Source organism: Streptomyces sp. WMMC940, from assembly GCF_027460265.1.
Lineage (GTDB): Bacteria > Actinomycetota > Actinomycetes > Streptomycetales > Streptomycetaceae > Streptomyces.
On sequence record NZ_JAPZBC010000001.1, the window covers coordinates 3,185,001 to 3,300,343 of the forward strand.

Annotated in this window: 89 protein-coding genes and 3 pseudogenes (2 of these 92 cut by a window edge); 40 read left to right on the top strand and 52 right to left on the bottom strand. The window is 72.7% G+C overall.

Going from position 1 to position 115,343, the window contains the following annotated elements:
- Nucleotides 1-537: the 3' portion of a tryptophan--tRNA ligase gene (gene trpS, locus O7595_RS14005; protein WP_269729021.1), read on the top strand. 462 nt of this gene lie to the left of the window's left edge; 537 of the gene's 999 nt are visible here — the last part of the coding sequence; its start codon lies off the left edge, out of view; it ends in the stop codon at nt 535-537.
- On the opposite strand, the gene O7595_RS14010 is transcribed toward trpS, so the two are convergent.
- The gene (locus O7595_RS14010) at nt 504-1,505 is read right to left on the bottom strand and encodes a GlxA family transcriptional regulator (protein ID WP_269729022.1); all 1,002 of its coding nucleotides are present in this window, start codon (nt 1,503-1,505) and stop codon (nt 504-506) included. The genes trpS and O7595_RS14010 overlap by 34 nt on opposite strands.
- 75 nt (nt 1,506-1,580) lie before the next feature.
- Between O7595_RS14010 and O7595_RS14015 the strand changes: the two genes are divergently transcribed.
- A complete protein-coding gene (locus O7595_RS14015; protein ID WP_269729023.1) occupies nt 1,581-2,168 on the top strand; it encodes a cysteine hydrolase family protein in 588 nt (195 codons plus the stop codon).
- Nucleotides 2,169-2,342: 174 nt separating this feature from the next.
- Here the strand turns inward: O7595_RS14015 and proC are convergent, their stop codons facing one another.
- The 6 genes from proC to O7595_RS14045 form a co-directional block, all read right to left on the bottom strand.
- On the bottom strand, nt 2,343-3,152 hold the full coding sequence (proC, locus tag O7595_RS14020) for a pyrroline-5-carboxylate reductase (RefSeq protein WP_269729024.1): 810 nt from the start codon (nt 3,150-3,152) through the stop codon (nt 2,343-2,345).
- Nucleotides 3,153-3,288: 136 nt separating this feature from the next.
- Nucleotides 3,289-4,086 carry an ABC transporter permease gene (locus tag O7595_RS14025; RefSeq protein WP_269729025.1) on the bottom strand — a complete coding sequence of 266 codons (798 nt, stop codon included), beginning with the start codon at nt 4,084-4,086 and terminating at the stop codon, nt 3,289-3,291.
- Nucleotides 4,083-4,865, bottom strand: coding sequence for an ABC transporter ATP-binding protein (locus O7595_RS14030; RefSeq protein ID WP_443071616.1), 783 nt, complete (start codon nt 4,863-4,865; stop codon nt 4,083-4,085). The genes O7595_RS14025 and O7595_RS14030 overlap by 4 nt, the downstream gene beginning before the upstream one ends.
- A gap of 52 nt (nt 4,866-4,917) precedes the next feature.
- Complete coding sequence (locus O7595_RS14035; protein WP_269729026.1) at nt 4,918-6,021, bottom strand: NAD(P)/FAD-dependent oxidoreductase; 1,104 nt, start codon at nt 6,019-6,021, stop codon at nt 4,918-4,920.
- A gap of 534 nt (nt 6,022-6,555) precedes the next feature.
- Nucleotides 6,556-7,122 carry a hypothetical protein gene (locus O7595_RS14040; RefSeq protein WP_443071617.1) on the bottom strand — a complete coding sequence of 189 codons (567 nt, stop codon included), beginning with the start codon at nt 7,120-7,122 and terminating at the stop codon, nt 6,556-6,558.
- A gap of 172 nt (nt 7,123-7,294) precedes the next feature.
- Nucleotides 7,295-7,609: an SH3 domain-containing protein gene (locus tag O7595_RS14045; RefSeq protein WP_269729027.1), complete on the bottom strand. Its 315-nt coding sequence runs from the start codon at nt 7,607-7,609 to the stop codon at nt 7,295-7,297.
- Between the two features lie 125 nt (nt 7,610-7,734).
- On the opposite strand from O7595_RS14045, the gene O7595_RS14050 reads away from it, so the two are divergent.
- Nucleotides 7,735-9,891, top strand: coding sequence for a protein kinase domain-containing protein (locus O7595_RS14050; protein WP_269729028.1), 2,157 nt, complete (start codon nt 7,735-7,737; stop codon nt 9,889-9,891).
- A gap of 65 nt (nt 9,892-9,956) precedes the next feature.
- On the opposite strand, the gene ilvD is transcribed toward O7595_RS14050, so the two are convergent.
- From ilvD to O7595_RS14070, 4 genes are all read right to left on the bottom strand, one after another.
- Nucleotides 9,957-11,807, bottom strand: a complete 1,851-nt coding sequence (gene ilvD / locus O7595_RS14055; protein ID WP_269729029.1) for a dihydroxy-acid dehydratase — start codon at nt 11,805-11,807, stop codon at nt 9,957-9,959.
- A 351-nt stretch (nt 11,808-12,158) separates the two neighbouring features.
- The gene (locus tag O7595_RS14060) at nt 12,159-12,770 is read right to left on the bottom strand and encodes a TetR/AcrR family transcriptional regulator (protein WP_269729030.1); all 612 of its coding nucleotides are present in this window, start codon (nt 12,768-12,770) and stop codon (nt 12,159-12,161) included.
- Nucleotides 12,767-13,624, bottom strand: coding sequence for a sugar phosphate isomerase/epimerase family protein (locus O7595_RS14065; RefSeq protein ID WP_269729032.1), 858 nt, complete (start codon nt 13,622-13,624; stop codon nt 12,767-12,769). Before O7595_RS14065 ends, O7595_RS14060 begins: the two co-directional genes overlap by 4 nt.
- Before the next feature lie 23 nt (nt 13,625-13,647).
- A complete protein-coding gene (locus O7595_RS14070; RefSeq protein ID WP_269729033.1) occupies nt 13,648-14,580 on the bottom strand; it encodes a Ppx/GppA phosphatase family protein in 933 nt (310 codons plus the stop codon).
- A 40-nt stretch (nt 14,581-14,620) separates the two neighbouring features.
- Between O7595_RS14070 and O7595_RS14075 the strand changes: the two genes are divergently transcribed.
- Nucleotides 14,621-15,451 carry a hypothetical protein gene (locus tag O7595_RS14075; RefSeq protein ID WP_269729034.1) on the top strand — a complete coding sequence of 277 codons (831 nt, stop codon included), beginning with the start codon at nt 14,621-14,623 and terminating at the stop codon, nt 15,449-15,451.
- A gap of 284 nt (nt 15,452-15,735) precedes the next feature.
- Here the strand turns inward: O7595_RS14075 and O7595_RS14080 are convergent, their stop codons facing one another.
- Nucleotides 15,736-17,484, bottom strand: a complete 1,749-nt coding sequence (locus O7595_RS14080) for a BACON domain-containing protein (protein ID WP_269732483.1) — start codon at nt 17,482-17,484, stop codon at nt 15,736-15,738.
- Between the two features lie 254 nt (nt 17,485-17,738).
- Between O7595_RS14080 and radA the strand changes: the two genes are divergently transcribed.
- Nucleotides 17,739-19,148 (top strand): DNA repair protein RadA, encoded by a 1,410-nt coding sequence (gene radA, locus O7595_RS14085; protein WP_269729035.1) that lies wholly within the window; start codon nt 17,739-17,741, stop codon nt 19,146-19,148.
- A 44-nt stretch (nt 19,149-19,192) separates the two neighbouring features.
- Nucleotides 19,193-20,326: a DNA integrity scanning diadenylate cyclase DisA gene (disA, locus tag O7595_RS14090; protein ID WP_269729036.1), complete on the top strand. Its 1,134-nt coding sequence runs from the start codon at nt 19,193-19,195 to the stop codon at nt 20,324-20,326.
- A 247-nt stretch (nt 20,327-20,573) separates the two neighbouring features.
- On the opposite strand, the gene O7595_RS14095 is transcribed toward disA, so the two are convergent.
- A complete protein-coding gene (locus tag O7595_RS14095) occupies nt 20,574-21,392 on the bottom strand; it encodes a hypothetical protein (RefSeq protein WP_269729037.1) in 819 nt (272 codons plus the stop codon).
- Between the two features lie 738 nt (nt 21,393-22,130).
- On the opposite strand from O7595_RS14095, the gene O7595_RS14100 reads away from it, so the two are divergent.
- The 6 genes and pseudogenes from O7595_RS14100 to O7595_RS14125 all read left to right on the top strand — a co-directional run.
- Nucleotides 22,131-23,081 carry an A/G-specific adenine glycosylase gene (locus O7595_RS14100; protein WP_269729038.1) on the top strand — a complete coding sequence of 317 codons (951 nt, stop codon included), beginning with the start codon at nt 22,131-22,133 and terminating at the stop codon, nt 23,079-23,081.
- A gap of 169 nt (nt 23,082-23,250) precedes the next feature.
- Nucleotides 23,251-23,829 (top strand): SigE family RNA polymerase sigma factor, encoded by a 579-nt coding sequence (locus O7595_RS14105; protein WP_269729039.1) that lies wholly within the window; start codon nt 23,251-23,253, stop codon nt 23,827-23,829.
- 92 nt (nt 23,830-23,921) lie between these two features.
- Nucleotides 23,922-24,530 (top strand): hypothetical protein, encoded by a 609-nt coding sequence (locus tag O7595_RS14110; RefSeq protein ID WP_269729040.1) that lies wholly within the window; start codon nt 23,922-23,924, stop codon nt 24,528-24,530.
- A gap of 146 nt (nt 24,531-24,676) precedes the next feature.
- The gene (gene cseB, locus O7595_RS14115) at nt 24,677-25,381 is read left to right on the top strand and encodes a two-component system response regulator CseB (protein WP_269729041.1); all 705 of its coding nucleotides are present in this window, start codon (nt 24,677-24,679) and stop codon (nt 25,379-25,381) included.
- Nucleotides 25,378-26,697, top strand: coding sequence for a two-component system sensor histidine kinase CseC (gene cseC, locus O7595_RS14120; protein WP_269729042.1), 1,320 nt, complete (start codon nt 25,378-25,380; stop codon nt 26,695-26,697). Before cseB ends, cseC begins: the two co-directional genes overlap by 4 nt.
- A 41-nt stretch (nt 26,698-26,738) precedes the next feature.
- Nucleotides 26,739-26,912, top strand: a pseudogene (locus O7595_RS14125) (TetR family transcriptional regulator); the annotation flags it as partial.
- Nucleotides 26,913-26,937: 25 nt separating this feature from the next.
- Here O7595_RS14125 and O7595_RS14130 read toward each other — a convergent pair.
- Complete coding sequence (locus tag O7595_RS14130; RefSeq protein WP_269729043.1) at nt 26,938-27,543, bottom strand: M23 family metallopeptidase; 606 nt, start codon at nt 27,541-27,543, stop codon at nt 26,938-26,940.
- A gap of 504 nt (nt 27,544-28,047) precedes the next feature.
- Here O7595_RS14130 and O7595_RS14135 point away from each other — a divergent pair.
- Entirely contained in the window at nt 28,048-31,062 is a 3,015-nt protein-coding gene (locus O7595_RS14135; RefSeq protein ID WP_269729044.1) for an NACHT N-terminal Helical domain 1-containing protein, read from the top strand.
- Between the two features lie 75 nt (nt 31,063-31,137).
- Nucleotides 31,138-32,766, top strand: a complete 1,629-nt coding sequence (gene dacB, locus O7595_RS14140) for a D-alanyl-D-alanine carboxypeptidase/D-alanyl-D-alanine endopeptidase (RefSeq protein WP_269732484.1) — start codon at nt 31,138-31,140, stop codon at nt 32,764-32,766.
- Nucleotides 32,767-32,947: 181 nt separating this feature from the next.
- Here dacB (O7595_RS14140) and O7595_RS14145 read toward each other — a convergent pair whose 3' ends face one another.
- Entirely contained in the window at nt 32,948-35,473 is a 2,526-nt protein-coding gene (locus tag O7595_RS14145) for an ATP-dependent Clp protease ATP-binding subunit (protein ID WP_018892500.1), read from the bottom strand.
- Between the two features lie 429 nt (nt 35,474-35,902).
- On the opposite strand from O7595_RS14145, the gene O7595_RS14150 reads away from it, so the two are divergent.
- On the top strand, nt 35,903-36,505 hold the full coding sequence (locus tag O7595_RS14150; RefSeq protein ID WP_269729045.1) for an SCO3374 family protein: 603 nt from the start codon (nt 35,903-35,905) through the stop codon (nt 36,503-36,505).
- Here the strand turns inward: O7595_RS14150 and O7595_RS14155 are convergent.
- The 10 genes from O7595_RS14155 to O7595_RS14200 form a co-directional block, all read right to left on the bottom strand.
- Nucleotides 36,484-36,822, bottom strand: a complete 339-nt coding sequence (locus O7595_RS14155) for a histone-like nucleoid-structuring protein Lsr2 (RefSeq protein WP_269729046.1) — start codon at nt 36,820-36,822, stop codon at nt 36,484-36,486. The genes O7595_RS14150 and O7595_RS14155 overlap by 22 nt on opposite strands.
- 173 nt (nt 36,823-36,995) lie before the next feature.
- Nucleotides 36,996-37,535: an amino-acid N-acetyltransferase gene (locus tag O7595_RS14160; RefSeq protein WP_269729047.1), complete on the bottom strand. Its 540-nt coding sequence runs from the start codon at nt 37,533-37,535 to the stop codon at nt 36,996-36,998.
- Nucleotides 37,536-37,544: 9 nt separating this feature from the next.
- Nucleotides 37,545-38,018 (bottom strand): BlaI/MecI/CopY family transcriptional regulator, encoded by a 474-nt coding sequence (locus O7595_RS14165; protein WP_269729048.1) that lies wholly within the window; start codon nt 38,016-38,018, stop codon nt 37,545-37,547.
- 116 nt (nt 38,019-38,134) lie between these two features.
- Nucleotides 38,135-38,323, bottom strand: a complete 189-nt coding sequence (locus O7595_RS14170) for a hypothetical protein (protein WP_269729049.1) — start codon at nt 38,321-38,323, stop codon at nt 38,135-38,137.
- Nucleotides 38,324-38,336: 13 nt separating this feature from the next.
- Entirely contained in the window at nt 38,337-38,984 is a 648-nt protein-coding gene (locus O7595_RS14175; protein ID WP_269729050.1) for a hypothetical protein, read from the bottom strand.
- 171 nt (nt 38,985-39,155) lie between these two features.
- A complete protein-coding gene (locus tag O7595_RS14180) occupies nt 39,156-39,953 on the bottom strand; it encodes a type III pantothenate kinase (RefSeq protein WP_017949716.1) in 798 nt (265 codons plus the stop codon).
- Between the two features lie 4 nt (nt 39,954-39,957).
- The gene (gene nadC / locus O7595_RS14185) at nt 39,958-40,983 is read right to left on the bottom strand and encodes a carboxylating nicotinate-nucleotide diphosphorylase (RefSeq protein WP_269729051.1); all 1,026 of its coding nucleotides are present in this window, start codon (nt 40,981-40,983) and stop codon (nt 39,958-39,960) included.
- Nucleotides 40,980-42,788, bottom strand: coding sequence for an L-aspartate oxidase (locus tag O7595_RS14190; protein WP_269729052.1), 1,809 nt, complete (start codon nt 42,786-42,788; stop codon nt 40,980-40,982). The genes nadC and O7595_RS14190 overlap by 4 nt, the downstream gene beginning before the upstream one ends.
- On the bottom strand, nt 42,785-43,783 hold the full coding sequence (gene panC, locus O7595_RS14195) for a pantoate--beta-alanine ligase (RefSeq protein WP_269729053.1): 999 nt from the start codon (nt 43,781-43,783) through the stop codon (nt 42,785-42,787). The genes O7595_RS14190 and panC overlap by 4 nt, the downstream gene beginning before the upstream one ends.
- A complete protein-coding gene (locus O7595_RS14200; protein ID WP_443071619.1) occupies nt 43,780-44,823 on the bottom strand; it encodes a Rossmann-like and DUF2520 domain-containing protein in 1,044 nt (347 codons plus the stop codon). The genes panC and O7595_RS14200 overlap by 4 nt, the downstream gene beginning before the upstream one ends.
- Nucleotides 44,824-44,946: 123 nt before the next feature.
- Here O7595_RS14200 and O7595_RS14205 point away from each other — a divergent pair, with 123 nt between their 5' ends.
- On the top strand, nt 44,947-46,221 hold the full coding sequence (locus O7595_RS14205; protein WP_269729054.1) for a threonine aldolase family protein: 1,275 nt from the start codon (nt 44,947-44,949) through the stop codon (nt 46,219-46,221).
- A gap of 136 nt (nt 46,222-46,357) precedes the next feature.
- On the opposite strand, the gene O7595_RS14210 is transcribed toward O7595_RS14205, so the two are convergent.
- Together O7595_RS14210 and O7595_RS14215 are read right to left on the bottom strand one after the other, a co-directional pair.
- Nucleotides 46,358-47,035 carry a response regulator transcription factor gene (locus tag O7595_RS14210; protein ID WP_269729055.1) on the bottom strand — a complete coding sequence of 226 codons (678 nt, stop codon included), beginning with the start codon at nt 47,033-47,035 and terminating at the stop codon, nt 46,358-46,360.
- Nucleotides 47,036-47,126: 91 nt separating this feature from the next.
- Nucleotides 47,127-48,326, bottom strand: a complete 1,200-nt coding sequence (locus O7595_RS14215; RefSeq protein ID WP_269729056.1) for a sensor histidine kinase — start codon at nt 48,324-48,326, stop codon at nt 47,127-47,129.
- Between the two features lie 122 nt (nt 48,327-48,448).
- Between O7595_RS14215 and O7595_RS14220 the strand changes: the two genes are divergently transcribed.
- Together O7595_RS14220 and O7595_RS14225 are read left to right on the top strand one after the other, a co-directional pair.
- Nucleotides 48,449-49,444, top strand: a complete 996-nt coding sequence (locus tag O7595_RS14220) for an SAM-dependent methyltransferase (protein WP_269729057.1) — start codon at nt 48,449-48,451, stop codon at nt 49,442-49,444.
- 556 nt (nt 49,445-50,000) lie between these two features.
- Entirely contained in the window at nt 50,001-51,143 is a 1,143-nt protein-coding gene (locus tag O7595_RS14225) for an NADH-quinone oxidoreductase subunit D (RefSeq protein WP_269729058.1), read from the top strand.
- 324 nt (nt 51,144-51,467) lie between these two features.
- On the opposite strand, the gene O7595_RS14230 is transcribed toward O7595_RS14225, so the two are convergent.
- The 4 genes from O7595_RS14230 to O7595_RS14245 form a co-directional block, all read right to left on the bottom strand.
- Complete coding sequence (locus O7595_RS14230) at nt 51,468-52,544, bottom strand: hypothetical protein (RefSeq protein WP_269729059.1); 1,077 nt, start codon at nt 52,542-52,544, stop codon at nt 51,468-51,470.
- A 156-nt stretch (nt 52,545-52,700) separates the two neighbouring features.
- A complete protein-coding gene (locus tag O7595_RS14235) occupies nt 52,701-53,675 on the bottom strand; it encodes an ABC transporter substrate-binding protein (RefSeq protein WP_269729060.1) in 975 nt (324 codons plus the stop codon).
- Nucleotides 53,676-53,703: 28 nt separating this feature from the next.
- A complete protein-coding gene (locus tag O7595_RS14240) occupies nt 53,704-54,372 on the bottom strand; it encodes an ABC transporter permease (RefSeq protein ID WP_269729061.1) in 669 nt (222 codons plus the stop codon).
- Nucleotides 54,372-55,064, bottom strand: a complete 693-nt coding sequence (locus O7595_RS14245; protein ID WP_269729062.1) for an ABC transporter permease — start codon at nt 55,062-55,064, stop codon at nt 54,372-54,374. Before O7595_RS14245 ends, O7595_RS14240 begins: the two co-directional genes overlap by 1 nt.
- Nucleotides 55,065-55,217: 153 nt before the next feature.
- On the opposite strand from O7595_RS14245, the gene O7595_RS14250 reads away from it, so the two are divergent.
- The gene (locus O7595_RS14250) at nt 55,218-56,363 is read left to right on the top strand and encodes an ABC transporter ATP-binding protein (protein ID WP_269729063.1); all 1,146 of its coding nucleotides are present in this window, start codon (nt 55,218-55,220) and stop codon (nt 56,361-56,363) included.
- 39 nt (nt 56,364-56,402) lie between these two features.
- Here O7595_RS14250 and O7595_RS14255 read toward each other — a convergent pair whose 3' ends face one another.
- Complete coding sequence (locus O7595_RS14255) at nt 56,403-57,515, bottom strand: alpha/beta hydrolase (protein WP_269729064.1); 1,113 nt, start codon at nt 57,513-57,515, stop codon at nt 56,403-56,405.
- A 146-nt stretch (nt 57,516-57,661) separates the two neighbouring features.
- Between O7595_RS14255 and O7595_RS14260 the strand changes: the two genes are divergently transcribed.
- From O7595_RS14260 to O7595_RS14285, 6 genes are all read left to right on the top strand, one after another.
- Nucleotides 57,662-59,500 carry a phosphatidylglycerol lysyltransferase domain-containing protein gene (locus tag O7595_RS14260; protein ID WP_269729065.1) on the top strand — a complete coding sequence of 613 codons (1,839 nt, stop codon included), beginning with the start codon at nt 57,662-57,664 and terminating at the stop codon, nt 59,498-59,500.
- A 260-nt stretch (nt 59,501-59,760) separates the two neighbouring features.
- Entirely contained in the window at nt 59,761-60,621 is an 861-nt protein-coding gene (gene folP / locus O7595_RS14265; protein WP_269729066.1) for a dihydropteroate synthase, read from the top strand.
- A complete protein-coding gene (locus tag O7595_RS14270) occupies nt 60,618-61,079 on the top strand; it encodes a nuclear transport factor 2 family protein (protein ID WP_269729067.1) in 462 nt (153 codons plus the stop codon). The genes folP and O7595_RS14270 overlap by 4 nt, the downstream gene beginning before the upstream one ends.
- Before the next feature lie 193 nt (nt 61,080-61,272).
- A complete protein-coding gene (folB, locus tag O7595_RS14275; protein WP_269729068.1) occupies nt 61,273-61,632 on the top strand; it encodes a dihydroneopterin aldolase in 360 nt (119 codons plus the stop codon).
- The gene (gene folK / locus O7595_RS14280) at nt 61,629-62,216 is read left to right on the top strand and encodes a 2-amino-4-hydroxy-6-hydroxymethyldihydropteridine diphosphokinase (protein WP_269729069.1); all 588 of its coding nucleotides are present in this window, start codon (nt 61,629-61,631) and stop codon (nt 62,214-62,216) included. The genes folB and folK overlap by 4 nt, the downstream gene beginning before the upstream one ends.
- 54 nt (nt 62,217-62,270) lie before the next feature.
- Nucleotides 62,271-62,756: a DUF3180 domain-containing protein gene (locus O7595_RS14285; RefSeq protein ID WP_269729070.1), complete on the top strand. Its 486-nt coding sequence runs from the start codon at nt 62,271-62,273 to the stop codon at nt 62,754-62,756.
- A 129-nt stretch (nt 62,757-62,885) separates the two neighbouring features.
- Here the strand turns inward: O7595_RS14285 and folE are convergent, their stop codons facing one another.
- From folE to dacB (O7595_RS14315), 6 genes are all read right to left on the bottom strand, one after another.
- A complete protein-coding gene (gene folE / locus O7595_RS14290) occupies nt 62,886-63,491 on the bottom strand; it encodes a GTP cyclohydrolase I FolE (protein WP_093660899.1) in 606 nt (201 codons plus the stop codon).
- Between the two features lie 117 nt (nt 63,492-63,608).
- A complete protein-coding gene (gene ftsH / locus O7595_RS14295) occupies nt 63,609-65,633 on the bottom strand; it encodes an ATP-dependent zinc metalloprotease FtsH (protein WP_269729071.1) in 2,025 nt (674 codons plus the stop codon).
- 181 nt (nt 65,634-65,814) lie between these two features.
- Nucleotides 65,815-66,354, bottom strand: a complete 540-nt coding sequence (gene hpt / locus O7595_RS14300; RefSeq protein WP_093660903.1) for a hypoxanthine phosphoribosyltransferase — start codon at nt 66,352-66,354, stop codon at nt 65,815-65,817.
- A gap of 63 nt (nt 66,355-66,417) precedes the next feature.
- Nucleotides 66,418-67,467: a tRNA lysidine(34) synthetase TilS gene (gene tilS, locus O7595_RS14305; RefSeq protein ID WP_269729072.1), complete on the bottom strand. Its 1,050-nt coding sequence runs from the start codon at nt 67,465-67,467 to the stop codon at nt 66,418-66,420.
- Nucleotides 67,468-67,655: 188 nt separating this feature from the next.
- Nucleotides 67,656-68,783 (bottom strand): zinc-dependent metalloprotease, encoded by a 1,128-nt coding sequence (locus tag O7595_RS14310; protein WP_269729073.1) that lies wholly within the window; start codon nt 68,781-68,783, stop codon nt 67,656-67,658.
- 119 nt (nt 68,784-68,902) lie between these two features.
- The gene (dacB, locus tag O7595_RS14315; RefSeq protein ID WP_269729074.1) at nt 68,903-70,312 is read right to left on the bottom strand and encodes a D-alanyl-D-alanine carboxypeptidase/D-alanyl-D-alanine endopeptidase; all 1,410 of its coding nucleotides are present in this window, start codon (nt 70,310-70,312) and stop codon (nt 68,903-68,905) included.
- A gap of 102 nt (nt 70,313-70,414) precedes the next feature.
- Between dacB (O7595_RS14315) and O7595_RS14320 the strand changes: the two genes are divergently transcribed.
- Both O7595_RS14320 and O7595_RS14325 read left to right on the top strand, forming a co-directional pair.
- A complete protein-coding gene (locus O7595_RS14320; protein ID WP_017949744.1) occupies nt 70,415-70,909 on the top strand; it encodes an inorganic diphosphatase in 495 nt (164 codons plus the stop codon).
- A gap of 107 nt (nt 70,910-71,016) precedes the next feature.
- Nucleotides 71,017-72,666 carry a threonine/serine ThrE exporter family protein gene (locus tag O7595_RS14325; RefSeq protein WP_269729075.1) on the top strand — a complete coding sequence of 550 codons (1,650 nt, stop codon included), beginning with the start codon at nt 71,017-71,019 and terminating at the stop codon, nt 72,664-72,666.
- Between the two features lie 80 nt (nt 72,667-72,746).
- Here O7595_RS14325 and O7595_RS14330 read toward each other — a convergent pair whose 3' ends face one another.
- Nucleotides 72,747-73,436, bottom strand: a complete 690-nt coding sequence (locus O7595_RS14330) for a DedA family protein (protein WP_269729076.1) — start codon at nt 73,434-73,436, stop codon at nt 72,747-72,749.
- Between the two features lie 127 nt (nt 73,437-73,563).
- Between O7595_RS14330 and O7595_RS14335 the strand changes: the two genes are divergently transcribed.
- From O7595_RS14335 to O7595_RS14345, 3 genes are all read left to right on the top strand, one after another.
- Nucleotides 73,564-73,929, top strand: coding sequence for a YbjQ family protein (locus tag O7595_RS14335; RefSeq protein ID WP_269729077.1), 366 nt, complete (start codon nt 73,564-73,566; stop codon nt 73,927-73,929).
- Between the two features lie 110 nt (nt 73,930-74,039).
- A complete protein-coding gene (locus tag O7595_RS14340; RefSeq protein ID WP_269732486.1) occupies nt 74,040-75,269 on the top strand; it encodes an ion channel protein in 1,230 nt (409 codons plus the stop codon).
- 13 nt (nt 75,270-75,282) lie between these two features.
- Entirely contained in the window at nt 75,283-76,707 is a 1,425-nt protein-coding gene (locus tag O7595_RS14345) for a glutamate decarboxylase (protein ID WP_269729078.1), read from the top strand.
- 45 nt (nt 76,708-76,752) lie between these two features.
- On the opposite strand, the gene O7595_RS14350 is transcribed toward O7595_RS14345, so the two are convergent.
- The 5 genes from O7595_RS14350 to O7595_RS14370 all read right to left on the bottom strand — a co-directional run bounded on the left by O7595_RS14350 (nt 76,753) and on the right by O7595_RS14370 (nt 80,947).
- Nucleotides 76,753-77,394: a PadR family transcriptional regulator gene (locus O7595_RS14350; protein WP_269729079.1), complete on the bottom strand. Its 642-nt coding sequence runs from the start codon at nt 77,392-77,394 to the stop codon at nt 76,753-76,755.
- Between the two features lie 129 nt (nt 77,395-77,523).
- Nucleotides 77,524-77,745 carry a hypothetical protein gene (locus O7595_RS14355; protein ID WP_269729080.1) on the bottom strand — a complete coding sequence of 74 codons (222 nt, stop codon included), beginning with the start codon at nt 77,743-77,745 and terminating at the stop codon, nt 77,524-77,526.
- A gap of 59 nt (nt 77,746-77,804) precedes the next feature.
- A complete protein-coding gene (locus tag O7595_RS14360) occupies nt 77,805-78,356 on the bottom strand; it encodes a DinB family protein (protein ID WP_269729081.1) in 552 nt (183 codons plus the stop codon).
- A gap of 218 nt (nt 78,357-78,574) precedes the next feature.
- Nucleotides 78,575-80,035: an aldehyde dehydrogenase family protein gene (locus O7595_RS14365; protein ID WP_269729082.1), complete on the bottom strand. Its 1,461-nt coding sequence runs from the start codon at nt 80,033-80,035 to the stop codon at nt 78,575-78,577.
- A 78-nt stretch (nt 80,036-80,113) separates the two neighbouring features.
- Nucleotides 80,114-80,947 (bottom strand): helix-turn-helix domain-containing protein, encoded by an 834-nt coding sequence (locus O7595_RS14370; RefSeq protein WP_269732487.1) that lies wholly within the window; start codon nt 80,945-80,947, stop codon nt 80,114-80,116.
- Nucleotides 80,948-81,320: 373 nt separating this feature from the next.
- Between O7595_RS14370 and O7595_RS14375 the strand changes: the two genes are divergently transcribed.
- Nucleotides 81,321-81,806 carry an ATP-binding protein gene (locus O7595_RS14375; RefSeq protein WP_269729083.1) on the top strand — a complete coding sequence of 162 codons (486 nt, stop codon included), beginning with the start codon at nt 81,321-81,323 and terminating at the stop codon, nt 81,804-81,806.
- A 188-nt stretch (nt 81,807-81,994) separates the two neighbouring features.
- Here O7595_RS14375 and O7595_RS14380 read toward each other — a convergent pair whose 3' ends face one another.
- Nucleotides 81,995-82,234, bottom strand: coding sequence for a DUF397 domain-containing protein (locus O7595_RS14380; RefSeq protein WP_138053866.1), 240 nt, complete (start codon nt 82,232-82,234; stop codon nt 81,995-81,997).
- Nucleotides 82,235-82,610: 376 nt separating this feature from the next.
- On the opposite strand from O7595_RS14380, the pseudogene O7595_RS14390 reads away from it, so the two are divergent.
- Nucleotides 82,611-82,812, top strand: a pseudogene (locus O7595_RS14390) (30S ribosomal protein S14); the annotation flags it as partial.
- On the opposite strand, the gene O7595_RS14395 reads toward O7595_RS14390, so the two are convergent.
- Nucleotides 82,809-83,951, bottom strand: coding sequence for a DUF2786 domain-containing protein (locus tag O7595_RS14395; protein WP_269732488.1), 1,143 nt, complete (start codon nt 83,949-83,951; stop codon nt 82,809-82,811). The pseudogene O7595_RS14390 and the gene O7595_RS14395 overlap by 4 nt on opposite strands.
- Before the next feature lie 239 nt (nt 83,952-84,190).
- Here O7595_RS14395 and O7595_RS14400 point away from each other — a divergent pair, with 239 nt between their 5' ends.
- Together O7595_RS14400 and O7595_RS14405 are read left to right on the top strand one after the other, a co-directional pair.
- On the top strand, nt 84,191-84,748 hold the full coding sequence (locus tag O7595_RS14400; protein WP_269729084.1) for a sugar O-acetyltransferase: 558 nt from the start codon (nt 84,191-84,193) through the stop codon (nt 84,746-84,748).
- A gap of 281 nt (nt 84,749-85,029) precedes the next feature.
- Complete coding sequence (locus tag O7595_RS14405) at nt 85,030-86,715, top strand: bifunctional 3'-5' exonuclease/DNA polymerase (protein WP_269729085.1); 1,686 nt, start codon at nt 85,030-85,032, stop codon at nt 86,713-86,715.
- Nucleotides 86,716-86,937: 222 nt separating this feature from the next.
- Here the strand turns inward: O7595_RS14405 and O7595_RS14410 are convergent, their stop codons facing one another.
- Nucleotides 86,938-90,138 (bottom strand): AfsR/SARP family transcriptional regulator, encoded by a 3,201-nt coding sequence (locus O7595_RS14410; RefSeq protein ID WP_269729086.1) that lies wholly within the window; start codon nt 90,136-90,138, stop codon nt 86,938-86,940.
- Nucleotides 90,139-90,530: 392 nt separating this feature from the next.
- Between O7595_RS14410 and O7595_RS14415 the strand changes: the two genes are divergently transcribed.
- Complete coding sequence (locus tag O7595_RS14415) at nt 90,531-90,893, top strand: YybH family protein (protein WP_269729087.1); 363 nt, start codon at nt 90,531-90,533, stop codon at nt 90,891-90,893.
- Between the two features lie 361 nt (nt 90,894-91,254).
- Here the strand turns inward: O7595_RS14415 and O7595_RS14420 are convergent, their stop codons facing one another.
- A complete protein-coding gene (locus O7595_RS14420; protein WP_269729088.1) occupies nt 91,255-91,656 on the bottom strand; it encodes a helix-turn-helix domain-containing protein in 402 nt (133 codons plus the stop codon).
- An 88-nt stretch (nt 91,657-91,744) separates the two neighbouring features.
- Between O7595_RS14420 and O7595_RS14425 the strand changes: the two genes are divergently transcribed.
- Nucleotides 91,745-91,975 (top strand): hypothetical protein, encoded by a 231-nt coding sequence (locus O7595_RS14425; protein WP_269729089.1) that lies wholly within the window; start codon nt 91,745-91,747, stop codon nt 91,973-91,975.
- Between the two features lie 273 nt (nt 91,976-92,248).
- On the opposite strand, the gene O7595_RS14430 is transcribed toward O7595_RS14425, so the two are convergent.
- The 3 genes from O7595_RS14430 to O7595_RS14440 form a co-directional block, all read right to left on the bottom strand.
- A complete protein-coding gene (locus tag O7595_RS14430; RefSeq protein ID WP_269729090.1) occupies nt 92,249-92,458 on the bottom strand; it encodes a hypothetical protein in 210 nt (69 codons plus the stop codon).
- A 77-nt stretch (nt 92,459-92,535) separates the two neighbouring features.
- Complete coding sequence (locus tag O7595_RS14435; protein ID WP_269729091.1) at nt 92,536-92,901, bottom strand: DUF6233 domain-containing protein; 366 nt, start codon at nt 92,899-92,901, stop codon at nt 92,536-92,538.
- A gap of 15 nt (nt 92,902-92,916) precedes the next feature.
- Nucleotides 92,917-93,360, bottom strand: coding sequence for a hypothetical protein (locus O7595_RS14440; protein ID WP_269729092.1), 444 nt, complete (start codon nt 93,358-93,360; stop codon nt 92,917-92,919).
- A gap of 343 nt (nt 93,361-93,703) precedes the next feature.
- Here O7595_RS14440 and O7595_RS14445 point away from each other — a divergent pair, with 343 nt between their 5' ends.
- Nucleotides 93,704-95,452, top strand: a complete 1,749-nt coding sequence (locus O7595_RS14445) for a D-glucuronyl C5-epimerase family protein (protein WP_269729093.1) — start codon at nt 93,704-93,706, stop codon at nt 95,450-95,452.
- A 146-nt stretch (nt 95,453-95,598) separates the two neighbouring features.
- Nucleotides 95,599-96,030 carry a PPOX class F420-dependent oxidoreductase gene (locus O7595_RS14450; RefSeq protein WP_269729094.1) on the top strand — a complete coding sequence of 144 codons (432 nt, stop codon included), beginning with the start codon at nt 95,599-95,601 and terminating at the stop codon, nt 96,028-96,030.
- A 108-nt stretch (nt 96,031-96,138) separates the two neighbouring features.
- Here the strand turns inward: O7595_RS14450 and O7595_RS14455 are convergent, their stop codons facing one another.
- The gene (locus O7595_RS14455; protein ID WP_269729095.1) at nt 96,139-97,716 is read right to left on the bottom strand and encodes an aspartate aminotransferase family protein; all 1,578 of its coding nucleotides are present in this window, start codon (nt 97,714-97,716) and stop codon (nt 96,139-96,141) included.
- 306 nt (nt 97,717-98,022) lie between these two features.
- Between O7595_RS14455 and O7595_RS14460 the strand changes: the two genes are divergently transcribed.
- Both O7595_RS14460 and O7595_RS14465 read left to right on the top strand, forming a co-directional pair.
- Nucleotides 98,023-111,924 (top strand): type I polyketide synthase, encoded by a 13,902-nt coding sequence (locus O7595_RS14460; RefSeq protein WP_269729096.1) that lies wholly within the window; start codon nt 98,023-98,025, stop codon nt 111,922-111,924.
- Between the two features lie 117 nt (nt 111,925-112,041).
- Nucleotides 112,042-115,343 (top strand): annotated as a pseudogene (locus O7595_RS14465) (SDR family NAD(P)-dependent oxidoreductase) (its annotated part continues 2,371 nt past the right edge of the window); the annotation flags it as partial.

Genomic DNA, 115,343 nt, shown 5'->3' on the forward strand with positions numbered 1-115,343 from the left:
CACGTGGAGCTGACGCGCGATCTGGCGATCCGGTTCAACCAGCGGTACGGGCACGTCTTCACGGTTCCGAAGGCCACCCATCCGCAGGTGGCCGCGCGCGTGATGGATCTGCAGGACCCGGCGTCGAAGATGGGGAAGTCCACGGATGGCGGAGCGGGCGTGGTCTGTCTGCTCGACGATCCGGACGTGGTCCGCCGCAAGATCATGCGCGCAGTGACCGACAGCGGTCAGGACGTCGTCCACGACCGCGAGAGCCGGCCCGGCGTGTCGAATCTGCTGGAGATCCTCGCGGCCTGTGAGGACGGGAACCCGGAGGCTCTCGCCGGCGAGTACGAGTCGTACGGCGCGCTCAAGAAGGACACGGCCGAGGCGGTGGTGGAGCTGCTGAGACCGCTGCGGGAGCGGCACGCGGAGCTCGCGGCCGATCCGGCGTACGTGGACGAGGTGCTGAGGGCGGGGGCCGCGAGGGCCCGGGGGCTGGCCCGTCCTCTGGTGGATCGCGCCTATCGGGCGATCGGGCTGCTTCCGGTCTGCTGACGGAAGGCCGCCCGGTAGTCGCGCGGACTGGTGGCGAGGTGGCCGGCGAAGTGCTGGCGCATGGTCACCTCGCTGCCGAATCCCGAGCGGCGGGCGACTTCGGGCATGGGGTGATCGGTGAGTTCGAGGAGCTTCTGGGCGGCTGCCACCCGCTGGGCGATCAGCCAGTGGAGGGGGGTGGTTCCGGTGGTGGCCTGGAAATGACGGGCGAAGGAGCGGGGCGACATCCCTGCGCGGGCGGCGAGTGACGCGACGGTGTGCGGCTCGGCGAGGTGGGCGAGGGCGTAGGCGCGGACGGCGGCGAGAGCGTCGGCGTCCCGATCGGCCCGCGGTGTGGGGTGTTCGATGAACTGGGCCTGGGTTCCCGTGCGGAAGGGCGCGGTGACCATCGAGCGGGCGATGGCGGCGGCTGCTTCGGCGCCGTGGGTGGTGCGGACGAGATGGAGGCACAGATCGATGCCGGCCGCGGTGCCGGCGGAGGTCCAGATGTTGCCGTCGTGGAGGAAGAGTGCGTCGGGGACGACGGTGACCCGGGGATGGTGCTCGCGGAGGAGGTGCGTGAGGCTCCAGTGGGTGATCGCACGCCGCCCGTCGAGGAGGCCCGCCTGGGCGAGGGTGAAGGCGCCTCCGCAGAGTGCGGCGATCGGGGTGCCCCGGTCGTGGGCGTGGCGGAGGGCGTCGAGGACCGGTGAGGGGGCGGGGTTGAGGTGGTCGTCGAGGCCGGGTACGACGACGAGGTCGGCGCGGCGGAGCCAGGCGAGGGTGCGATCGGCGGTGAGGCTCAGACCGCCGCGCATGGGGACGGGTGTGCTGCCGGCCGCGGCGCGGCGGAGTTCGAAGGGGGGTACGCCGCGGTCGGTCCGGTCGACGCCCCAGACCTCGTTGATGACGGAGACGTCGAAGGCCCGCACCCCCGGGAAGGCGAGGAGGGCGATGCGCTGGGGAGTCGCTGTCGTCGATGACGCCATGGGCCGGCAGTAAACCATCGATCGCCGACTTTCGTGCATCTGTGGCGGGGTACGGCGCCCGGGCAGCATGGGGGCATGGAGATCGCGGAGAACGCAGCGCTGGTGGTCGTCGATGTGCAGCAGGGATTCGAGGAGGAGGACTTCTGGGGGCGGCGGAACAACCCGGGGGCGGACGAGAACATCGCCTCACTGATCGATGCCTGGCAGGCGAGCGGCCGTCCGGTCGTGTTCGTACGGCACGACTCGTCGAAGCCGGGTTCGCCGCTGCGGCGGGACCACGCGGGCAACGGGTTCAAGGACTACGTGGAGGGGAGGAGGGGGAAGGGCGACGGACCGGAGTTGCTGGTGACGAAGACCGTGAACTCGGCGTTCTACGGGACCCCGGATCTGGGGACGTGGTTCGGGTCCCAGGGGGTGCGTCAGTTCGTGGTGGCCGGGATCCAGACCAATATGTGCGCGGAGACCACGGCACGGATGGGCGGGAACCTGGGGTACGAGGTGCTGTTCGCGCTGGACGCGACGTACACCTTCGACCTCGTGGGGCCGTTCGGCTGGAGTCTGGGGGCCGATGAGTTGGCGCGGGCCACCGCCGTGTCGCTGCACGGGGGTGGGTTCGCGACGGTGGTCACGACGGAGGAGCTGGTGGCAGCCGCCCGGAAGTGAGCACCGGCTCGCGTTCGGGCGAACGCGACCGCCTGCGGACTCCGGGCCGTCGGGACGGCGATCAGGCCGGGTCGGCCCGGGCCGCGCACGCCCGACGGCCGGGAGGCCGGTACCGCGACCGCCGGCGTGGGTCCCGGGAGCCCGTCGGGCGCGAGGCCAGGCGTCGCCCCGGTCTCAGCCGTTGCCGGAAGCGAGCTCGCGGCTGCGGTCACGGGCCGCTTCCAGAGCGGCGATGAGGGCGGCGCGCACGCCGTGGTTCTCGAGTTCGCGGATGGCGTTGATGGTGGTGCCCGCGGGAGAGGTGACGGCCTCGCGGAGCTTGACCGGGTGCTCGCCGGAGTCGCGCAGCATCACCGCGGCGCCGATCGCGGCCTGGACGATCAGGTCGTGGGCCTGGGCCCGGGGCAGGCCGAGGAGGATGCCGGCGTCGGTCATGGCCTCGACGAGGAAGTAGAAGTAGGCAGGGCCGGAGCCGGAGAGGGCGGTGGCGGCGTCCTGCTGGGACTCGGGGACCCGAAGGGTCTTGCCGACTCCGCCGAAGATCTCCTCGGTGTGGGCCAGGTGCTCGGCGGTGGCGTGGCTGCCGCCCGAGATCACGGACATGCCCTCGTCGACGAGGACGGGAGTGTTGGGCATGACCCGGACGACGGGGGTGTTGGGGGCCAGCCGACCCTCGATGGTGGCGGTGGTGATACCGGCGGCGGCGCTGATCACGAGGCGGTCGGCCGAGACGTGGGGGGCGAGCTCGTCGAGAAGCCTGCTCATGTCCTGCGGCTTGACGGCCAGGATGAGGGTGTCGGCCCGTTTGGCGGCGTCCGCGTTGGTGACGGCTTCGACGCCGTAGCGGGTGCGGAGCTCCTCGGCGCGGTCGGCCCGGCGGGTGGTGACCAGCAGGGCGGAGGCGGGCCAGCCGGCCCGGATCATGCCGCTGAGCAGGGCCTCGCCGATCTTGCCGGTGCCGAGGACTGCGACTGTCTGGGTCATGCGGGTCACCTCGCCGGGGTGGTGCGTGTGCACGTGATGGTCGTCCGTGTCCGTGGCCGGTCGCTTCCCGGTCCTCCACGGACATGGACATCCTTGCACCGGGCCCCCCGTGGTGTCGGCGGTGTCCGAGGGGCGGTCACGCGGTACGGCGGCGGAGGGTGGCCGCGCCCAGGGAGAGGACGAGGAGGGCGCAGGCGGAGACGACGAGGACGTCGCGGAGGAAGTCGGCGGTGACGTCGGTGTGGCGGAGGACCTCGTTCATGCCGTCGACGGCGTACGACATGGGCAGCACGTTCGAGATGCCCTCGAGGACGGGCTGCATGTTGTCGCGGGCGGTGAAGAGGCCGCAGAGGAGGAGCTGGGGGAAGATCACGGCGGGCATGAACTGGACCGCCTGGAACTCGGAAGCGGCGAAGGCGGAGACGAACAGGCCGAGGGCGGTGCCGAGCAGGGCGTCCAGCAGCGCGACCAGGAGCAGCAGCCAGGTGGAGCCGACGACGTCCAGGCCGAGGAACCAGACCGCGAGCCCGGTCGCGAGGGCGGACTGGACGACGGCCAGCAGGCCGAAGGCCAGCGCGTAGCCGGCGATGAGGTCGGCCTTCCCGAGAGGCATGGCGAGCAGGCGTTCGAGGGTGCCGGAGGTGCGCTCCCGCAGCGTCGCGATGGACGTGATCAGGAACATCGTGATCAGCGGGAAGATGCCGAGCAGCGAGGCGCCGATGGCGTCGAAGGTCTGCGGGCTTCCGTCGAAGACGTAGCGCAGCAGGAAGAGCATCAGGCACGGCACCAGGAGCATCAGGGCGATCGAGCGGGGATCGTGCCGCAGCTGCCGCAGGACCCGGGCGGCGGTTGCGAGGGTGCGGGACGGGGAGAGCGCGGAGGCGGCGGCGTTCGCGGGTGAGGGAGCGGGAGCGGGCGACGGGTGGGCGTTCATCGAGCGGTCTCCTGGAGGGCGTTGGCCGTGTCGACGAGGTGGAGGAAGGCGTCTTCGACGGTGGCGGTGTCGTTGCGGCGGCGGAGGGCGCCGGGGGTGTCGTCGGCGAGGAGTTCGCCTTCGCGCAGCAGGAGGAGCCGGTGGCAGCGCTCGGCCTCGTCCATGACGTGCGAGGAGACGAGGATCGTGGTGCCGCGCTCGTCCGCGACGCGGTGGAAGAGGTCCCAGAGGTCGCGGCGCAGCACCGGGTCGAGGCCGACGGTGGGTTCGTCGAGGACGAGCAGTTCGGGGTCGCCGAGGAGGGCGACGGCGAGGGAGACGCGGCTGCGCTGACCGCCGGAGAGCCTGCCCGCGAGTGAGCCGGCGTGCGCGGCGAGGTCGACGTCCGTGATGGCCCGGGAGACATGTCGCCGGCGCCGTTCGGCGCCGGCGCGGCCGGGGTCGAGGACCGCGGCGAAGTAGTCCAGGTTCTGGCGGACGGTCAGGTCGTCGTAGACGGAGGGGGCCTGGGTGACGTAGCCGATGCGGGAGCGCAGTGCGGCGTGGCCGGCGGGCCGGCCGAGGACGTCGAGGGTACCGGCGACCTTGGCCTGGCTACCGACGACGGCCCGCATGAGGGTGGACTTGCCGCAGCCGGAGGGACCGAGGAGTCCGGTGATCTGCCCTGGCGGCACCTCGAAGTCGAGGTTGCGCAGGACGGTTCGGGAACCGCGGACGACGGTCAGGGCGCGCGCGCGGACGGCCGGTACCGGAGTACCCCCGGATGGATTATTCATCATGCGATGAATAATCCATCCGGGGGAGGTGCCCGTCAAGGTGCGAGGTGGGAACTCAGGACATGCCCGGCGCCAACGGAATGACCCAGGGGCGACGGGCCGCGGTCCGCAGCAGACCGACCGTGGAGCGGACGACCTGCTCCTTGACCCGGGCGGCCGGACGCCCCGTCAGAAAGCGGTCGCGCGGGCTGTCGTCCGGCCGGACGAACTGGACGAGCCCCTCTCGACGGCCGAGGCTCACGCACTGGATCAGGAAGCCGTAGTCGAAGCTGCGCGGCTCCCGTCCGCGGAACTCGGAGATGATCGACGCGGCGGCGTGCGAGCCCGTGGGCATGGCCGTCGCACAGGCCATGCGCAGGGCGCCCGCCCTGGCCGAACTCGCCGCGGCGGCGTCCCCCGCGACGTACACCTCGGGGTGCGCCGGGGAGCGCAGGGCGCCGTCGACCCGGACCCGGCCCGAAGGGTCCAGCGGAAGACCGGCCGCTGCGGCGAGCTCGGTGTTCGGGACCATCGAGGCCGCCCAGACCACCTCGTCGGCGTCGACCGACCCGGGATCCGCGATCCGCCGGCCCTCCTCGATCCGTACACCCCGGGCCCTCAGTACGCCCAGGGCGTGGTCGCGGGCGCGCGGTGCGAAGCCCGAGCCGACCTGACCCTCAGCGTGCAGGCTCACACGCCACTCGGGCCGTGCCTCGGCGAGTTCCGCGGCGAGTTCGATCCCGGTCAGCCCGCCGCCGACGACCGCCACCGAGCCCGGGCCGTCCTGGAGGCGCTTGCACAGGCCCGCGGCGGTCTCGGCGGTGTGGGCGCGTTCGCCCGCCGGTGCGGTGCGGCTGCCCAGGGCGTAGACGAGCCGGTCGTAAGGGAGCCTCCGGCCGTCGTCCGTCGCGACCGTGCGGGTGGCCGGGTCGATCCCGGTGGCCCGCGCCACGATGTGCTCGATCCCCGCCGGGCGCAGGAATCCGGAGAGCGGATGGCTCACATCGGCGCGGACTCCCGCGGCCAGTTCGTGGAGTCGTACGCGCTCGGTGAACCGGTCGCTGGGGTCGATCAGACTCACCCGGGCGTGCGGGGCCAGCCGGAGGGCGGCCATGAGCCCGGCGTAACCGGCGCCGAGGACCAGGACGCGGGGGCGGTTCTCGCTGTTGCGTGTCGTCATGACCATGGGACGGCGTGGCCCCGCCGAATGTGACACGGGAGGGGAGGGCCCGTCGGCGGGCCGCCGATGGACCGGACCGCGTGTGACGCGGCGTTCCGGGACCGACGACGGCGTCGATCCCGGTGCTCCCGCTCATCCCGGTGATCCCGGTGATCCCGAGGCCGTCGAGCTGTGGCACGCGGCCCCGGCGAGCACGGGCCGGGGGCGGCGATCGTGACAGCCAGGTCCACGGCGAAGGCCTCCTCGGCCGCTCCGTCCGGGAGGCGCCCCGGGAGCAGCGCGCGCTCGTCGGCCGGCACGGGTGCGGCGGCTCCGGAGCCCGGAGCCACGCGAAGGACGAGCGGCTGCCCGGATGCGCATGATGGGTGCGGAGCGGGATCCGGCGCGGCCGGCGGGAGCCCGGGACGGCCGGCGGAGCACCGGCGCGAGCCCGGGACAGAGGCCGCGAAGGACGCCCGCGGCCTCGCCGGTGACACACGCGCGTTCAGGGCGCGGTCCGGTCACCCGCGCCTGCCTCTCCTCCGCGCGGTCCGGTCACCCGCGCTTGCGTTTCCTCCGGGCCGCCGGGTTCCCGGTGCGCGAGCCGCGGCGCTTCTCGTACTGCGCGAGGGCCGTCTCGTACTCCACGCGACGCAGCTTCTCCCCCGGTGCCTCGGTGAGCGAACGCAGGAAGTAGGCGAGCAGCGCCCCGATGAAGCCGATCATCCGCAGGCTGCGCAGGGACTCCTCCCGTGCGGGATCGGCCGGGCGGCGCGAGAAGCCCTCCCAGGTCTTGCGGAAGGCGACGGCGCTGCACACCGCGAACGTCACGATCACGAGAAGGTCGACGAAACCGCCGACCCGGGCGGTCTCCAGGCCCTGGTAGGCGAACCGCAGGACGAGGCACCCGGCGACCGCCGCGGCGAGCGAGCCGGCCGCCACGGCGGCGCGGCGCAGACCGTAGCCACCGTCGTGGTCGACCCACGTGGTGCCGAAGAACCTGATCTCCTCGGGCTGCGGCCCGGCGCGGCCACCGCTTCCGGCGCCGGACTCGCCGCCGGGGCCGGCCGCGGAGCCGGAGGTGCGGCTGCGGTGGGATCTGTCGTCGCGGTTCTCGCTCACGCACCCGATTATCCCCGGCGGCCGGGACCCGGGTGCGCGCCCGGCTCCCAGCCGCGGGGCCCCACGGTCGGGCGCAGCGCACGGCCGCGCAACCGGCGCTGCCCGTGTTCACACACGCGTACGACACCACCGCGGCCCCTCACCGTCCCCCGGCGTGCGGGACCCCGGCGGGTCAGGCGCAGCGCACGGCCACGTACCCGTCGCTGCCCGTGTTCACATAGGCGTCGGAGACGAACTGGCCGTTGGCGATGTTGTCCCACAGGTTCGACGTGCCGTACGGGCCGGTGACGGTCTCGCCCGGCTTCTGGCAGTTGATCGGCACACGCGCGCCGTACTGCAGCACCCTGACGATCGGGTACCGGGTTCCCGGCCCGCTGCGGACGTTCAGGCGGTAGCCGGGGGCCACCGCGTAGCGTCTCGTGGCGCGCGGCTCGGCGAGGGCCCGGGGCTCCGCCTCTTCCCCGCTGTCGCTTCCTTCGACGGCCATGAAGGCCTCCCCCGCGTTCGAAAGACATGTTTGCGCCCCGCAGGCTAGCAAGCCGCCGTCGACTCGTACGTGCCATCGACTAGGCTCCGTGAGTCGCGCTTGCGGACAGAACACGGGGGTGGGCGATGCCGCCGCTGCGCAGCACCGGGCCCGTCCCGGAAGCGGAACGTCCTGAGTATGCCGGGCAGTACCGTCTCGAGCGGTGTCTGGGCTCGGGCGGCATGGGTGTGGTGCATCTGGCCACCTCGGCGTCCGGGCTGCGCCTCGCCATCAAGGTCGTCCATGCGGCGCACGCCACGGATCCTGAGTTCAGGGCTCGTTTCCGGCAGGAGGTGGGCGCGGCCCGCCGGGTGAGCGGTGCGTTCACCGCGCCCGTCGTGGACGCCGACCCGGACGCCGGGCGCCCCTGGATGGCGACGCTGTTCATCGAGGGGCAGACGCTTGCCGAACGTGTCAAGGGCAGCGGGCCGTTGAGCCTCGACGAGCTGCGCAGGGTGGGCGCCGGGCTTGCGGAGGCGCTGCGTGACATCCATCGCGCGGGTGTCGTTCACCGCGATCTCAAGCCCAGCAACGTGCTCCTCGCCGCCGACGGCCCGAAGGTCATCGACTTCGGGATCTCCCGTCCCTCGGACAGTGATCTCCGCACGGAGACGGGGAAGTTGATCGGCACTCCCCCGTTCATGGCACCGGAGCAGTTCCAGCGGCCACGTGACGTCGGGCCCGCCGCCGACCTGTTCGCGCTGGGCGCCGTCCTCGTCCACGCGGCGACGGGACGGGGGCCGTTCGACTCCGGCAGCCCGTACATCGTCGCCTATCAGGTCGTGCACAACGAGCCGGACCTGACCGGAGTGCCGGACGAACTCGCACCGCTCCTGACCCGCTGTCTGGCCAAGGACCCTGCCGAACGACCCGCGCCCGACGAGGTGATGGCCGAACTGCGGACCCCGGTGGGGGAAGTGGCGACGGCCTTCATACCGCTGCAACGGACGTCCGCGGCCGGAGGGCCGGACGGCGGATCCGCCTCCCCGGCGGAGGAGGAAGGGGCGGGACCCGCCTCCCGGCCGCGCCGGCGCCTCGTCCGGGGCGCCGCCGTCGGCGGCCTCGTCGTCGGACTGCTCGCGGGCGCGTACGCGGGAATCCGCCTCGCCACGGACGACGGCGCCCGCCCTGCCGGCGCCCCGGTCGCCCACCGCGGCGAGCCTGCCTTCACCGCCTGGCAGACCCCGCTGTCGAAGGACGCCGACGCCCTGCGGACCCCCGCGTGTTCCGCCCACGGCGGATCGCTGTACTGCGCGGCGCCGGGCGTCATGGCGACCCGTCTCGCCGCGGCCGACGGCAAGCCCCTGTGGACGCGCAAGGCCGTCGCCTCCGCGGCCGGAGCGGGGCCGGCCGGGGAGGCGGGCCACCAGGCCGCGGCCCCCGTGCTCTCGGGCGGACTGCTGCTTGTCACCACGGCCGGCGGAGAGCGTCTCGAAGCGCTGGACCCGGAGTCGGGCGCCACGCGCTGGACGGCGTCCATCGGTTCCGCCACGGTCGGCCACGCCGAGGGATGCGTCCTCCTCGCGGGAGCGGACGGGATCGTGCGGGCACTCGACGGCGCGACCGGCGAGGAGCTGTGGCGGAAGCGACGGGGCGCGCCGGGCACCCAGTGGGCGCCGGGCCCGCCCGGTTCCGGGACCGTGTTCGCCGTCACCCCGGGGGCCGACGGCGCCGCCACCGTCGTCCGGGCCGTCGGCACCCGTGACGGCGGTGTGCGCTGGGAGGAGCGCCTGAACGGCTCGCTGTCACCGGTGCCGTCGGTCTCGGAGGGCGCGCTCTTCCTCCTGGCGGCCGATGCCGACGACTTCACCACCGCGGTCGTACGCCTCGACACCGCCACGCGTGAGGTCCGCCGCGTCCCGCTGCCGGTCGACGTCGACCAGGCCCAGGCGGCGGTGGCCGGCGACACGGTCTACCTGGTGGGTGCGGGAGGCTCGCTGCTGGCCGTGGACACCGCGGACGAGGGCCACCGGCGCTGGCAGTTGGAGACGTATGTGGCCAGGTCCTCGCGACCGGTCGCCGACGGGCACCGGGTCTATTTGAGCGGTGCCGACGGGCGGCTGCTGGCGGTCGACGCCGAACGCGGTGTGCAGCTCGGCCAGACGGATCCGCGGATGAGCACGGGACGTTTCACCCACGCGTCGACGCTGCCGGCTCCCGTCACCGCCCCCGGCAAGGTGTTCGCGACCGCTCCGGACGGGAGCGTGTTCGCCGTGGACGCCGCGGACCCTGCGCGCTGGTAGGCGGCCGGGTGCGGCGGAGCCCCGCCGGCTGGGCCGACGGGGCCGGAGCGCGGTGGAGCGGTGGGTCAGCCGAGCCTGTCGACGTCCCGCACCGCGCCCTTGTCCGCGCTCGTCGCCATCGCCGCGTACGCCCGCAGCGCCGCGGAGACCTTGCGCTCGCGGTTCCTCGGCGCGTAGACGCCGCCCAGGGCCTCGCGGCGGGCGGCGAGTGCGGCGTCGTCGACGAGGAGCTCGATGGAGCGGTTCGGGATGTCGATACGGATGCGGTCGCCGTCCTCGACGAGGGCGATCGCGCCGCCGGACGCGGCCTCCGGGGAGGCGTGACCGATGGACAGGCCCGAGGTGCCGCCGGAGAAACGACCGTCGGTGATCAGCGCGCAGGCCTTGCCCAGGCCGCGGCCCTTCAGGAAGGAGGTCGGGTAGAGCATCTCCTGCATACCGGGGCCGCCGCGCGGGCCCTCGTAGCGGATGACGAGGACGTCGCCCTCCTTGACCACCTTGGAGAGGATCTTGTCGACGGCCTCCTCCTGCGACTCGCAGACGACGGCCGGGCCCTCGAAGGTCCAGATGGACTCGTCGACGCCCGCCGTCTTCACGACGCAGCCGTCCTCGGCGATGTTGCCCTTGAGGACGGCGAGGCCGCCGTCCTTGGAGTAGGCGTTCTCGACGGAGCGGATGCACCCGCCCTCGGCGTCGACGTCCAGCGACTCCCAGCGCTCGGACTGCGAGAAGGCGGTGGCGGAGCGGACGCAGCCGGGGGCCGCGTGCCACAGCTCGACGGCCTCGGCGGACGGGGAGCCGCCGCGGACGTCCCAGGTCTTGAGCCATTCGGCCAGGGACGCCGAGTGGACGGTGTGGACGTCCTCGTTCAGCAGCCCGCCCCGGTACAGCTCGCCGAGGATGGCGGGGATGCCCCCGGCCCGGTGGACGTCCTCCATGTAGTACGTGCCGCCCGGCGCGACGTTCGGCGCGACCTTGGCCAGGCACGGCACCCGGCGCGAGACGGCGTCGATGTCCGTCAGGTCGTAGTCGAGCTCGGCCTCCTGTGCGGCGGCGAGCAGGTGGAGGATCGTGTTGGTCGAGCCGCCCATGGCGATGTCGAGGGCCATGGCGTTCTCGAAGGCCTCACGGGTGGCGATGTTGCGCGGGAGGACCGACTCGTCGCCCTCGTCGTAGTAGCGCTTGGTGATCTCGACGACCGTGCGGCCCGCGTTCTCGTACAGCGCGCGGCGGGCGGTGTGGGTGGCGAGGACCGAGCCGTTGCCCGGCAGGGAGAGGCCGATGGCCTCGGTCAGGCAGTTCATCGAGTTGGCGGTGAACATGCCCGAACAGGAACCGCAGGTCGGGCAGGCGTTCTCCTCGATGCGCAGCACGTCCTCGTCCGAGACGTTCTCGTTGACCGAGTCGACGATGGCGTTGATCAGGTCGAGTTTGCGGACCGTGCCGTCGACGAGGGTGGCCTGACCGGCCTCCATCGGGCCGCCGGAGACGAAGACCGCCGGGATGTTGAGGCGCATGGCGGCCATCAGCATGCCCGGGGTGATCTTGTCGCAGTTGGAGATGCAGATCAGGGCGTCGGCACAGTGGGCCTCGACCATGTACTCCACGGAGTCCGCGATCAGGTCGCGCGACGGCAGCGAGTAGAGCATGCCGCCGTGGCCCATCGCGATGCCGTCGTCGACGGCGATGGTGTTGAACTCGCGGGGCACCGCACCCGCCGCCAGGACGGCGTCCGAGACGATCCGGCCGACCGGGGCGAGGTGGGTGTGCCCGGGGACGAACTCCGTGAAGGAGTTGGCGACCGCGATGACCGGCTTGCCGATGTCCGCGCTCGCTACGCCCGATGCCCGCATAAGGGCGCGGGCGCCCGCCATGTTGCGGCCGTGGGTGACTGTGCGGGACCTCAGCTCGGGCATCGTCGCTCGCTCCTTCAGACAGTTCTGGCTTTCTCGAGCGTACGCCGATGCTCCAAGATCTGGACGTCCTGTCCGGAATGCGGGACGAAGGTCCGCCTTTCGGTCAGCGCCTCGGACGTCCGTACGAACGGTACGCGCCCGCGTCCGGCCCGCCGGGCGCGGGACGCTCCGTCGCCCCGTTCCGGCGGCGCATCGGGCACGGCCGGGAGAGCCACCCGGATCGGCAGCCGGTCCGCCCTCAGGAACCGCCTCGGGCCGCGGGCCGCCCGGTTCCGGAGCCCGAACACGGTTCGGTCCGGTCCGGACCGAAGGCAGTCCGGACCGGGCCGGGCCGTCATACCCGGCCCGGACTCACGCCTCGGTGAGGTACCTCTGCAGCGTCGGCGCGACCATCGCGATGATCTCCTCCGGGTCCACCGTGGCCAGCGGCTCCACCTGGACCACATAGCGCAGGATGGCGATTCCGATCATGTGCGAGGCGGCCAGCTCGGCCCGGAACTTCGGGTCCGGCACGTCAAGGTCGGCCGCGATCCGCTCCAGCATCCGTCTTAGGACGAAGCCTCGCAGCACCTTCGCGGCGGCCTCGTGCGTCAGCGCGGAGCGGAGGATCGCGAGCAGCGGTGCCCGGCTCACCGGGTTCTCCCACACCCCGACGAAGTAGCGGGCCAGCCGCTCGCCGACGCCGTCCTTGCCCTCGCCGAGGATCGTCGGCACGACCAGCGCCGGCTCGAAGGACACCTCGATGGCGGCCGCGAAGACCTCGTCCTTGGTGCCGAAGTAGTGGTGGACGAGAGCGGGGTCCACCCCCGCGGCCTTGGCGATCCCCCGTACGGAGGTCTTGTCGTACCCGTGCTCGGCGAACTCCTCCCGGGCCGCTTCGAGAATCCGTTCCCGGGCGCCGGGGCCGGTCTCCGCCTCGGTGCGGGCGGGCCGGCCGCGCCGTCTGGGCCCCCCGCCGGTCATGATCCGCCCGGGTCCGCCGTGCCGGGGCGACCGCCCCGCGACTGCGCGTTCGCCGATGCCAGGTGCAGCCGGGTGAAGGCCAGCGCCTCCGCGAGGTCGGCCTCGCGTTCGGCGGCCGACATCGCCCGCCGGGTGTTCACCTCGATGACGACGTGGCCGTCGAAGCCACTGCCGGCCAGGTGCTCCAGCAGCTCCGCGCACGGCTGGTCACCACGGCCCGGCACCAGGTGCTCGTCCTTCGCCGAGCCCTTGCCGTCCGCGAGGTGGACGTGGCCGAGCCGGTCTCCCATGCGGTCGACCATGGCGAGGGTGTCCGTGCGGGACGTCGCCGTGTGGGAGAGGTCGATCGTGAAGTGCCGGTAGTCCTCCTTGGTGACGTCCCAGTCGGGGGCGTACGCGAGCATCTCGCGGTCCCGGTAGCGCCAGGGGTACATGTTCTCGACGGCGAAGCGCACGTCCGTCTCGTTGGCCATCCGCCAGATCCCGGAGACGAAGTCCCGGGCGTACTGCCGCTGCCAGCGGAACGGCGGGTGGACGACGACGGTCGACGCGCCGAGCTTCTCGGCGGCCGCCTGGGCGCGCTGGAGCTTCACCCAGGGATCGGTGGACCAGACGCGCTGGGTGATGAGCAGACAGGGCGCGTGGACGGCCAGTATCGGCATCTCGTGGTAGTCGGAGAGCCGGCGCAGCGCCTCGATGTCCTGGCTCACGGGATCGGTCCAGACCATGACCTCGACGCCGTCGTAGCCGAGGCGCGCGGCGATCTCGAAGGCCGTCGCCGTCGACTCCGGATAGACGGAGGCCGTCGACAGGGCGACCTTCGCATCCGGGATGCGCACCACTGGTTCTGCCACGAGGGACAGATTACGGGCCCGCATCAGAGGGTGGGGAGGTGATCCAGCCTCCGCAGGATCACCCCCTCGCGGAGCGCCCAGGGGCAGATCTCCAGTTCGTCGACGCCGAAGAGGTCCATCGCACCCTCCGCGACCAGCGCTCCTGCCAGCAGCTGGCCGGCCCGGCCCTCGGAGACGCCGGGCAGGGTGGCGCGCTGCGCGGCCGTCATCGCGGCGAGCTTCGGAACCCACTCCTCCAGTGACGTTCGACTCAGTTCGCGCTGGGTGTACAGGCCCTCGGCGGAGCGGGCGGCGCCCGCGATCCGGGCGAGCTGCTTGAAGGTCTTGGACGTGGCGACGACGTGGTCCGGTCGGCCGAACCGGCTGAACTCGCCGACCGTACGGGCGATCTGCGCCCGCACATGGCGGCGCAGCCCGCGGACGTCCTCCGGGTCGGGCGGATCGCCGGGCAGCATCCCGGCGGTCAGCCGGCCGGCGCCGAGCGGCAGGCTGACGGCGATGTCGGGGTCCTCGTCGATGCCGCAGGCGATCTCCAGCGAGCCGCCGCCGATGTCGAGGACCAGCAGCTTCCCGGACGACCAGCCGAACCAGCGCCGGGCGGCCAGGAACGTCAGCCGGGCCTCCTCGTCGCCGGTGAGGACCTGGAGGTCGACGCCGGTCACCGCCTTCACCCGGGACAGGACGTCGTCGGCGTTGGCGGCCTCCCGCACGGCGGAGGTCGCGAACGGCAGCACGTCCTCGCAGCCCTTGTCCTCGGCTGCCTGCAGGGCGTCGTTGAGCGTGCCGATCAGCCGCTCGACGCCCTCGGGGCCGATGGCCCCGTCGCCGTCGAGCAGCTCCGCCAGGCGCAGTTCCGCCTTGTGGGAGTGGGCGGGCAGCGGCCGGGCGCCGGGGTGGGCGTCCACCACCAGAAGGTGCACTGTGTTCGAACCGACGTCGAGGACTCCGAGTCTCATGTACGGAACGCTACTGCGGCGACGCGCATACGCTGGAGTCGTGCCAAAGACGAAAAAGGCGAAGCAGGACAAAGCCCAGCCGAAGAAGCCCACTGCCACCTCTCACGGCCCTTCGCAGGCCGAACCGGACGAGAAGGGCCTGGACTTTCCGCGGGCCTGGGTCGAGTTCCCGGACCCGGCGGACGACGAACAGCTCTTCCGCTGCGACCTGACGTGGCTGACCTCGCGCTGGAACTGCATTTTCGGCAGCGGCTGCCAGGGCATCCAGGCAGGACGCGCGGACGACGGTTGCTGCACGCTCGGTGCGCACTTCTCCGACGAGGACGACGAGAAGCGGGTCGCCGAGCATGTGGCACGTCTCACCCCCGAGGTCTGGGAGTTCCACGACATCGGCCGCGCGTCGGGCTGGGCCGAGGTCAACGAGGACGGTGACCGGCAGACGCGGCGCTGGAAGGGCTCCTGCATCTTCCAGAACCGGCCGGGCTTCGCGGGCGGCGTGGGGTGCTCGCTGCACATCCTGGCGCTGCAGGAGGGTCGGGAGCCGCTGGAGACCAAGCCCGACGTGTGCTGGCAGCTGCCGATCCGCCGCACGTACGAGTGGATCGACCGGCCGGACGACACGCGGGTCCTCCAGGTCTCCATCGGCGAGTACGACCGCAGGGGCTGGGGCCCCGGGGGCCACGACCTGCACTGGTGGTGCACGTCGGCGACCTCGGCGCACGGCGCGGGGGATCCGGTCTACGTGACCTACCGGCCCGAGCTGACGGAGCTGATGGGCAAGGCGGCGTACGACGTGCTCGTGGAGCTGTGCGAGGCGCGGCTGGCCTCGCAGCTGCCGCTGATGGCGCCGCACCCGGCGGATCCCGCGTAGACGCATTCCGGCGGGCGGGCCCGCCCGCCGACGCCGCGAGATCACGGACCCGGCGGATGTGCGGGCGACATCAGCGACGACTCCCTGGCCGAGCATCAGCCGCGGACCCGGCGGATGTGCGGGCCGCGGCCTTCGGCAGTGCCGGGGCGGACCACGCCCGGCCGCACCGGATCGTGACCGTGCGGGCTGCCCCTCGCTACGGAGGCGCGGCCCGGCGCCGGGGGGTCCCGCCTGGTCCACGGCGTCTGGCACCCGAGTACCGGTGCACCGGGAGAAACGCTTCGTCAGCCTGGCGTTGCCGGGGCCTCGCTCAGCGGGGGCGGGGAGGGGTCGGTCGAGGACGGAGGGGGTTCGGAGGACGGCGGGGGTTCCGACGACGGCGGAGGCTCGGACGACGGCGGAGGTTCCGACGACGGCGGAGGTTCCGACGACGGAGGGGGTTCCGACGACGGCGGAGGCTCGGACGACGGCGGAGGTTCCGACGACGGCGGAGGTTCCGACGGCGGCGGGGTCGGCGGCGCCCCCTCCCCGCGGATCTGCAGGACCGTTCCGGCGGGGTCGACACCGACACGGGCGCTCCACGGACCGGCAGGTTCGGCAGCGTGGTCGACATGGACGCGGACGACGGCCGACTGCCCCGGAGCCAGCGTGCCGGAGGTGCGGTCGGCGTAGAGCCACGGCGCGTCCGTCCACAGGGACCAGGAAACCGGGGCACCGCCGGAGGCGGTGAGGGTGAGCATCGTGGACCCGCCGTGCGGTCGTGCCTCGACGGAGAGCAGGCCGGAGCCCCGTCCCGCCACCCCGGCGGAGCCGGGCGGGAGGCCGGGACTGATCACCTCGACGGTGACACCGCCGGCCCCCGGGCTCGGCAGCCCGCCGGCGACCTGAGGGTCCGCGGAGTCCCGACGCGCGTTGCCGGCGTTCTCGTACCGGTCGTACGGGACGCCACCCACGGGCTGCGCCGCGTCGGCCTCGCTGGCGGAGACCGAGGAGTCCTCGCGTGCCTCGCCGGTCAGCGGGGCGCCCCGGTAGGCGGCCCAGAGGGCGAGCACGGGCGCGGCGACGACGGTCGCGACCACGGTGGTGGTGACGGCGCGGGCCCGCAGCCGGCCGCGCCGGGCGGCATGGTCCTTGGGGTCCAGGGGAAAGCCGTCGCGGCGGAAACGGGGCGCTGCGGCACGGGCGCGCGGGAGGCGCAGCAACGCCGCGTGCGCCTCGGCACGGGGTGCGGTGACCAGGGGCAGTGCGGCGGGCGTGACCGTCGACCCCGGCCATGGTCCCGCGGCGCCCGCCCGCTCGGCCGCGCGGCGACAGCGCGGACAGTCGTCGACATGACGGACGAGCTCACGCCGCAGCGCGGCGGAGAGCAGCACCCTGCGGTCCTCGGTGAGCCGAGCCACGGAGGGGCAGTTGCCGGTCTCGACGACGGCGAGCGCGGCACGGGTGCGCTCCACCTCGCAGGCGGCGGACGAGAGCAGTTCGCGTGCGCTGGCCGGCTCCATCCCGAGCACGGCGGCGACGTCATGGGAACCGAGCCGGTGCCGCACGGCCAGTTCCAGCGCCTCCCGCTGCTCGGGCGTGGTGCCCGCGGCCTCGGGCCAGGCCAGCCGGGCGAGCTCCGCCCGGTGCCGCTCCTCGGTCTCGGAGGACACCGGGGGCTCGTCCTGGCCCTCCGGGACGGCGGCCCCTCGGGCGGGCGCGCCGGTCCGCGCCGCGTGCGCCCCCGACCCCTGGCGCCTGCGGCGGCGCTGCTCGCCCAGCGCACGCAGGCAGGCCCAGCGGGCGAGTGCGTACAGCCAGGCCTTCCGCCGGTCCTCGTCGGTGGGGCCGCGCCCATGGTGCCGCTCGGCGACGGCCAGGACCTCCCCGAGCACCTCCGTCGCGGCGCCGTGGTCGCACAGCACGGACAGGCAGTAGGTGAACAGCCCGTCCAGATGCGGCTCGTAGCGTGCGGGCGGGGTCTGCCCGAGCGTCGGCCGCGCACGGCGGTGTGCGCGGTGTGCGCCGGTGGATTGCGCGGGGGGCTCCAGCATGCTGCTCGTCACCCGGCGACCGTAGGCAGCCGCTGGCACACCCTTCGCGCGACTTGAGCACATTTAATCCATACGGGTGAAGCGATCCCTCGAAAGAGAACATGCGCATTTGCCACGGTGCGGGTGATTGTGGTTACCAACGTGGCCTATGCGCACCGCATGTGCGACTGTCACCGACCCCGCGGGCCGTCCCGGGCGGCGGACTCCCCGCACCCGTGGGCGCGCTGTCGGTGCGCGCCGCTACGGTTTCCCGCATGGCTGCCCGTACGAAGACTTCCAAGGACCGGCCGTCCTACCGCTGCACCGAGTGCGGATGGACGACCGCCAAGTGGCTCGGCCGCTGCCCCGAATGCCAGGCGTGGGGCACGGTGGAGGAGCAGGGGGCGCCCGCGGTCCGCACGACCGCCGCCGGCCGGGTCACCAACGCCGCCCTGCCCATCGGCCAGGTGGACGGCCGCCAGGCGGCGGCCCGCACGACCGGCGTCGACGAGTTGGACCGGGTGCTCGGCGGGGGGCTGGTGCCGGGCGCCGTCGTGCTCCTCGCGGGTGAGCCGGGCGTCGGGAAGTCCACGCTCCTGCTCGACGTCGCGGCGAAGGCGGCCGGCGACGACCACCGCACGCTCTACGTCACGGGCGAGGAGTCCGCGAGCCAGGTCCGGCTGCGCGCCGACCGGATCGGCGCGCTGCACGACCAGCTGTACCTCGCGGCCGAGACCGACCTGTCCGCCGTTCTCGGGCACCTCGACGCGGTCAAGCCCTCCCTGCTCGTCCTGGACTCCGTCCAGACGGTGGCCTCCCCCGAGATCGACGGCGCGCCCGGCGGGATGGCACAGGTCCGGGAGGTCGCGGGAGCGCTGATCCGCGCCTCCAAGGAGCGGGGGATGTCCACGCTGCTGGTGGGCCACGTCACCAAGGACGGCGCGATCGCCGGTCCCCGACTGCTGGAGCACCTCGTCGACGTCGTGCTCCACTTCGAGGGCGACCGGCACGCACGATTGCGCCTCGTACGGGGCGTCAAGAACCGGTACGGAGCCACGGACGAGGTCGGCTGCTTCGAACTGCACGACGAGGGCATCACCGGACTCGCCGACCCCAGCGGGCTGTTCCTCACCCGGCGCGACGAGCCCGTGCCGGGCACCTGCCTCACGGTGACGCTGGAGGGCCGCCGCCCGCTGGTCGCCGAGGTGCAGGCGCTGACCGTCGACTCGCAGATCCCCTCACCCCGGCGCACCACCTCCGGGCTGGAGACCTCCCGGGTGTCGATGATGCTGGCCGTGCTCGAGCAGCGGGGCAGGATCAGCGCCCTGGGCAAAAGGGACATCTACAGCGCGACGGTGGGTGGCGTGAAGCTCTCCGAGCCCGCGGCGGACCTCGCGGTGGCCCTGGCGCTGGCCTCCGCCGCGAGTGACACTCCGCTGCCGAAGAACCTGGTGGCGATCGGCGAGGTGGGGCTCGCGGGCGAGGTGAGACGCGTCACGGGCGTCCAGCGCCGGCTGGCCGAGGCGCACCGCCTGGGCTTCACTCACGCGCTGGTCCCGTCCGATCCGGGCAGGGTTCCGCCTGGTATGAAGGTCACGGAAGTCGCCGACATGGGGGACGCGCTGAGAGTGCTCCCGCGCGGGCGTAGGGCAGAGGCCCCACGGGCGGACGACGCGCGCCGGTAGACTTTGCCCTGGTCTCGCCCGCCCGTACGAGCCGGAGGAGTGCAGTGGCAGCCAACGACCGGGGCTCAGCACCCGGAAAGTCCGGCGGAGGCCCCGGGGGATCCGGCACGGACGCGCTGATGCGCGCCTCGCTCAGTGCGGTCGCCCCGGGCACCGCCCTGCGTGACGGTCTCGAGCGCATTCTTCGGGGCAACACGGGCGGCCTCATCGTCCTGGGAATGGACAAATCGGTCGAATCCATGTGCACGGGCGGCTTCGTGCTGGACGTGGAGTTCACGGCCACACGACTGCGCGAACTGTGCAAGCTCGACGGCGCGCTGATCCTCGACAAGGACATCACCAAGATCCATCGGGCCGGTGTGCAGCTCGTCCCCGACGCGTCGATCCCGACCGAGGAGACCGGCACCCGGCACCGGACCGCGGACCGGGTCTCCAAGCAGTGCGGCTTCCCCGTCGTCTCCGTGTCCCAGTCGATGCGCCTCATCGCGCTCTACGTGGACGGCGAGCGGCGGGTCCTGGAGGAGTCCGCGGCGATCCTGTCCCGGGCGAACCAGGCGCTGGCCACGCTCGAGCGCTACAAGCTCCGGCTGGACGAGGTCGCGGGCACGCTCTCGGCCCTGGAGATCGAGGACCTGGTGACGGTACGGGACGTCACGGCGGTCGCGCAGCGGTTGGAGATGGTGCGCCGTATCGCCACCGAGATCGAGCAGTACGTGGTGGAGCTCGGCACCGACGGCCGGCTCCTCGCGCTCCAGCTCGACGAGTTGATCGCCGGCGTGGAACCGGAGCGGGGGCTCGTCATCCGCGACTACGTCCCGGAACCGACCGCCAAGCGCTCCCGCACGGTCGACGAGGCGCTCGCCGAGCTCAACGACCTGACCCACGCCGAGCTGCTGGAACTGCCCATCGTCGCGCGCGCCCTGGGGTACAGCGGCTCACCCGAGACGCTCGACTCCGCCGTCTCCCCGCGCGGTTACCGGCTGCTGGCGAAGGTGCCGCGGCTGCCCGGCGCGATCATCGAGCGGCTCGTCGAGCACTTCGGCGGCCTGCAGAAGCTCCTGGCGGCCAGCGTCGACGACCTCCAGACGGTCGACGGCGTCGGAGAGGCCCGCGCCCGCAGCGTCCGTGAGGGGCTGTCACGCCTCGCCGAGTCGTCCATCCTGGAGCGCTACGTCTGACGGCCTGGCGGCCGTAGGGCCACGACCCGGCAGGCGGCCGGCCACGGACAGCGGTCGCACGCGGCCCCGCCCTTCCCGTGACGCCCCCGATCGCCGAACCGCTCCTCGCCCGGCGGGGGCCGTCCCGGCCCCTCACCGGCCGGAACCGGCCCGGACCGACGAACTGCGGACCCGGCCCGGGCCGGACCGTCGTCCGCCGAAGGCGACGGTCCGCCGGAGCCGGCCCTCCCGGATGCCCCCGGTCCTACTAGTCCTTCTCCAGCCGGAACGACGCCGGAGCCACCGACGCGCCCGGGAACGCGGCTTCCAGCAGGTACGAGCCGGGGGCCGCGGGAGTGGCCGGCGGGGTCGCGCACTGCGGGGCGCTCCTGCGCCGGTCCCAGTCCACGGCGTGGGTCACGGTCCGGCCCGCGGGGACCTTCAGGAGCAGCGAACCGCCCGCGGTCGGGCAGTCCTTCGAGGACCACACCTTGTCGTTCTCGCCGTCGTTGATGGCGGACACGGTCAACACCGCCTTCCTGGGGCCGAGATCGGCCTTGCAGGTCACGGACGAGCCGTTGTGCACGGCGAGTTCGAACCGGGGACGCTCTCCGGGGGCGTAGGCGGGCTTGACGCTGCGCACCGTCAACTCGACCGCACCCGGCGCGCAGTCGGGGAGTGAGGAACCTGCCGGGACCTGCTCGGCCGGTCCGGTTCCGCCTCCGTTCGCCGCGCCGCCGTTCGCGGCTCCGCCGGCCCCCGGGTCGCCGTTCTTGCCGTCGCCGCCGGTGTCCGCACCCGTGCCCGCGTCACCGCCGGCGCCTTCGCCGGTGCCGCCCGACTCGTCGCGGCCGCCCGGCTGTTCACTGATCGCGGGGCCCGAACCGCTGGGGCCCGGCGTGATGGAGGGCGCGGGCTCGGCGCCGCCCGGCTTGCCGTCGTCGCCCGTACGGCCGCCGGGGTCGCCGGAGCTGACGGCCCAGGCGATCAGCAGTGCGAGCAGCGCGAGCAGCAGCAGCGCGACCGCCCTCCGTCGCCAGTAGATGGAGGAGGGAAGGGGCCCGACCGGATTGCGCAGAGATCCCACGTACCGAACTGTACGAGAGATCGGCGGGCAACTCCGGCCCCACCCGCCGCTCATGGTTCCCGAATGTACCGATCATCATCATGCGCCCCCGATTCCGGCCGCCTTGACGTGCTCGGTCGGGCGCCGAGGGAAACGCGAGCCCGACCGACGGCCCCTGCTCGCCACCGCGACGGGCCGTGTGCACAGCGAGTCCTTCGGACTCCCCGGTGGACGAGGAGCGTCCGCACCGCGCCGCCGCAGGACCGCGCGCGTCTCCGGTGCCGTGCCGGCCGAGGGGCGACCGGCCGTTCCGAGCGCCCCCTCGGCGGCCGCCGGGCGGTCCGCGCCGCACAAGTGCCCGTACGGCCGCGGACCGCCCGGCCCGCCGTTCCCGCGGCCTGCTCATGGCCTGCTCCGCGCCCTCGTCGGGGTGCGCTACCCGCACGCCGCGACCGTGACCCTGCTGCCGGGCACGGCGACCGTGGTCGTGGAGCTCCGTGCGGCCGCCGACCGGGCCGGGCTCCTTCCCCGCCGTGGTGGTCCACCCGGTCGGTCCGGCCGGCAGGGCCGCTCGCGGGCCGCGGACCGGCCGGGACGGCCGCGCGCCGCCCCGCGCCCCGGCGCCCGGGAGCCCGGGCGCGCAGGCCGGGAAATGCACCGATCCGGACGCGGCCGTGTACTCCGACCCGGACCCCGTCACGGGCCGCCCGGAGCGCATACACCGAGTCCGGCGCTGAACATGCCAGGATCGGAGGTGCCATGACTGCGACCGAGATGCCCTCCTCCGTGACCGACGTCCCCTCCGACCCGGACGGTGTGCCCGGCGCCGCCGAGGCCGCCGACGACCTCCACGCCCCCGTCCTCGCCTGGTTCGACCAGCACGCCCGCGACCTGCCCTGGCGCCGCCCCGAGGCCGGTGCGTGGGGGGTGATGGTCAGCGAGTTCATGCTGCAGCAGACCCCCGTCAACCGGGTCCTCCCGGTGTACGAGCAGTGGCTGGCCCGCTGGCCACGCCCCGCGGACCTGGCCGCCGAGGCCCCCGGCGAGGCCGTGCGCGCCTGGGGCCGTCTGGGCTACCCCCGCCGGGCGCTGCGGCTGCACGGAGCCGCGGTCGCGATAACGGAGCGGCACGACGGTGACGTACCCAGCGAGCACGCCCAGCTGCTCGCGCTGCCCGGCATCGGCGAGTACACGGCCGCCGCCGTGGCGTCGTTCGCCTACGGGCAGCGCCACCCGGTCCTGGACACCAATGTCCGCCGGGTGTTCGCCCGCGCGGTCACCGGAGTCCAGTACCCGCCGAACGCGACGACCGCGGCCGAACGCCGGCTGGCCCGCGCGTTGTTGCCGGACGACGAGCCGAAAGCGGCCCGCTGGGCCGCAGCCTCCATGGAACTGGGCGCACTCGTCTGCACCGCGCGCAACGAGGACTGCGGGCGGTGCCCCGTCGCCGGGGTGTGCGTCTGGCGCCTCGCCGGGAAACCGGCGCACGACGGACCGCCCCGGCGCGGCCAGACCTACGCCGGTACGGACCGCCAGGTGCGCGGCAAGCTTCTCGCGGTGCTCCGGGAGTCCGTGCGGCCGGTGCCGCGCGCCGTGCTCGACCGGGTCTGGGACGAGCCCGTCCAGCGGGCCCGGGCCCTGGACGGGCTCGTCTCGGACGGACTGGTCGAACCCCTGGAGAATGACCGGTTCCGGTTGCCGCTGACCTGAGAATCGGTGGCGCCCCGCCTGTTACACAACCGATGGATGGCCGTGCGCCCTCCGACGGCTTCTCCGCACAGCCTCGTGACAACTGCTCCGTAGCTTCTTGTGGCGTAAGCGAGACCACGGAAACACACGGCTTGTCACGGGGCTGGAACGGGGAACGGAGGCGGTTGGAATGGCGCACGCAGAGGTGCTCGAGTTCGAGGAGTACGTCCGCACGCGGCAGGAGGCGCTGCTGCGCAGCGCACGACGGCTCGTCCCCGACCCGGTCGACGCCCAGGACCTGCTGCAGACCGCGCTGGTGCGGACCTACGGCCGGTGGGACGGCATAGCCGACAAGTCCCTCGCCGACGCCTATCTGCGCCGTGTCATGATCAACACGCGTACGGAATGGTGGCGGGCCCGCAAGCTGGAGGAGGTCCCCACCGAGCAGCTGCCGGACGCCAGCGTCGAGGACGTCACCGAGCAGCACGCGGACCGGGCCCTGCTCATGGACGTCCTGAAGGTGCTCGCGCCCAAGCAGCGCAGCGTGGTCGTGCTGCGGCACTGGGAGCAGATGAGCACCGAGGAGACGGCCGCCGCGCTCGGCATGTCGACGGGTACCGTGAAGAGCACGCTGCACCGGGCGCTCGCCAGGCTCCGCCAGGAACTGGAGAGCCGTGAGCTGAACGCCCGGACCATGGAGCGTTCGGATCACGGGAACCACTCGCACGCACGGCGTGAGGAACGGGGGCAGGAGCGTTGCGCGGCCTGATCAGAGGGGCCGGGCCCGGGGACGGGACCGGCCCGCGGGGCGGTCCCACCTTCGGACGGCTCCCGGGCCCGTGGGCGGCGAGTGGCACGGCGATGGCCGGCCTCGCCGCCTTCGGCCTGCTCGCGGCGGGCTGCTCCACCGGCGGCATGGGCACCCGCGACGAGGGTCCGGCGCGTACGGACCCGGTGGCGCAGTCGCCGTCGACGACGGCGCCGACCGCCACGACCTCTCCGGTGCGGAAGGTCGACGCGATCGCGCTGCTCAAGAGCGACCCCAAGGTCAGCAAGGGGGTCAAGGCCGACCTCCGGCCGTGCGCGGCCGACGCCTATGCGATCGACACCTCGTACGGGAGCCTCACGGACAACGCGACGGCACCGGACGTGGTGGTGAATCTGATGACCTGCGGGGATGCCGTGGGGATCGGTACGTACGTGTACCGGGCTATGGACGGGACGTACGAGAATGTCTTCGCGAAGGAGGAGCCCGCCGTCTACGCGACGATCGACCGCGGGGACCTCGTCGTCACCCAGCAGGTCTACGCGAAGGACGACCCGGTCACGTACCCCTCCGGCGAGATCGTGACCACCTACCGCTGGTCGGGGAACAAGTTCACCGAGCACGACCGGGTGCAGAACGAGTACAGCCGGGTCGTCGGCGGTGAGGAAGAGCCGCCGCCGACCCTGGTGCCGAGCGAGAACTGACCCGCGGGCCCGGAGCCGGGGCCGTGCCGCCGCCGGAGCGCCCGCGCCGGCACCGCGGGCGCCCGCCGGCACCGGCCGAAGCGGTGCCGAGGACTGCGGACAGCCGCTGACGACGACCGAGAGACGAGAGCCGAGAGAGCTGAGGGATGGCCGAGACACATGTGCTGTTCGTCGAGGACGACGACGTCATCCGTGAGGCCACCCAGCTGGCGCTGGAGCGCGACGGCTTCGCGGTGACCGCCATGCCGGACGGGTTGGCCGGTCTCGAGGCGTTCCGCACGAACAGGCCCGACATCGCGCTGCTCGACGTGATGCTGCCCGGCCTCGACGGGGTCAGCCTGTGCCGCAGGATCCGGGACGAGTCGACCGTGCCCGTGATCATGCTGTCGGCACGGGCGGACTCGATCGACGTGGTCCTCGGCCTGGAGGCCGGGGCCGACGACTACGTCACGAAGCCGTTCGACGGTGCCGTGCTGGTCGCCCGGATCCGGGCCGTGCTGCGCCGTTTCGGCCACGCGGGCGGGGTCGCGGGCGACTCCGGCGAGCCGGGCCGGCCGGGCGAGCGCGGAGTGCTGGTCTTCGGCGACCTGGAGGTCGACACGGAGGGCATGGAGGTGCGACGGGACGGCCGTCCGGTCGGTCTCACGCCCACGGAGATGCGGCTGCTGCTGGAGTTCTCCTCCGCGCCCGGCACGGTGCTCTCGCGCGACAAGCTGCTGGAGCGCGTCTGGGACTACGGCTGGGGCGGGGACACCCGCGTCGTCGACGTCCATGTGCAGCGGCTCCGCACGAAGATCGGGCAGGACCGGATCGAAACGGTCCGCGGCTTCGGTTACAAGCTCAAGGCATGAGGAGACCGGCCCTGCGCACCGGCGTCCGCTGGAAGATCAGCATCGCGATCGCCGCGGTGGGTGCGCTGATCGCGTTCGCACTGAGCCTGGTCGTGCACAACGCCGCCCGGGTGTCGATGCTCGAGACCTCGCGCGATCTGCAGATGAGCCGGCTGCTCTTCGCCCAGCGCATCTACGAGACCACGAAACCGAGGACCGAGCCGAAGCTCGGCTCCAAGCTCAACGACCCGGAACTGCCGCGGCCGCTGCGCGGCCTGCTCGCCGACGGACGGATGGCCACCTACGTGCAGGGGGAGGGCCCGGCGCCCGACATCTGGGCGGCCGTGCCGCTCAGCAACGGCGATGTGCTGTCCCTGCACAGCCGGATACCCGACCGCAGCGCCGACATCATGAAGGACCTCGACCGCGCCCTCGTGATCGGTTCGGTGTCGGTCGTCTTCGGCGGCTGTGCGCTGGGCGTGCTCATCGGCGGACAGCTCTCGCGCCGCCTGCGGAAGGCCGCTGCCGCGGCGGGCAAGGTGGCCCAGGGCAACACGGACGTACGGGTCCGGGAGGCCGTCGGCGGTGTCGTCAGGGACGAGACCGACGAGCTGGCGCGGGCGGTCGACGCGCTGACCGACGCGCTCAACGAACGCATCGAGGCCGAACGCCGGGTCACCGCCGACATCGCACACGAGCTGCGCACCCCGGTGACCGGGCTGCTGACGGCGGCGGAGCTGCTGCCGCCGGGCCGCCCCACCGAGCTGGTGCGGGACCGGGCACGGGCCATGCGCACCCTGGTCGAGGACGTGCTGGAGGTGGCACGGCTGGACGGCGCGTCGGAGCGGGCCGAGCTCCAGGAGATCGCACTGGGCGAGTTCGTCAGCCGCCGGGTCGCCGTGCTCGACCCCGAGGTCAGGATCAGCGTCGTGCACGAGTCGTGGGTCAGCACGGACCCGAGGCGGCTGGAGCGGATCCTGCTGAATCTGCTGACCAACGCGGCCAAGTACGGCAGGCCGCCGATCGAGGTCACGGTCGAGGGCCGGGTGGTCCGGGTCCGCGACCACGGCCCCGGCTTCCCTGAGGCGCTGCTGCGCGAGGGGCCGAGCCGCTTCCGCACCGGCGCCAGCGACCGTGCGGGAACGGGCCACGGGCTGGGTCTCACCATCGCCGCAGGCCAGGCCCGGGTCCTCGGCGCCCGGCTGACCTTCCGCAACGCGGCCCCGGAAGGCGCCGCGTCGCCGGGCGCCGCCGGAGGTGCGATCGCCGTCCTCTGGCTGCCGGAACACGCGCCGACGAACACGGGGAGCTTTCGCAGACCGGCGTTCCCGGACTGATCGCCTCCCGGCGGAACGCCCCGCCCCCATTCCTCCCGGCGGAGCCGGACCTGGCCCTGAGCGACCGGGTGCGCGGCGTCAGCGCGCTGTTCACGATGCACGCCGGGATGTTCTTCATGCAGAACGTCGAAGGCGACCCCGAGGAGAAGCGTGAAGCCGTCCTCGAGGTCGCCGTCGATCCGGTGTCGCAGGCCCATCACGGCCCGCGGGAGTGAGCCGTGGCGGCCGCCGCGGCGAGCGTCAGATGGTGACGCCCTGGGCGCGCAGGAAGTTCGCCGGGTTCAGGGCCGAGCCGTAGTTCGGGGTCGTACGGATCTCGAAGTGCAGGTGCGGGCCGGACGAGTTGCCGGTGTTGCCGGACAGGGCTATGAGCTTGCCGGTGTTCACGCTCTGGCCGACATGGACGTTGATCTTCGACAGATGCGCGTACTGCGAGTACTTGCCGTTGCCGTGCTTGATCACGATGGCGTTGCCGTACGCGGAACCGTCACCGCCGCCGTTCGGACCGGCCTTGACGACGACACCGCCACTGGCGGCCTTCACCGGGGTGCCGACCGGAACGGCGAAGTCCTGGCCGGAGTGCTTGTGGGACCACATGGCGCCGCCCTGGTTGAAGCTGGCGGTCAGGGTGTAGCCCGAGACCGGCTTGACCCAGGCGTTGGCCTTGGCCTTCTTCGCCGCGGGCTTCGCCTCGGCGGCGGCCGGGGCGCTCTTCGCCGTGTCGGCGGACGCGACACCGGCCCCGGCTCCGACGACCATCACGGCGCCGAGTCCGGCGGCCACGACGGCACCACGGGTACGGAGCGCGGACGAACGGAGACGGGTGGGGGCGATGCGCTTCGACATGCGGGGAGAACCTCCGGGCTGTGGGGCAGGAAGCGACCCGATGCCTGAGCACCGGGGCGACACCTTGGTAACCCGCACCCCCAAGCCGACTCAAACACCCCATCTACGACATCTCGTCGTAGGTTTGCGCCTGTGAGCGGGGCCCTTGACGTCAGCGAATCCTCCGTCCGTCATTGTCCGAAATCTCCTGACGAAGAGTGGTTTATTAGCACGTGGGGGCTGCACAGATGCGTTGTCCGGTCCGAACCGCCGCCGTGTCGGGTCCACACCGCCGGAAGGCCCGCCCTCGATGACCCGAAAGACCCGGCACGCGACCCCACAGCCCCACTAAGTCGCCTAGTAGGCTCGGAAACGCCTGTGCGCCTTGTCACGGCCGGTGGGACCAAAGGCCTTCCGTTTCGGGACCAAAGTCCCGTTGGCCGGAGGCGCTGAAGGACTTCGGACGGTGCGCCCGAAGTGCCCCTTTCGGCGGGATACGCCCTTTTTGTCACGGGAGAGAGTCCTATGGAGCCCGCACTGATCGGCACCCGCCTCGCATCGGCGGTGCTCTCCCCCCTCGTCAGGCGCCTCCTGGTGCAGGAGGGCAGCGGCGCCGCACTCACCGACCGCCCCGTGCGACTCGCCGGCCTGGTCTCGTTCCGGGGCGAGAAGCGCACCCTCACCGAGCGGGACGTCCGCAGGCTCGCGGGCACCCTCGTCCGGGAGTCGCTGACGGGGCCCGGCGAGCCGCCGTTCCCCGATGACGAGGCCGAAGCCGTCGCCGACGCCCTGTCCCGGTGCCTGCTCGCCCTCGGCGAGCTGGAGATGGACGACGTCCAGGCCGTCCGCCACGGCCACCGCGAACTCGCCCGGCGACTGCGCGCCACCCCCACGGCGCGGCGCGCGGCCGGGGGTCTGTCCACGGACGCCACCCTCTACCTCGCCTCGATCACCGAGTGGGCCTGCCTCCACATCCTGCAGTTCTTCACCCAGCGGTCGTCCTTCGTCGCCCGCACCCTCGTCGAGCAGAGCCGCACCCAGGCCGAGATGATCGCGAAACTCGACGAGCTGATCCTGCGCACGCCCCGTACGGACGCCCGTGACGCGGCGTTCGAGCACCGCTACCTCCCGTACGTGGCGCGGAGCCACGGGAACCTCACGATCTACGGCATCGACCTGCACGAGTCACCGGACGAGTGGCCGCTGGACGTGGCCTACCTCTGCCTGGATACCTCCGCCCGGACCGGACCTTCCGGGGACTGGCTCACCGGACCGGCCGCGATCGGTCCGGCCACCGGTTCGCAGACCGTCCCGACCGGCGACCGGCCCACCGTGCCGCACGCCCGCCCGCAGCCACCGGACGACGGCGTCCGGTGGCTGCGCAGGGCGAGCGGCACGGACGGGCCGGAGGCGGATCCCGTGCCCGCGGACCAGGCCCTCGCCGCCCACGACCGGGTGCTGCTCCGCGGCGTCGCCGGCTCCGGGAAGACCACCCTCGTCCAGTGGCTGGCCGTGTCCGCGGCCCGCACCGCGGGTGAGGATCCCGACGGGCGGATGGCGTACCTCCACGACCGCGTCCCCTTCGTCCTGCCTCTGCGCACCCTCACCCGCCACGGCGAGCGGCTGCCCGCACCCGACGGCTTCCTGTCGGCCGTGGGCTGCCCCCTCACCCCGCCCGAGGGCTGGGCGGACCGGGTACTCACCGCCGGCCGCGGGCTGATCCTCGTGGACGGCGTCGACGAGGTCCCCGAGGCCGAGCGGAACCGCACCCGACGTTGGCTGCGCGACCTGCTGGGCGCGTACGGCGCCGGCAACCGCTGGCTCGTCACCTCCCGCCCCTCCGCGGTGCGCGACGACTGGCTCGCCCCCGACGGCTTCACCGACCTCACCCTCTCCCCCATGAGCCGCCGCGCGGTCACGGCGTTCGTACAGCGCTGGCACCGGGCTGCGGGCGCCGACGCGCAGACGTACGAGCAGCCGCTCCAGGACGCCATCCGCGGCAAGCGGGACCTCGCCGCCCTCACCACCAACCCCCTGATGTGCGGACTCATCTGCGCACTCCACCGCGACCGGCGCGGCTTCCTCCCCCGCGGCCGCAAGGCCCTCTACGAGGCGGCGCTCGCGATGCTGCTCACCCGCCGCGACCGGGAGCGGGACCTGGGCGCACCCTCCGGCGTCGACCTCGCGGAAGCGCCGCAGATCCAGCTCGTCCAGCGCCTGGCGTACTGGATGACGCTCAACGGGCGCACGCAGATGGACCGTTCACGGGCGGAGTCGCTGGTCACCGCAGCGATCCCGGCGGTCCCCGAAGCGGCCGCGGCCGGGGATCCCCGGGCCGTCTTCGGTCATCTGCTGCACCGCAGCGGACTGCTGCGTGAATCCTCCCCCGGGGCCGTGGACTTCGTGCACCGCACCTTCCAGGACTTCCTCGCTGCCAAGGCGATCGTGGACGAGTGGCACATCGGCGTCCTCACCCGGCATGCGGCGGACGACCAGTGGGAGGACGTGATCCGGATGAGCGTGGCCCATGCGCGGCCGCGCGAATGCGCCGAGATCTTCACGGAGTTGCTCGCCGCGGCGGACGCGGCCCCCGACCGCGCCACCCAGCTGCGGATCCTGGTGGTCGCGGCGGCGGCGATGGAACAGGCCACGGAGATCGCGCCCTCCGTCCGCGAGACGCTGCTGAGCCGTACGGCCGAGGCCATTCCGCCGAGGACCGTCCAGGAAGCCCGGGCCCTGTCCACCGCTGGTCCCCTCGTGCTCGACCTGCTGCCGGGGCCCGAGCACACGGCCGACGACGACATGGCGCGCATGACGGTCGTCACCGCCTCGCTCGTCGACTCCGAAACCGCGGTCCCCTTCCTCGCCCGGTACGCCGGACACCCCTCGGTGCGGGTGCGCTCGCAGCTCGTATGGGCCTGGGACCGGTACGGCCACGACGAGTACGCCAGGGACGTGATCGCCGCCGTCGACCCGTCGGGGCTCTACTTCACGGTGCGCAACGTCGAGCAGGCCCGCTCGATCGCCGCCCTCGCCGGCGGCCGCGCGGTGCACTTCCAGGGAGACCTGCCCGGGGAGCTCATCGCCGCGACCGTCCGGTCCTGTGCGCCGCCGGCGGTCCGCATCTCCCAGAACCCGCAGCTCACCGACCTCACCTGGCTGACTGGCGCACCCGCGTCGCCGGAGGACGTCGAGATCGACCGCTGTCCCGCGCTCACCGACCTCTCGGCCGTGGGCCCCCTGACCACGCTCCTCCTCGACGACAGCCAACTGGCCGTCGTGGCGAGGGTGCCGGACGCGGAAGGGGTCCAGGTGGAGCTGAGGCGGGCGGTGCCCGACGTGCGCCGCATCCCCGAGCTCTTCCCCGGCCTCCCCTCCCTCTCCGTCGTGCACCTGTGGCAGGACGAACCCGTCGACCTGTCTCCGCTCACGGCCGTGGACGGGCTGCGCCGGATCCTCCTCGTCGGCGACCCCGCCCTGTTCCTGGGGACGGACGACCTCGCCGCACGCGTCTCACTGACCGTCAGACCACCGGAATGACCGAGGTGTTGCGTCAGGCCTCCTTCCGGCCCCGGGCCCCGTCCGCCATCCTCCTGTGACATGAGCAGACCCGTGATGAGCCCGAACCCACGCGGGCACCTCCGCCATGACCGCCTCCTCCGCAGTGTCCGCGGCGCCCGGACCTGGCCGCTCGCCCTCGGCCTCGTCGCCGCGCTCACCTGGAGCAGCGGCAGCGCACCCGCCGGGGCAGGGCCCTCCGACACCGGACTCAAGGGCGCGATCGACACGATCCTCGCCGACCCCCGGATGGACGGCGGCGCCGCGAGCGTCGTCGTCGCCGACGCCACCACCGGGGAACGGCTCTACGAACGCGACGCCGGCGACCGGCTGATGCCCGCGTCCAACACGAAACTCGCCACGTCCACCGCCGCGATGGCGCTGCTCGGCCCCGGCTACCGGTTCCGCACCGAAGTGCTGTCCACTGGCCGCCGCTACGGCTCGGTCCTGCACGGGGACCTGTACCTCCGCGGCGGGGGCGACCCCACCGCGCTCGCCTCCGACTACGAAGGACTCGCCGCCCGGCTGAGGGAGTCGGGCATCCGCAGGGTCACCGGCAGTGTCGTCGCCGACGACACCAGGTTCGACACCAGCCGCCTGGGCCGGTCCTGGGCCGCCGACGACGAGTCCTCCTACTACTCCGCCCAGATCTCGCCGCTGACCGTCGCACCCGACACCGACTACGACTCCGGCACCGTCGTCGTGGAGGCGTCCCCCGGCGCCGCCCCCGGCGACCGGCCGAAGGTGAAGCTCACCCCGCCGACCGACTACGTACGGGTCGACGTCCGGGGCAGCACCGTCCCCGTGGGGCAGGCCGACACCCTCGCCGTCGAGCGCGAGCACGGCTCCAACACCATCGTGGTCAGCGGGGACATCCCGGTCGGCGGGTCCACCACCAAGGAGTGGATCACCGTCTGGGAGCCCACCGGGTACGCCACTGCCGTCTTCGCCGACGCCCTGGCCGAGCAGGGCGTACGCGTCACCGGCACCCCGCGCCTGGGCAGGCCCACTCCGCCCGGTGCGAAGGTCCTCGCCACCCACAGCTCCATGCCGCTGAAGGAGCTGATGCTCCCGTTCATGAAGCTGTCCAACAACATGCACGCCGAGACGCTGACCAAGACGATCGGCTACGAGACGTCCGGACGCGGCACCTGGAGCGCGGGGCTCTCCGCCGTCGACGGCCATCTGAGGAAGGAGGGCGTCGAGGCCGCGAAGCTGCGCCAGGTCGACGGCTCCGGGCTGTCCCGGATGAACGTCTTCCCCGCCGACCAGCTCGCCCGGCTGCTGCTCGCGGTCCGGGACGCGCCCTGGTACGACGACTGGCACGCGTCCCTGCCCGTCGCCTGCCACCCCGACCGCGCCGTCGGCGGCACGCTCCGCACCCGGATGTGCAACACCCCGGCGGCCCTCGGCGCCCGCGCCAAGACCGGGTCCCTGACCGGCGCCTCGGCGCTCTCCGGATACGTCGAGGACGCCGTCGGCCGCGAACTGGTCTTCAGCATCGTGCTCAACAACTATCTCGCGTCCTCCGTGAAGAGCGTCGAGGACGCGATCGTGGTGACGCTGGCCGGGTCCGACACGGCCAGCGACACGATCGCCGCGGCCTCCGTACCGGTCCTGCGGAACGCCGACCGGAAGGCGCCCGCGGATCTCGAATGCACCTGGCGGAAGCCCGACGTCTGCTGATGCGCCCAGGGGCCCGGACCGCCGGAAGGCACGGTGCGGGCCCTGGCCACCGGCGTCGGCCCACCACACGGCGAGACCGCAGCGGCGAAGGTCCGCCGTCTGACCGCGGTGCTCCGAAAAAGGGGCTGCCCCCGGACCCGGAGGTCCGGGGGCAGCCCCCTTTGACGCGTGCTCGGAACGCTCAGGCGTCCTTCGACAGGTTCGGCCCGCTGCCGCCGGCCGCCGACTCGATCGGCGGGACGTCCGGCAGAGCCGACTTCTCCTCACCGCGGAAGGTGAACTTCTTCTCCTCGCCCTCGCCCTCGGTGTCGACCACCACGATGTGACCGGGACGCAGTTCGCCGAAGAGGATCTTCTCCGAGAGCAGGTCCTCGATCTCCCGCTGGATCGTCCGGCGCAGCGGACGGGCGCCCAGGACCGGGTCGTAGCCCTTCTTCGCCAGCAGGAGCTTGGCCTCCTGGCTGAGCTCGATGCCCATGTCGCGGTCCTTCAGCCGCTCGTCCACCTTGGCGATCATCAGATCGACGATCTGGATGATGTCGTCCTGGGAGAGCTGGTGGAAGACGACCGTGTCGTCGACACGGTTGAGGAACTCCGGCCGGAAGTGCTGCTTCAGCTCGTCGTTGACCTTGGCCTTCATCCGCTCGTAGCCGGTCTTGACGTCGCCCTGGGCGGCGAAGCCCAGGTTGAAGCCCTTGGAGATGTCCCGGGTCCCGAGGTTGGTCGTCATGATGATGACCGTGTTCTTGAAGTCCACGACCCGGCCCTGGGAGTCGGTCAGGCGACCGTCCTCCAGGATCTGGAGAAGGGAGTTGAAGATGTCGGGGTGGGCCTTCTCGACCTCGTCGAAGAGGACGACGGAGAACGGCTTCCGGCGCACCTTCTCGGTGAGCTGGCCACCCTCCTCGTAACCCACGTATCCGGGCGGGGAACCGAAGAGGCGGGAGACCGTGTGCTTCTCGCTGAACTCCGACATGTCGAGGGAGATCAGCGCGTCCTCGTCGCCGAAGAGGAACTCGGCGAGCGTCTTGGACAGTTCGGTCTTACCGACACCGGACGGACCGGCGAAGATGAACGAACCACCGGGACGCTTCGGGTCCTTCAGACCGGCGCGGGTACGCCGGATCGCCTGGGACAGGGCCTTGATGGCGTCCTTCTGGCCGATGACGCGCTTGTGGAGCTCGTCCTCCATGCGGAGCAGACGGGAGGACTCCTCCTCCGTCAGCTTGAAGACCGGGATACCGGTCGCCGTGGCGAGGACCTCGGCGATCAGCTCGCCGTCGACCTCGGCGACGACGTCCATGTCGCCGGCCTTCCACTCCTTCTCCCGCTTGGCCTTCGCCGCCAGCAGCTGCTTCTCCTTGTCGCGGAGGGAGGCTGCCTTCTCGAAGTCCTGGGAGTCGATCGCGGACTCCTTGTCCCGGCGGACACCGGCGATCTTCTCGTCGAACTCGCGGAGGTCCGGCGGCGCGGTCATCCGGCGGATGCGCATCCGGGAACCGGCCTCGTCGATCAGGTCGATCGCCTTGTCCGGCAGGAAGCGGTCCGAGATGTACCGGTCGGCCAGGGTCGCGGCCTGGACCAGCGCCTCGTCCGTGATGGAGACGCGGTGGTGCGCCTCGTAACGGTCGCGCAGGCCCTTGAGGATCTCGATGGTGTGCGGCAGGGACGGCTCCGCGACCTGGATGGGCTGGAAGCGGCGCTCCAGGGCCGCGTCCTTCTCCAGGTGCTTGCGGTACTCGTCGAGCGTCGTCGCACCGATGGTCTGCAGCTCGCCGCGGGCCAGCATCGGCTTGAGGATGGAGGCGGCGTCGATCGCGCCCTCGGCGGCGCCCGCACCCACCAGGGTGTGGAGCTCGTCGATGAACAGGATGATGTCGCCGCGGGTGCGGATCTCCTTGAGGACCTTCTTGAGGCGCTCCTCGAAGTCACCGCGGTAGCGGGAACCGGCGACCAGCGCGCCGAGGTCGAGGGTGTAGAGGTGCTTGTCCTTGAGGGTCTCGGGCACCTCGCCCTTGACGATGGCCTGCGCCAGTCCCTCGACGACGGCGGTCTTGCCGACGCCGGGCTCGCCGATGAGGACCGGGTTGTTCTTGGTGCGGCGGGACAGCACCTGCATGACCCGCTCGATCTCCTTCTCGCGCCCGATGACCGGGTCGAGCTTGGACTCGCGGGCCGCCTGGGTGAGGTTCCGGCCGAACTGGTCGAGGACGAGGGAGGTCGAGGGCGTGCCCTCGGCCGGACCGCCGGCGGTGGCGGCCTCCTTGCCCTGGTAACCGGAGAGCAGCTGGATGACCTGCTGCCGCACCCGGTTGAGATCGGCGCCCAGCTTCACGAGGACCTGGGCGGCGACGCCCTCGCCCTCGCGGATCAGGCCGAGCAGGATGTGCTCGGTGCCGATGTAGTTGTGGCCCAGCTGGAGAGCCTCCCGGAGCGACAGCTCCAGGACCTTCTTGGCACGAGGGGTGAAGGGGATGTGCCCGGACGGGGCCTGCTGGCCCTGGCCGATGATCTCCTCCACCTGCTGGCGGACCGCCTCGAGCGAAATCCCGAGGCTCTCCAGGGCCTTAGCGGCGACACCCTCACCCTCGTGGATAAGGCCCAGGAGGATGTGCTCGGTGCCGATGTAGTTGTGGTTGAGCATCCGGGCTTCTTCCTGAGCCAGGACGACAACCCGCCGCGCGCGGTCGGTGAACCTCTCGAACATCGTTAATCGCTCCTCAGAGCGGTCAGTCAGTTAGGGGTCGATCCCCTCCCTGTCCTTCCGCAGCTTAGTCCCGCAAGCGGGGACCGCTCATTCCAACTGCCGACACCCGTCTGTGGCCTCCTGCCCCGAACGCCGACAAATGCTCCAACCCGATGGTGCGAGACGATGTTCCCGCAGGCCAGGCAGTTACCCGTGCCATCAGTACGCCGATGGCGAACGTGAGACCCCGGAGCCCGCGTGTCACCCGTCCCCACTAGGGATGTCTTACCCGTATGGACGGACACTCCATGCGGCGCGCGCCGGTTCCCTCAGCTACGGGCGAACACCCTTGCGCCCTCGAACACGCCCTCGCCACCTCCTCGTCGACACCGTGCGTGACGATTCCCCGACGATCCGTAACCACCGGGTCCTCCCGGGAGTTCCCGGGTCATGGCCTTCACTCTCCCGGCACCTCGCGTGCCGCTCGATGACGGCAGCACAAGGTGGTACAAGAACGAGCTTGGCTGGGCTACGGCCGAAGGGCCACCGGTACGGCTGATCACCGGGCTGCGGTTCGACGCGCTGCAGCTGCCGGCGGACGCCGGGGAGGCTCTGTTGCGGCGCTGCGGGCGCACCGGACCGGTCGCCAGGGCGGGAAACAGAATTCTGCTCCTGGTCGCCGCGGGCAGCGCAGAGGAGCTGCCCGGGCTGCTCGACTGGCTGGACTGGGGCGGGATCCGCCTGGAGCTGACCGCTCTCGGGCCGGGTGGGTCCGTGCCCGCACCTGCGCCCCCGGGGTGCGCGGTCCCGGCCGGGGCGCCTCAGGGGGCCGCCGTGTGGCTGCGGCCCCCGAAGCCGGGGCGCGAGGTGGAGCCGTCACTGCCGGCGTTCGGCGCCGTGGGGCGCCCGGGCGCCGGATCCGGGGGCGGTGGGGGCGCCCCCGACCTCGTACGGCTCGTGGACGCGGCGGCGAACGCCTGCCACCGGGCCCGTCTGCTGCGTGCGTCTGCGGCCGGGCCGCACACGCACGCTCAGCCGTTGGCCTTCTCGTAGGCCTCCCGGATCTCGGCGGGGACACGGCCGCGGTCGTTGACGCTGTAGCCGTTCTCCTTCGCCCACTTCCGGATCTCCGCGGTGTCCTTGCTGCCCGTCGAGGTCGCGGCACGGCCCTTTCCGCGGCCGGTCGTGGCACGGCCGCCGGTGCGCCGGCCACCCTTGGTGTAGGGCTCCAGCAGACCGCGGAGCTTGTCCGCGTTGGCGGTGGTGAGGTCGATCTCGTAGGTCTTGCCGTCCAGAGCGAACGTCACGGTCTCGTCCGCCTCGCCGCCGTCGAGGTCGTCGACAAGAAGGACCTGAACCTTCTGTGCCACCGGATTTCCTTTCATCGAAAATGCAGTACGCGGAAAGGAAACCGCTTTTCTCTGGAAAACACAAACCCTCGGCAGAGGTTCAGAACCCGGGGAACGCGGGAAACGTACGCGATTCGGACATAGGGGTTCGGCGTCGGGTCGAGTCCCGCTTCCGCCTGCCCGCCGGAGCGGGATCACAGGTGGAGAAGCATCCGGCTGTTACCCAAGGTGTTCGGCTTCACCCGTTCGAGACCGAGGAACTCGGCGACACCCTCGTCATAGGAACGCAGCAGCTCGCTGTAGACATCTCCGTCGACCGGGGTCTCACCGATCTCCACGAACCCGTGCTTCGCGAAGAAGTCGACTTCGAAGGTCAGGCAGAATACCCGCCGCACACCCAGCCAGCGGGCGGTGTGCAGCAGCTTGCCGAGTACATGGTGACCGACGCCGGAGCCCCTGAACTGGGGGTCCACCGCGAGAGTGCGGACTTCGGCGAGGTCTTCCCACATCACGTGGAGGGCACCGCAGCCGACCACCCGGGCGTCCGAGTCGCGTTCCGCGACCCAGAACTCCTGGATGTCCTCGTAAAGCGTCACGGTCGCTTTGTCGAGCAGGATGCCATCGCTCACGTACGGGTCCACGAGACGGCGAACGGCAGGCACATCGCCGGTCCTGGCCCGGCGGACCGTGACGGCATTTGCTGCGGCATTGGGAGGCGACTGCTCTGACGACATGACCGGACGCTATCGCCCCGCCCCGTCCCCGCCGTCGGCGCCCTCGGCGTCCCCTTCGGGAGAACCTTCCGCCGCCCCTTGCCCAGGCCCTTCCCGCCCGGGTTCCGGTGCCTCTTCCGCCGGGTCGCGCTGAACGACGCGGATCGCGTCGCGGAGCTCCTGGCGCTGCTCCGGCGACATCATGCCGAAGAAGGCGACAAGAGCCGCCGCGGGGTTGTCGCTCTTCGACCAGGCTTCGTTCATCAGTGCGGCGGAGTAGGCGGCCCGGGTGGAGACCGCGGTATATCGATAGGCGCGGCCTTCGACTTCCCTGCGCACCCAGCCCTTCTGATGGAGATTGTCCATTACGGTCATGACCGTGGTGTAGGCGATGGACCGTTCCTGCTGGAGATCCTCCAGCACTTCGCGCACCGTCACCGGGCGGTTCCATTGCCAGATGCGCGTCATGACGGCGTCTTCGAGCTCTCCCAATTGGCGGGGCACATCGCCACCATAGTCGGAGATGTCGTAATGGCCGGCTATTGACGTACTTCGGGTACGAAAAAGGACGTACGGCCGCGATGAGCCGTACGTCCCGCGAGAGCCGGTGCGGACCGGCGTCAGGCCTCGGTCGGACGGTCCGACGGCGCGGTCCGGCCGGCGGCCTCCGCACGGGCGATCGCCGCGTCCACGGCGGCGTCCTCCTTGGCCTTGTTCGGCCCGCCCTGGCTCTTCACGATCGTGACGACGAGAGCGGTGAAGAACGCGGCCATCACGACCGGGGGCAGGAGCGCGGATACGTAGTCCATGCCCCCAGAGTAGCTATCCGGCGGCCCGCTTCTCCGGCGGGGGCGCAGGGCGACGGCGCGGCGGGAAGACCTCGCCCGGGGTGGGGATGGGGCGGTCCGGGCGGGGAGCCGGGCGGGCGGGCTTCGGCGAGGCCGGACGGGGCTCCTGCTTGTCCCCGGCCTCGGCGCGGCCCCCGGGCAGGGCGTGCAGCCGGACCCTCGACGGAGGCAGCGAGGACGCGCGGGCGGCGGCACGGTCCGCGAGCCGGGCCCGTACGGACTCCTCGGCGAGGCCCTGGCAGCGCTCCAGCAGGGCCTGGGAGAGCGGCGTGCGGCGCAGGGAGCGCAGGGCCGCGAGATCCTCGGGAGCGGGTTCGTGGCCGGCGGCGAGAGCCTCCTGGAGGATCTCCAGATAGCCGCCCGCGGAGCCGGGGAGGGCGTCGCGGTACCGCTCCAGGTCGGCGAGCAGGAAAGCCCGCAGCCGGCCCGTCTCGCGGACGGCCTCGTCCACGGACTGTGCGAGCCGCAGGTACTCCTGGGCGGTGTTCGCGCCGGGGCCGTCACCTCGGTCGGCGCGACGGGACTGGTCGGGGTTGAGGGCGATGGCGAGAGCGCGGCGGAGCACACGCAGTTCGTCCGCGCTGAACGCCATGCCGCCGCGGGATCCGTATGGCGTGGGCATGGGCCGACGATACGCGCTAATCGGACAAAATTCGTTTAACGTCACATTTACGGCGCGGCGCGCGTCGGTGCGGGTGCCCGCGTGTGCGGGTCTTGCGTGCGGGCACCGGGCAGGGCGCCCGCACGGCGCGTGACGGCGCCGCGGAACGCCAGGCCGTGCCCGCACGCCGGTTCACATGCGGGAGACGTTCCGCTCGTAGACCAGTCGCAGGCCGATCAAGGTCAGCCACGGCTCGTGCTCGTCGATCGCGGAGGACTCCCCGAGGACCATCGGGGCCAGGCCGCCGGTGGCGATCACGGTCACGTCCTCCGGGTCGTCGGCCAGCTCTCGCTTCATGCGCTGGACGACACCGTCGACCTGGCCGGCGAAGCCGTAGACGATGCCCGCCTGCATGGCCTCGACCGTGTTCTTGCCGATCACACTGCGCGGTCGGGCCAGTTCGATCTTGCGGAGCTGGGCGCCCTTGACGCCGAGGGCCTCGACGGAGATCTCGATGCCGGGGGCGATGACTCCGCCCGCGTACTCACCCCGGGCACTGACCGCGTCGAAGGTCGTCGCCGTGCCGAAGTCGACGACGATCGCAGGACCGCCGTAGAGCTCGACGGCCGCGACCGCGTTGATGATGCGGTCCGCGCCGACCTCCTTCGGGTTGTCCATCAGGATCGGCACGCCGGTCTTGATGCCGGGCTCGACGAGCACCGCGGGGACGTCGCCGTAGTAGCGGCGGGTCACCTCGCGGAGCTCGTGGAGCACCGAGGGCACGGTGGCGCAGATCGCGATGCCCTCGATGCCGTCGCCCAGTTCCTCGCCGAGCAGCGGGTGCATGCCCATCAGGCCGTTGAGGAGCACGGCCAGTTCGTCGGCCGTGCGGCGCGGGTCGGTGGAGACGCGCCAGTGCTCGACGATGTCCTCGCCGTCGAAGAGGCCGAGGACGGTGTGGGTGTTGCCGACGTCGATGGTGAGCAGCATCGGATCAGACCTCGGCCTCTCGCAGGTCGAGACCGATGTCGAGGATCGCGGAGGAGTGCGTGAGCGCCCCGACCGCGAGGTAGTCCACGCCCGTCTCGGCATAGGCCCGGGCGTTCGCCAGGGTGAGCCGGCCGGAGGACTCCAGGACCGCGCGCCCGGCGACGATCGCGACGGCCTCGGCGGTCTCCACCGGCGTGAAGTTGTCCAGGAGGATCAGGTCCGCGCCCGCGTCCAGGACCTCGCGGACCTGGTGGAGGGTGTCCACCTCGACCTCGACGGGAAGGTCCGGGGTGCCCAGCTCGGCCAGCGTCTCCCGGACGGCCTTGAACGCCTGGGCCACGCCGCCCGCGGCGACCACGTGGTTGTCCTTGACGAGTGCCGCGTCGGACAGCGACATGCGGTGGTTGACGCCGCCGCCGCAGCGCACCGCGTACTTCTCCAGGGCGCGCAGGCCCGGGGTCGTCTTGCGGGTGTCGCGCACGCGCGCGCCGGTGCCCTCGAGCGTGTCGGCCCAGGCCCGGGTCGCTGTGGCGATGCCGGAGAGACGGCACAGGAGGTTCAGGGCACTGCGCTCGCCGGTGAGCAGGTCCCGGGTGCGGGCGGTGACGGAGAGGAGCTTCCGGCCAGGCTCGACGCGGTCGCCGTCCTCGACGTGGCGCTCGACCTCGAACTCGTCGGTGCAGACGATCGAGAGGACCGCCTCGGCGATGCGCAGACCCGCGACGACGCCCGCCTCGCGGGCGGTGAAGTCGCCGGTGGCGACCGCGTCCTCGGGAACGGTGGCGACGGTCGTCACGTCCACGCCGCCGTCGAGGTCCTCCTCGATGGCGAGGTGCGCGACGTCCTCGACCTGTACCGGGTCGAGGCCGGACTCGGCCAGCAGCTCCGCGAGGTCGGGGTCCAGGCCGCACTCGTACACCTCGTCGCCGCAGCCGCAGTCGTCGCCGCAGCCCTGCTCTTCGGCGGCGCGGGCGCCGATCTGGATCAGCGGGACGTCCACGGGCTCCGGACGTTCTTCGGGCGTGCTCACTGTTGCGGCTCCCTGTCGGCGGTGGGGGTGGGGACGAAGGCGGGACGGGCGGGCGGGAAAGCCTCGGTCGCCGTGCGGCGCACCACGAGGCGGCGGTCGGGGGTGAGGCGCACGACGACATGGCGGCGCCACCCGGCGTCGTCCCGCCCGGGGTGGTCCTCGCGCCAGTGGCAGCCGCGCGTCTCCGTCCGCTCGTGGGCGGCGGCGACCAGCACCCGGGCGACGAGCAGCAGATTGGTGGCCTCCCAGGACTCGACGCCGGGTTCGGCGGCCTTGTCGAACTCCTCGGTGTCGTGCAGCGCGGACAGGTGCAGCGCCTCCAGGGCGTCCGCCGCATCGTCCAGGCTCGCCGCGGAGCGCAGCACTCCGGCGCCGCTCGTCATGATCCGCTGGATCTCGCGCCGGGCCTCGGGCACGAGGAGCGGTACGGGCCCGGGGAAGCCGTCCTCCGCCGGAGCGCCGGACGCAGTCCCGGGCCGCCCGTCCGCGGCGGGCACGGCGGGCACGGCGGACGCTGAGCCGTCCGTACCGGCCGGCGGGACGGGCCCGGCCGTGTGGGTCTCCGCGATCGTCCTCGCGATGCGCTCGGCGAAGACGAGCCCCTCGAGGAGGGAGTTGGAGGCCAGCCGGTTCGCGCCGTGGACGCCGGTGCAGGCGACCTCGCCGCAGGCGTACAGGCCGGGGACGGTCGTACGGCCGTGGAGGTCGGTGCGGACGCCTCCGGAGGCGTAGTGGGCGGCAGGGGCGACCGGGATCGGCTCGGTGACCGGGTCGATGCCGTGGGCGCGGCAGGCGGCGAGGATGGTGGGGAATCGGTTCTCCCACATCTCGGCGCCGAAGTGGCGGGCGTCCAGGAACATGTGGTCCGCGCCCTGCTCCTGCATGCGGCGCATGATGCCCTTGGCCACGATGTCCCGGGGGGCGAGCTCGGCCAGTTCGTGCTGTCCCACCATGAAGCGGGTGCCGGACGAGTCGACGAGATGGGCGCCCTCGCCCCGCACCGCCTCGGAGACCAGCGGCTGCTGGCCCTCGGAGTCCGGGCCGAGCCAGAGCACCGTCGGGTGGAACTGGACGAACTCGAGGTCGCTCACCTCGGCGCCGGCGCGCAGCGCGAGTGCGACGCCGTCGCCGGTCGACACCGGCGGGTTGGTGGTGGCGGAGAAGACCTGGCCCATGCCGCCGGTCGCCAGGACCACGGCGGGGGCGTGCACCGCGCCGACGCCGTCGTGCTGGCCCTCGCCCATGACGTGCAGGGTGATGCCGGCCGTACGGCCCTCCGCGTCGGTCAGCAGGTCGAGCACCAGTGCGTGCTCGATGACGCGGACCGCGCCCTCACGTATCGCCGTGACCAGCGCGCGGGAGATCTCCGCGCCCGTGGCGTCGCCTCCCGCGTGGGCGATGCGCCGGCGGTGGTGGCCGCCCTCGCGGGTCAGCGCGATACCGCCGGCGTCGTCGGTGTCGAACCGCGCGCCGGTCGCGATCAGCCGCCGCACGGCGTCCGGGCCCTCGGTGACGAGCGTGCGCACCGCCTCCCCGTCGCACAGCCCGGCGCCCGCGACGAGGGTGTCGTCGAGGTGCTGCTCGGGGGTGTCGCCCTCGCCGAGCGCCGCGGCGATGCCGCCCTGGGCCCAGCGGGTGGATCCGTCGTCCAGGAGCGCCTTCGTGACCACGACGGTGCGCAGACCACCGGCCCTGCAGCGGAGTGCCGCCGTGAGGCCCGCGACGCCGGATCCGACCACGACGACGTCCGCGTCGATGGCCCAGCCGGGGGCCGGGGCGTTCAGCCGTATACCGGTGCTCGTCACGAGGCGGCTCCGAAGGTCAGGGGGATGTTGTCGATCAGCCGGGTCGTGCCGACCCGTGCGGCGACGGCCATGATCGCCTCGCCGGTGTGGTCGTCGGCCACCTCGGAGAAGTCGGCCGGGTCGACCAGGGCGAGATAGTCGAGAACGAGGGGCGACGAGGACTTGGCGGCCTCGTCGAGAACGGCTCGCGCGGCGGCCCGCACGGCGTCGGCTCCGCCGCCGGGCTGGGCGGCGGCGACCGCGTGGGCGTCGGCGGCCGCCCGGGCCTCGCCGAGCGCGGAGAGCGCGGCGGCCCGGGCGTTGGAGGCGGGCGCCGACTCGGCCCGGGCGCGCAGGGCGAGCTGCGCGGCGAGCCGGTCGCGGGCGGCGAACAGGGCGCGGGACAGCGCGAGGGCGGTGTGGCGCTCCTCCGGCGAGAGGTAGCGGTTGCGGCTGGAGAGGGCGAGGCCGTCCGGCTCCCGCACGGTCGGCACCCCGACGATCTCCACCGGGAAGTTCAGGTCCCGGACCATACGGCGGATCAGGGCCAGCTGCTGTGCGTCCTTCTGCCCGTACAGCGCGATGTCGGGGCGGGTGAGGTGCAGCAGCTTGGCGACGACGGTCAGCATGCCGTCGAAGTGGCCGGGCCGGGAGGCGCCCTCGAGGAGCTCGCCCATGGGGCCGGCGGTGATCCGGACCTGGGGCTCGCCGCCCGGGTACACCTCGTCGGCCGAGGGGGCGAAGACGGCGTCGGCGCCCGCCTCCGCCGCGGTCTTGAGGTCCGCTTCGAGGGTGCGCGGATAGCGGTCGAGATCCTCGCCGACGCCGAACTGCAGCGGGTTCACGAAGACCGTGACGACGACCTGGCCCAGCGGCCCGACCAGCGCCCGGGCGGTACGGACCAGGGTGGCGTGGCCGTCGTGGAGAGCGCCCATGGTCATGACGACGGCGCGACGGGCGGGCGCCGCCGGGGCGAGGGCGTCCAGCTCCGCCGCGGTGCGCAGGGGGGTGATCATCGGTCGCTCTCTCCGTCCGCGGCGTCCGGGCCGTCCGTGCGGCCCCGGCCGTCCGCGGCGTCGTGGCCGTCCGCGAGGACCACCAGCAGGTCCTCGGCGAGTTCGGGCTTGAGCAGGCCGTGCGCGAGGGCGCGGTCCGCGGTCGCCCGTGCCATGGCCAGATAGCCGGCGACCATGCCCGGGGCGTGCTCGCGCAGCTCGGACACATGGGCCGCCACGGTCCCGGCATCACCGCGGGACACCGGCCCGGTCAGCGCGGCGTCGCCCGAGCGCAGGGCGTTGTCGAGCGCGGCGCCGAGGAGCGGGCCGAGCATCCGGTCCGGGGCCGAGACCCCGGCGGTGCGCAGCAGTTCCATGGCCTGGGCGACCAGGGTGACCAGGTGGTTCGCGCCGAGGGCGAGGCCCGCGTGGTACAGCGGACGGGCGGCCTCCTCGATCCACTCGGGCTCCCCGCCCATCTCGATGACGAGGGCCTCGGCGGCGAGCCTCAGCTCCTCGGGCGCGGTGACGCCGAAGGAGCAGCCGGCCAGCCGCTGGACGTCCACGGAGGTGCCGGTGAAGGTCATGGCGGGGTGCAGGGCGAGCGGGAGCGCCCCGGCCCGCCTGGCGGGGTCGAGGACCGCCGCGCCGTACCGCCCGGAGGTGTGCACCAGCAGCTGGCCGGGGCGCACGGCACCGGTCTCGGCGAGCCCCTCGACCAGTCCGGGCAGCACGTCGTCGGGAACGGTCAGCAGCACCAGCTCGGCGCGCGCGAACACCTCCGCGGGGGGAACCAGCGGCACGTCGGGCAGCATCGCGGCGGCCCGGCGCACGGACGCGTCGGAGACCCCGGAGACGGCCACGGGGCGGTGGCCGGCGAGCTGGAGGGATGCGGCCAGCGCCGGGCCGACGCGGCCAGCGCCGACGACACCCACGGTGAGGCGGGCCGGACGGTCCTTGGGGTCGACCGGCTCCTGTGCCGGTGGTGTTGCTGGCGATGGTGCGTTCACGCGCGGCCTTCCGTTCCAGTCCGCAGGGGGTACCGGACGATTCCTCGCCATGCTACGCCAGCGTTTCGACGAGGCTTCCGCTTGTCCACAGGCTGTGGAGGCAGCGCCGGCACCCGACGGACGGGACCTGTGGACAACGGCACGGGACGGCCCGGTGTGGGCGATCATCGCAGCATGACTCAGAACGCGGATCGGACGCGGCCCATCGACTCCGGCGGACCGGGGGCAGGCACGGAAGCTGCGGCGGGCGCGGATACGGCCGCTGCCCCGGAGCGGCGCGGGGACGGCAGCGAGGAGGCCGAGCGCCGCCGCAGGCTGACGGCCTGGCGGGCTTCCGAACGGCTGCTGTGGCACGGTTCCGCGGACGGTCGGCTCGGCGAGCGGCTCGCGGCCCTGGCGGCCGACGCGGGCGCCGTCCACGACCTCGACGAGCACGTGGACCTCTACGGCGACGGGGTCGTCGCCGGGCTGGAGGGGCGCGTGGCGGCGCTGCTCGGCCTCCCGGCCGCGGCGTTCTTCCCCACCGGCACGATGGCGCAGCAGGTGGCGCTGCGCTGCTGGGCGGGGCGCACGGGGAACCGGACCGTCGCGCTGCATCCGCTCGCCCATCCCGAGGTCCACGAACGGGGTGCGCTGGGTGCGGTCGGCGGGCTGCGTACGATCCACCCGACCCGGGAACCGCGGTTGCCGACGGCGGACGAGATACGCGGCCTGGACGAGCCGTTCGGCACGCTGATGCTGGAACTGCCGCTGCGGGACGCCGGATTCGTGCTGCCCGAGTGGGACGAACTGGTGGACGTCGTCGAGGCGGCGCGCGAAATGGATGCGGTGGTGCACTTCGACGGCGCGCGACTCTGGGAGTGCGCCCCCCATTTCGGCCGAGAACTGGACGAGATCGCCGGACTCGCGGACAGCGTGTACGTGTCGTTCTACAAGTCCCTCGCGGGCCTGTCCGGCGCGGTACTGGCCGGGCCGGAGTCCCTGGTGGAGGAGGCACGGGCCTGGCGCCACCGCTACGGCGGCCTGGTCTTCCAGCAGTACCCGGCGGCGCTGTCGGCGCTGCTGGGCCTGGAGCGGGAGCTGCCGAGGCTGCCGTCCTACGTGGCCCATGCGAGGACCGTCGCGGCGGCGTTGGCGGCCGGGCTGACGGAGGAACCCGGCGTGCCCTGGTTCCGGGTGCACCCCGATCCGCCGCACACCCACCAGTTCCAGGTGTGGCTCCCCTTCGGCGCCGACCTTCTCGACGAGGCGGGCGTACGGCAGGCGGAGGAGACCGGTGTGACCCTGTTCCGCCGCTGGTTCCCGGCCCCGTGCGGCCCGCCCGGCGTCTGCGCCACGGAGGTCACGGTCTCCTCTCCGGGTCTTTCGTGGACCGCCGACGACGTCAGGGCGGCCCTCGCGGACTTCATGGCGCGGGTACGGGCCGGCGGCGGACGGGAGCGCGGCTGACGGGCGGCACCCGTCCTCCCCCTCCCCTCCGCCGTCACCTCGGCGGAGGCATCGTGTCCATGCCGTTCAGGCAGCGCCCGTCAGGCGTTCCGCGGCGCAATGGACCGCCGAGGACCGATCCACGGGAGCACGCCGGTCAGGACGCGGTGCCGCCGCCCGCGCGCACCAGGCCGCTCTCGTACGCGAGCACCACGACCTGCACCCGGTCGCGCAGCCCGAGCTTGGTGAGGATGCGGCCCACATGGGTCTTCACCGTGGCCTCGGACAGCACCAGTCGGGCGGCGATCTCGCCGTTCGACAGCCCCTGGGCGACGAGCATCATCACCTCGCGCTCGCGCTCGGTGAGCCGCCCCAGCTCCTTCTGCTCCGGCTCCTTCCCGTGGGAGGGCAGCATCGGCGAGAAGCGGTCGAGCAGCCGGCGCGTCGTGGACGGGGCGACCACCGCGTCGCCGCTGTGCACGGAACGGATGGCACCGAGCAGTTCGGCCGGCGGCACGTCCTTCAGCATGAAGCCGCTGGCTCCCGCCTTGAGTCCGGAGAACGCGTACTCGTCGAGGTCGAAGGTGGTCAGGATCAGCACCTTCGGCGGGTCGGACTGGGCGCAGATCCTGCCGGTCGCCTCCACCCCGTCCAGCCGGGGCATGCGGACGTCCATCAGCACCACGTCGACCGCAGTGGAGCGGAGGATCTCGATGGCCTCGGCCCCGTCGCCGGCCTCCGCGACGACCTCCATGTCGGGCTGGGCGGCGAGCACCATCCGAAAGCCGGTGCGCAGCAGCACCTGGTCGTCGACGAGCATCACGCGGATGGGCATGGGCGGGGTCCTTGTCTTGTGGGCCGGGGCCGGGACGGATGCGGGGGCTCGGTGGGACGGGCGGGTGGGCCGACGGGGCGGTGACGGCAGGCTAGTGGGCGGATTTGAGGGGGAGCAGCACGCTGATCCGGAATCCGCCGCCCGGCCGCGGACCGGCGTCGAGCGTGCCGCCGACCATGCCGACACGCTCCCGCATGCCGATGAGGCCGTGGCCCTTGCCGTCCGCGCCGCCGTCCTCGTACAGCTCGTGGGCCGCGCCCCGGCCGTCGTCCTCGACGAGGAGTCCGAGGCCGTCGTCGAAGTAGACCAGCCGGACGCTCGCCCCGGCGTCCGGTCCGCCGTGCTTGCGCGTGTTGGTGAGGGCTTCCTGGACGATCCTGTACGCGGTGAGCTCCACCCCGCTCGGGAGTGGCCGCGGGGTGCCCTCGATCCGGAAGTCGACGGTCAGGCCCGAGCCGCGGACCTGCTCCACCAGCTCCTTGATCTGCTCGACGTCCGGCTGCGGTACGTACTCACCGCTCTCCGGTGCGTCACCGGTGCGCAGGACGCCCAGCAGCCTGCGCATCTCGGCGAGCGCCTGACGGCCCGTGGAGGAGATCGTCTCCAGGGCCTGCCGGGCCTGGTCGGGCGCGGCGTCCAGCACATAGGCGGCGCCGTCGGCCTGGACGACCATCACCGAGACGTTGTGTGCGACGACGTCGTGGAGCTCGCGCGCGATCCGGGCGCGCTCGGCGGCGACGGCCACCTTCGACTGGGCCTCGCGCTCCTTCTCCAGCCGGCGGGCACGCTCCTCCAGCTGGGCGAAGTAGGCGCGGCGGGTGCGCAGGGAGTCGCCGAGTACCCAGGCGAGGGCGAACGGAACGGTCATGACGACCGTGAAGAAGATCTTCGCACCCGCGCTCATACTCGGCTCGGGCCAACGGATCTGGGCGAGCGTCGCGGCGCACAGACCGCCGGCGAGCGCGAGGTGGGAGGCCCAGCGCGGTCCGTCGTGCGCGGCGACGGTGTAGATGAGCACGAGCATCGCGAAGTCCGCCGGGTTCGGCCCGACGTCCAGCGCCAGCTGCGCGACGCCGATCCCGGCGACCAACAGCAGCATCTTCTCCGGCATACGGCGGCGCAGCGCGACGGCCAGGCAGAGGAGGAGCACGACGAGGACGGGTGCGATGCGCGGTTCGAACCCGACGTGCTCCTGGACGACCCACAGCATGGAGAACCCGAAGAGCATCACAGCCCAGAAGCTGTCGACGCCCGTCGGGTGCCTGCGGAGAAAATCGTAGAGGCGCTGCACGTAACCCAGCGTAGGCAGGTACGAAAGGTGCCCGGGTCAACCGGAGGGTCGATCCGGTCCGCGGAAGCCTACTCCCCAAGGTGGAGAACGGGGGGCGCTCCCCGAGGTGGAGACTGGGGCGCGTGACGTACCAGGCGACGAACGAGGCGGAGGACGCCGGCGGCGCGGAATGGGTCCCCTGGCGGGAGGCCACGGAACGCGCGCTGTACGGTCCGCGGGGCTTCTACCGGAGACCGGAGGGACCCGCCGGGCACTTCCGCACCTCCGTGCACGCGTCCCCCCTGTACGCCGCCGCGGTGGCGCGGCTGCTGAGGGAGACTGCTGAGGGCCTGCCGGCCCGGGTCGCGGAGGTCGCGCTGGTCGACGTAGGCGCGGGGCGCGGGGAACTGCTGACCGGGGTGCTGGCGGCACTGCCGGACGGCTTTCCGGTGCGCGCCCACGCCGTCGAGCGGGCCGCCCGGCCGGCGGGGCTCGACCCTCGGATCGAGTGGGACGAGCGGCCGCCGGCCGGGATCTCCGGGCTGCTGTTCGCGAACGAATGGCTGGACAACGTCCCGGTGGACGTCGCCGAGGCCGACGAGGCGGGCGTCCGCCGTTACGTGCTGGTCAGGGCTGACGGCGAGGAACGCCTCGGGGATCCGGTCGCCGGGGCCGACGCGGCCTGGCTGGACCGCTGGTGGCCCACCGCCGACCCGGGCACGCGGGCCGAGATCGGGCGGCCGCGCGACGAGACATGGGCTGCGGCGGTCGCGGGGCTGGACGCGGGACTCGCGGTCGCCGTGGACTACGCCCACCACGCGGGGGACCGTCCGCCCTTCGGGACGCTGACCGGGTTCAGCGGCGGGCGGGAGGTGCGTCCCGTTCCGGACGGCGGCTGTGACATCACAGCGCACGTGGCCCTCGACGCCTGCGCCGGTCCCGGGGCCGAGCTGGTGAGCCAGCGCGAGGCCCTGCGCCGTCTCGGCGTCTCCGGCGCCCGGCCGCCGCTCGCGCTGGCCTCGTCCGATCCCGCGGCCTACGTCCGCGCCCTGGCCTCCGCGGGAGAGGCCGCCGAACTCACCGCCCGGGGCGGCCTCGGCGACTTCACCTGGCTCCTCCAGCCCGTCCCGGCCGGCTGAGGCACCGACGGCACGGGTCCGCGCGTACCACCACGGCTCTTCCGGCGATCGGGGCCGGGCACCGTCGCAGGAGTCCGCGCGTACGGCGACGGACCCTGCGCGAACCGCGGGTCGCCGCGCACGGCACCGGTACCGTCCCGACCTGTCCGGCTCTCACACCGAACCGGCTCCCGCTTCCGGGGGGGATCACCGCACGCACGGGCAGGCACACGGCGAGCGGGGCGGGCCGGCGGGGCCGTGGCGGGCGCGCACGCGTGGGGCGGCGGGGCCGCGGAGCACGACGACGGACTCACGCGCTCCCGACACGGATCCGTCGAGGTCCGGACCCGGACGGGCGGCCGTGCCCCGGCTCCCTGCCCCGGGCGGTTCGAACGCCCGCACAGGCCCGGTGGGTGCGGCCTCTCGCGCCGACGGATCGGAGAGCGGGCGCGTACCGCTCGGACCGGGCGCGTGCCGGTGGCCGGACCGGGACCCGGGCCGGTGGTCCCGCCGCACACCCGTCCGGTTCGCGGGCGGGGCTCCGTACCACTCGCCCACGCGAGGGATACTGTCGCCCATGACGGAGACGACGATCGGCATCGGCGGCGCGGCGGAGAGCACCGACATGGTGCTGAACATCGGACCGCAGCATCCCTCGACGCACGGTGTGCTGCGCCTCCGTCTCGTGCTGGACGGCGAGCGCATCGAGCGGGCGGAGCCGGTGATCGGCTACATGCACCGGGGTGCGGAGAAGCTCTTCGAGGCGCGTGACTACCGGCAGATCGTCATGCTGGCCAACCGCCACGACTGGCTGTCGGCGTTCTCGAACGAGCTGGGCGTCGTGATGGCCGTCGAGCGCATGCTCGGCATGGAGGTCCCGGAGCGCGCCGTATGGCTGCGCACGCTCCTCGCGGAGCTGAACCGGGTGCTCAACCACCTCATGTTCCTGGGGTCGTATCCGCTCGAACTCGGTGGAATCACCGCGATCTTCCACGCCTTCCGCGAGCGGGAGGACCTCCAGCACGTCATGGAGGAGATCTCCGGCGGCCGGATGCACTACATGTTCAACCGCGTCGGCGGACTCAAGGAGGACCTGCCCGCGGGCTGGACCGGCCGGGCGAGGAGCGCGATCGCCGAGGTCCGTTCGCGGATGGACGTCTACGACCGGCTCGTGCTCGGTAACGAGATCTTCCGGGGCCGCACCCGGGGGGTCGGCGTGATGACCGGGCGGACGGCACACGCGTACGGCGTCTCCGGCCCCATCGCCCGTGCCTCCGGCGTCGACTTCGATCTTCGCCGCGACGAGCCGTACCTGGCCTACGGCGAACTCCGGGAGACGCTGAAGGTGGTCACCCGCACCGAGGGCGACTGTCTGGCCCGTTTCGAGTGCCTGCTGTGGCAGGCGCACAACTCGCTGGACTTGGCGGACGCCTGCCTGGACCGGCTCGCGGAGCTGCCGCCTGGGCCGGTCAACCAGCGGCTGCCGAAGGTGCTCAAGGCGCCCGAGGGCCACACGTACGCCTGGACCGAGAACCCGCTCGGCATCAACGGCTACTACCTGGTCTCCAAGGGGGAGAAGACCCCGTACCGCCTCAAGCTCCGCTCGGCGTCGTACAACAACATCCAGGCGCTCACCGAGCTGCTGCCCGGCACCCTGGTCGCGGACATGGTCGCGATCCTGGGATCGATGTTCTTCGTGGTGGGGGACATCGACAAGTAGGCGGGGCAGGGGCCGGGCCGGGCGAGCCCGACGAGGTCCGCGCGCACGGCATACGGACGGGACGGCCCGGAGCGGTCCACCGCCGAGACCGGCGGCACGGAGCGGTACGGCGGGGAGCCCCACGGCGCGGGCCGATGCCGGGGCGAGACCGGCGCGACCGGTCGCCGCGCGAACGTCGGCGGCATCCGGGACGCGGCGGCGGCGCGGCATCCGGTTGCGGACGGCGGGCGGTCCGTCGGACCCCCTGACACCACGAACGCCGGGCGGCTCACGCCGCCCGGCGTTTCGGCAGTCGGGGCCGCGCGGCGGCGCCGCCGCGCCGGATCAGGAGATCGCGGTGCGCAGCTGCGCGACGTCGAGCTGCTCCGTCTCGTCGTGCGCGGTCAGATCGATGACCTCACCCACGGCGCGCTCGTCGGTGCGCCTGCTCTGGGCCAGGGCCTCCTCGCCCACCACATCGGCGAGATCCTCGTCCTGGACGGAGGCGAGCTGAGCGGGTTCGAGGGCCGCGACCGGCTTCTTCTTCCGGCTGCCGCCCCCCGCGGTCACGGCCGGTCCGGTGGACCCGGCGGCTTCCGCGCCCTGTTCGCCGTTCTCCGGGGCCTTCGCCCCCTGGGTGCCGAAGAAGTCGAATCCGCCCTGCGGGCGCGCGGGCCGGCGTTGCCCGGAGTAGGGGACTATCGCCGCGGCGACCGGCACACGCGTGGCGGGGACGGCGGACGACGGGCGGGCGTGCTGTGCTCCCCCGGCGGCCGCCGCGTGCTTCCCCTGCGGCTCGTCCGCCTCTCGGGCGCGCTCGGCGATGTCGCGCTTGCGGGCCTCCTCGACGGTGCGCTTGGCCTGTTGCTCGGCGGCCCGGCGCGGCAGGTCCTCCAGTGCCTTGGCCGCACGCAGATACGCGGACGGCGTCGGCGTGGAGCCCGCCGCGGGAAGCTCCTTGGGCGAGCCCGCCTCGATCGCGAGCTGCCTGCGGCCCTCGAGCGCGCTGGCGCGCTCGGTCTCCGCGTTCGCGTACCGGCGGAGCAGGGCTGCGTGCTCGTTGCGCAGTCCGGCCAGCTCGACCCGTTTGGCGCGCAGCTTGGCGTCAAGCCTGGTCCGCAGCTCGCGGGACTCGTCGAGATCGGCTTCCAGCTCGGCGACGCGCTCCTCCGTCTTCCACGCGTCGCTGGCGCGGAGACGGGTGAGTTCGGCGACGCGGCGGCCCGCGTACCGGTCCCAACTGCGCATGAGGACCGCGCCGGTGACCGCCGTGGCGGCGGCCGCCGCGACCAGGGTGCGGAGCAGGACCGGATCGGAGAGCAGCCAGGCGCCCAAAGCACAAAGGACCGAAGCTCCGGCGACCGCCGAGGGCGGCAGGAGCCTGTGCAGAGGTGGGGAATGGCGGTGGCGTCCACGTGGCATGGCCTGAAATTTACCGTGCGTAGGTGACGATTGGGGGGTCAGCCCGGCAATCTCTTCGCATCAGGAACACATCGCTTTCGATGTGCCGCGCCTTCCCTCTTCTCCCACGCCCCGTTCCGGCTCGCTCCGCGCCTTCGGGCGCCCGCCCGCGACCGGCTAGAGCAGGCCCTTGGACGTCAGATACTCCTTCGCCACGTCCTGCGGCTTGGCCCGCTCGGCGTCCACCTTCCGGTTCAGCTCGACCAGGTCCTCGGTCGTCAGCGCGCGGGTGAGCTTGCCGAGCGCGTCGGCTATCTCCTGCGATCCGGCGTCCTTCGCGTTGACGACGGGCAGCACGTTGTCTGCGTTCTGGAGCTTCTTGTCGTCCTCCAGCAGCACCAGCCCGAAGCTCTCCAGCGTGGCGTCGGTCGTGGTGGTGAGGACCAGCTGGTCCTCACCGTCCTTGACCGCCTGCTTGGCCTGCGGGGTGCCGACGCCCTTCGGGTCCACGCCCGCCACGTCGATGCCGTACGTCTTCTTCAGACCCGGCGCGCAGAACGGGCGCACCTCGCACTCGTCGCCGGCCGCGATCCTGACCTTGATCTTCGACCTGCCGAGATCGGAAAGGGACTTGAGTTCGTTCTTCTCGGCGAATTCCCTGCTCACCGCGAACGCGTTCTGGTCGACCGCGTCGCCGGCGGGCAGCACCTTCAACCCGCGAGGGGTCGCGAGCTTCTCCAGAGCGGCCACGGTCGCGGCGACGTCGCTCGACGCGACGGGCTTCTCCTCGGGCGCCTTCGGGCCGTTCGCCTTGGCGTTGAGGAATTCGGCGATCGTGGCCGCGTATTCCGGTACGACGTCGATCTCCCCCTTCTCCAGGGACGGTTCGTACAGCTCGCGGTTCTTCACCGTGGTGACGGAGGCGTCGTATCCGGCGTCGCGCAGCACCTGGGCGTAGAGCTCGGCGAGCACCTTGGACTCGGTGAAGGCCGCCGCCCCCACGACGAGGGCGCCCTTGCCGCCGGCCGCGCCGTCCGAGGCTCCGGAGCCGCCCTTCTCCTGCTCCAGGCTGTCACCGCCGCAAGCGGCCAGCGAGCCCAACAGGGCCACGGTGCCCAGTACCGCTCCCGCGAGGCGCGAGGTCTTGCTCATGAGGTTCACCATCCAAGGGAGTGAGTCGTCACACGGTCTTCCGGAGCGGACTGAACAAACGGTCCACCGCCACCAGCACGGCCTCCACGAGGAGGGCGAGCACGGCCACGAGCAGGGCGCCCGCTACCACCTGCGGAGTGTCGTACGTGTTGAAACCGGCCGTGATGATGCGTCCGAGGCCGCCCTGCCCGACCATCGCCGCGATCGTCGCGGTGGCGACGATCTGGACCGCCGCGGACCGCAGCCCCGTCATGACCATCGGATACGCGAGGGGCAGCTCGACCCGGACGAAGAGCTGCCCGCCCGACATGCCCATGCCTCGCGCGGCCTCGACGACCGCCCGGTCGACCTCCCGCATGCCCACATAGGCGTTGGTGAGCAGGGGCGGCACGGCGAACAGCACCAGGGCGACGATCGTCGGGAGGTATCCGGCGCTGCGCAGCGGTGTGACCATGAACAGCGCGAGCACCGCGAAGACGGGCACGGCCCGACCGGCGTTCGACAGGTTCACGGCCAGCGCGCCGCCACGTCCGACATGTCCCAGATACAGCGCGATGGGCAGAGCGACGGCACAGGCCAGGGCCATGGCGACGCCGCTGACGTACAGATGCTCGCCCAGCCGGTGCCAGGCTCCCCCCTCCCCCGCCCAGTTGGCGCCGGTGCCGAGCCATGTCCAGGTCCTGGCCAGTACGTCCATCAGTGGGCCCCCCGGGTCCCGGCGGCACGTATTCGGGCCCAGGGCGTGAGCAGCCTCTGCACGCCGAGCAGCAGCAGGTCCGCGGCGACCGCGAGAAGCACGCAGAGCACGGAGGCGGTCAGCACCTGCGCCTTGAAGAAGCTGGGCAGCGCGTCCTCGATGAGATTGCCGAGGCCGCCGCGGCCGACGATCGAGCCGACGGTGGTGAGAGCGACCGTCGAGACCGTCGCGATCCGCAGGCCCGCCATCAGCGCGGGCAGGGCGAGCGGGAGTTCGACCTCCCAGAGCAGCCGGGCCTGGCCGTAGCCCATGCCCCGGGCGGCCTCACGGGCCTCCGCGGGAACCGCCTCCAGCCCCGCCACCGTGTTCCGCACCAGGATCGTCAGCGAGTACAGCACCAGGCCCGTGACCACCAGGGCCGCCGAGAGCCCGAAGAAGGGCAGCAGCAGGGAGAACATGGCCAGCGACGGGATCGTGTAGAGAACGGTCGTCAGCCCGAGGACGGGGCCGGCGAACCGGGGCCGGCTGCGTGCGAGAAGCGCCAGCGGAAAGGAGACGACGAGTCCGATCGCGACCGAGGCGGCCGTGATCCCGATGTGCTGCACCGTTGCGTCGATCAACTCCTGGCTGCGGGAGCGCAGGTACTCACCGCAGATCCAGTCGTTCGTGACCAGGCAGCCTCGGCCCGCCACGGCGCCACCCCCGTCCTCGCCTCCGGCCTGTTCGACCGGTTGCCGAACGAGAACCGACCCTAACCCCCGCCACCGACAATCGCCGAGGAGCTTCGCGTTCCGGCGACACCGTCTTCACACAAGGCCCGCCGCCACCCGTCACAATGGGGAACCATGATCCGATTCGAGCACGTGACCAAGCGCTACCCGGACGGCACCACCGCGGTGGACGACCTCTCCTTCGAGGTCGCCGCGGGTGAACTGGTCACGCTCGTGGGACCGTCCGGCTGCGGCAAGACGACCACCATGAAGATGGTCAACCGCCTCATCGAGCCGACGGAGGGCCGGATATTCATGGACGGAGAGGACATATCCATCGTCGATCCCGTCCAACTGCGGCGCCGGATCGGCTATGTCATCCAGCAGGTGGGCCTCTTCCCGCACAAGACGGTCCTGGAGAACACCGCGACCGTACCCCGCCTCCTCGGCTGGAAGCGCGCGAGGGGCCGTGAGCGCGCCGCCGAACTCCTCGATCTCGTCGGCCTCGACCCCCGCGTGTACGGCGACCGCTACCCCGAACAGCTCTCGGGCGGCCAGCGCCAGCGCGTGGGCGTGGCCCGGGCCCTGGCGGCCGATCCGCCGGTACTGCTGATGGACGAGCCGTTCGGCGCCGTCGACCCGGTCGTGCGGGAGCGTCTGCAGAGCGAGTTCCTCAAGCTGCAGGCCAGGGTCCGCAAGACGGTGCTCTTCGTCACCCACGACATCGAGGAGGCCGTCCGGCTCGGTGACCGCATCGCCGTCTACGGCCAGGGCCGGATCGAGCAGTTCGGCGCCCCGGCCGCCGTGCTGGGGGCACCGGCGACCCCGTACGTGGCGGATTTCGTCGGTACCGACCGGGGCCTCAAGCGGCTGTCCGTCACCCCCGTCGAGGAGGGCGACCTCGAGCAGCCGCCCGTGGTCCGTCTCGACGACCCACTGCCCCGCACACTGGACGCGCCCTGGGCCGTCGTCCTGGACCCCGGCGGCGATCTGCACGGCTGGATCTCCGCCGAGCACGCCGGCGGCACGGGCACCGTGCGGGAGCACGCCCGCCGCATGGACGCGTGGCTGCCCGTCGGCGCCTCCCTGAAGCAGGCGTTCTCCACGATGCTGCAGCACGACGCGGGGTGGATCGCGGTCGTCGACGAGGAGGAGAAGGGGCGTTTCCTCGGGGTGCTGACCCCGGGGCGCCTGCACGAGGCCCTGCGCCGCTCCATCGACGCGGACGCCCAGGACGTACCGCGTACCGCGGTGGACATCGACAGGGTGCCGTCCGGCTGAACCGGCCCGGAGGCCGGGCTCAGGCGCGGGAGCCGGGCGTCACGCCGCGCTGAGCCGGCCGCTCATCCACACCAGCGCCGGCGGGATCTCACGGCGCCAGGTGTTGAAGTTGTGCCCGCCGCTGTCCAGCGTGATCGACGAGACGCGGGCGGGCGCCCTCACCTTCCCGATGAAGTCCCGCGTCCCCTCGAGGTTCCCCTCGCCCTGCTCGGACGTGGTCACCAGGAACGAGGAGGCGCCCCGCGACCGGTGGTCCAGGCTCCACAACAGGTTCGCGCGCTTGCGCTCGTGCTGGTTCCCGTGGAAGAGGTCGCCGGTCGTCGGGTCCTCCGCGGCCTTGTAGTACGCGGAGAGTCCCGCTCCGGCCGCGAACCGCTCGGGGTGGTGGAGCGCTATCTTCAGCGCGCAGTAGCCACCCGTCGAATTGCCCATGATGCCCCAGCTACGAGGGTTGGCACCGACCCGGTAGGTCTCCGACACGGCGGCCGGCAGGTCCTTCGCGAAGAACGTCTCCGTCTGCGGCCCGTCCGGGACGTCGACGCACTCGGTGTCCCTGGGCGGCGCCACCGTCGGCCGGAGCATCACCAGGATCATCGGCTGCATGCGCCCCTCGCGGGCCTGCATGAACGCCGTTCTCGGGTACTTGAGGCCCTTGAGCAGGTTCTCCGCGGTGCCCGGGTAGCCGGTCAGCACGACGCTCACGGGAAAGGTCCTCTTCGCATGGGCGGGCTGGAAGTACTCGGGCGGCAGGTACACGTACGCCGGGCTGTCGATCCCCGACCTCTCGCCCACGATCACGACCTTCTGGATCTGACCGCCCGTCTCCGGCCGCGAGCTCCCCGGGACGTCCAGCTTCTGCTTGCCGACCACCTTGACCGTCCTGCTGCTCGCCGAGTGGTCCACGACCACGCCCATCTCCTGCTCCTGGCCGAGGAGATCGGCCCAGGAGCCGTAGAAGAGGAAGGACTTGTTCGCGGCCAGGCCCACCGCGGCGAAGAGGGCGAACTGCGTCGCCAGCAGCAGCCCCACCCGGCCGAGGACCGCGCGCCAGCCTCGTCGGGAGAGCCGTGGCCACAGCCAGATCGTCGCCGCGAAGAGAGCCGCGGCGGCCAGAACGGCCAGCGCCAGAACCTTGTTACTGGTGAGACCCATGAGGCGTTCGAGCTTCTTCCGTGAGAATTTCCTGAGATTCAATGAACCCGCCGCCCGGAAGTGCCGTCCTAGAGAGCGCAAATCGTCCGGGCCGAACGTTCTGCGGCCGCGGACTCCACGATCTCTCTCGAGAGCCTCAGGAAGCGATGTCTGTCACCATAGATGGGGATAAGTCGGGCTTGGTTCCGGAACGCGTACGCCGGATCCTCCGCGGCCCGCGCGCCGAATCCGTTCCTGCGCTGGTCGGCACGGCCTGCACCTTCATCGGCCTGATCGACATCGCCGCCGGGGTGTTCCCGCGCTTCCGGCACAGCCGGATGCACGCCCTCGCCGAGGTACTCCCCGGAGCCCTCGGCCCGTTCGCCGCAGCGCTGTCGCTCAGCGCCGGCGTCCTGCTGCTGCTCCTCGCGCACGGGCTCAAGCGGCACAAGCGGCGCGCCTGGCGGGCCGCGGTGATCCTGCTGCCCGCCGGCGCCGCCGCACAGTTCGTCTACCGCCACTCGATCATCGGCGTCCTGCTGTCGCTGGCACTGCTGGCCCTGCTGCTGCGCCACCGGGGCGAGTTCGCCGCCCTGCCCGACCCGCGCAGTCGGTGGAAGGCGCTCGCCAACTTCGTCCTGATGGGCGCCGGGTCGATCGGTCTCGGTCTGGCCGTCGTCAGCGCCCACCCGGGCAGGGTCATCGGCAGCCCCAGCCTCGCCGACCGTCTCGAGCACGTCCTGCTCGGGCTGTTCGGCTTCGAAGGGCCGGTCGGGTACGAGAACGGCGTCGACTGGACCGTCGGCTACTCGCTCGGCGCGCTCGGCCTGATCACCGCCGTGACCACGATCTACCTGGCCTTCCGCCCCGAGCACCCGGCCGCCACCCTCACGACGGACGACGAGACCAGGCTCCGCGAGCTGCTGGAGAAGCACGGCGGCCGCGACTCCCTGGGCCACTTCGCGCTCCGCCGCGACAAGGGCGTCGTCTTCTCCCCCAGCGGCAAGGCGGCCGTCACCTACCGCGTCGTCTCCGGCGTCATGCTCGCCAGCGGCGACCCGATCGGCGACGTCGAGGCATGGCCGGGCGCCATCGAGCGCTTCATGGACGAGGCCAAGGCCCACTCCTGGACCCCGGCCGTCATGGGGTGCTCCGAGACCGGCGGCCAGGTGTGGACCCGCGAGACCGGCCTCGACGCCCTGGAGCTCGGCGACGAGGCGGTGGTGGACGTCCCGGATTTCTCACTCACCGGGCGCGCCATGCGGAACGTGCGCCAGATGGTGAAGCGCATCGAGCGCAACGGCTACGAGACCCGCGTCCGCCGCGTGCGTGACCTCTCCGACGGCGAGCTGGAGCGGATACGCCGGGCCGCGGACGACTGGCGCGGCACCGACACCGAGCGCGGCTTCTCCATGGCCCTCGGCCGGATCGGCGACGCCTCGGACGGCGACAGCGTGATCGCCACCGCGCACAAGGCCGACGACGGCGAGCCGGGGCCGTACGGCGACCTGAAGGCCGTACTCCACTTCGTTCCGTGGGGGGCCGACGGCATGTCCCTGGACCTGATGCGCCGCGACCGGTCGGCCGATCCCGGCATGAACGAACTGCTCATCGTCGCCGCCCTGCAGGCCTCCCCCAGGCTCGGCATCGCCCGGGTCTCGCTGAACTTCGCGATGTTCCGCTCGGCGCTCGCCCGTGGTGAGCAGCTGGGCGCGGGTCCGGTCCTGCGGGTCTGGCGGGGACTGCTGGTCTTCCTCTCCCGCTGGTTCCAGATCGAGTCGCTGTACAAGTTCAACGCCAAGTTCCGGCCGCGCTGGGAGCCCCGCTTCGTGGTCTTCCGCAAGAACCGCGACCTGCCCCGGATCGGATTCGCCGCCATGCAGGCGGAGGGCTTCGTGACCCTGGCCGTGCCGCGCCCGTTCCGCCGCCGGACGGCCCGCTCACCCCGCCCCTGCGCCCACATCCGCCCGGCCGCCACCGGCGAGCACGAGGTACGCGCGGCGTAGCGGGGCCGTGCCGCGGGGGCGGCGGCACGGACGGACCGCTTCCGGGCCCGGAGCCGCATCGGGCACGGCACGGCCACCGGGTCCGGGCCCGGCACGGCGACTCGCCGCGTTGCCGACTCGACCGAACAGGCCCACCACGAGGCCGATCAGGCGCCCGGCGAGACTTCCGCTCGACCCGAAAGGGCCGGGGGGAGGCCCCACCCACCGGACGCCGCTCCTCGACGGGCCAACCCCGCCCGGGGCGGCACTAGGCTGGTCGTATGAGTACGTTGCGCGGACGGGGCACGGTCACGGACCTGCCGGAGTGGGACCGCTGTGCGGTCATGGGGGTCGTCAACGTGACCCCCGACTCCTTCTCCGACGGGGGCCGCTGGTTCGACACCACGGCCGCCGTCAAGCACGGCCTCGACCTCGTCGCGGAGGGCGCCGACCTGGTGGACGTCGGCGGTGAGTCCACCCGCCCCGGCGCCTCCCGCGTCGACGAGGAGGAGGAGCTGCGGCGGGTGCTCCCCGTGGTCCGGGGCCTGGCCGGTGAGGGCGTCACCGTCTCCGTCGACACCATGCGCGCCTCGGTGGCCGCCCAGGCGGTCGCGGCCGGCGCCGTCCTCGTGAACGACGTCTCCGGGGGGCTCGCCGACCCGCAGATGATCCCGGCCGTCGCCGCCGCGGAGGTGCCCTTCGTGGTCATGCACTGGCGCGGCTTCAGCGAGGACATGAACAACCGGGCCGTGTACGGGGACGTCGTCGCCGAGGTCGCCGCGGAACTGCGCGAGCGGATCGACGCCGTGGTCTCGCGCGGAGTCGCCGCCGAACGGATCATCGTCGACCCGGGCCTCGGCTTCGCCAAGCAGGCCGCGCACGACCTCGCGCTCGTCGCGCACCTCCCCGAGCTGCGCGCCCTGGGCAGGCCGCTGCTCGTCGCGGCCTCCCGCAAGCGGTTCCTCGGCCACGTGCTGGCCGACGGCGCCGCGACCCCGCCGCCCGCACGCGAGCGGGACGCCGCCACCGCCGCGGTCTCCGCGATCGCCGCCCACGACGGCGCCTGGGCGGTCCGGGTCCACGAGGTGCGGGCCACGGCGGACGCCGTGCGGGTCGCGCGGGCGGTCGAGGGAGCCCGGTGACCCCGCGTACCGACGTCGAGAACGTGGAAGCGGCGAACACCGCCTTCTACGAGGCCATGGAACGGGGCGACTTCGAGGAGATCTCCGGCCTCTGGCTGGACGGCGGGGAGGCCGACGCCATCTCCTGCGTGCACCCGGGCTGGCCGGTCCTCTCGGGGCGCGGCGAGGTGCTGCGCTCGTACGCCCTGATCATGGCGAACACCGAGTACATCCAGTTCTTCCTCACCGACGTGCGGGTGAGCGTGTCCGGCGACACCGCCGTCGTCACCTGCACCGAGAACATCCTCAGCGGCGGCCCGGCGGAGGAGGCCGGCGAGCTCGGCCCCCTCGTCGGGCAGCTGGTCGTGGCCACCAATGTGTTCCGCCGCACACCCTACGGGTGGAGAATCTGGTCACATCACGGTTCGCCCGTTCTGGCGGAATCGGACGACGAGGAGGACGGCGAATCCACCCCGTGAGTGGGTAAACCCGCTCGTGGGAGGTTCGTTTCCGCGGCTGCGGGGTAGGCGCCGCCACCAGCCGGTGACGGTTCCGTCCACGGCCCCCGTGGGCAGGTCGTGTCCGAGCCCGCAGGTAGATTCGAATCCGTGCACTGCTGCCGCCCGCACGCGGCCGCGTGCGCGCCGGACTACGACAGCAGGAGTGATTCGCGTGGATCGTGTCGCGCTGCGCGGCCTGAGGGCCCGCGGGCACCACGGCGTCTTCCCCCGGGAGCGCGAGGAGGGCCAGACCTTCGTCGTGGACCTGGTGCTCGGCCTCGACACCCGTCCCGCGGCGGCCGACGACGACCTGGCGAAGACCGTCCACTACGGAGTGGTGGCGGAGGAGGTCGTCGGCGTCGTCCAGGGGGAGCCGGTGGACCTGATCGAGACGCTGGCCGAGCGCATCGCCCAGCGGTGCCTCGAGCACGCCGGCGTCCAGGAGGTCGAGGTCGTCGTGCACAAGCCGGACGCCCCGATCACCGTCCCGTTCGACGATGTCACCATCACGATCACCCGGAGCCGTGCATGAGCGACCCCACCGTGCAGCCCGTGCCCACCGCCGTCGTCGAGCAGGTCGACGCGGCCGACATCACCCTGTCCAACCCCAAACGGGCGGTGATCGCGCTCGGCTCCAACCTCGGCAACCGGCTGGAGACGATCCAGGGCGCCATCGATCTGCTGGAGGACACCCCCGGCATCCGGGTCAAGGCGGTCTCCCCCGTGTACGAGACGGAGCCGTGGGGCGTCGAGCCGGGCACACAGCCGTCGTACTTCAACGCGGTGGTGCTCGTGAAGACGACGCTGCCGCCCAGCTCCCTGCTGGAGCGCGGCCAGGCGATCGAGGAGGCGTTCGACCGGGTGCGCGAGGAGCGCTGGGGCCCGCGCACGATCGACGTCGACATCGTGGCGTACGCGGACGTGGTCTCAAACGATCCGCTCCTCACCCTTCCGCACCCGCGTGCGCACGAGAGGGCCTTCGTCCTCGCCCCGTGGCACGACGTGGAGCCCGAGGCCCAGCTGCCGGGCCTGGGCGGGATCGCGGAGCTGCTGGCCGGTGTGGGCCGGACGGGTGTCGCTCATCGTGTGGACCTGGAACTCCGCCTGCCCGAGTAGTCGTTACGCTCTTCAGGGTCTCCGGCACCAAGACGAAGGACACAGGGGCGTGCGGTGAAGCAACTACGGCTTGGGGTACTGGCCGGGCTGTTCGTGGTGGCCGGAGTGCTGTCGTGGGGCGGCGCCCGGCTGTGGGACTCGGTGGGCACGCTGCCGAGCGTGCCGCTGGCCGCCCCGATCGTCCTGGCGGCGATCGCCGCGATCCTGCTGGCGACCGCGCTGTCGCTGCGCGCCCGGCTGCGGGCCCAGCGGGAGCGCCGGCCCGGGGCGAAGGGCGTCGAGCCGCTGATGGCCGCCCGCGCGGTCGTCTTCGGTCAGGCGAGCGCCCTGGTGGCGGCACTCGTCAGCGGGGTGTACGGCGGCGTGGGCGTCTTCCTGCTCGGCTCCCTCGACGTCCCGGCCCGGCGCGACCAGGCGATCTACGCGGGCTTCGCGGTCCTGGCGGGCATCGCGGTGATCGCCGCGGGGCTCTTCCTGGAGCGGGTCTGCAAACTCCCGGAGGACGAGGACGACGGCACCGGCCAGGTACCGGCTCGCTGACTCCGGCCTGCTGACGACGAAGCACCCCCGGCGAGGCCGGGGGTGCTTCGGTCGTACGGTGCGCGCGATACGTGCGCACCGGCCGGGGCGGAGGGCGAGCCGCCCGCGGCCCTGCGGGCGGTGGACGGCTCAGCGCGCCATGATCAGGCTCATCGCCTCGTTGCGGGTGGCGACGTCGCGAAGCTGACCGCGAACCGCCGAGGTGATCGTCTTGGCCCCGGGCTTGCGGATGCCGCGCATCGACATGCACATGTGCTCGCACTCGATGACCACGATCACCCCGCGCGGCTCCAGGATCTCCATCAGGGAGTCGGCGATCTGCGTGGTCAGACGCTCCTGCACCTGGGGACGCCGGGCGAAGACGTCGACGAGGCGGGCGAGCTTGGAGAGGCCCGTGATCTTGCCCGTGGTCGACGGGATGTAGCCGACATGGGCCACACCCCGGAACGGCACCAGGTGATGCTCGCAGCAGCTCACCAGCTCGATGTCCTTGACCAGGACCATCTCGTCGTGACCGAGGTCGAAGGTCGTGGTGAGCACGTCCTCCGGCTGCTGCCAGAGTCCCGCGAATATCTCCTTGTACGCCCGTGCCACCCGCGCCGGGGTCTCCTTGAGACCCTCGCGGTCCGGGTCCTCTCCGACTGCGATGAGGAGCTCGCGTACGGCGTTCTCGGCGCGCTTCTCGTCGAACTCGCCGATCGTGCCCTCGCCGTCCAGCGTCACCGGGTCGGTCATCTGTGCCTCGTTCCTGTGCTCTGCCGTGGCGCGAAAACGCCGCACTTCCCAGGCTAGAACCTGGGAAGTGCGGCGTTCATTCCGGTCCGGCGGTCATCGCCGATGCATCACGCCTGGTCAGGCGTCCGGACGCTCCTCCTGGACCGCTTCCTTGGGGGCCTTGGTGACATCCGTCACCGTCGGGGCCGAGGTCCCGTTGGCGCCGTTGGTGAGGGCGAGCTCCTTCGGCGACAGCACCGGCGGACGGGTGGACGGCGTGCGGCGGGAGGAACCGGTCCACGCCGGACGGGCCGGGCGCTTCACGATCGGGGCGAAGATCTCGGCGATCTCCTCCTTGCCGAGGGTCTCCTTCTCCAGCAGCGCGAGGACGAGGTTGTCGAGGACGTCGCGGTTCTCGACCAGGATCTCCCAGGCCTCGTTGTGCGCGGCCTCGATGAGCTTCTTGACCTCCTCGTCGACCAGCGCGGCGACCTCTTCCGAGTAGTCGCGCTGGTGCGCCATCTCACGGCCCAGGAACGGCTCCGAGTTGTCCCCGCCGAACTTGATCGCGCCGAGACGCTCGGTCATGCCGTACTGCGTGACCATGGCGCGGGCCGTGGCCGTGGCCTTCTCGATGTCGTTCGCCGCGCCCGTGGTCGGGTCGTGGAAGACGAGCTCCTCGGCCGCGCGGCCGCCCAGCATGTACGCCAGCTGGTCGAGCATCTCATTGCGCGTGGTCGAGTACTTGTCCTCGTCCGGGAGCACCATCGTGTAGCCGAGGGCCCGGCCGCGGGACAGGATCGTGATCTTGTGGACCGGGTCGGAGTTCGGGGAGGCCGCCGCGACCAGGGCGTGTCCGCCCTCGTGGTACGCGGTGATCTTCTTCTCCTTGTCGGACATGATCCGGGTCCGCTTCTGCGGGCCCGCGACGACGCGGTCGATCGCCTCGTCCAGGAAGTGGTTGTCGATCAGCTTCTTGTCGCTGCGGGCCGTCAGCAGGGCGGCCTCGTTCAGCACGTTCGACAGATCGGCACCGGTGAAGCCGGGGGTGCGGCGGGCGACGGCCGAGAGGTCGACGTCCGGGGCGACCGGCTTGCCCTTCTGGTGGACCTTGAGGATCTCCAGACGGCCCTGCATGTCCGGGCGGTCGACGGCGATCTGCCGGTCGAAGCGGCCCGGGCGGAGCAGCGCCGGGTCGAGGATGTCCGGCCGGTTGGTGGCGGCGATCAGGATGACGCCGCCCTTCACGTCGAAGCCGTCCATCTCGACGAGGAGCTGGTTGAGGGTCTGCTCGCGCTCGTCGTGGCCGCCGCCGAGTCCGGCGCCGCGGTGGCGACCCACCGCGTCGATCTCGTCGACGAACACGATCGCCGGGGCGTTCGCCTTGGCCTGCTCGAAGAGGTCGCGGACACGGGAGGCACCGACACCGACGAACATCTCGACGAAGTCGGAACCGGAGATCGAGTAGAACGGCACGCCCGCCTCGCCGGCGACGGCGCGCGCGAGCAGCGTCTTGCCCGTCCCGGGCGGGCCGTACAGCAGCACGCCCTTCGGGATCTTGGCACCGACGGCCTGGAACTTCGCCGGCTCCTGCAGGAACTCCTTGATCTCGTGGAGCTCCTCGACGGCCTCGTCCGATCCGGCCACGTCGGAGAACGTGGTCTTCGGCGTGTCCTTGGTGATGAGCTTGGCCTTGGACTTCCCGAAGTTCATGACCCGGGAGCCGCCGCCCTGCATCTGGTTCATCAGGAACAGGAAGACGACCACGATGAGCACGAAGGGCAGCAGCGAGAGGAGCACCGAGAGGAACGGGCTCTGCCGCTCGGGCGAGACCGTGTAGCCCTTCTCGATCTCACCCGCGTCGTACTTCTGCTGCAGGGTCGTGGCCAGCTCGACGCCCTGGTCGCCGATGTAGCTCGCCTGGACCTTGTCGCTGCCGTCGACCTTCTGGCCGTCCTTCAGCTCGATCTTGATGATCTGCTCGTCGCCGGTGGTCAGCTTGGCCTGTTCGACCTGGTTCTTGGTGATCGCCTGGACAACCTTCGCGGTGTCCACCGTCTTGTAGCCGCCCGACGAGCCGACGACCTGCATCAGCACGACCACGGCGAGGACGGCCAGCACGATCCACATGACCGGCCCACGGAAGTATCGCTTCACGTCCATCCATACGGAGCGGTGCCGCCCCGTCCCTCCTGCCCGTAGGTGAGTGCTGCTCTGAGACTGCTGCTGTGAGACTGAGTAAAAGACTGTTCTTCGGACGGTACCCCAGCATTGTCACCCGGGACCGCCTTCCCATGCTCCAACGGCGGGAAGGCGGCCGGGGTTCCCGGGGCGCGTCCGCGCCTCAGCCCCCGTACACGTGGGGCGCGAGGGTACCCACGAACGGGAGGTTGCGGTACTTCTCGGCGTAGTCGAGGCCGTATCCGACGACGAACTCGTTCGGGATGTCGAACCCGATCCACTTCACGTCGATCGCGACCTTCGCGGCGTCCGGCTTGCGGAGCAGCGTGCAGACCTCCAGCGAGGCCGGCTCGCGGGAGCCGAGGTTCGACAACAGCCAGGACAGGGTCAGCCCGGAGTCGATGATGTCCTCGACGATCAGGACGTGCTTGCCCTTGATGTCGGTGTCCAGATCCTTGAGGATGCGGACCACACCGGAGGACTGGGTGCCCGCGCCGTACGAGGACACCGCCATCCAGTCCATGGTGACGGGGGTGGACAGCGCACGCGCCAGGTCCGCCATCACCATCACGGCGCCCTTGAGGACTCCGACGATGAGCAGGTCCTTGCCCGCGTACTCCGCATCGATCTTCGCGGCCAGCTCGGCCAGCTTCGCGTCGATCTCTTCCTTGGTGATGAGTACCGATTTGAGATCGGCGCCCATGTCCTTCTCGTTCACCCGCGTCGCTTTCTGTCTCGGCGTCCCGGCGCCCGGCCCGCTGCCGGCTCAGCTCTGCCGAATGACCAGTCTGCCACCCTGGCGGCGCGCCTCGACCCGGCCGGGCAGGTTCAGTGGCTTCTGGCCCCGCCATCCCACGATGAGCCGCTCGACCTCCTCGACGTGCCGGGCGAAGAGTGAACCCGCAGGTGAACCGGCTGCCACCAGGGCGCGCCGGAGGACCCGGCGGCGGACGGCAGGGGGCAGCGCATGGAGCTTGGCGCATTCGAGCAGTCCGGCGTCGTCACGGACGGTCTCGTCTGCCTGGGCGGCCCAGGTGTCCAGGGCGTCGGCGTCGTCGCGGGAGAGCCGGGCGGTGCGCGCCAGCGCCTCCACGACGCCCTTGCCGAGCGCCTTCTCCAGTGCGGGCAGACCCTCGTGGCGCAGCCGGGAGCGGGTGTAGGCGGGGTCGGCGTTCATCGGGTCGTCCCAGACGGGCAGGTGCTGGACGAGGCACGCCTTGCGCGCGGTCTGGCGGTCGAGCTGGAGGAAGGGGCGCCGGTAGCGGCGGCGGGCACCCGAGACGGCCGCCATCCCGGAGAGCGAGCGGATGCCGGAGCCCCGGGCGAGGCCGAGGAGGACGGTCTCCGCCTGGTCGTCGCGGGTGTGCCCGAGGAGCACGGCGGCGGCGCCGTGGCGCTCCGCGGCCTCGTCGAGGGCGGCGTAGCGTGCGTCACGGGCGGCGGCCTCGGGGCCGCCGGCGCGTCCGACGGTCACGGCGACGGCCTCGACGGGGTCGAGGCCCATGGCGGTGAGTCGGCCGGCGACCTCGGCGGCACGGAGATCGGAGCCGGCCTGCAGACCGTGGTCGATGGTGACGGCGCCGGCGCGGACGGCCAGTTTGGGGGCCTCGAAGGCGAGGGCGGAGGCGAGCGCCATGGAGTCGGCACCGCCTGAGCAGGCGACGAGCACGACGGGGCGGCCGTCGGGGCCCCGGGTGACCGTGGAGCGCCCGCAGGAGGAGGCGGCGCTCGGGATGTCGTTCAGTTCGTTGAGTACGTCGTGGAGTACGCGGCGGACCGCCAGGCGTATCGCCGCGACCGCAGGATGCGGACCCATGTCCGGTGCCCTTCGTGAAGTCGGGGGGTGCCTCCGTGAGGAGGGTGGGGGCCGGGAGTTTCGGTCACTCAGAGTGTCTCGATGGTGACAGAACCGTGCCGTTCCCCGAGCATTGCACGCCTACCCATTGCCTACGGTCCCTCGGACGGGTGATTACGAGGGCAGCCTTCTGCCGCCGACCGCGGGGGTCAGGGTTCGGCCCTCCGGTGCACCCTGGCGATCCAGTCCGCCGGTGCGGCGATCTCCGCCTTGGTGGGCAGGGTGTTCGGCGAGGTCCAGACGCGGTTGAAGCCCTCCATTCCGACCTCCTCGACGACGGCCCGTACGAACCGCTCGCCGTCCCGGTACTGGCGCAGCTTGGCGTCCAGGCCGAGGAGCTTGCGCAATGCCAGGTCGAGGCGGGAGGCGCCCCGGGCGCGGCGCTGCTGGAACTTCTCGCGGATCTCGCCCACGGACGGCACGACCTGGGGCCCCACGCCGTCCATGACGAAGTCCGCATGGCCCTCGAGCAGGGACATCACGGCGGTGAGCCGGCCGAGGATCTCGCGCTGCTCGGGACTCTGGACGATCTCGACCAGTGACCGGCCCTCGTCCTCCTCTCCCTCGGGACGGCCGCCCGCGAGCGTCTGGGCGGCCTCGCGAAGCCGCTCCAGCACGGTCATGGGATCCACGTCGGTCTCGGCGAGGAATGACTGGATCTCGCCCTCGAGGTGGTCGCGCAGCCAGGGCACGGCGGTGAACTGGGTGCGGTGGGTCTCCTCGTGGAGACTCACCCACAGCCGGAAGTCGTGCGGGTCGACGTCGAGTTCGCGTTCGACGTGGACGATGTTGGGGGCGACCAGGAGCAGCCTTCCGCCGCTGCCCGGCGCGCCGGGCAGCTCGCGCGTGGGCGGGGCGAAGGTCTCGTACTGGCCGAGGACTCGGGAGGCCAGGAACGACAGCAGCATGCCCAGCTCGACACCGGTCACCTTGCCGCCGACGGCGCCGAGCACGGCTCCGCCCGCGGTGCCGGCGCGGCGCTCCTGCATCTTGTCGAGCAGGGGCCTCAGCAGCTCGCGGAAGCCCGCGACATTGGCCCTGACCCAACCCGGCCGGTCGACGACGAGGACCGGGGTGTCCTCGGGCTCGTGGCCGTCGGGGATCATGCGGGTGAAGGCACGGACGTGCTCCTCGGAGGCCTTGGCGTGCCGGCGCAGTTCGGCGACGACGGCACGTGCCTCTTCCCGGGTGATGTCCGGCCCCGGCCGGACGAGGCGGATCGCGGTCGCGACCGCGAGGTTCCAGTCGACCATCTCGGCACCACCGATGCTCGTCATGCGTCAACCGTACGTTGTCACCCCGGAACACGGTGAGGCGTCGGCACCTCCGCGACCCGGGGCGGGCCCGGGGCCCGGTACCGGCGCGGCGGGCCGCCCGGCCCGAGGCGGCGGGTCCGTCAGGGCAGGAGGGCCGCCGCGAGGCGGTCGAGGGCGGGACGGGCGGCGCCCGCGGACGGCGTGTCACCGGCGAGGAAGGCGAAGGCGAGCAGTCTGCCGTCGGCCGACAGCGCCGTACCGGCGAGGGTGTCCACGCCCCTGAGCGTGCCGGTCTTGGCGCGCACGAGACCGCCGGACCCGGCGGCCGCGCGGCCGCTCAAGGTGCCCGTGAAACCCGCGATCGGCAGGCCCGTGAGCACGGGGCGGAGCTCGGGGTGGGCGGGGTCGGCGGCCCGGACCAGCAGCGTGGTGAGGAGTGCGGCCGAGACCTTGTCTGCCCGGTTCAGTCCGCTGCCGTCGGCGAAGCGCGCGCCGGTCATGGGCAGCTTCAGCCGCTTGAGCCGGTCGGTGACCGCGGCCTCCGCCCCGGCGAAGCTCGCGGGGCGGCGCGTGGCGAGCGCGGTCTGCCGGGCCAGTGCCTCGGCGATGTCGTTGTCGCTGTTGGTCAGCATCCGCTCCACGAGCGCCGGGACCGGCGCGGAGTACGTGGCGGCGAGGGCGGGTCCCTCGGCGGGGGCCCGGCCCGGGGTGGGGCCGGAAGCGGTGTTCACACCGCGTTCGCCGAGCAGTCCGACGAAGGCGCGGGCGGCGTCGCCGGCCGGGTCGGCGCTGCGTCGGGCGCTGCCTTCGGTCGAGTCGTCGAGGCGCCCCTCGTTGATCATCAGGGCGGTGACGGGGGCGATGTTGTCGTTCCCGGCACCGATGGGGTGGGTCACCGGACCTTCGTAGAGCGAGGTGTCGTAGGAGAGGCGGACCGTGGTGACGCCCCGGTCGCGCAGGGCTTTGGCGGTCCCGTCGGCGAGGGCCCGCAGCCGGGCCGTGTCGAGCGTGGGGTCCCCGCCGCCGACCAGGGTGACCGCACGGAAGTCGGGGGCGGCGACGACCTTGGTCGGGATGCGGTGCGCGGGGCCGGTGGCGGACAGCACGGCAGCGGCGGTGGCGATCTTGATCGTGGAGGCCGGGGTCATGGCCGTGCCCGCGCCCCGCCCGTACAGCTGCCTGCCGGTGGTGACGTCCACGACGGAGGCGGTGCGCAGCGGACCGAGCCCCGGATCGTCGAGCAGGGGGCCGAGGACCCCGGCCAGGGCGGCGGGCGCGGCGGACGGCGCCTGGGGGGCGCTCGCCGCGGAAAGCACGCCCGGGGCGCTCGGCGCCGGCGCGGGGCCGGGAGCCTCCGCCGCGCCCCGTCCCCGCCCCGCGACCTGGTGATCTGCGCCACCTGCGCGGCCCAGAGCGGCGGCGTGCTCGCGCTCGGCCTTACGCTGACCGTTGTCCCAGGGGCCGGCCGCGGTCACCGCCGCGGCCGCGAAGGCCAGGCCGACCACGGCCGCACCCGCCGTGAGCTGCCACGTTCCTCGGTCGGGCACCATTGACCAGCCCCTTTCGCGATCACACACCTGCGTAGGGGACACTTAATCACTGCGGACAGCCGCGTCACCTACATATGTGTTGATCATGGAGGAGTGCCACCCGTGGAGTTCGACGTCACCATCGAGATCCCGAAGGGGTCGCGGAACAAGTACGAGGTGGACCACGAGACCGGCCGGATCCGTCTGGACCGTCGCCTCTTCACCTCGACCAGCTACCCGGCCGACTACGGCTTCGTCGAGAACACCCTGGGCGAGGACGGCGACCCGCTCGACGCCCTGGTCATCCTGGACGAGCCGACCTTCCCGGGCTGCCTGATCAAGTGCCGCGCCATCGGCATGTTCCGGATGACGGACGAGGCCGGCGGCGACGACAAGCTGCTGTGCGTCCCGGCGTCCGACCCGCGCGTGGAGCACCTTCGGGACATCCACCACGTGTCGGAGTTCGACCGCCTGGAGATCCAGCACTTCTTCGAGGTCTACAAGGACCTGGAGCCCGGCAAGTCCGTCGAGGGCGCCAACTGGGTCGGCCGCGCCGAGGCCGAGGCCGAGATCGAGGCCTCCTTCAAGCGCCTCGAGGCGCAGGGCGGCGCGCACTGACGCAATCCCCGTACACCGGGCCGGGCGGTGCACCCCACGAGGGGTGCGCCGCCCGTCGCATACTGGGCGCGCACACGCGGTACGCGAGCGGGAGGAGCAGGTAGAGCGTGGTGGCGGAGCCGGAAGGTCCCCTCGAGGACCGGAAGCCGCAGTCCGACGAGGCACGCAGCGCATTCATGCCGCCGGAGGGTGTCGATCAGCCGGGACCGCCGGAGGAGGACCATCCCTCCTCCGAGTTCGCCGTCCCCGAGGGGCTGACGACGGAGGCCCCGGCAGATCCCGAGGGCTCTGCGTTCGCACCCCCGGCGACGTACCGCGCGAAGGCGTCCCCGCCCGCCTACACCCCCGCCCACGGCTTCCCGGTGCTCCAGCTGTCCAAGGACGTGCCCTGGCAGGACCGGATGCGCACGATGCTGCGGATCCCGGTCAGCGAGCGGCCGATGCCGGAGCCTGTGCAGCGGCACGACGAGTCGGGGCCGGCGGTGCCGCGCGTGCTCGATCTGACGCTGCGCATCGGCGAGCTGCTGCTCGCGGGAGGCGAGGGCGCGGAGGACGTCGAGGCGGCGATGCTCGCCATCACGAGCGCGTACGGCCTCGACAACGTCGAGCCGACGGTGACGTTCACGCTGCTGTCGATCACTTACCAGCCGTCGCTCGTCGACGACCCGGTCACGGCGAACCGGACCGTGCGCCGCCGGGGCACGGACTACACCCGGCTGACCGCCGTGTACCAGCTGGTGGCGGACATCAGCGGCGACGACCACGAGGTCAGGCTCGACGAGGCCTACCGGCGCCTCGCCGAGATCCGCCGGAACCGGCACCCCTACCCCGGCTGGGTCCTGACCCTCGCCGCGGGCGTCCTGGCGGGCTCGGCCTCCGTGCTGGTGGGCGGTGGCGCGCTGGTGTTCGTCGCGGCGGCGGTCGGCGCGATGCTGGGCGACCGGCTGGCCTGGCTGTGCGCGGGCCGCGGACTGCCGGAGTTCTACCAGTTCGTGGTGGCGGCGATGCCGCCCGCGGCGATCGGTGTGGCGCTGAGCGCCCTGCACGCCGATCTGAGGCCTTCCGCGGTCATCACCGGTGGCCTGTTCGCGCTGATCCCGGGGCGGGCGCTGGTGGCGGCGGTCCAGGACGGTCTGACGGGCTTCTACATCACGGCGTCGGCCCGGCTGCTGGAGGTCGCCTACTTCTTCGTGGCGATCGTCGTCGGCGTGCTCACGGTCCTGTACGTGGGGGTGCAGTTCGAGGCGAACCTCAGTCCGGAGGGGGCGCTGGTCAGCGTCGAGCGGCCGGTGACGCAGATCCTGGCCTCGATGGTGCTGAGCCTGGTCTTCGCCGTACTGCTCCAGCAGGACCGTTCCACCGTGCTCGTCGCAGCGCTCAACGGCGGCGTGGCGTGGGTGATCTACGCGGCGATCGCGGTGACGGCCGACGGCTCGGCCGTGCTGGCGACGGCGGTGGGCGCCGGTCTGGTGGGCCTGTTCGGGCAGCTGCTGGCCCGGTTCCAGCACACGTCGTCGCTGCCGTACGTGACCGCCGCGATCGGCCCGCTGCTGCCGGGCAGCGCCATGTACTTCGGCGTACTGCACATCGCGCAGAACAACATCGACGCGGGCTTCGCCTCGCTGGCGAGGGCCGCGGCGCTGGCCCTGGCCATCGCGATCGGCGTGAACCTGGGTGGCGAGATCGCCCGGGTGTTCCTGCGCAGCCCGGCGGCCGCGGGCCGGCGCCGCGCGGCCAAGCGGACGCGAGGCTTCTGAGACGCGCGTGCCGGGGAGCGTGTCCCCGCACGACGACGCCCCGGCCCTCCAACGGGCCGGGGCGTCGCGTCGAACCGGTCTCAGCGCTTGGCGTGGCGGCCGCGCGCGCCCGTCCCGTCCACCGCCGGGCCCTCGGCCGCGGCCTCCTTCTTGTTCCTGGAGCGTGCGCGCATGAACTCGATCACGATCGGCAGGACCGAGAGGAGCACGATGGCGATGAGGATGGCCTCGATGTTCTTGTGCACGAACTCGACCTTGCCGAGCGCGGCACCGAGCAGCGTCACGCCGGCGCCCCAGAGCACACCGCCGATGATGTTGAACGTGACGAACGAGCGGTAGTTCATCCGGCTCACGCCGGCGATGATCGGCGTGAACGTCCGGACGATCGGCACGAAGCGCGCCAGGACCAGGGACTTCGGGCCGTACTTCTCGAAGAACTCGTGCGCCTTCTCCACGTTCTCCTGCTTGAAGAACCTGGAGTCCGGGCGCTTGAAGAGCGCGGGGCCGACCTTGCGGCCGAAGAGGTAGCCCACCTGGTCGCCGATGATCGCGGCGAGCACGATGAGCGTGCACACCAGCCACAGCGGCTGCTTGATGACGTCGGTCGTCACCAGCAGGCCGGTGGTGAACAGCAGGGAGTCTCCGGGCAGGAAGAACCCGATCAGCAGACCGGACTCGGCGAACACGATGACGAGTACGCCGATCAGCCCGAACGTGGTGATCAGATAGTCCGGGTCCAGCCAGCTCGGTCCGAGCGCAAGGGTGTTCACGAGGTCCGGGCTCCTGTGGTGTGAGTCGTGGGGCGTGGCGCCCAAAGCTATCAACGCATTCTTTCGGGGGCCGGTTCCAGTGCCCCCTCCGGATGCGAGGGGGACGGACGGCCGTGAAGCTGTGCCCATGGGAATCGAGGATTTCGGCGGGGGCCAGGGCCCGCACGCCGATGTGTTGGTCGTCACGACGAACGACGTCCCGGGCTTCCGGGTGGAGCAGGTGATCGGTGAGGTCTTCGGCCTCACCGTGCGGTCGAGGCACCTCGGCAGCCAGATCGGCGCCGGACTGAAGTCGATGGTCGGCGGGGAGCTCAAGGGGCTGACCAAGACCCTGGTGCAGACCCGCAACCAGGCCATGGAGCGGCTGGTCGAGCAGGCGCGGTCACGGGGCGCGAACGCGGTGCTGATGTTCCGGTTCGACGTCTCGGAGGCGGCGGACGTCGGCACGGAGGTGTGTGCGTACGGCACTGCTGCGGTGATCACGCGCGTCTGACGGCGCATCCGCGGCGCGGCCTCGAATGACGCATCATATGGGCGTTTTCTGCCGTTATCGTGAGGCCCGTGACGACGACCGCCCACGCCCCGGTGGCGACCCCGGCCCGGGTGCTGCTGCCACTGATCGTCCCCGCGATCGTCGTCGGCGTCGCCTCGAGTCTGCTGCTGCTCGGCCTCACCGAGCTCTCGCGGCTGCTCAAGGGCGTCCTCTGGGAGCTACTGCCCGACGCGATCGGCGTCGGGCGCTACTCGGTGCCGTGGACGATCGCCGTGCTCACCGGGACGGGCCTCGCGGTCGGGCTCGTGGTGTGGAAGGTGCCCGGGCACGCCGGCCCCGACCCCGCCACGACCGGGCTCGTCGACCCCCCGATGCCCCCCTCGGTGGTGCCCAGCCTGCTGCTGACGGCCGTGCTCGGACTCGCGGGCGGGGTCAGCCTGGGCCCGGAGAACCCGATCACCGCGGCCAACATCGCACTCGCCGCCTGGCTGGGCGGCAAGGCCATGCGGGGGTCCGGCGCGGAACTCTGGGCCGCCCTGGCGGCGGCCGGCACGGTCGGGGCACTCTTCGGAACCCCCGTGGCGGCGGCGCTGATCCTCACCGAGTCCCTGGCCTCCCGCCCCGCGCCCGGCGCGCTGTGGGACAAACTGTTCGCCCCGCTGGTCGCGGGCGGCGCCGGATCGCTGACCACCGTCCTGGTCGCCCATCCCACCTTCGATCTCGACCTCCCCGCGCTGAGCGGATCCCGCTGGGGCGACGTACCGGCCGCGCTCGCGGTCTCCTCGCTCGGCGCGCTGATGGGTATGGCGGCCGTCCGCGTCTTCCCGTACGCGCACGCCGCCTTCCGGAAGCTCGGGCACCCGGTGGCGGCGATCACCGCGGGCGGGCTGGTGCTGGGGCTCCTCGGTGCACTGGGCGGGCAGCTGACCCTCTTCAAGGGCCTGGAGGAGGTGAGGGTGCTGGCGGCGGACCCGTCGGGCTGGTCCTCGGGGCAGTTCGCGCTGATGACCGTCGTCAAGCTCGCAGCCCTCACCATCGCGGCCACCTGCGGCTTCCGGGGCGGCCGGATCTTTCCCAGCATCTTCGTGGGCGTGGCCCTGGGGCTCGGCGTGAGTGCGCTCGTCCCCGAGGTGCACACCACGGTCGCGGTGGTGTGCGCCGTCCTCGGGGTACTGCTGGCGATCACCCGGCAGGGCTGGCTCAGCCTGTTCACCGCGGCCGTCCTGGCCGCCGACGCCCATGTGCTCCCGCTGCTGTGCGTCGCCCTGCTGCCGGCCTGGCTGCTGGTGACCGGGCGGCCCCAGATGCAACTCCACGACGACGGCACCCCACTGCGCTGAAAGGCGATCGGACATGGCACTGCACAAGGTCGGTAGGCATCCTGAGGAGAGCAGGGAACGGCGCAGGCTGTCGCTCAATCCGTTCTACGGGGCGGCCGATCCACTGGGGTCGATGACCCTGGCCCCGCCACAGCACCGGCTGCCGAAAGGTCCGATGGCGCCCGCGACCGCCTACCAGTTCGTGCACGACGAGTTGATGCTCGACGGGAACTCACGGCTCAACCTGGCCACGTTCGTGACGACGTGGATGGAGCCGGAGGCCGGGAAGCTGATGGCGGAGTGCCGCGACAAGAACATGATCGACAAGGACGAGTACCCGCGGACGGCCGAACTGGAACGGCGGTGCGTGGCGATGCTCGCCGACCTCTGGCACGCGCCCGACCCGGCGACCACGGTCGGCTGCTCCACGACCGGTTCGAGCGAGGCGTGCATGCTCTCGGGGATGGCCCTGAAGCGGCGCTGGGCGCAGCGCAACAAGGACCGGTACCCCGGTCCCGGCGCCCGGCCCAACCTGGTCATGGGCGTCAACGTGCAGGTCTGCTGGGACAAGTTCTGCAACTTCTGGGAGGTGGAACCCCGGCTGGTCCCGATGGAGGGCGACCGCTTCCACCTCGACCCGCAGGCGGCGGCCGACCTGTGCGACGAGAACACGATCGGCGTGGTCGCCGTCCTCGGCTCCACCTTCGACGGGTCGTACGAACCGGTCCAGGAGGTCTGCGCGGCGCTCGACGCACTCCAGGAGCGCACGGGCCTGGACATCCCCGTCCACGTGGACGGGGCGTCCGGAGCGATGATCGCGCCCTTCCTGGACGAGGACCTGGTCTGGGACTTCAGGCTGCCGCGGGTGTCCTCGATCAACACCTCGGGGCACAAGTACGGGCTCGTGTACCCCGGCGTGGGGTGGGCGCTGTGGCGTTCGCCCGAGAACCTGCCCGAGGAACTGGTCTTCCGGGTGAACTACCTCGGCGGCGACATGCCGACGTTCGCGCTCAACTTCTCCCGGCCCGGGGCCCAGGTGGTGGCGCAGTACTACACCTTCATCAGGCTCGGCCGCGACGGCTACCGGGATGTGCAGCAGACGACCCGGGACGTGGCCCGGACCCTGGCCGAACGGATCGACTGCCTCGGCGACTTCCACCTGCTCACCCGGGGCGAGGAGCTGCCGGTGTTCGCCGTGACGACGAACCCGGAGGTGAAGAACTACGACGTCTTCGACGTCTCGCGGCGACTGCGGGAATGCGGCTGGCTGGTCCCGGCGTACACCTTCCCGCCCAACCGCGAGGACCTCTCGGTGCTGCGCTTCGTCTGCCGCAACGGCTTCTCGGCCGACCTCGCCGAGCTGCTGCTGGAGGACCTGGAGCGGGCCCTGCCGGAGCTGCGGGCCCAGAGCGCACCGCAGAGCAAGGACAAGGCGGCGGCCACGAGTTTCCACCACTGAGGCACGGCCCGGGGGCGCGGCGGCCGTCCGCGCCCCCGGCGCCCCTCATGCGAGGTCCCCCTCGTGGGGCACGCCCGTGGCGTAGGGGTTCTCCTGCCCCTCCGCGAGAACGGCGACGAAGGGCTCCCCCTCGCCCGCGAACGTGTACGCCCCGCCCTCGATCCGCTCGATCAGCCCGCGCGTCCACTCCGCGCCGGCATCCGCCGAGTGCACCCAGAAATTCATGATCTCGCCGATGTGGCCCAGGGACTCGGTCCCCTCCTCGGGCGTGTAGTACTCGGTGACCGAGGAGCGCCACGCCTCCAGGGAACGCACCCGCTCCCGCAGCAGTTCCACGGCCTCCTGCCGGTCCAGGTCCACGATGAAGCCGATACCGGCCGAGAGGAGGTCCATCTTCTGGTCGTAGGAGGTCAGCGCCTCGCGCAACAGCGAGAAGTACTCCTCGGTGCCGCTCTCGGTGAGCTGGTACTCGGTGCGCGGCGGACCGCCGGCCGTGGAGGGCGCGATCTCGTGGGCGTGCAGCAGTCCCTGCTTCGCCATCTGCTTGAGCGCGTGGTAGATCGACCCCGGCTTGGCGTTCGACCACTCGTGGGCGCCCCAGAACTCCAGGTCGTTGCGAACCTGGTAGCCGTGCGCACGCCCGTGCTGGCGCACCGCCCCGAGGACCAGAAGCCGGATCGCCGACATGCGCGCACCTTCCTATTCAACTTTGACTAGTGCCGCATCGCAAAGGGCCGTCCCCTCGCGACGGGGCGAACGCAGCCCGATGCGGCACCAGGGTACGCGCCCGGAGGGCGCCCACGAGGCCGGGCGCCCTCAGAGCCTCCACCGGTACTTGTCGCCGCCGACCCAGCGCACCAGCGCGGGGTCGTCCAGATCCACGCGGTGCCGGCCGGACTCGTGCGCCATGCTGATCACGTCGACCATGTCGTGCGCGATCCCGACCGTCCGGCCCTCGATCTCCACCACCCGGAACGGCGGATCACCCGGCTGGACGGGCAGGACGACGATCGGGGCCACTCCTGGTGCGTCGCTCATGGTTCAAGGGTGTGGCACGGGCCCGCCTCCCGCACGAGGGGCGCGTCGCCCGCGACCGGCTACTCGCCCGGGGTCCCGCCGCTCTCGAGCGCGACGAGGTCGAACGCGCCCTTGCCGTCCAGCGACTCGCGGACGATGTCCGCATGGCCCGCGTGCCGGCCGATCTCCTCGACCAGATGCAGCATCATCCAGCGCATCGACACCGTGCCCTCCTTGGGGAACCACGGCGCCTCCGGCAGCGGGAAGGTGTCGTCCAGGCTGGGCACCGAGCGGATGAACTCCTCGGTCTCCTTCGCCACGCCGTCCCAGAACGCCAGCGTCCCCGCGACGGTCTCGCCGTCGAGGAGGCGGAAACCGTCGTTCCACGACTTCTCGTCGCGCTGCCGCTCGTTCGGCCTCCGCTGTGCCATGCGCAGCCAGGAGAGCTCACACTCGGCGACGTGCTTGAGCAGGCCGGAGAGCGTCAGTTCGCTCGCGCTGGGGCGGCTCGCCGCCTGCTCCTCGGTCAGCCCGAGCACTGACCTGCGGATCGCGCCGCGCTGGGCCTCGACGAAGTTCAGCAGGGCTCCGCGCTCATCGCCGTGGGCTTCCGCGGGAACGTGAGTGACCATGGTGTCCGCCTTCGGATCGGGACGGGGTGGGCCGCCGTTCGCGCCCCCTGACACCCTCACGCTACGGAGCATTTAGGTCGGTTTCTGTCCTTGAGGCCGGGGCGAACGGAAGAATCCACCGCCGCGCCCCGGCCTCCGTGACCGGAAGGGGCACCCGGACGGGACCCGGGAAGGGGAAGGGGCCTCGGAACTGGGGGAAGGGCCCCGGACAGGGGTCCTCAGAAGGGGAAGACCGAACGGCCCCGCTGCACCGAGATCCACTTCTGGGTGGTGAAGACCTCGACCATCGCCTCGCCGTTCAGCCGCCCGAGGCCGGACGACTTCTCGCCGCCGAACGGCACGATCGGCTCGTCGTGCACGGTCGAGTCGTTGATGTGGATCATCCCGGTGTGGATCCGCTGGGCCAGCGCCACCCCGCGCTCGATGTCACCGGTGTGCACGGCGCCGCTGAGCCCGTACGGGGTGTCGTTGGCGATCCGGACCGCCTCCTCGTCCCCCTCGAACGGGATGAGGAGCACCACCGGGCCGAAGATCTCCTGGGACAGCAGGGGCGAGTCGGCCGCGAGGCCGGTCAGCACGGACGGGGCGACCACGTTGCCCTCCGTCCGGCCCCGCAGCAACGCGGTCGCGCCGGCCTCGACGGACTGCTCGACCAGGCTCGACACGGCCTCGGCCTGCCGGGAGTTGATCAGGGGGCCGATGTGGGTCTCGGGGTCGGCCGGGTCGCCCACCTTCAGGGTCTGCACCTTGGCGACGAGCTTCTCGGTGAACTCCTTCTCCACCCTGCTGTCCACCAGGATGCGGTTGGCCGCCATGCAGACCTGGCCCTGGTGGACGTACCGGCTGAAGACCGCGGCGTCGACGGCGTAGTCGATGTCGGCGTCGTCGAGCACGATGAAGGCGCTGTTGCCGCCCAGTTCGAGGACGGCGTGCTTGAAGTTGGCCGCGCAGACGGTGGCCACGTGCCGGCCCACCCGGTCGGAGCCGGTGAAGGAGATGACCTTGGGCACGGGGTGCTCTATCAGCGCGTCGCCGATCTCCGCGATGTCGGTGATCACCACGTTCAGCAGTCCGGGGGGCAGGCCCGCGTCCTCGAAGACCTTGGCGACCAGGGAGCCGCCGCAGATCGGGGTGTTCTGGTGCGGCTTGAGGACGACGGCGTTCCCGAGCGCCAGCGCCGGCGCGACCGACTTGACCGACAGCAGGAACGGGAAGTTGAACGGGCTGATCACACCCACCACACCGACCGGCAGCCGGTAGACCCGGTTCTCCTTGCCGTCCACCGGGGAGGGCAGGATGCGGCCCTCCGGGCGCAGCGACAGCTGGATCGCCTCGCGCAGGAACTCCTTGGCGAGGTGCAGTTCGAAGGCCGCCTTCAGCCGTGTGCCGCCCAGTTCGGCGACGATGGCCTCGGCCATCTCCTCCTCGCGGTCCTCGATGATCCTCAGGGCCCGCTCGAAGACCGACCGGCGCGCGTACGGGTTGGTGGCCGCCCACTCCTTCTGCGCGCGCTCCGCGGCGCGGTACGCCTGGTCCACCTCGCCGGCCGTGGCGACGGTGATCGAGGCGAGCTTCTCCTCGCTGTACGGGTTGAAGTCGATGATGTCCCAGGAACCGCTGCCCGGGCGCCATTCGCCATCTATGTACTGGAGTGCCAGGTCGCTGAAGAAGGAGGACATGGGATCCCTTACCGGCCGCGGGAGCAGGGGCGTGTGCAGTTACCAGTCGGACTGATGTCGCGTCATCCTACTTGCCGGTCACGTGAGTTGGAGGAGTCCTCGGAGAAGGTCCCGACTCTCGTCCGGGCCGGGGCTGTCCTCCTGCAGGCGCTCCATCACCCGCTCGTACTGGGCGACCTCCTCGCGCTTGTCGAGGTACAGCGCGCTCGTCAACTGCTCCAGGTAGACGATGTCCGAGAGGTCCGACTCCGGGAAGCGCAGCATCGTGAAGGACCCGGACTCGCCCGCGTGGCCGCCGAAGCTGAACGGCATGACCTGGAGCGTGATGTTCGGCTGTTCCGACACCTCGATGAGATGCCGCAACTGGCCCTGCATCACGGAGCGGTCCCCGTAGGGGCGGCGCAGTGCCGCCTCGTCCAGGACGGCGTGGAAGCGGGGCGCACGCTCGGAGACGAGCGCCTTCTGGCGCTCCAGCCGCAGCGCGACCCGGCGGTCGACCTCGGCGGCCGGCGCGCCGGGCATGCCGCGCTCGACGACGGCGTGGGCGTACGCCTCGGTCTGCAGCAGCCCGTGGACGAACTGCACCTCGTAGATCCGGATGAGCGAGGCGGCGCCCTCCAGGCCGATGTACGTCTGGAACCAGCCGGGCAGCACATCGCCGAAGCTGTGCCACCAGCCGGCCACATTGGCCTCCTTGGCGAGCCCGAGCAACGAGGCGCGCTCCGCCTCGTCCGTGACGCCGTAGAGCGTGAGGAGGTCCTCGACGTCCCTGGCCTTGAAGCTCACCCGACCCAACTCCATGCGGCTGATCTTGGATTCGGACGCACGGATCGAGTAGCCCGCCGCCTCACGGGTGATGCCGCGCGATTCCCGAAGGCGCCTCAGCTGCGAGCCCAGCAGGATGCGGCGCACCACTGACCCTCCGCCGGGACCATCGGCCCGGGGGTAGCCCCACGACTCCACTGCGGTCACGTCTCCAACCCTCCCCATCGCCATCGGTTCCCGGAGTGCCCCCGAACCCCGGAGCCCCGGATTCTGCCACCAAAACGCTTCACCCCGTACTCATTCGATTACGGAAAGAAGAAGCCGTCCGGTAAGGGCGCACGGGAGCCTGCGGAAGATATGGACCGAACCGTCACGGGTGGGGACAGGTCCGGCGCGTGCACGTGCATCTGCCCTTGCATCTGTTGTGGGCATTCGGAACCATGGACCCCGCGCACCTGCGTACTCGTACGTGCTCGTTCGTGTTGTAGCGCCACAGCTGCGATTCCCGGGAGTGCCTCGCATGGGAACGAATGGATCGACCATGCTCGAGCCGTTACGGCAGGGCCTTCCGCCGATCGACCCCGCGGCCGTGTCCAGCTCCGCCTCGTGCGCACTGCCCGCCCGCTACGAAGCGGTGCGCGGCGCCCGGAAGTTCACCAGCAGGACGCTGACCCGGTGGGAACTGGACGAGCGCTTCGACGACGTCGCGCTCGTCGTGTCCGAACTCGTCACCAATGCGCTGCGGCACGCCCTGCCCGCGGACCTCCCCCGCGGCCAGGAGCCCCCCGTACGGTTGCATCTGATGCGCTGGACGGGCCGGTTGGTGTGCGCCGTGCGCGACCCCAGCGAGGAGAGTCCGGTCGCCGGCGAGGCGGAGGACTCCGCCGAATGCGGCCGGGGGCTGTTCCTCGTCGACTCCTTCAGCGACAGCTGGGGCTGGCACCCGCTGGCGGGGCCACTCACCGGGAAGGTCGTCTGGGCGCTGTTCCGCCTGCCGCAGGAGTGAGGCGCCCGAGGCCACCGCCCTGCCTCCTCCCGGCCGCCATCGCACGACGAGGCGCCCGGCCGCGATCGCACGCCCGTCCGCCGGCGGGCCGAGGCCGGCCGGGCCTCGGCGTGCGCGGGCCCGGCCCTGGCTCGTGAACGGTCCCGCGGTGCGGGGAGCCGGGTCCGGTCAGGGTGCCCACGAGCTCGTCAACCTCCGGCGAGATGGTCGAACTCGCCGTCCTTCACCCCCAGCAGCATGGCCTCTATCTCGGCCGGCGTGTAGACGAGCGCCGGCCCCTCCGGGAAGCGCGAGTTGCGCACCGCGACGTTCCCGCCGGGCAGTTTGGCGAACTCCACGCACGATCCCTGAGAGTTGCTGTGCCTGCTCTTCTGCCAGACGACCCCGTGAAGCTCTGTGGCCGCCATGCCGTTGTACACGTCGTGCACAGGACGCTCCCCGAGTTACAAGGTGCAGGTGTCAACTGTCTCGGATCATAGCTGTGTTCATATGCAGATGCATGAGCAGATGCACGTGCACAAGGGGTGGTTCCGCGGTTACAGCCCCGAGCCGCACCTCGCCCGGGACCTCCCCCGATGCCGCCGGCATGCGCCCGCGCGCCCGCCGCTCGTGATCTTCCCCGTCCCCGTCCGCGCCGGGTCGCCCGGGTCGAATCCCTCGTGCACGAGAAAGAGACGCCTGCCGCGCCCTTCCGGCTCCACGATCCCGGTGACTGTCCGGTTCGCGGCGTTCCGCCCCCCCGCTCCTTCCGGGTGCTCCACGGACCGGCGGAGCTCTCGTCCCGCTGCCGTACGGTCGTCCGGGTTGCTCGGGCGCCGGGAGGTCGTGGAGCGGTACGCGGCGCGGGGCGCACGACTCAAGGAGATCATCCGGCACCCCGGCACGCGCGAGGAGGACCGCCTGGCCGCGCAGCGCGAACTGCGGCGCCGACTGCGGGACGCGAGCGCGACCGAGCGCGACCCGCGTCCGCAACCGCGACGCGGTCGACGGGCAGACGCGGCGCTACTGCGGGAGTTCGCCCCGGTGGTCGCGGGGGCGCAGGCGGGCGTCGTCGGCCGCCGCGGTGCCGTCGTGCCAGCCCGCCGCGTCCGTGGCGCCGCGGACCCGGGTGCGCACCGTGTCCGGGAAGAGGCGTTCCGCGTGGTCCGTGACGGCGACGTCGCGGGCGGCGAGAACCGGGAGCAGGTCGCCCCCGGCCGTGTCCTCCGCCACGTGGGACGTCGCCCGCGCCAGCCGGTCGCCGATGCGGTGCGCGTAAGCCAGCAGGAACGACTGCCGGAACGTCTTCGTCCGTCTGCGTCCGCCCGCCCGCTGCGACGCCTCCGCACGGGTCATCGCCGTCGTTCCCTGCACCAGCAACGAGGTGTACAGCAGCTCCACCGCCTCCAGGTCGGGGTCGAAGCCCACCACCGTCGAGAAGCCGAGACCGCTGTTCCAGACGGCGCGGCAACGGTTCGCCGAGGCCACGGCGTCCAGCAGGATCGCCTTGGCCGTCTCGTACGGCGCGTCGACTCCGATGCGGCAGGCGACCGGCACGTCCGCGCGGTGGGTGCGGGCCGCGAGCACCGCCTCGTCGATGCTGTGGCGCGCCATCAGCTCCTGCGCCTTCGCGGTCAGCGCCTCCGCCTCCTCCGGGTAGCCGGTGGCCTCCGCCTTCGCGAGGAGGGCGCGGATCCGGGTGAGCGTCCGCGGCTCGCCGTGCGGGGCCGCGGACCGCCGGTGGACGGGCGTCCCGGGCACCGGACCCACCGGCTCGACCGACGGCAGCCGCACGAGGAGCCGGTAGAGCCGGAGCACGGCGGTCGCGTGCGAGAAGCGGTCCGCGGGGCGCCGCCCGCGCCCGCCGCCGGGCAGTTCGTCGAGCTGGGCACGCCAGCGCGGCGGCAGGTCGTCCCCGTACCGCCGGGTCTCCCCCGCGATCAGGCCGGCGGCCAGCTCCGCATGGTGCTCGTCGAGATCACGGCGGACGATCCGCACGACGTCCGCCGGCTGCCAACCACGCTCCCACGCCCGGCGCACGAACTCCTCGCCGCGCCGGACCAGTTCCGCCTCGGCCTCGGGCGGCGCTGCGGCCAGCAGCGAGGCGCCGGTGTCGAGCGCGTCGTCGTCGTCGGCGTACAGCGCCCCGCCGAGCGCACGCTCCACCACATCCACGCCGATCGAGCCTACGCGAGCCCCGCCCCCGTCGCCCCGTCCGGGACCGCCCTCCTCGCCGGGGTGGGGGCTGCCGCACTCCCGCTCGGCTGATCGCGCGCCCGGCGCCGGTGACCCGGGGCGGGGGCGCGGACGGCGTTCGGCGCCCCGGCCTCCGCCTGCGCGCAGACCGCCGTGACGGCGGAAATCGCTCCGGTGCCCGGCGGCCGCCGGGCCGTACGGTGAGACGCATGGGTGAGAACAAGCAGCGCATGCTGGCGGGGGACTGGTACCTCCCCGACGACCCCGAGCTCGCCGCCGACGGCGAACGGCGCTTCGCGCTCTGCGCGGCCTACAACGCCGGCGGCGGTGCGGCGCTCCCCGAACGGGCGCCGATCCTCGCCGAACTCCTCGGCTCCGTCGGCCCCGGGGTCCGGATCCGGCCGCCGTTCCAGTGCGACTTCGGCTACCACATCGGCATCGGCGAGGGCACGTTCGTCAACTTCGGGGCCGTCTTCCTCGACGTCGCGCCCATCACGATCGGCGCCCACTGCCAGTTCGGCCCGAACGTCCAGCTGCTCACGCCCTCCCACGAACCGGACGCGGAACGCCGGCGCGAGGGCTGGGAGAAGGGGGACCCGATCACGATCGGCGACAACGTCTGGCTCGGCGGGGGCGTCATCGTCTGCCCCGGTGTGACGATCGGCGACGACACCGTGGTCGGGGCGGGTGCCGTCGTCACCAGGGACCTGCCCGCCGGGGTGCTGGCGGTGGGCAACCCGGCGAAGGTGATCCGCACCCCGGCATGACGGCGGGTGCGGATCACGGGCGTCGGCGTACGAGGGCCCGGCGTACGGGGCCGGTGCCCGGAACCGGTCGGGGGCCCGGCGCACGGGACCCAGCATGCGCGGCCGCCGTACGCCCGCCGTACGCGCCCCTGCTCCGGTCCGGTCCCACCACCACTCGCTCGGCCCGTCCCCCTTGCCCGGAACCGGGCGCGGCGCCCACGCCACGGACCTCGAAGCCCACGAGACCCCGCCGGTATCGCGCGGACGGGGCGTTGTCAGTCGTCAGTGCCAGACTCGCCACCATGAACGAACGGTGGGCCCTTGCCCCCGCCGAGGACGGCGGAGCGGTGCTCGTGCCGCTCGGCGAGGACGGGCTGCCCGCCGGAGAGGTGCGCAGGGAGGCCGACCTCGTCGCTGCGGTGCGGACCCGGCCCGAGGTCGGACGGTGGGTGTGGCGGTCCACCGCCGAGGTCTATCCGCGGCTGCTCGCGGCCGGCGTGGGCGTCGAGCGGTGCTACGACATCGAGGACGCCGAGCTGCTGCTGCTCGGGCACGAGGGACGGCACGGCGAACCACGCTCAGCGGCCGCCGCGTGGGCACGCCTGCGCCATGCCCCCGTCCCGGACGATCCGCCGCCGCGCGCCGCCGTGCCCGGCTCGCAGTCGTCGCTGTTCGAACCGGAGCCCGTGGCCGTGCCGTTCGAGGGCCTGTTGGAGGTCTACGCCGAGCAGCAGCGAAGACACCAGGCCGCCGAGCACCCCGGCCGGATGCGGCTACTGACGGCGGCCGAGTCGGCGGGAATGCTGGTGGCCGCGGAGATGAACAGGTCGGGTCTGCCCTGGCGGGCGGACGTCCACCGGGACGTGCTGCACGAGCTGCTCGGCGAGCGGTACGCGGGCGGGGGCGAGCCGCGCCGCCTCGCGGAGCTGGCCGACGAGGTCTCGGCGGCGTTCGGGCACCGGGTGCGTCCCGATCTGCCCGCGGACGTCGTCAAGGCGTTCGTCCGGGCAGGGATCAAGGTGCGGTCGACCCGGCGCTGGGAGCTGGAGGAGATCGACCATCCGGCCGTACGGCCGCTGATCGCGTACAAGAAGCTGTACCGGATCTGGACGGCCCACGGCTGGACCTGGCTGCAGGACTGGGTACGGGACGGGCGGTTCCGGCCGGAGTACCTGCCCGGCGGCACCGTGTCCGGCCGCTGGACCACCAACGGCGGCGGTGCGCTGCAGATCCCCAAGGTGATTCGGCGCGCCGTGGTCGCGGACGAGGGCTGGCGGCTGGTCGTCGCCGACGCCGACCAGATGGAGCCCCGGGTGCTCGCCGCGATCTCCCGCGACCCGGGTCTGATGGAGGTCGCGGGACACGACGACGACCTGTACTCCCGGCTGTCGGACCGGGCGTTCTCCGGGGACCGCGACCACGCCAAACTCGCGCTGCTCGGCGCCGTCTACGGCCAGACCAGCGGCGACGGGCTGAAGAACCTCGCGGCGCTGCGCCGCCGCTTCCCCCGTGCGGTGGCCTATGTGGACGACGCGGCCCGCGCGGGCGAGGAGGGCCGTCTCGTCCGCACCTGGCTGGGGCGCACCAGCCCGCCGGCGGCCGGCGTCCGAGAGAACGACGAGGCCGGCATCCCCCAGGACGGCGGCGACGAGGAGCCCACCCAGCCCGGCTTCGCCCCGGGATACGCCTCGACGGACGCCCGGGCCCGCGGCCGGTTCACCCGCAACTTCGTCGTCCAGGGCAGTGCCGCGGACTGGGCATTGCTGCTCCTCGCCGCACTGCGCAGGGCGACTGCGGGCCTGCGCGCCGAACTCGTCTTCTTCCAGCACGACGAGGTGATCGTGCACTGCCCGGCAGAGGAGGCCGAGGAGGTGGTGCGGGCGATCCGCGACGCCGGTGAGCTGGCCGGGCGGATCGCCTTCGGCGAGACGCCGGTGCGGTTCCCCTTCACGACGGCGGTGGTGGAACGCTACTCGGACGCGAAGTGACCTCCCGTGCGGCTGTGCGCCCTGTGCGTCGCGCGCCTGACCGCCCGGGGTCGCGCCCCGCTGCGACGGCCGTCCCCAGATCGGCCCGCTCCGACGGCCCTCAGGTCCCGGGCGGACCACCGCGGCCAGGCACCCGCCGTGCTCCGCACGTTCAGCGTCCGGATTCCCGCCTTCGTCGTCCGGCGTCCGGCCCCGACGTCCGGTGTGGATCTCCGACGGCCGTCAGGTCCCGGGCGGCCCGCCCAGGAGCGCGCGCAGTTCGGGGAGCACCTTGGCGTCCGTACCGTCGAGGCAGGCGTATGCGCGCCGCCACTCGTCGAGCGCCTCGTCGGTACGGCCCTCCGCGCGCAGCAGCAGTCCGTGCTCGTGGCGGGCCAGCCCCTCGGTGAAGCCGTCGGCGCGGGAGACCGCCCGCTCCAGGACGAGGGCGCACTCACGGGCGGCGGCGGTGCCGCGGCCCAGTGCGCGCAGGGCCCGCACGAGTCCGATGCGCGACTGGGACTGGCTCTGCCAGTCCCCCTCGTCGCCCTCGCCGATGATGGCCAGGCACTCCTCGAAGTGGCGCAGGGCCACGGCGGGTTGGCCGAGGGTGAGACGGGCGTAGCCGATGTTGCAGTGGGCCGTGTGGCGCAGCAGCGGGCTGCCCAGTCGTACGCCCACGGCGAGGCTGCGCTCGTGGCAGGCGATGGCGTGCGCGGCGTCGGTGTGCTCGTGGAGGTTGCCGAGATGGCTGAGGATGATCCCCTCTCCGTAGTCGTCGCCGAGGCGCCGGGCGCAGGCGAGTGACTCCTCGAGGGCCTCGGCGGCCTCCTCGTACCGTTCGAGGCGTTCCAGCAGCATGCCGCGGTTGGCGAGGCCGCGCTGCACCCAGCTGTCCTCGCCGAGCCCTCGCCACAGGCCGATGGCCTCGTCGTTGAGCGCCAGCGAGCGCTCGCTCCGCCCGAGCATGAAGTGGACCGCGGCGAGATCGGTGAGCGCGTGCGCCTCCGCCTCCCCGTCGCCGGCGGCCCGCGCGGCGTCCAGCGCGGCGTCGTTGAGCAGGCCGAGTTCCTGGAGGCGCCCGCGTCGCTGGAGATAGGGGAAGGCGGCCCGGATGACGCGCAGGGCGGTGCGCGACTTCGGCGCGTACGCCTGGGCGAGGACCACCAGACCGGGCAGTTCGCGGTCTCCCCAGGCCAGGGCCTCCGCCTCCCCCGGGAAGGGAGGGACCTCGCCGATCGGGGGCGGGACGCGGTTCCCCGCCAGATGGGCCGGGACGAGCGCCAGGCCCGCCTGGCGCGCCGACTCCCCGAACCACCGCAGCGCCCGCTCGACGGCCGCCGCGCGTCCCTCCTCGCCGTCCAGGCGCACGGCGAGCTCGTGCGCGAAGTCCCGGACCAGGTCGTGGGGCACGAAGCGCCCGTAGGCGACCTCGTCCAGCAACGCCACGTCGACGAGCCGTTCCAGGGCGGCGACCGCGCGCGCCTCGTCCAAGGGCGGGCCGGCGCCCTCGGCCGCCATCAGCTGCGCGACGAGGGCCGCGTCGTACTCGGGTATGTCGACGGCGCCCAGCCGGCGCAGTGCGAGCGCCGCGTCCGGGTCGAGGGCCTCGTGCGCCACGGACAGGGAGCGCCGGACGCTGAGGTCGTCGTACTCCAGATGGTCCAGTCGACCGGCCTGCGCGGTGAGGAGTCCGGCGAGGGCCGAGGGGGTGAGGGCACGGCGGGCGGCGAGCCGCGCCGCCGCGATGCGCAGGGCGAGCGGCAGGCGGCCGCACAACTCGGCGAGCCGGTCCATGTCGTCGGGGCCGTCCGCCCGTGCGTGGCCGGTACCGGCGGCCCCGGCGCCTTCCCGGCCGGAGACGGCACGCAGCAGTGCGGCGCTCTCCGGCGCGCTCAGCGGGGTGAGCGCGAAACGCGCAGCCCCGTCGAGGGCCGTCAGCGGGGAGCGGCTGGTGACGACGACGGCGCAGCCCGCGCCGGCCGGCAGCAGCGGACGCACCTGTGCGGCCGACGCCGCGTCGTCGAGGACCAGCAGGGTGCGGGTCGGGGCCAGAGTGGAGCGCAGCAGGGCGGCGGCCGCGTCGTGGCCTTCCGGGACGGCGCGCGGCGGGACGCCGAGGTCGCGCAGGAGCGCGGTGAGCGACTGGCACGGTGCCAGGGGGGTCATGCCGGGGGTCGCACCGTGGAGGTGGAGATGGAGCTGCCCGTCGGGGAACTCCTCCCGGAGGCTGTGCGCGACGTGGAGGGCGAGGGCGCTCTTTCCCACCCCGGCCATTCCGCTGAGGACGGCCACGGCCGGGCGGTCACGGCCGGTGCGGGTGAGCACGGCGCGCAGGTCGGCGACGAGCGCCCGGCGGCCGGTGAAGTGCGCGGGGGCGGGCGGGAGCTGGGCCGGCCGCGGGGAGGGCCCCGGGTACGCCACGGGCTCGCCGTCCGGGGAGGACCCGGCGCGCGGGGGCTCACCGGCCTCGATCGGGTCGGTGGCCGGAACCGGCCCACCGGGCGGTACGGCCTGTGGGGGCGGGGCAGGCGGGTCGGGCCTGGCGCCGCCCGGGGGCCACGGGTCCTGGAGGATCTCCCGGTGCGCCTGCTGGACCGAGGGGCCGGGTTCTATCCCCAGTCCGCCGACGAGCCTGCGGCGCAGCGACTGGTACGCGGCCAGCGCCTCGGCCTGCCGTCCGGTCCGGTGCAGCACCAGCATCAGTTGTCGGTGGAAGGCCTCGCGCAGGGGGTACTGCGCGGTCAGCGCCGCGAGTTCGGGGCCGAGACCGTCGGGCCGTCCCAGCCGGAGGAACGCGTCGTACCGCCATTCCAGGAGCAGCAGCCACGACTCGCGCAGCCTCCGCACCGTCGCGGGGGTGCCGTCCCCCGGGTCGTACAACCCCGTCAGCGGGTCCCCGCGCCAGAGGTCGAGTGCGGCGCGGGAGCTGTCGACGACGGTCTGCCAGTCCTCATGTGCGCCGTCCGCACCGCCCGGTGCGCCGATTCCGACGGGGCCCGGGGAGATGCCGCCCGGGACCGGACCGGCCTGGGGAGGGCCGCCGGAGTCCTCGTGCGGGACGGCGGGGCCGGCGGCGACGGAGGTGGTACGGGTGACGGCGCGGACGTAGGCGGCACGCGCCGTCCCGATGTGACGCTCGAAGGTGTCGATGTCGAGTTCACCGGGTTCCACGCGCAGCATGTAGCCGGGCGCCACCGCCCGCAGTCTGTCCTCCTCGGCGAGCAGCCGACGCAGCCTGGCCACGTGGTTGTGCAGCGAGGCCCGGGCCGAGGCGGGAGGATCGTCGCCCCACAGGGCGTCGAGCAGCGCGTCCGTGGGTACGACCCGGTTGGCGCGCAGCAGCAGCGTGCCGAGCAGCGCGCGGAGTTTCGCGCCACCCGTCGTGCGGATCTCACCCGCGGCGTCGTGCACGGTCAGCGGACCGAGCAGGCCGAACCGCATTGCCTTCCTCCTGCGCTGACCGTTGGCCTCATGTTAGCGATGTGTTGGTGGAGGCTGGTTGTATCTCCTCGTCGGATCCGGTGAGACGGTGCTCGGCGTGGACGGCCACACTCGGGGGAGTGTCACCGCCACTCCGGATCCGAAGACAGAGAGAGCCTCGGTCACCTGCGATGACCGGGGCTTTCGTCATGCCGCCCGCGAACCGTCCGGCGAGGGGGCGGGGGAGCGGGAAGCGGGCCTCCAGCGTGCAGTGCCCGGCAGGATACGGGCCGTGGGGCAGCCCGCCTCCGGCGGCCGCGATCCGTTCGGCGAGGCTGCGCAGGCCGGCTGCCTCGCCCCCCGCGGCCGACGGCCCCTCCACCCCCTACGACCACCGACCGGAAGCAGACCCCATGGACTTCACCACCGCACTCGAACAGCACCTCGCGGCCGTCCGTTCCCGGGACCTGGACGCCTACATGTCCACCGTCCACGACGAGGCGACGATCATCCTGCCGAACGGCGGAATGGTGGAGGGCTGCGACGCCATCCGTGCCTTTCACAAGAGCTGGTTCGGGGACCCCGACTGGTCGATGGAGACCGAGATCACCCGCACGGTGGTGCACCAGCACACGGCGGTCGCCGTGCTCACTGTCGACTATCGGGACCTGGACCAGGACGGCAAGCCGTACGAGCTGCGCTATCTACTCGGCTTGACCTTCGCCCGCACCGACGGGAAATGGCTACTCGTCCACGACCAGAACACCCACTGCTGAAATGCGCGGTCGCCGACAGGAAGGAGATTCGGTCCTCCGGCTCTCCGAGTGGATCCGGGAGCTGACCGGGTCCACCTCCGGCATCGTGCACGTGCCGCGCCCCACGGACGACCCGTCGGTCCGCCGGCCCGACACCGCCAAGGCGCGCGGAGAGCTCGGCCGGACGGCTCGGTGCACGACGGAACGCGGACCGACCGCGACGATCGACCGGTTCCGCACCCGGACGGGCGGCCCCTCTGGAGAACCTGCAACTCGCCGCCGCAGTGGACATGCTGCACCCCTGGCACCGTTCGGCCCAGGAGCGACCGGATCGGGGGCGGGCATGACGCGTCGGATGTCGACGGCCGTGAGGAGCCGGCGGTCATACGCTCACCCAGCCCTCGCCGGTGGCGAGCACGCCCGCCTCGAAGCGGCTGCGCGCCCCGAGGCGCTGCATCAGATCGGCCGTGACGCACCGTGTGGTCCTTACGGACACGACCAGTCGCCGGGCGATGGCCTCGTCCGTCAGCCCTGCCGTGAGCACATCGAGCACGGTCCGCTCCGGCGCTGTCAGGGAGTGCCCGGTGACGGCCGCGGCATCGGCCGCGCTCTCCCCGAGCGGCTTCCCCTGCCGCCCGGTCCGCTCGAAGAGCGCGGTGAGCGGGCCCGGCGAACCCGCGTACCGGCTCCACCCGCTGTTCAGCCTCTTCGTCAGCGGGATGCCGGCGGAGGAGCAGGAAGGCGCATTCCCCCGCCCTGTTGCCGGTGCGTTCCTCCTGGGCACTGACCAGAACGGGCGACAGGGCCTGACGGCCCGCCCGGAAAGCCCCGGAAAGCACCCCGAGACACCGAGAGACGAGGCAGGTCCACTCATGCCGAGCCCTTCCGGCTTCAGCTACGAAGCCCGCGCCGACGGCACCATCGTCATCACCCACCGCCGCCGGAAGGCCGCGACACTGCGCGGCGACCGCGCCGCGAGGTTCGCCGAGGAGGTGGAGTCCGGCGACGCCCAGGAGGTGATGGCGCGGTGGACGGGCTCGTACAGGTTCGGCAACGAGCGCACCGCCCGCAACCACCCGAGGAACAAGGGGCGCCGCGCCTGAGCCCCGCCCGGGAGCGGACGGCGTCCCGCGAAAGGCCGGGGGACGGAACCATGAGTGACCGGCGTGCCCCGCGAATCGGCGTCCTCGGCGCGGGCTGCACCGGCTCGGTCACAGGAGCGAGCTTCGCGGAGCCGGGTCACCGCGTCGTCGTACGCGACCTCCGGCCCGAGGGGATCGGTCTGCCGGACTTCGGCGAACCGCCCTTGTGGGAACCGGGTCTCGGCGACCTGACGACCCGGAACCAGTGCCGCGTCGGGTGGGCGGATGCTCGCGTCACGCCGCATGCCACTGGTGCGCCTGACCGCCGCGCCACTCGACCCAGTTCGGGTCGTCGAGGAGGTCCCAGGCGTCCGGGAGGCCCGCGCGGCGGAGGAACTCGATCACGTCCCTGTCGTCGTGCGCCAGACCGAGGATCTCCCCGCGCACGGTGACCCGCCGCCCGCCGGACGGGGACGGCCGGTGCACGACGATCGGCGGCGCCATGCCTCCAGGGTGCGCCGCTCCGGTGGTGATCGCAGCCGGTCGCGCAAGGCGGGCGGCCCCATCGGACCACGGAGCGTCTACTCCCCCGGCCGCCCGGGCGGCCGGGGGATGCCGAGGCTGCCCCACGGCGCGCACACCTCGCACATCACCAGCTCCGGGAACTCCTCCAGGGCGATCGCGACGTGCTCCCTGTCCAGATAGCCGAGCTGCGTCCGGTACAGACCGCAGTTGCCCCGGTGCAGCAGCGGCTGGGCACCCTCCACCCGAGCGGGCTGCAGCTTCCACGACATCTCGATCCGGGCGACCTCACGGCGCCTCCGGTCTTCCTCCTCCTCGCGCTTCAGCTCGTCGAGGGTGCGCTCGGTCTGCCGCAACTGGTAGGCGAGCCAGTCGCGCAGGCCCTCGTTGAGCCTGATCCGCTCGGAGCGCGACAGGTCGGACACGGGTCCCCGCCCCGCTCACGCGGCGGCGGAGTTCACCGGCGGCGCGCCGCCGGAGTCGTCCCCGGCCGGGTGGTGCGCCGTGCCGGCCGTTCCGGGTCCGCCTCCACCGGACTCGTGCGCGGCGCCGTGCCCGCCCTCGGTGTGCTTGAGCGCCATCCGGGCCTCCACCACGTCCGGTCCCTCGAGGGCCGCCCAGTACGGGTGGGTCGACACCTCGATCGACAACGTCAGCACGAGCTCACGCAGCCGGGCCTCCTCGGCCCGCTGCTCCTCGCTCCACCCGGGGCTCTCCGGGAACTCGCGGCGGTAGCTGGAGTAGTGCCCTTCTTCCCCCGCCCATCCTTCGGCGGGCTCCACGGACCACGGCAGTTCCCGGCACAACGCCCGGTACGCGGAACGGGCCCGGTGAAGGCGCAGCTGAGCGTCGCGCAGCTCGTCGGGGAAGTCATATTCAGCCACGGCCAGAATAATACGCCTGTTCGAATATCCGGCGGGAGCGCGACGCGCGGTGCAGCGGACGTGCGACAGGAACGGCGGACCCCAGAGCCAGGAAGCGGCGGGCCACTCATTGCGCGGTGGCCATGTTCAAGCCAGATACACATATCCGATATGAGCGGGTTGCGAGCGTCACGCTTTCATCACAGATGCCGCACCACCGCGGCACCCATCAGCCTCTACACCCTGGGCCAGACCATTCCTGAGCTGCATGAACGGCCGAATCGCCCCCGCCCTGCCGCTCTTCATGGCTTCCGCATACGATCCGAGCCATCACGGATCCAAACCCATGGGGGGGTACCCAGGCATGGCTGGAAAGAGGCGCGCCCACCTCGGTCGCAGACGGTTCATACGCCTGGCGGGCGGGACCGCCGCGGGCGCGGCGGTCGTGGGCGGCGGGACGTTCTCGGCTGTGGCCGCGGGTGCCTTCGACAAGCCGACGCCCGACCCCTTCGCCGGCATCCCGCGTTCGGTCGCGCTGAGCCTGCCCGACGTGGACGGACAGCCGCCGCTGCCGCCGCTGCCCGACCCGCTGGAGGGAGGCACCGCCACCGCGCCGAGTCCCACCAGGCGCCTCCCGCGCGCCGAGGGCAGCCCGGATCCGGCCGCTGTGGAGGCGGACATACCGAACGCCCTGCCGTTCGAGTTCAACAAGGACGGCTACGGGATCGCGACGGACATCCCCGAGTACATGCGGCCGTGGCGCGACCGCCCGACCAGGTGGGAGAACGTCTCCCCGTCCACGGGCGCGTACCGCCTGGACGCGGACGGCGTGTACCTGTACTTCCCGGGCGGTGGCACCACGGGCTACGACCATCCCGTGGGCCAGATCCAGTTCGGCCTCGGCTGCATCACCAGCTACCGCACCGAGCAGGACCCGGAGCGCAAGGCGCTCTTCCTCCAGCGCGCCAAGACCCAGGCGGACCGGCTGATCGAGAAGCGCGTCGAGGCGCGCGGCGCCTGGTACTTCCCCTACGCCTTCGACTTCAGCCACGCCGTCCACACCGGCATCGACTACAAGGCCCCCTGGTATTCCGGCATGGCCCAGGGCGAGGCCCTCAGCCTGTTCGTCCAGCTCTCCGAGCTGGAGGGAATCACCGAAGAGGAGCGGAACCTCTACAGGGCCGCCGCCGACGGCGCGTTCGCCTCCCTGCTACGCGCCGACGACGCCGACCCCTGGGTCGTGAACAAGGACGGATCGGGCTACCTGTGGATCCAGGAGTATCCCTTCGCCGATCCCGGCACCGGTGACTACACCTACAACGGCATGGTCTTCGCCATGTTCGGCCTCTGGGACTACTACCGGGCCACCGGCAACGACCTCGCGGCCCAGCTGTACGACGGCAGTTGCACCACGATGGCCCGCTACTTCCCCCTGCTGCGCAACCAGCGCTGGTTCTCGTACTACTGCCAGACCCACCGAATACCGGCCCCCACCTACCACCAGCACCACATCAACCTGTGGCGCCAGTTGCACTGGCAGACGGGCAACCCCGCCTTCGCCCACCAGATGGACATCCTGCTGGACGACTGCCCCGCACCCTATGTGCAGCCGGGTGCGGTGATCGCCTTCGCCGCGGGCACGCACACCCTCTACAAGCTCGACACCAACGCCAACGGCACCTGGTCCTCCGCCAAGGCCGACAAGCAACTGGCCATCAAGAAGGTCAGGTTCTCCCGGGCCACCCAGGCACCGGCGGACATGCGGCGACGCATCCAGGGACGCGGCATCTACTACCGGATCAGCGCAGGCGCGTACACGGGCTGGTGGGTCGGCGAGTACTACCCGAAGGCATTCCTCCGCGGCGAGTACCTGACCACCGTCTACCACCCGCAGCGCACCCTCACCTTCCCCGCCGGCAAGGACGTCACCTGCTTCAGGTTCGGCACCGACGGCGCCGTCGGCAGCACCAGGACCGTCAGGTTCGCCAAACCGTCCAACGCCCCCTTCGACCGCCGGGCAATCGTCAACGGCCGGCCCATGTGCAAGATCACGGCGGGAGCGCTCACCGGCTACTGGGTCTGGGCCGGCGACGTCCTCACCGACGGACGCTGACCCACACCGACCGCACGAGCAGGGTCACGGCATCCCGGCAGACCTCTCCGGGGGAGACGGCTCCCGTCCGGCCCGCTGTACTGCAAGTGGGCTTATTCGTCGGCTTGTTGGGACACCAGGTGCTGCAAGAGGTCGATAATCGGGGCATGACTGCTGCATCCTTCAACCCGCGCGCGCTGCTGGCGAAGAGCCGGATCGGTGTGCTGGCGACCATCAAGGCGGACGGGCGGCCCCAGCTCTCCCCCGTCCAGCCGTACTACGACGAGTCGGCGGGCGTGATCCATGTGTCCACCGGCGCGGGCGCGGCCAAGGTGGCGAACCTGCGCCGGGACGCCCGGGCCACGCTGGAGGTGACCAGCCCCGACGGCATGTCGTGGGCCACCGCCGAGGGCATCGCCACGCTCACCGGGCCGGGCACCGACCCCCACGGGTCCGACGTCGAGGCGCTGGTGAACTACTACCGGGTCGCGGCCGGGGAGCACCCGGACTGGGACGAGTACCGGGCGGTGATGGTCTCCGACCGCCGGGTGCTGATCACCATGACGGTCGACCACGTCTACGGGGCCGACATCAGCTGACGGGACGACGGCCGGGGGTAACACCCCCGCGCTCACGACAACGGCCGTCGGCCCCACGGACCCAGCTGGGTCCGTGGGGCCGACGGCCGTTGTCGTCGTCTGCGCCGCTCAGGCGTGCAGCAGCGTCTCGCCGTCCTGCCTGCGCAGGACCGCGATCAGGCCGCGCAGGCCCTTGTCGGCCCGGGTGATCTCGTCGTCCGTGAGGTACACGGACGGTTCGAGGCGGAGGGTGTTCGTGGCGCTCGCGGTGGGGAAGATGCGGATCGCGTGGGCGCGCAGGAGGTAGCCGGCGAAGAGGTAGCCGAGGAGGCCCGCCTGCGCCTGCTCGCGGATGATCCCCGAGGTGGACCCGGACTGATCGTGGAACTCCAGGCCGATCATCAGGCCCTTGCCGCGTACGTCCTTGACGACGTCGCCGAACTCCTCCTCCAGCCGGCCGAGCATCGCGAGGAGTCGGTCGCCGCGCTCGGCGGCCAGCCGGTACGCCCGGCCGTTGTCCCTCTCCAGCAGGTCCACGGTGCGGCCGGCTATGAGGGTGGAGAAGCTGTCCTTGGCGAAGGTGGAGCTGTGGACGAGTTCGAAGTCGGTGCGGTAGCGGGAGCCCCGGATCAGAGTGAGCCCGGCCTTGGCGATGCCGCCGCCGAGACTCTTGGCGAGGGTGATGTAGTCGCCCTGGAGACCGAGGTGCGAGCCGGCGAAGAACGCGCCGGAGCGGCCCATGCCGCTCTGCACCTCATCGACGATGATCGGGCAGTCGATCGTGGCGCAGACCTCCTGGACACGGCGTACGGCATCCTGGTCGAGGACCCGGATCCCGGCCTCGCCCTGGATGGGTTCGAGGATGAAGGCGCAGATGACAGGCAGTTCACGTTCGATCAGACGTACGACGTCGTCCTCGACGATGAGGTCGAGCAGGGTCCTGCGCTCCTCGGCCACGATCTTCTCCAGCACGTCCGGCCGGTCGAGGGGCACGAAGCGGCACCGGGCGGCCAGGGCGGTGAACGGGGCGCGGTAGCCGACGTTGTGGGTGAGCTGGACGCTGCCGACCAGCTTGCCGTGGAAGGAACCCTCCGGGGCCAGGAACACCGGACGCGCGGCCATGCGCTCGCGGTTGACGATCCGGATCGCGTCGGTCAGGCGGGCGATGTCGCCGGCGTCCGCCGACTCGGCCTCGGGACCGAGCAGTTCGACGACACCGTCGCCGGCGACATGGGCGCCGGAGCGCACCGCCGCGTGGGCCCGGTCGAGGTGGGTCTCGATGTCCTCCGCCAACTCGGCCAGCCTCATCACCCGGTCGAGCTCGGCGTGCTTGACGGCCACCTCGACGGCCTCGGCGCCGCTGTTGGCGAAGACCGCCGAATAGTGCTCGTCGGTGCCGAACTCCCGCTGGAGGATGCGGTTGATCTTCCACGCGAGGTCGTTCGCGTACGGATGCCGGGAGAACTGGGCGTGGATCGGGGTCCCCTGGTCGAGCAGGGACTTGGCGTAGGCCACGATCTCCGGATTGTTGTGCCCGAGTATCGCCGATCCGTAGCCGCCCACCAGGTCGAGGACGGGAATTTCCGCACCCTGGTCGTCGCGGTAGAAGAGCGTGTTGCCCTGGGAGCGGATGTACTCAACGCCGAGTCCGAGTGAGGACAGCCATCCGGCAAGGTGCGGTTCCGCCAGTTCGAGTTTCTCGACCACCGGGTTCTTCCTCTCCGACTGTTTTCGGCCTTGTTTCAGCCCGATCGATTTCGGGACCCTAGCATCCAAGGCCCTCACCTGCCGCTTCCTCTGTAATGCGTCAGTAACGGACCGCTCTCCGGCATATCTCGGGAACATCTCCGGTAATTGGCCGGCCTCACGGAACTTCCCTTCCGGAGCGAACGGCGAGTTACCGGGAAGGGACTTGCTCCTGGGCCGACTTGGAAAAACTCCGGATACGCTCGCCGAGAGCGCGTGGTCGTTACCCGAGGTGATTTCCAGTATGGGAAGGGCAGCCGAGCCAAAATGACGAGTGAGCGACACTCCGCAGCAATCGACCCACTGGATCGGCAGGAACCGATCGCCGTCGTCGGCCTGTCCTGTCGACTGCCCGGCGCCGCCGGACCGGAGGCGTTCTGGAAGCTGTTGCGCGAGGGCCGGGACGCCGTCACGCAGATGCCCGGGCATCGGTGGGAGCCGATCTCGGCGGACGCCCGCAGCGGGATACGCCGAGGCGGGTTCCTGGACGCCGTCGAAGACTTCGACGCCGCCTTCTTCGGGATCTCGCCCCGCGAGGCCGTGGTCATGGACCCGCAGCAACGGCTGCTGCTGGAGATCACCTGGGAGGCGCTGGAGAACGCCGGGATCGTCGCCGGAAGCCTCGACGGCAGCCCCACGGCGGTTTTCGTCGGCACCGCCCGCGAGGACTACACGAGCCTGCTCTACCGGCAGGGCGCCGCGGCCATCACGCAGCACACGGTCGCCGGCACCCACCGCGGCATCATCGCCAACCGGGTGTCGTACGCGCTCGGGCTGAACGGCCCCAGCATCACCGTCGACACCTCCCAGTCGTCCTCACTGGTCGCCGTGCACCTCGCGTGCGAGAGCCTGCGCTCCGGTGAGGCCGAACTGGCGCTCGCGGCGGGCGTGAACCTCAATCTCCTCGCCGAAGGGGTGATGGGCGCCGAGCGGTTCGGCGGGCTGTCCCCGGACGGGCGCTGCTTCACCTTCGACGCCCGGGCGAACGGCTATGTGCGCGGCGAGGGCGCCGGCATGGTCGTCCTCAAGCCGCTGCGACGGGCCGTGGCCGACGGCGACCGCGTGCACGGCGTGATCCTCGGCAGCGCGGTCAACAACGACGGCGCCACCCCCGGCCTCACCGTGCCCAGCGCCGCCGCGCAGGAGAAGGTGCTCCGGCTCGCGCAGCGCCGGGCGGGGGTCGCGCCGGACGCTGTCCAGTACGTGGAGCTGCACGGCACCGGAACCCCGGTGGGCGACCCGATCGAGGCCGCCGCGCTCGGGGCGGCGGTCGGTGCGCTCAAGGCCCCCGGGGACCCGCTTCGGGTGGGCTCGGTGAAGACGAACATCGGGCACCTCGAAGGGGCCGCGGGCATCGCCGGGCTCATCAAGACCGTCCTCTCCGTCCGCCACCGCATGCTCCCGCCGAGCCTCAACTTCCGCACCCCCAACCCGCAGATCCCGCTCGACACGCTCAACCTGTCGGTCAACGACCGGCTCGGGACATGGCCGCACCCTGAGCGCCCGCTGATCGCCGGGGTGAGCTCCTTCGGTATGGGCGGCACCAACTGCCATGTGCTGGTGGGCGATGCGCCCGACGGACCGGAACCCGAGACCGCCCCGCGCACCCGCCCCGCGACCGCCGTACTGCCGGTGGTTGTCTCGGGGCGGGACACGGCGGCACTACGGGCCCAGGCCGGGCGCTTGGCCGCGTTCGCCGAGGACCACGACGAGGCGGACCCCGCGTCCGTCGGCCGGTCGTCGGCCCTCACCCGGTCACTGCTCGGTCACCGCGCTGTCGTGCTGGCCACCGACCGGGGCGAACTGGTGGCCGGGCTCCGGGCACTGGCGACGGGGAAGCCCGCTGCAGGGGTGGTCTCGGGGGTCGAGGCGACGGGCCGGCTGGCCATGGTGTTCACCGGGCAGGGCGCCCAGCGGATCGGCATGGGAGCGGGACTCCGCGCCGTCTTCCCGGTGTTCGCGGGCGCCTTCGACGAGGTGTGCGCGCACCTCGACCCGCTGCTGGAGCGTCCGCTGCGCGAGGTCCTCACCACCGGCGAGCAGCTCGACGAGACCCGGTACACCCAGCCCGCGCTGTTCGCCGTCGAGGTGGCGCTGTTCCGGCTCTTCGAGTCATGGGGAGTACGGCCCGACTTCCTCGCCGGGCACTCGATCGGCGAGGTCGCCGCTGCCCATGTCGCCGGGGTCCTCTCGCTCAACGACGCCTGCGCGCTGGTCGCCGCCCGGGGCCGGCTGATGCAGGAACTGGCTTCGGAGGGCGCCATGGTCGCCGTCCAGGCCGCCGAGGAAGAGGTGCTGCCGTTGCTGGCGGGCCGGGAGGACGAGGTGGCGGTCGCCGCCGTCAACGGACCTGCGGCGCTCGTGCTGTCCGGGGACACGGACGCGGTGCTGGAGATCGCGGCGGTCCTCAAGGAGCGGGGCCACAGGACGAAGCGGCTGACGGTGAGTCACGCGTTCCACTCGCCGCACATGGACGGCATGCTCGACGCGTTCCGCCGGGTGGTCACGGGGCTGAACTTCGAAGAGCCCCGTATTCCGGTCGTCTCGACGGTGACGGGCGAGGTCGCGGCGCCCGGGTCGCTGACCGCTCCCGAGTACTGGGTCGAGCAGGTCCGACGGCCGGTGCGGTTCCTGCGGGCCGCGCGGACGCTGGAGGCCGCGGGTGTGCGGACCGTTCTCGAACTGGGGCCCGACGGCGTCTGCTCGGCGATGGTGGCCGAGAGCGTGCTCGACAAGGACTCCGTCTCCGCCGAACCGGCCCTGCGCTCGGGGCGACCGGAGGAGCGGACGGCGTGGAGGGCGCTGGCCCGGGCGTTCGTCCGCGGTGCCGCCGTGGACTGGGAGGCCGTGTTCGAGGGGGCCGGGGGGCGTCGGATCGATCTGCCGACGTACGCGTTCCAGCGGGAGCGGTACTGGGTGACGGATCAGGCCGGGGCAGGGGGTGCCGAGGCCGGTGGTTCGGTCGTGCCCGCGACCGCTGCCGTGCGGCCGGAACCCGCCGTTGCTTCCGGGGCGGTGGCTGGGCGGTCGGCGGCCGAGCTGGTGACCGCGCACGTGGCGGCCGTCCTGGGGTACGCCGCCGGGCGGCCGGTCGAGATGGACGTGCCGTTCCGGGACCTCGGGTTCAGCTCGCTGATGACCGTGGAGCTGCGCGAGAACCTCGCCGAGGCCACCGGGCTGCGGCTGCCCACCGGGCTGGTGTTCGACCATCCGACGCCGAGGGCGCTGGCGCATTTCCTCGCGGCAGAGTCGGCCGGAGCGGACGCCGGCGGGGCGGGAGAGGATCCGCCGGGACCGGTGGGGGCCGGGGCGGGTGCGGGCCCCGGCGCGCCGACCGGGTACGACGAGCCGATCGCGATCGTCGGCATGGCCTGCCGGTACCCCGGCGGTGTCGCGTCGCCCGACGACCTGTGGCGGCTGGTGGCCGGGGGCAGCGACGCGATCTCCGCGTTCCCGACCGACCGGGGCTGGGCCGAGGACCTCTACGACCAGGACCACGAGCGGTCCGGCAGGAGCTACGTCCGCGAGGGCGGGTTCCTGCACGACGCGGGTCGGTTCGACGCGTCCTTCTTCGGGATCTCCCCGCGCGAGGCGCAGGCGATGGACCCGCAGCAGCGACTGCTGCTGGAGACCGCCTGGGAGGCGCTGGAGCGTGCCGGGCTGGTCCCGCAGGAGCTGCGCGGCAGCCGTACCGGGGTGTTCGTCGGCGCGACGGCCGGGGACTACGGGCCCCGGATGCACGACGCTCCCGAGGGGGTCGAGGGGCATCTGCTCACGGGCGGCGCGGCGAGCGTGATGTCCGGGCGGATCGCCTATCAGTTCGGCTTCGTGGGGCCCGCGGTGACCGTGGACACGGCGTGCTCGTCGTCGCTCGTCGCACTGCACATGGCGGCGCAGTCGCTGCGGCGCGGTGAGTCGGGTCTCGCCATCGCGGGCGGGGTGACGGTCATGTCGACGCCGGGCATGTTCCTGGAGTTCTCGCGGCAACACGGGCTCGCGGCGGACGCGCGTTGCAAGGCGTTCGCGGCGGCGGCCGACGGGACCGCCTGGGCGGAGGGCGTGGGCCTGCTGGTCGTGGAGCGGCTCTCCGACGCGCGCCGCAACGGCCACCGGGTCCTCGCGGTGCTGCGGGGCTCGGCCGTGAACTCCGACGGCGCCTCCAACGGGCTGAGCGCCCCGAACGGGCTGTCGCAGCGGCAGGTGATCCGGCAGGCACTCGCGGACGCCGGGCTCACCACGGCCGACGTCGACGTCATGGAGGCGCACGGGACGGGAACCGCGCTGGGCGACCCCATCGAGGCGGAGGCCATCCTGGCCACGTACGGGCGGGACCGGGAGGACCGGGAGCCCGTGCTGCTCGGTTCGCTGAAGACCAACATCGGGCACGCGCAGGCCGCGGCGGGCGTCGGCGGTGTGATCAAGATGGTCGAGGCGATGCGGCACGGCGTCGTACCGGCCACGCTGCACGTCGACGAGCCGACCCCGCACGTGGACTGGGCGTCCGGCGCGGCCGAGCTGGTGCGCGAGCAGCGGGAGTGGCCGCGCACCGGCGCGCCCCGGCGGGCCGCCGTGTCGTCGTTCGGCATCAGCGGCACGAACGCGCACATGGTGCTGGAGCAGGGGGACTTCACGGATCCGGGCGTGCCGCACGCGGCCGGCGAGGCCGCGCCCCCGGTGGCGAAGACCTCTGGGAGGAGGGCAGGTACCGGCGATGGCGATGCCCACCGGGCACCCGCGGAGTCCGCGCATGCGGTCCAGGCGCCCGGCGCGGACGCGGTCCCGTCGGCCGGTGCCGATGCGGCACCCCGTGTCCCCTGGGTGCTCTCCGCTCCGACCGAGGACGGCGTGCGGGCGCAGGCAGGGCGGTTGCGGGAGTTCCTGGCCGGTGGAGCCGCGGTGCCGGCCGGCGACGTCGGGCTCTCGCTCGCGACGACACGGACGGCGTTCCGGCAGCGGGCCGTGGTGCTGGGCTCGGACGTCGATGAGCTGCTGGCCGGGCTGGACGCGGTCGTCGACGGGGCGGTGGCGCCGAACGTCGTGCGCGGCACCGCCGGCGCGGCCGGACGGACGGCGCTGCTGTTCACCGGACAGGGTGCCCAGCGCTGTGGCATGGGCCGCGAGTTGTACGAGGCCTCACCGGTGTTCGCCGAGGCGCTGGACACGGTGTGCGCGGCGCTCGACCCGCATCTGGACCGTCCGCTGCGCGAGGTGCTGTTCGCGCAGGAGGGCAGTGCGGCGGCGGAACTGCTCCACGAGACCCGGTTCACGCAACCCGCGCTGTTCGCCGTGGAGGTGGCTCTCTTCCGGCTGCTCGTCGAGCGGGACGGCATCGTGCCCGAGCTGCTCGCGGGGCACTCGATCGGCGAGCTCGCGGCCGCCCACGCGGCCGGGGTGCTGTCGCTCGACGACGCCGCCACGCTGGTCGCGGCCAGGGGCCGGCTCATGCAGGCGGCCCGCTCGGACGGGGCGATGATCGCGATCCAGGCCGATCCGGAGGAGGTCGCCCGGTCGATCTCCGGCCACGACGACGCCGTCTCGCTCGCCGCCGTCAACGGTCCCCGTTCCGTGGTCGTCGCGGGCGACGAGCCGGTGGTCACCGCAATCGCGGAGGAGTGGCGCGAGCGCGGCAGCCGCATCCGCAGACTCCATGTGAGCCACGCGTTCCACTCGCCGCACATGGACGGCGTGCTGGACGAGTTCCGCGAGGTGGCCCGGTCCCTGACCTTCCACCCGCCCGCGATCCCCGTCGTCTCCACGGTCACCGGCGAACCCGCCGGGCCCGAGCTGCTGTGCTCCCCCGACTACTGGACCGACCAGATCCGCGCCACCGTCCGCTTCCACGGCGCCGTACGGTCGCTGCGGGCGCTCGGGGCCGGTCTGTTCCTGGAGGTGGGCCCGGACGCCGCCCTCACCGGCATGGCCCAAGAGGCGTTCGCCGAGGGCGAGGACGGCGGGGATGCCGTCACCGCCGTCGCCCTGTCCCGGGCAGGGCGGTCGGAAGTCGACACGTACACGACCGCCCTCGCGCACGTCCACGCGGCCGGCGGCGAGGTGCACCTCACCGCGTTGTTCCCCGGCGCCGGGGAGATCGACCTGCCGACGTACGCCTTCCGGGGCGACCACTTCTGGCTGGCCCCAGGGGCACGCTCCGACGCGCGCGGGCTCGGGCTCGACCCGGCAGACCACCCGCTGTTGGGCGCGGCGGTGGACATGGCGGGCGGCGAGGACGTCGTCCTCACCGGTCAGCTGTCGCCGCGTACCCACCCGTGGCTGGCGGACCACGTCGTCGAGGGCGCGGTGCTCCTGCCCGCCACGGCCTTCCTGGAGATGGCCTTCGCCGCCGCGGAGCGCGTCGGCGCGGACGTGGTCGAGGAACTCACCCTCGAGGCACCGCTGGTGCTGCCCGCACGGGACTCCGTGCGCATCCAGGTCAGGGCCACCGACCCGGACGGCGCGGGCGCCCGGTCGTTCACCATCCACGCGCGCCCGGCCGCGGCCGACGACGACACGGCGGCTGTCCAGCCGTGGACCAGGCACGCCACCGGCGTCCTCGCGCCGGCCGCCGGCCCGGCCGCGACGGCCGGAGCCCCGGGCGCCTGGCCGCCCGCGGGCGCGGTGCCGCAGCCGGTCGACGACGCCTACGCCGTGCTGCGGGACCTCGGCTACGACTACGGGCCGGTGTTCCAGGGGGTGCGGGCCGTGTGGCGGCTCGGTGACGACCTCCTGGCGGAGGTGGCGCTCACCGAGGACCAGCACGACGGGGCCGCCCGGTTCGGACTGCATCCGGCGCTGCTCGACGCGGCCCTGCACCCGCTGCTGCCGACGGCGGCCGAGGCCCCGGGACGGATCAGGCTGCCGTTCTCCTTGTCGGGGGTCCGGCTGCACGCGGCCGGGGCCACCGCGCTGCGGGTGCGGATCTCGCCCCTCGCCACGGACACCTTCGGGCTGACGGTCACCGACGGCACGGGCGCTCCCGTCGTGACCGTCGGCTCCCTCGCGCTTCGCCCGGTCGACCGCATCCGGCTCGCCACGGCCACGGCATCCCGCGACGACTCGCTGTTCACCGTCGAATGGACCGCGCTGCCCGCACCGGAGGTGCCCGCGTGGAGCCGGAGCGACCTCACCGAACCGGCCGGTCCGTCCGCCGTCGAACCGGCCGACCTCGTCGTGGCCACGCTCGCCGCGGACGGGGAGGCGACGCCCGCCGCCGCGCGCGCCGCGACCGTGCGGACGCTGGAGCTGGTCCGGCAGTGGCTGGACGACGAGCGGTTCGCGCGGTCCCGGCTGGTCGTCGTGACCACCGGTGCCGTCGCCGCCCTGCCCGGCGACGACGTCACCGATCTGGTCCACGCCCCCCTGTGGGGTCTGCTGCGCACCGCGCAGACCGAGCACCCGGACCGGATCGTGCTCGTCGACCTCGACGGGAGGGGCGACGCCCCGGCGCTGGTGGCCGCCGCCGTGGCCACCGGGGAACCGCAGATCGCCGTGCGGGACGGGCGGTCGCACGCCCCGAGGCTCGCCCGCGCCGTCGACCGCCGTGCCGAGCGGGCGCGGCTCGAACCGGACGGCACGGTACTGATCACGGGCGGAACGGGCGGTCTCGGCGCGCTGTTCGCACGGCATCTGGTCGTCGAGCACGGCGTCCGCCGGCTGCTGCTGACCAGCCGGCGCGGACCCGGCGGCCCCGGCGCCCCGGCACTCGCCGAGGAGCTCACCGGCCTCGGCGCCGACGTCCGGATCGTCGCCGCCGACGCCGCCGACCGGGGCGCCCTGGCGGAGCTGATCGCCGGCATCCCCGAGGAACATCCGCTGACCGCCGTCGTGCACACCGCCGGTGTCCTCGACGACGCCACGGTCGGATCGCTGACCGGGGAGCAGGTGGAGGCCGTCATGCGGCCGAAGGTCGACGGGGCGTGGCACCTGCACGAGCTGACGCGCGGTCACGACCTGGCGCTCTTCGTGCTGTTCTCGTCGGTGTCGGGCATCACCGGCATGGCGGGCCAGGCCAACTACGCCGCCGCCAACACCTTCCTCGACGCGCTCGCCCACCACCGGCGGGCTCACGGCCTGCCCGCGCACGCGCTGGCCTGGGGGCTGTGGGACGCGACGGCGGGTATGGGCGGCACGCTGACCGAGGCGGACGTGGCTCGCTGGACGCGGACCGGTGTGGTACCGCTGGACGCCGAGCGGGGGCTGCGCCTGTTCGACGAGGCGCTGGCCGCCCCCGGCGCGCACCTCGTGCCCGCCGCCCTGCGGCCGGGACGGGCCGGTTCGGGCTCCGAGAACCTGCCGGCCGTGTGGCGCGGGCTGGTCCGCACCCGCAGGACCGCACGCCCGGCGAGCGCCCCCGGAACCGCTGACTGGCAGGCCCGAATCGCCGCGCTGCCGGAGGAGGAACGCTACTCGGCCGTGCTCGCCGTGGTGCGTACCGCCGCCGCCGTGGCCCTGGGGCACGCCTCCGGCGACGACGTGGACGCCACCAGGGCGTTCAGGGAGCAGGGCTTCGACTCGCTCACCGCCGTCGAGCTGCGCAACCAGGTGAACGGCGCCACCGGGCTGCGGCTGGCGTCGACGGTCGTCTTCGACCATCCGAGCCCCGACGCGCTGGCCCGGCATCTGCTGGGACGGATCGCGGGCGAGGCCCCGGCCGCAGTGACCGGGACGCCGTCCGCGACCCGCACCGACGAGCCCATCGCGATCGTCGGGATGGCATGCCGCTACCCCGGCGGCGTCGGCTCCCCGGAGGACCTGTGGCGGCTGGTGGCCTCCGGGACCGACGCGATCGACGGCTTCCCGGACAACCGCGGCTGGGACCTGGAGAAGCTGTACGACCCGGACCCCGAGAGCACCGGCACCTCGTACGTCCGCCAGGGCGGTTTCCTGCACGACGCGGACTTGTTCGACCGGGAGTTCTTCGGGATCTCGCCGCGCGAGGCGACCGCCACCGACCCCCAGCAGCGGCTGCTCCTGGAGACCGCCTGGGACGCGTTCGAGAACGCGGCGATCGACCCCGCCGCGCTGCGCGGCAGCGACACCGGGGTGTTCGTGGGCGCGATGTACGACGACTACGCGGCGCGACTGCCGTCGGTGCCGGCCGAGTTCGAGGGGTTCCTGCTGGTCGGGAACACCTCCAGTGTGATCTCCGGGCGGCTCGCCTACGCCTACGGGCTGGAGGGCCCCGCGGTCACCGTGGACACCGCGTGCTCGTCGTCGCTGGTCGCCCTGCACCTGGGGGCGCAGGCGCTGCGGTCAGGAGAGTCCGACCTGGTGATGGCCGGTGGCGTGACCGTGATGGCGGGACCCGGCTCGTTCGTCGAGTTCAGCCGGCAGCGCGGGCTCGCGCCGGACGGACGCTGCAAGTCCTTCTCCGCGCACGCCGACGGCACCGCGTGGAGCGAGGGCGTCGGCCTGCTCCTCCTGGAGCGGCTGTCCGACGCCCGGCGCAACGGGCACCAGGTGCTCGCTGTGCTGCGCGGTTCCGCCGTCAACCAGGACGGCGCTAGCAACGGCCTGACCGCGCCCAACGGCCCCTCCCAGGAGCGGGTGATCCGGCAGGCGCTCGCGGGGGCCGGGCTGCGCGCCGCCGACGTCGACGCCGTGGAGGCGCACGGCACCGGCACCGCGCTCGGCGACCCGATCGAGGCCCAGGCCCTGCTGGGCACCTACGGCGCGGACCGTGACGCCGACAACCCGCTGTGGCTGGGCTCGCTGAAATCCAACATCGGGCACGCGCAGGCCGCGGCCGGGGTCGGCGGCGTCATCAAGATGATCCAGGCCATGCGGCACGGGGTCCTGCCGAAGACCCTGCACGCCGAGGAGCCCTCGCCGCACATCGACTGGGACAGCGGCGCCCTCGCGCTGCTCACCGAGGCCCGCGAGTGGCCGGAGTCCGGGCGTCCGCGCCGGGCCGCCGTGTCGTCGTTCGGGATCAGCGGCACCAACGCGCACGTGATCATCGAGCAGGCGCAGGAGCCCGCGACGGCCGGCGCCCCGGGCGCGGAGGACCCGGCGGGTGCCGTGGACGCGTCGGCCGCCGAGACCCGCCCGGTGCCGGGCACCGCCGTGCCCTGGCTGCTGTCGGCCAAGTCGGACACGGCGCTGCGGGCGCAGGCCGAGCGGCTGCGGGAGTTCGTGGCCGAGCGCCCCGGGCTCGCACCGGCCGACGTCGGCTACTCGCTGGCCACCGGCCGCACCCGGCACGAGCACCGGGCCGCCGTGCTGGGGTACGACCGGGAGGAACTCCTGGACGCGCTCGACGCGTTGCGGCGGGACGATCACACGCCTTCCGTAGTACGTGACGGCGGTGGTGCGCGGGGCAGGACGGCGTTCCTGTTCACCGGGCAGGGCAGCCAGCGCCCCGGCATGGGACGCGACCTGTACGCGGCCTCCCCGGTGTTCGCCGCGGCCTTCGACGAGGTGTGCAGGTATCTCGACGGCCACCTCGAACGGCCCCTGCGCGAGGTCGTGTTCGACGGCGGGGACGAGCTGAACCGCACGGTGTTCGCGCAGCCCGCGCTGTTCGCGCTGGAGGTCGCGCTGTTCCGGCTCGCCGAGTCCTGGGGCATCACGCCCGACCACCTGCTGGGTCACTCGGTCGGCGAGCTCGCGGCGGCCCATGTCGCAGGCGTGCTCTCCCTGCCCGACGCGTGCACGCTGGTGGCGGCCCGCGGTCGGCTCATGGACGCCCTCCCGGAGGGCGGCGCGATGCTCGCCGTGGCGGCGGTGGAGGACGAGATCACCCTGCCCGACGGGGTGAGCCTCGCCGCCGTCAACGGCCCCGAGTCGGTCGTGCTCTCCGGTGACGAGGACGCGGTCGCGGGGCTGGAGGAGCACTGGCGGGCCGAGGGGCGCAAGGTCAAGCGCCTCGTCGTCTCGCACGCGTTCCACTCCCACCGCATGGACGGCATGCTCGACGCCTTCGCCGAGGTTGCCCGGGGTCTGACCTTCAGCCCGCCGGTCCTGCCGATCGTCTCGACGGTCACGGGAGACCTGGTCGACGCCGCGTCGCTGTGCACCCCGGAGTACTGGGTGGCCCAGGTCCGTCAGGCAGTGCGGTTCGCGGACGGCGTGCGCCGGCTGGAGGCCGCCGGGGTCACCGACTACGTGGAACTGGGCCCCGACGGGGTGCTCTCCGCGCTGGTCGAGCCCTGTCTGACGGCGCCGGCCGGGGCGATCGTCCCGCTGCTGCGGGCAGGACGCCCCGGATCCGTGACCGCCGCCGCTGCCCTTGCACTGCTCGCTCTGCGCGGGGCCGACGTCGACTGGCAGACCGTCCTCCCCGGTGCCCGGCGCACTTCCCTGCCCGGCTATGCCTTCCAGCGGCAGCGCTACTGGCTGACGGCCCCGGCCGCCGCCGGTGACGCCACCGACCTCGGTCTCGACTCCTCCGACCATCCCCTGCTGGGCGCGGTCGTGGAGGCGGTCGACGGCGACGGCGTCGTCCTCACCGGCCGGGTGTCCCACCGCACCCACCCGTGGCTCGCCGACCACGCCGTCATGGGCACCGTGCTGCTGCCGGGGACCGCGTTCGTGGACCTCGCGCTGCACGCCGCCCGCCGGGCAGGGTGCACCCTGGTCGACGAACTCACCCTGACCGCGCCACTGGTGGTCGGCGAGGACGACGACCTGCGCATTCAGGTGTCCGTCGGCTCCCCCGACGACTCCGGTCGGCGTCCGCTGGCCATCCACTCCCGTGCCACGCGGGCCGACGGTGACCGGCGTTGGACACGGCATGCCGAGGGGACGCTGAGCACGGGCGAACCCGTCACTGCAGCCGCCGAGGACGCACAGTCGCCCGTAGACGCCGTGGAGATCGACCTCGACGGGGTCTACGACGCGCTCACCGAGCGGGAGTACGCCTACGGTCCGCTGTTCCGGAACCTGCGCCGGCTCTCCCGCCGCGGGGACGAGCTGCATGCCGAGGTGGCCATCGCCGAGGAGCACCGGGCCGAGGCCGCGCGCTTCGTCCTGCACCCGGCGCTGCTCGACGCAGCCCTGCATCCGTTGCTGCCGGGCGTGGCGGAGGTGGCCTCCGGGCCGATGGTGCCGTTCTCCTGGTCCGGGATCAGCGTCCCCCCGTCCGGCACGAGCCCGGGCGCGCTGCGGGTCCGGATCGCGGTGACGCAGTCCGACGACACGACCGTGGTGGTCGCTTTGCACCTTGCCGACGAGACGGGGCTGCCACTGGCCACGGTGCGCGGGCTGCGGCTGCGGCCGCTCTCCCCGGGCGACCTGGCCGCCGCGGGGACTCGGGCCCGGGAGGGGCTGTACGGCCTGCGGTGGACGCCCGTGCCGACCGGCCCGGCCGCCGCCGGCGACGATTCCTGGGCCGTGCTGGGCCCGGAGCGGCTGCCGATCGCCGGTGCCCGGCCCGTCCCGTCGTACCGCGACCTCGCCGCACTGCGGGAGGCGGTCGACGACGGTGCCGAGGTGCCCTCGACGGTGCTGCTGCCCCTGCTGTCGCCGCTGGACGAGGACGCGTCGGGCGGTACGGCCGCCGCGGACGGTGCGGCAGGGCTCGCCGGTCGGGCCCGTGCGGTGCTGGACGGGCTGCTCGGGACCGTGCAGGACTGGCTGGCCGCCGACTGGCCGGCCGCCAGCCGGCTGGTCGTGCTGACCCGAGGGGCCGTCGCCCGGGACGGCGAGGACGTCACCGATCTGGCGCGGGCCGGTGTCTGGGGACTGCTGCGATCGGCCCAGGCCGAGCAGCGGGACCGGTTCACGCTCGTCGACCTCGACGACCACCCCGGCTCCGGTGAGGTCCTCGGGGCCGCGCTGAGCACCGGCGAACCCCAGCTCCTCCTCCGGGCGGGAGAGGTCTTCGCCCCGAGGCTGGCACCGGCCGAAGCGGACACCCCGGAAGAATCCGTCGGGGTCGGGCCGGACTGGCGGCGGGGCACGGTGCTCGTCACCGGCGGCACCGGCGCCCTCGGCGCGATCCTCGCCAGACACCTGGTCACCGAGCACGGCTCCCGCAGGCTGGTGCTGACCAGCCGGCGCGGACCCGACGGGCCCGGCGCCCGGGAGCTGGCCGAGGAACTGACCGCGCTCGGCGCCCATGTCGAGATCGTGGCCGCCGACGCCGCCGACCGGGACGCGCTGGCCGCGCTGCTCGCCGGCATCCCGGACGAGCACCCGCTGACCGCCGTCGTGCACACCGCGGGCATCACCGACGACGCGACGGTCACCTCGCTGGCACCGGACCAGCTGGACGGCGTCCTGCGGCCCAAGGTCGACGGCGCGTGGAATCTGCACGAGCTGACCCGGGACGCGGACCTGTCGGCGTTCGTCCTGTACTCGTCCGTCGCGGGTGTCGTCGGTACACCGGGTCAGGCGAACTACGCCGCAGCCAACGCCTTCCTCGACGCGCTCGCCCACCACCGGCACGCGAACGGCCTGCCCGCCCGGTCACTGGCGTGGGGGCTGTGGGCCGAGAGCAGCGCGCTCAGCACCCACCTGTCCGACGCGGACCTGAACCGGCTCGCCCGCCTGGGACTGCTGCCCCTCGGCAACGCCGAGGCCACCGCGCTGTTCGACGCGGCGCTGGCCCTCGACCGTCCCGTGCACGCCATCACCCGGATCGACACCGGCGCGCTGCGCGGGGCCGAGCACCTGCCGGCGGCGTTGCGGGGAATCGCCCCGCGACCGGCGCCCCGCGCCGAGCGGCAGCAGGTGCCGCTTCCCCAGCGGCTGGCCGGGCTGCCGCCGGCGGAGCAGCAGCGGATGCTCACCGACCTGGTGCGGACGCGGACGGCCGCCGTCCTCGGGCACACCGACGCCACCTCGATCGGGACGACCCGCGCCTTCAACGAGCTGGGATTCGACTCGCTCACAGGGGTCGAACTGCGCAATCAGCTGAACAGCGCCACCGGACTGCGGCTGCCCACCACGGTCGTCTTCGACCATCCCAACCCGGACGCCCTGGCGGCGTATCTGCGCGCGGAACTCGTCGTGGAGACCACCGATCCGGTACTGGCCGATCTCGACCGGCTGAAGGCCGCGCTGCCCGGCGCGCTGTCCGACACGGCGGTGCACCGGAGCATCGTCGACCGGCTGCGGGAACTGCTCGACCTCGCCGACGCCGCCGACCCGCTCCGCGACGACGACCTGCCCGATCTCGACTCCGCGACCGACGAGGACCTGTTCGCCCTGGTCGACGAACTCGACTAGCGCGCAGGGCCGCACGGTCCGGTCCCCCGGACCGGCCCGGGCCCGTCCCCCCTGGGACGGGCCCGGGCGACCCCACGACTCCCGCGCCGACCTTCCCTCTGGAGCTGAGACGACGTGACCACCGACGAGAACCAACTCCGCCAGTACCTCAAGCGAGCGGTCGCCGACGCCCGCGCGAGCCGCAAGCGGCTGCGCGAGGTCGAGGAGCGGGAGCAGGAGCCGATCGCGATCATCGGGATGGCCTGCCGCTACCCCGGTGGCGTGCGCTCCCCCGAGCAGCTGTGGCAGGTGGTCGCCGACGGCGTCGACGCGGTGTCCCCCTTCCCTGAGAGCCGGGGCTGGAACGTCGACGACCTCCATGACCCCGACCCCGACGCGGTCGGCAAGTCCTACACCCGGTACGGCGGGTTCCTGCACGACGCGGACCTGTTCGACCCCGAGTTCTTCGGGATGTCGCCCCGTGAGGCGCTGGCCACCGATCCCCAGCAGCGGTTGCTCCTGGAGACGGCGTGGGAGGCGTTCGAGCGGGCGCGCATCGTGCCGGAGTCGGTGCGAGGCAGCAGGACCGGGGTGTTCGTCGGGGCGATGTACAACGACTACGGCTCGCGGCCCCGACTGCCGGCAGAGGAGTTCGAGGGCTACCTCTACGGCGGCAGCGCCGGCAGTGTCGCCTCGGGCCGGGTCGCCTACGCCTTCGGTCTGGAGGGCCCGGCGGTCACGATCGACACCGCGTGCTCGTCCTCGCTGGTCGCCCTGCACCTGGCGGCGACGGCGCTGCGCCGGGGCGAGGCCGACCTCGCGCTGGCAGGCGGGGTGACGGTGATGTCCACGCCTACGTCGTTCGTGGAGTTCTCCCGGCTGCGCGGGCTGTCACCCGACGGCCGGTGCCGGTCCTTCGCCGCGTCCGCCGACGGCACCGGCTGGGCCGAGGGCGTCGGTCTGCTGCTGCTCGCCCGGCTGTCCGACGCACGGCGCGAGGGCCACCCGGTGCGGGCCGTGATCCGCGGGTCGGCGATCAACCAGGACGGCGCCAGCAACGGGCTCACCGCGCCCAACGGCCCCGCCCAGGAACGGGTGATCCGCCAGGCGCTCACGAGCGCGGGGCTGTCACCGGCCGACGTCGACGTGGTCGAGGCGCACGGCACCGGTACGACACTCGGCGACCCGATCGAGGCACGGGCCCTTCTCGCCACGTACGGCAGGGACCGGCCCGCCGACCGGCCGCTCCGGCTGGGCTCGCTGAAGTCCAACATCGGACACGCCCAGGCCGCGGCCGGCGTCGGCGGCGTCATCAAGATGGTCGAGGCGATCCGCCACGGGGTTCTGCCCAGGACGCTGCACGCGGAGGAGCCCTCCCCGCACATCGACTGGGACACGGGTGCGCTTGAGCTGCTCACCGAGGCCCGCGCGTGGCCCGAGACCGGTCGTCCACGCAGGGCCGCCGTTTCGTCGTTCGGCTTCAGCGGCACGAACGCGCACGTGATCGTCGAGGAAGCGGCGGAGGAACCGGCGCCGGCGCCGGCCGAAGAGGTCGACGACGGTGAGGGGACCGCCGGGGCCGCGAGCGGTGCCCGCACCGAAGGCGTGGCCCGAGCCGGAGCCGCCGCGCGGAGCGCGGACGCGCGCCCGGCGGCCCCACCGCAGGCTGCCGGGGACCAGTCGGTCGCCTGGCCCGGCCGCCCACTCCCGCTGGTCCTGTCCGGCAGGGGCGAGCGCGCTCTCGCCGCGCGGGCCCGGCAGCTGCTCGACCTCCTGGTGGCCGGCGGGACCACCGCCCAGGTCCTCCACAGCGGCGACCTGACGGCCGACAACCCCACCGCTCACCCTGCCCTCCTTCCCGCCCGCGTCCCCGACATCGCCCACACCCTGGTCACCACGCGTGCCGCGCTGGACGACCGGGCCGTGGTCGTCGGTGCCGACACCGACGCGCTGACCGCCGGACTGACCGCTCTCGCGGAGGGTGCCGGGGCGCCGAACGTGGTACGCGGCACCCGTGCGGGCGAGTCGCGGGTCACGTTCGTCTTCCCCGGGCAGGGGGCGCAGTGGACCGGCATGGCGGCCGATCTGCTGGACGCGTCACCGGTGTTCGCCGCCGCCATGGCCGACTGCGCGGCGGCGCTCACGCCGGTCACCGACTGGGATCTGATCGAGACCGTACGGGCCCGGCAGCCGCTGGAGCGGGTGGATGTGCTCCAGCCCGCACTGTGGGCGATCATGGTGTCGCTCGCGGCGGTGTGGCGGGCCCACGGGGTGCGGCCCGCCGCCGTGATCGGCCACTCCCAGGGGGAGATCGCCGCCGCATGTGTGGCCGGCGCGCTGTCCCTGGCCGACGGCGCCCGAATCGTGGCCCTGCGGGCCAGGGCCATCGCCGAGGACCTCTCCGGCCGGGGCGGCATGATGTCGGTCGCCCTGCCCGAGCCCCGGGCGCGCGAGCTGATCGACGGCTGGGGCGGCCGGGTCGCGGTGGCCGCCGTCAACGGCGCCACGTCGGTGGTGCTCTCCGGTGACGCCGACGCCCTCGACGAGCTGCGCGAGGCGATCCTGGCCGACGGCGGCCGCGCCAAGCGGCTCCCGGTGGACTACGCCTCGCACTGCGCGCACGTCGAGTCGATCCGTGACCGGCTGCTGGCCGATCTGGCGGGCATCGAGGCGCGCCCGGCCGAGATACCGTTCTACTCCACCGTCACCGGCGGCCTGTTCGACACCACGGGTCTGGAAGCCACGTACTGGTACACCAACCTGCGGCAGAGCGTGCTGTTCGAGCCGACCACACGGGCCCTGTTGGACGACGGTCACGGTGTCTTCGTCGAGTGCAGCCCGCACCCGGTGCTGCTGCACAGCATCGAGGAGACCGCCGACGCCCTGCGCACGGACGTCACGATCGTCGGTTCGCTGCGCCGCGACGACGGCGGAGCCGACCGGGTCCTGGCCGCGCTGGGCGAGGCGTTCGTGGCCGGGGTGCCGGTGGACTGGCCGGTGGTGTTCGAGGGCCTGCCGGTGCGCCCCGTCGAACTGCCGACGTACCCGTTCCAGCGCGAGCGGTACTGGCTGGAGCAGTCGGCACCCGTGCACGTGGCGGGCCCCCGCTCCTCGGACCATCCCCTGCTGGGTACGGCGGTCCCGGTGGCCGGCGCCGACGAGGTGCTGTTCACCGGCCGGATCCCGGCGGCCGTTACTCCGTGGCTGGCCGGGCACACCCTGTCCGGCACCGTCGTCCTGCCGTCGGCGGCCCTGGTCGACGCCGTCGTCCGAGCGGGTGACGAGGTGGCCTGCCCGGTGCTGGACGAACTGACCGTGAGGGGCCCGCTCGCCGTGCCGGACGGCAGCGAGGTCCCGCTCCAGGTGCGGGTCGGCGCCCCGGACGACTCGGGCCGACGCCCCGTCACCGTGCACGCCCTGCCGGACCAGGACACCGGAGA

Coding starts and splice junctions, on each gene's coding strand:
- O7595_RS14430 (WP_269729090.1), bottom strand. CDS start 92,458: ATGGCGCCGCCGATCGTCGTGCACCGGCCGTCCCCGTCCGGCGGGCGG.
- O7595_RS14145 (WP_018892500.1), bottom strand. CDS start 35,473: ATGTTCGAGAGGTTCACCGACCGCGCGCGGCGGGTTGTCGTCCTGGCT.
- cseC (WP_269729042.1), top strand. CDS start 25,378: ATGAGGAGACCGGCCCTGCGCACCGGCGTCCGCTGGAAGATCAGCATC.
- O7595_RS14415 (WP_269729087.1), top strand. CDS start 90,531: ATGGACTTCACCACCGCACTCGAACAGCACCTCGCGGCCGTCCGTTCC.
- O7595_RS14080 (WP_269732483.1), bottom strand. CDS start 17,484: ATGCTGGAGCCCCCCGCGCAATCCACCGGCGCACACCGCGCACACCGC.
- dacB (WP_269732484.1), top strand. CDS start 31,138: ATGAGCCCGAACCCACGCGGGCACCTCCGCCATGACCGCCTCCTCCGC.
- O7595_RS14425 (WP_269729089.1), top strand. CDS start 91,745: ATGCCGAGCCCTTCCGGCTTCAGCTACGAAGCCCGCGCCGACGGCACC.
- O7595_RS14035 (WP_269729026.1), bottom strand. CDS start 6,021: ATGACGACACGCAACAGCGAGAACCGCCCCCGCGTCCTGGTCCTCGGC.
- O7595_RS14450 (WP_269729094.1), top strand. CDS start 95,599: ATGACTGCTGCATCCTTCAACCCGCGCGCGCTGCTGGCGAAGAGCCGG.
- radA (WP_269729035.1), top strand. CDS start 17,739: ATGGCTGCCCGTACGAAGACTTCCAAGGACCGGCCGTCCTACCGCTGC.
- O7595_RS14405 (WP_269729085.1), top strand. CDS start 85,030: ATGAACGAACGGTGGGCCCTTGCCCCCGCCGAGGACGGCGGAGCGGTG.
- O7595_RS14335 (WP_269729077.1), top strand. CDS start 73,564: ATGGGAATCGAGGATTTCGGCGGGGGCCAGGGCCCGCACGCCGATGTG.
- O7595_RS14045 (WP_269729027.1), bottom strand. CDS start 7,609: ATGGCCGTCGAAGGAAGCGACAGCGGGGAAGAGGCGGAGCCCCGGGCC.
- O7595_RS14375 (WP_269729083.1), top strand. CDS start 81,321: ATGGGAACGAATGGATCGACCATGCTCGAGCCGTTACGGCAGGGCCTT.
- O7595_RS14355 (WP_269729080.1), bottom strand. CDS start 77,745: ATGAGCGACGCACCAGGAGTGGCCCCGATCGTCGTCCTGCCCGTCCAG.
- O7595_RS14345 (WP_269729078.1), top strand. CDS start 75,283: ATGGCACTGCACAAGGTCGGTAGGCATCCTGAGGAGAGCAGGGAACGG.
- O7595_RS14225 (WP_269729058.1), top strand. CDS start 50,001: ATGACGGAGACGACGATCGGCATCGGCGGCGCGGCGGAGAGCACCGAC.
- O7595_RS14400 (WP_269729084.1), top strand. CDS start 84,191: ATGGGTGAGAACAAGCAGCGCATGCTGGCGGGGGACTGGTACCTCCCC.
- O7595_RS14445 (WP_269729093.1), top strand. CDS start 93,704: ATGGCTGGAAAGAGGCGCGCCCACCTCGGTCGCAGACGGTTCATACGC.
- O7595_RS14350 (WP_269729079.1), bottom strand. CDS start 77,394: ATGTCGGCGATCCGGCTTCTGGTCCTCGGGGCGGTGCGCCAGCACGGG.
- O7595_RS14100 (WP_269729038.1), top strand. CDS start 22,131: ATGACTGCGACCGAGATGCCCTCCTCCGTGACCGACGTCCCCTCCGAC.
- O7595_RS14110 (WP_269729040.1), top strand. CDS start 23,922: ATGGCCGGCCTCGCCGCCTTCGGCCTGCTCGCGGCGGGCTGCTCCACC.
- cseB (WP_269729041.1), top strand. CDS start 24,677: ATGGCCGAGACACATGTGCTGTTCGTCGAGGACGACGACGTCATCCGT.
- O7595_RS14105 (WP_269729039.1), top strand. CDS start 23,251: ATGGCGCACGCAGAGGTGCTCGAGTTCGAGGAGTACGTCCGCACGCGG.
- O7595_RS14200 (WP_443071619.1), bottom strand. CDS start 44,823: ATGGCGAGGAATCGTCCGGTACCCCCTGCGGACTGGAACGGAAGGCCG.
- O7595_RS14460 (WP_269729096.1), top strand. CDS start 98,023: ATGACGAGTGAGCGACACTCCGCAGCAATCGACCCACTGGATCGGCAG.
- O7595_RS14030 (WP_443071616.1), bottom strand. CDS start 4,865: ATGATGAATAATCCATCCGGGGGTACTCCGGTACCGGCCGTCCGCGCG.
- O7595_RS14240 (WP_269729061.1), bottom strand. CDS start 54,372: ATGGACGTACTGGCCAGGACCTGGACATGGCTCGGCACCGGCGCCAAC.
- O7595_RS14130 (WP_269729043.1), bottom strand. CDS start 27,543: ATGTCGAAGCGCATCGCCCCCACCCGTCTCCGTTCGTCCGCGCTCCGT.
- O7595_RS14135 (WP_269729044.1), top strand. CDS start 28,048: ATGGAGCCCGCACTGATCGGCACCCGCCTCGCATCGGCGGTGCTCTCC.
- O7595_RS14160 (WP_269729047.1), bottom strand. CDS start 37,535: ATGTCGTCAGAGCAGTCGCCTCCCAATGCCGCAGCAAATGCCGTCACG.
- O7595_RS14260 (WP_269729065.1), top strand. CDS start 57,662: ATGTCTGTCACCATAGATGGGGATAAGTCGGGCTTGGTTCCGGAACGC.
- O7595_RS14205 (WP_269729054.1), top strand. CDS start 44,947: ATGACTCAGAACGCGGATCGGACGCGGCCCATCGACTCCGGCGGACCG.
- dacB (WP_269729074.1), bottom strand. CDS start 70,312: ATGGTGCCCGACCGAGGAACGTGGCAGCTCACGGCGGGTGCGGCCGTG.
- folP (WP_269729066.1), top strand. CDS start 59,761: ATGAGTACGTTGCGCGGACGGGGCACGGTCACGGACCTGCCGGAGTGG.
- folK (WP_269729069.1), top strand. CDS start 61,629: ATGAGCGACCCCACCGTGCAGCCCGTGCCCACCGCCGTCGTCGAGCAG.
- O7595_RS14310 (WP_269729073.1), bottom strand. CDS start 68,783: ATGACGAGCATCGGTGGTGCCGAGATGGTCGACTGGAACCTCGCGGTC.
- O7595_RS14175 (WP_269729050.1), bottom strand. CDS start 38,984: ATGCCCACGCCATACGGATCCCGCGGCGGCATGGCGTTCAGCGCGGAC.
- O7595_RS14025 (WP_269729025.1), bottom strand. CDS start 4,086: ATGAACGCCCACCCGTCGCCCGCTCCCGCTCCCTCACCCGCGAACGCC.
- O7595_RS14050 (WP_269729028.1), top strand. CDS start 7,735: ATGCCGCCGCTGCGCAGCACCGGGCCCGTCCCGGAAGCGGAACGTCCT.
- O7595_RS14060 (WP_269729030.1), bottom strand. CDS start 12,770: ATGACCGGCGGGGGGCCCAGACGGCGCGGCCGGCCCGCCCGCACCGAG.
- proC (WP_269729024.1), bottom strand. CDS start 3,152: ATGACCCAGACAGTCGCAGTCCTCGGCACCGGCAAGATCGGCGAGGCC.
- O7595_RS14360 (WP_269729081.1), bottom strand. CDS start 78,356: ATGGTCACTCACGTTCCCGCGGAAGCCCACGGCGATGAGCGCGGAGCC.
- O7595_RS14250 (WP_269729063.1), top strand. CDS start 55,218: ATGATCCGATTCGAGCACGTGACCAAGCGCTACCCGGACGGCACCACC.
- O7595_RS14180 (WP_017949716.1), bottom strand. CDS start 39,953: ATGCTGCTCACCATCGACGTCGGCAACACCCACACCGTCCTCGGCCTC.
- ilvD (WP_269729029.1), bottom strand. CDS start 11,807: ATGCCCGAGCTGAGGTCCCGCACAGTCACCCACGGCCGCAACATGGCG.
- O7595_RS14210 (WP_269729055.1), bottom strand. CDS start 47,035: ATGCCCATCCGCGTGATGCTCGTCGACGACCAGGTGCTGCTGCGCACC.
- hpt (WP_093660903.1), bottom strand. CDS start 66,354: ATGGGCGCCGATCTCAAATCGGTACTCATCACCAAGGAAGAGATCGAC.
- O7595_RS14255 (WP_269729064.1), bottom strand. CDS start 57,515: ATGGGTCTCACCAGTAACAAGGTTCTGGCGCTGGCCGTTCTGGCCGCC.
- O7595_RS14365 (WP_269729082.1), bottom strand. CDS start 80,035: ATGTCCTCCTTCTTCAGCGACCTGGCACTCCAGTACATAGATGGCGAA.
- O7595_RS14230 (WP_269729059.1), bottom strand. CDS start 52,544: ATGCCACGTGGACGCCACCGCCATTCCCCACCTCTGCACAGGCTCCTG.
- O7595_RS14070 (WP_269729033.1), bottom strand. CDS start 14,580: ATGAGACTCGGAGTCCTCGACGTCGGTTCGAACACAGTGCACCTTCTG.
- panC (WP_269729053.1), bottom strand. CDS start 43,783: ATGATCACCCCCCTGCGCACCGCGGCGGAGCTGGACGCCCTCGCCCCG.
- tilS (WP_269729072.1), bottom strand. CDS start 67,467: ATGGGTCCGCATCCTGCGGTCGCGGCGATACGCCTGGCGGTCCGCCGC.
- O7595_RS14010 (WP_269729022.1), bottom strand. CDS start 1,505: ATGGCGTCATCGACGACAGCGACTCCCCAGCGCATCGCCCTCCTCGCC.
- folE (WP_093660899.1), bottom strand. CDS start 63,491: ATGACCGACCCGGTGACGCTGGACGGCGAGGGCACGATCGGCGAGTTC.
- O7595_RS14150 (WP_269729045.1), top strand. CDS start 35,903: ATGGCCTTCACTCTCCCGGCACCTCGCGTGCCGCTCGATGACGGCAGC.
- O7595_RS14170 (WP_269729049.1), bottom strand. CDS start 38,323: ATGGACTACGTATCCGCGCTCCTGCCCCCGGTCGTGATGGCCGCGTTC.
- ftsH (WP_269729071.1), bottom strand. CDS start 65,633: ATGGACGTGAAGCGATACTTCCGTGGGCCGGTCATGTGGATCGTGCTG.
- O7595_RS14235 (WP_269729060.1), bottom strand. CDS start 53,675: ATGAGCAAGACCTCGCGCCTCGCGGGAGCGGTACTGGGCACCGTGGCC.
- O7595_RS14410 (WP_269729086.1), bottom strand. CDS start 90,138: ATGCGGTTCGGCCTGCTCGGTCCGCTGACCGTGCACGACGCCGCGGGT.
- O7595_RS14015 (WP_269729023.1), top strand. CDS start 1,581: ATGGAGATCGCGGAGAACGCAGCGCTGGTGGTCGTCGATGTGCAGCAG.